We start from the raw sequence: 109,015 nt of genomic DNA on the forward strand, positions 1-109,015 counted from the left end.
GCCTTCGTTCCCGGAGTGACCCCCGACAAGTGGGCGCGGGCCTGGCGGGAGCGCAACCCGCGGATCCGGCTCCACCTCCTCCCCGTCGAGGAGGAGCAGCAGCGCGCCGTCCTCGACGCCGGTGAGGCCGACCTGGCGCTGGTCCGGCTGCCGGTCGACCTCGACCGGCCCGCGCCGCTGCACTGCGTGCGGCTGTACGACGAGGTGCCGGTCGTCGTGGCCGGACGCGAGCACTTCGTTGCGGCGTCGGACCCCGAGACGCCGATCCCGCTGGCCGATCTCGCCGAGGAGCAGCTCGTGCTGCCGCACCCGTCCGGCTGGACGCCGACGGTCGAGCAGCTGCCGTTCCCGGAGATGAGCGTCAAGGACGCGATCGAGGTCGCGGCCTCCGGCAGCGGGATCGTGATCGTCCCGATGTCCGTCGCCCGACTCCACCACCGCAAGGACGTCGTGCAGCGTCCGGTCGAGCTCGACCCGACGACCGTCGCACTCGTCTGGCTCCGTGACGCCGACAGCCCGGTCCACCAGGACTTCGTCGGGGTCGTCCGCGGCCGCCGGGCCAGCAGCAGCCGCTAGCCCGACCAGACCGCGGCGATCCGGTCGGCCAGCGCCCGCGCCTGCTCGCGTCCCGCGCGGGCCGCGACCGGCCGCAGGGACAGGTCCATCGCCCGGGCGCCGAGGAACCTCTCGTCCTCGGGGACGACGGTCTCGACCCGGCTGCCGCCCGCCCGCAGCCCGGCGACCTGGGACGCGAGGTCCAGCCCCCACGCCTCGGGTGCGCGCGACCTGCCGCCGAACGGCGACAGCACCAGGACGCGTTCGTGTCCCGCGGCCAGGTCCGCGTTGTCGGCGTTCGCTCGGTAGCCGCCGTCGATGTAGGAGCGCTCCCCGATCCGGTACGCCGGCCCGCTGGAGCAGCTCGCGGCCACGGCGTCGACCAGGTCGACCCCACTGTCCCGGTCGAAGGCGACCGGCTCGCCCGTGGCGGCATCGACGGCGGTGATCAGGAGCCGCTGCGTCGGCCAGGCCCGGCGCGGCAACCTGGTCGCGACGGTGCCACGCCACCGCTCCGCCCAGGACTCCCCCGACGCCTGCGCCTGCTCGAGGGCCGCAGCGCCCAGGCGGCGGCGCATGTCGGCCGGGTCGGCAGCGGCCGCGATGAGGCGTGCCGTCCGCTCCATCTGGTCGGAGACCGGCCGCGGCGCTCCCGCCTGTGCCGGCCGCTCGGGGACCGGGGTCTCCAGCACCGCGGTCAGCAGCTCCGCCGGGGATGCGCCGGTCACCTGGGCAGCGGCGGTCGAGCCGGCCGACGTACCGATGACGAGGTCGGCCGTCGTGACGTCGATGCCCGCCTCGAGCAGGCCGGCCACGACGCCGATCAGCCAGGCGTTGCCGGTGGCGCCACCACCGCCGAGGACGAGTGCTCGCGTGGTCATGACAGGTGCGTCGCCGCCCAGTCGCCGAGGATCCGGGCACTCCGATCCACCAGCGAGGCCCATTCCCGCGCGCCTTCGTCGGCGTTGTCGGAGACGTGCTTGACCAGCCGGACCGGCACACCCAGCTCCTGGGCGACGTACGCGACGGCGTAGCCCTCCATGTCGACCAGCTGCGCCCGCTCGGCCAGCCGGGCCCGGACCACCGGGTCGGTGACGAAGACGTCGCCGGTCGCGAGGACCGTCTCCCCCGGTCCGACGACCAGCCGCTCACGAGGGTCGTAGCCGAGCGCGCGGATCGCGTCGGCGTTGATGTCGTGGTTGAGGACGGTGCCGATCTCGTACAGCCCCGACTCCGCGAACAGGCCGTCGTGCAAGCCGCCGGCGGTCCCGAGGTTGACCACCTCGAGGTCCGCGAGATCGCTGCGGACGGCCAGGTGGCGGGCCAGGGCGGTGGCCGCGGCGGTCTTGCCGATTCCCGTGATCAGCACCTCGAGTCCGGCGGGGACGTGGGCGACCTCGGCACGGGTGGCGGCGACGATGAGCGGGCGGGGCACGGCGGTCACCCTAGTCCGGCGCCCTACCCGGCAGGATGACGCCGTGGTCACTGTCGTCGCGCGCGCCCCCGGCCGGGTCAACCTGATCGGTGAGCACACCGACTACAACGGCGGTCTGTGCCTGCCGTTCGCGATCCAGCTCGCGACCACGGCCATGGTCAGCGCCCGCGCCGACGACCGGCTCCGGGTGACCAGCGCCGAGGCCGACCCCGCCGACACCACCTGGCAGGAGTACGTCGTCGGCGTGGTCGCCGAGCTGCGCCGGCTCGGCTGGGACGTCCCCGGCCTCGACGTCGCGTTGACCTCGACCGTGCCGCTCGGCGGTGGCCTGTCCAGCTCGGCGGCGCTGGAGTGCGCGGTGGCCAGCGCGGTCGCCGGACTCCTGGCCGTCCCCCTCGACGACGGGACCCGGCGGCTGGTCGCCGATGCGTGCCGTCGTGCGGAGACCGACCACGTCGGCGCCCCGACCGGCGGGATGGACCAGCTCGCCAGCATGCTCGGCTCGACCGGCCATGCCCTCCTGGTCGACTTCGCCGACCCGACCGCGCCGGCCACCACCCCGGTCCCCCTCCCTGTCGCGGAGGACGGCCTGGCGCTTCTCGTCACCGACACCCGGGTCCGCCACGCTCTCGCCGACGGCGACGGCGGGTACGCCCAGCGCCGGCGCGAGTGCGCGGCGGGTGACCCGCGCCGGCTGCGCCACGTCGCGTCCGAGAACGACCGCGTCCGCGGCGCCGTCGAGGCGATCGGTGGACGCGACTGGAGCGGCCTCGGGGCGCTGATGACCGCCTCGCACGTCTCGCTGCGCGACGACTACGAGGTCTCCGTCCCGCAGCTCGACCTGGTCGTCGAGACCGCGCTGCGGGTCGGCGCGCTGGGGTCGCGGATGACCGGCGGCGGGTTCGGCGGCTGCACGATCACGCTCGTCGCGGGCGACCGGGCGGTCGTCGTACGGGAGGCGGTGGACGCCGCCTACGCCGACCGGGGCTGGGCCACCCCGGTCCACCACCTCGTCGAGCCCGGACCGGGCGCCGAGGTGCTCAGCCCTGCGGGATGAGGCAGAAGGCGCCGTCGGAGAAGCCGGCGGGCCGGATGCCGAGGGCCTGGTTGAGCCGGGCGCGCTGGTTCTCCCACGCGACCTCGGCGGCGAGCTCGGTGAGCTGGGCCCCGGTGAACCGGGCATCGAGCCGCGACCGCAGCTCGTCGGGCACCACGGCCGGCGACGCGCTGATCGCGGCCGCGAACGCCACGACCAGCTGCTCGTCGGGATCCAGCGCCGGGTTGTCGTCCGGCTCCAGCAGGGCGACCAGCTTCTCCTCCGGGACCCCCTCGGTCCGGGCGAGTGCGGCGCCGATGTCGAGGCAGAACTCGCAGTTGACGACCATCGCCGCCTTGGCGGTGGCGAGCGTCTTGAGGTGTGCGGGCATCCGGCCCATCAGCAGCAGCGACGTCTCGTAGGTGCCCTGCGCGACCAGGAGCTGCGGTCGACGTACCAGTCGGCCGGCGAGGTCGCCACGGTTGCGCCTGGCGGAGGCGAGGACGCGCAGGTGGATCCAGATCCGCTTCAGGATGCTCATACCCCTCCTTCGCGGGAGCGGCGCCGGGTGTCACGCCACTCCGACCACCAGACCGCGAGCAGGGCGAGGCCGAGCGCCCCCTCGACCGTGTGCAGCGCGGCGCCGGCAGCGAACTGACCGAGCTCCCCCACCCCGTGCAACCCCAGGCTGAGCGCCAGCGGGGTGCAGGTCAGCACGGACAAGCCACCCCACGCCCGGCGTACGGCGGCCGCGGCCGCGCACACGGCCGCGGCGACGAGTGCCAGCGACATCTCGAACATCGCGTGCGGGGCGTACGGCTCGCCGATCCCGTCGGAGATCCACTGACCGGCCACCAGGTTGCCGGTCGCCTGGAACAGGAACGCGCCGGCCAGCGCGAGCGCAACCGCGGTCATCCGCCGACCGGGACGGTCCGTACGGGCGGTCCGGCGCTGCACCGTGGCGTCGATCCGCGCGACCAGCCCGGCCGGCGGTGTCGAGCGGGCCGCCTCAGTCAGCCAGATCAGGGTGTCCACGTTCGGGTCGAGCCCGTCGGTCTCGTCAGGCACCGTCCATCACCTCCCGGAGCCGGCCGATCGCGCGGTGCACGAGCATCCGTGCAGCGCTGGGCGTGACGCCGAGCAGTGCGGCGATCTCGGTGGAGTTGAGCTCGCTGCCGAACCGGAGCGCAACGGCCTCGCGCTCGCGGGCGGTCAGGTGGCCGAGCCGCCGCCGGAGGTCGTCGGCGCCGATCCGGCGCAGCACCTCGCCCTCGGGGTCGTCCTCGGCCGTCCCGCCGGCGAAGGCCGGTGCCGCAGGATCGGTAGGCAGCTCCCTGCCGTGCCGGCGCCACCAGTCGGCGACGGTGTGGCGGGCGATGCCCATCAGCCACGCGCCGACGCTGCCACGGGCGCCGTCGTACCCGTCCCAGGAGCGCATCGCTCGTTCGAAGACCTGGCTCGTGACGTCCTCCGCATCGGCATCGGTGGGCAGGCGCAGGCGCACGTAGCGCCACACGGGCGTCACGTGCTCGGCGTACACCGCGGCGAACCCGCCGGCTCCTGGTTGCATCCCGACCTTCTTCGCACGTCCGGACCGGGGTGTCACGCCGCCACGCCAGGAAAACACGGGGCCCGCCCTCCGGGAGGAGGACGGGCCCCGTGGGGAGACCGGTCAGGTCACTTGAGCTCGGCGCTCGAGAGACCCAGCACACGCCGCGCGACGATGAGCTGTTGGATCTGCTGGGTGCCCTCGAAGATGTCGAGGATCTTGGAGTCGCGGGCCCACTTCTCGAGCAGCTCCTCCTCGCTGTAGCCGATCGAGGCGCACAGCTCGACGCAGGACAACGTCACGTCGGAGCCGACCCGGCCGGCCTTCGCCTTGGCCATGGAGGCCTCGAGCGAGTTCGGCTTGCGGTTGTCGGCCATCCACGCAGCCTGGAGGGTGAGCAGGCGGCCCGCCTCCCAGTCCGACTCCAGCTGCAGGAACTTCGCCGCGGCCGCGCTCTGCAGGATCGCCGGCCTGTCGTAGTCGACCTCGATCCCCGCCTCCTTGAGCAGGTCGCGGGTCAGGTCGAGCGAGGCGCGGGCGCAGCCCACGGCCATGGCGGCCACCAGCGGCCGGGTGTTGTCGAAGGTCGCCATCGCACCGGCGAAGCCCTGCTCGACGTTGATCTCCGGCGAGCCGAGGAGGTTCTCCTTGGAGACCCGCGCGTCGGTGAAGGTGATGACGGCGGTGTCGGAGGCCCGGATGCCGAGCTTCTCCTCCAGCCGCTCGACCTTCACGCCCGGCGTGCCCTTCTCGACCACGAACGACTTGATCGCCGCGCGGCCGAGGGACTTGTCGAGGGTCGCCCACACGACGATGCAGTCCGAGCGCTCGCCGGAGGTGACGAAGATCTTCTCGCCGTTGATGACGTACTCGTCGCCGTCGAGCACCGCGGTGGTCGAGATGGCGGCTGAGTCGGAACCGAACGACGGCTCGGTGATCGCCATCGAGGCCCAGCGGCCCTTGAAGCGCTCGAGCTGCTCGTCGTTGGCGACCGAGGCGATCGCGGAGTTGCCGAGGCCCTGGCGCGGCATCGACAGCAGCAGGCCGGTGTCGCCCCAGCACATCTCGGCGACCGAGGTCACCGAGGCGAGGTTGGCGCCGTTCTTGACGGTCTTCTTGTCCGAGTCGTCGCTGTCCCGACGTACGCCGGTCGCACCGGCTCCCTCGCTCGCGCCGGACTCGGAGAGCCCGTCGATCATCGCCGCGAGCATGTCGAGCTCCTTGGGGTACTCGTGCTCGGCGATGTCGTACTTGCGGGAGATCGGTCGCAGCATGTTCATCGCGACCTGGTGGGCCTGGTCGACCAGGGCCCGGTGCTTCTTCGGGACTTCCAGGTTGATCGCCATCAGACGAGCACCGTTCCTTCCATGATGCCGATGGCACGCAGGTCGCGGTACCACCGCTCGACGGGGTGCTCCTTGACGAAGCCGTGGCCGCCGAGCAGCTGGACGCCGTCGAGGCCGATCTGCATGCCCTTGTCGGTGCACGCCTTGCGGGCCAGTGCGACCTCGCGGGAGAAGTCCTTGCCGGCTGCGGCACGCGACGCGGCGCGGTAGGTCAGCAGCCGCATGCCCTGCAGCTCGATCGCGATGTTGGCGACCATGAACGCCACCGACTGGCGGTTGGCGATCGGCTCGCCGAAGGCCTCGCGGCCCTTCACGTACGGGGTCACGTAGTCGAGCACGGCCTGGCCGGTGCCGACGGCGAGTGCACACCAGGCGAGGCGCGAGAGGCGCACGCACTCGGTGTACGTCGACCCGTCGGTCTCGCCGAGCACGGCATCGGCGGGGACCTTGACGTCCTCGAGGACCAGCTTGGTCATCGACGCGGCGCGCACGCCCATGGCCGGATCGCCCTCGACGGCGAGGCCCTCGGTGGAGGACTCGACGAGGAACAGGACCGGCTTGCCGTCGAGGCTCGCGCCGACGACGAACAGCTCGGCGCTGTCACCGCGCGCGACCAGGCTCTTGGTGCCGTTGAGGACGTAGCCGTTGCCGGACTTCGTCGCGGTGGTCGACGGGCTGAGGACGTCGAAGAGCACGGTGGGCTCGTTGAGCGCCAGCGCGGCGGCGGGGACCGTGCCATCCTCGGCGCTGAACGCCGGGAGGTAGGTCTGCTGCTGGGCGTCGGTGCCCCACAGGCCGATCGCGGTGGCGACCGAGCCGGGAGCGAGGGTCGCGACGGCGAGGCCCATGTCCCCCTTGGCGAGGGCCTCGGCGACCAGGGTGCCGGCCATGGCCGAGCGCTCCTCGGAGACGCCGCCGAGCGCCTCGGGCAGGCCGAGGATCGGCAGACCGATCTCGAGGCTCGCCTTGAGCACGTCGTCGGGTGCGGCGCAGGCCTTGTCGGCCTCGAACGCCGCCGGGCGCACGACCTCGTCGGCGAACTCGGTGACGACGTCGACGAGCATCTGCTCGTCCTCGCCCGGGGTGAGGTCGAAGATGCCGCTCGCGGCGGCGTTGGTCGGCCGAGCGCCGGGCTGGCCGCCCTTGCCGGCCTTCGCGAACGTACGGCTCGCGTTGGTCATGGTCTTGAACCCGGTCCGGGTGACGGAGAAGACCGCCTGCTCGGCCGGCTTGCGGAGGCGGACCTTGTCGAGGAGGTCGGTCTGGGCGAGCCGGTTGAGTCCGGCGACGAGGTAGCCGATCGGGTCACGGCTCTCGCTGCTCGGGACCCCGTGCTTGCCGCCCGGCTTGAGGTTGCTGATCAGGGACATGGCACTAAATGTAACTGTGAGTTACACATTGCGCTACAGAAGGTCCGAAAACGTCCGGTGTGATCTGGGCGTCAGTCGATCCGGACCGCGATCGTGGTGCGCGGGAGGGTCAGCAGCACGCTGCCCGTGCCGCCGTCGCTGGTCCGCGTGGCGACCCGCCGGGTCCCCGCGATGACGAGGGTCCCGGACCTGAACGAGGCCGGTACGACGAACGCCGGGTCGGGCGTCGGGGTGTCCGGCGACAGGTCCCGCCGCGGGTACGCCGTCCCGTCGGCCGCCTCCAGGTGCAGGTCGGTGAGCTCGAAGCCGCGCGGGCTCGGGTCGTCCGGCGTGGTGTAGCTGAGACCGACGGCGAGGTACGCGCGTCGGGGGTTCCGCAGCCCCAGCGGGCCGTTGAAGAAGAACAGCCGGGCGTCGCCGACGTGGACCGACCGGACGGCGTCCGGGCCGAGCGGCGCGTCCGCGGTCGGGCGGAGCACGAGGTCGGTGTCGATCTCGACCTTCAGCTGCGGCCGGACCAGGACCGCGATGTTGCGCCCGGTCGCGGTGCCGTCGACCAGGGAGACCCGCTGGTCGTAGCCGTCGGCGTCCATCCGCAGCTCGGCCTCCGCGCCGTCCGGCACCGCGACGACGTACGTCGGCCCGCCGGCCGGCACCGGCACCGACGTACCGGCGACGACTACCTCCAGGCCGGCCGCGGACCACGGCACGCACGGCCGCTCCTGGCACGGACCGTCGGCGAGCGTGAACGTGCGCAGCCGGCTGCCCGGCGCGGGGAGCAGGATGCGCGCCCCGTCGTCGACCTGATCGGGCGCGCCCAGGCCGCCGACCTCGACGCCGGCGGTGCGTCCGGCCAGGGTCGCGGCGGTGACGCCGGCAGCGCCAGGTTCCCCGGTGCCGACGACCATGCCGGCGGGCACGAAGCGCACGTCCGCCGGTCCGGCCCGGCCGGCCGGGGCGGACCGGTCCGCACCGTCGCCACGGGACACGAGCACCGCCACCACGGTCAGGGCAGCGACGACCAGGATGGCCACGACCACGAAGATGGCCACCTTCAGCCCGGTCCGGGTTGCCTCCCGCTCTGCCTCGGGCGACGGGGGCGCGAGCGACAGCGGCAGCAAGGGGCCCGCCAGGACGGTGGTCTCGTCCGGGAGCACCGTCCGGGGCAGCGAGCCGACCACCTCGTCCTCGTCCACCTTGCCCAGCGCGAACAGCAGGGCGGCCAGCGCCCAGCGAGCGCTCATCACGTCGGCTCCCCCGCGCAGCCGGGCCAGCCGGAAGGCCTGGGCGTCGAGGGTGTGCCCGGACCGCGCGCCCTCGGCCAGCTGGGCGAGCACGCGGGCGAACGTGCCGAGGCGGATGGCGTCGGTGAGCAGGTTGACCTGGCCGTCGGTCGTCCGGCCGTCCGGCGCGTAGTCGTCGAAGGCGGCCCGGAAGTCCACCGGGTCGTCGAGCACCGCCGGCCCCAGCCGGGCCACCAGAGCGGCCAGCTCGTGGTGGGTCTCCACCTCAGCACCATGGCACTGGCGCCCGTCGTCCGGCCGGTCCCGACCGATCTATACCGAGTTCGGGGGACGGCACCGCTGCGGTGGCGACCGTACGTTCGGGGCACGGGACGATCACCGGGCGCGGACACGCTGGGGGCGACGATGCGAAGGATCCTCGTGACGGCAGCGGCCGCCCTGGCCGTGCTCGGCATCCTGCCGCCACCACCGGCGATGGCAGCGACCGGGACCGTCGTGGTCAACGGCTACGCCTTCCCGTCAGGGCTGCGATACGTCGCCGGGCCCTGCTCCGGCAACGGCAAAGCGACGCCGTACGCCGCCTACAGGCGGGACACCTTCCTCGGCGACCACGCCATCGGGCTCGCCTTCGGCGGCCAGACGGGAGGCATGGGCGGCGTTGCGGCGTGGGTGCCGGACCCGAGCAACCTGCAGGACGCCTCGCTCGCGACCTACCACCCGAGCCCGCTGCCCGGCAGCCCCGGCGTCGACGGGCACATCCTGATCCAGCTCGACGTGTTCGGCGACGGGTTCCAGTCGGCGTGGCTCGAGGGCCGCTACGACGTGTCGAACCTGACCGGCTGGCACCCCGGTGACGACGTCGCCGACATCCCGACGGACTGGTACTGGTCGGACGACGCCACCTTGTTCTCGACGGGCCAGACAGTGGCCGAGGTCGCCGGCGACGCGGGAGCCGGCTCCGGCGGTGCGTGGTTGAACTTCGAGTTCGGCTGCCGGGGCCGGGACTTCTACTTCGACGACCTCCGACTCCGTACGCCGGCCGGTACGACGACGTACGACTTCGAGGGCGTGCCGACCCAGGCGTTCATCTCCGCGGCGCCGAGCCACCACAGCACCGACCTCCAGCGCGGGATCACCCGTCTCGACCTCGTCGACGGCCAGGACCACTACCTGCTGGCCGACGCGAACACACCTGGCGACGGCGTCTGGTCCGCCGGTTACGTCCCCGGTACGGCGACCCTGTGGGCCCGTCCCTGGGGCGCGCCCGACTTCTCCCCCGTGGCCAGCGGTGGGTTCGGGAGCGACACCTACGCGCAGTTCCACGTCCAGCCGGACCGCCAGACCGAGTACCAGGTCCGCACGACGGGCGACGACACCTTCGAGGGCAGCACATCAGCGACCCTGTTGGTCACCGTGGCCCGGCAGGTCAACGCCCGAGCGCCCGCCACCCGGGTGCGGCAGGGCCAGCCGATCCGGGTCAACGGCCGGATCGCGCCCGGCGACGCCGGCGTCAAGGTGAGCCTCCAGCGCAAGGTCGGCAAGCACTGGCGCACCGTGGATCGCGCGAGGACGCGCGCTCACGGCAGGTTCGCGCTCCGGGTGACCGCGAGCAGCACGGGCCGGTGGACGGTCCGGGTAGCGGTGGCCGCGGCGAAGGGCAATGCCGCCAGCGTGACTCCGGGTACCCGGATCCGCGTGCTCCCTCGGCCCAAGCCACAGCCGCAGCCGGTCCCGGCACCGGTCTTCGTCCCCGTGCCCGTCACGCACGTCCCGACCGACGAGCCGAAGGGGACGGTGCCCCCGTCGGCCCACCACCGACTCACCCCGCCCTAGCGCTCTCCTAGCATGGGCCCATGCCTGAGGACCTCGACGACACCACTCCGGAGGCCGTGCTGGCGCCGTACGGACCGCTCCCCCGCAACGGCCGGGTCCGCCCGATGACCCGGTGGGGCACGCCGGTCATGCACCGCCCGCAGGCCCGGGTCGAGGTGTACGACGCCGCGCTGACCGCGTTGGCCGCCGACATGGTCGCGAGCATGTACGCCGCGGACGGCGTCGGTCTGGCCGCCTGCCAGATCGGCGAGGACGTCGCGATGTTCGTCTTCGACTGCCCCGACGCCGAGGGCCAGCGCGTGGTCGGTGTCGTCTGCAACCCGGTCCTGGTCGAGCCCGAGGGCGTCTCCCGGCGGCTCGACGACAGCCCCGAGGGCTGCCTGTCGTTCCCCGGCGCCTTCGTCGACTGCGCCAGGCCCGACCACGCCGCGGTCGAGGGCACCGGACTCGACGGGGCGCCGGTGCGCTTCGAGGGCGACGGGCTGCTGGCCAAGTGCCTGCAGCACGAGACGGACCACACCCTCGGCACCGTCTTCGGCGACCGGATCTCGGCGAAGGCCATGAAGAAGCTGCGCAAGCAGCACGACGCCGCAGCCGAGGACTACCCGCCGGAGTGGCCGACCTGATCGCGACCTTCGGCTAGCGTCTGGCCATGCCCGTCGACCCCTCGCTGGCCGGCCTCCTCGAGGCCATCGCTGCCGGCACGCCCCTGTCCGAGCTCTCCGCCGTTGACGCCCGCGCCGTGTTCCGCGCGATGACCGTGGACACCCGCCCACCCGAGAGCCTGGTCCGGGTCGCCTCGATCGAGGACGACAAGGTCGCCGGCGCTGCCGGTCCGCTCGCCGCCCGCGTCTACCGGCCCGAGGGTGACGGCCCGTTCCCGACCGTGGTCCTGCTGCACGGCGGCGGCTGGGTGCTCGGCGACCTCGACACCCACGAGCCGATGGCCCGCTCGATCTGCACCGGCACCGGTTCGGTCGTGGTCGCGGTCGACTACCGCCTCGCCCCGGAGGCCCGCTTCCCGGCGGCTGCCGAGGACGCCATCGCTGCGGTCCGCGACGTGCAGTCGCGGCTGGCGGAGTACGGCGGCGCCGACGTCCTCGCCGTCGCCGGCGACTCCGCGGGTGGCAACCTGTCCGCTGTCGTCACCCAGCACGTCCCGGGCCTGGCCGCGCAGCTGCTGGTCTACCCGGCCACCGATGTCCTCGGCGAGTTCGCCTCCCGCGTGGAGAACGCCCACGGGTACTTCCTCGACGAGCCGACCATGGCCTGGTTCATCGGCAGCTACGCCGACGCCGACACGGACTTCCTCGACCCGCGGATCTCGCCGCTGCGGGGCGACCTGGCCGGCCTGCCGCCCGCCGTGGTGGTCACTGCCGAGTTCGACCCGCTGCGCGACGAGGGCGTGGCCTACGCCGACGCGCTGGCCGCGACCGGCGTACCGGTCCGACAGACGACGTACCCCGGACTGATCCACGGCTTCTTCGACATGGGCCCGTGGTCGCCGGCCTGCCAGGACGCGGTCGACGACACCATCGCGCAGTTCGCGAAGCTGCTCCGCCGCTGACCTGGACCTCAGGTGGTCGGAGGGGTCAGCCCACCCGGCGCAACGGCACGGAGGTAGGGACGCGAGGTGCTGCGTCCGATGGTCGACTCCGATCCTGCGTTGCACCCGAAGAGTCCGTTCTGGAAGCCCTCGCACGTCGCCCACGGGCCGGGCTGCTCGCGCGTCGACCACCACTGCGTCAGGATGTCCACGGAGCTGCAGTCGAACCCGCTCGCGTAGACGTGCTGGGTGTGTGACCCGAAGATGTGGGCACCGCAGAAACGCTCACCGGCCTGGACACTGTCGGCGTTCCAGCTGATGACCGGCACCCCGCCGGGGAAGTAGTTCACGAGGTCGGTGTCGTTGGCGTAGCAGCTTTCCGCCCCCGTCATCCGGGGGATGCCGAAGCGGGCGAGCGTGCTGCAGGACGGGACGTCCTGCCCGCCGAGCGCCCGGGGCGTGCGCCACTGGCCCGAGCGCCGGACGAAGAACTGCCAATGACCGCCCGCCGCGCAGGCCTCGGGTCCGTAGACACCCTCGTCGACGAAGGCGAACCCGCTCGCGCGGTACTCGTGGACCGTCACGAGCGGGGCGCGGCGGCAGGCCTTCCGGTTGTCCGTCGACCTCCACAGGTCGAGCAGCTCACGACGCACGGCCTTGCGGAAGGACCTGGACGTCGAGCCCAGCCGTTTCATCCCGTGGTCGAGGTGGACCTTGGCACCGTGGTCGAACACGACCACCTCGGGGTGCGGGGCCGCTTGCGTCGCACCGGCGGGAGGCGCGGCCACGGAAGCGGCGAGCACCAGGCCCAGCAGGGCGACGAGGAACGCCTTCATGGACGGAACGTAGCAGCGACGAGCCCTCAGCGGGCGTGGCTCGGCAGCACGCAGGCCGCGTCGAGGCCGAGCACGCGGTTGAGCCGGCCGAACGCGAGCCATGAGCCCAGGCACATCGACAGCTCGACGATCTCGCGGTCGGTGTAGTGCGTGCGCATCCGTTGCCAGAACCCGTCGTCGATGCCGTGGTGGTCGAGGGCGTAGCGCTCGGCGTACTCCGCGGCGAGGCGGGTCCGGTCGTCGAAGTCGCGCGTCGTGCGCCACTCCTGGACCGCCTGGTCGAAGGTCTCCTCGACCTTCTGGCCGTCGCGCTCGGTGCGCCAGTCCTGGCAGAACAGGCAACCGTTGATCTGCGCGATCCTCAGCCGGGCGGCCTCGAACTCGCGCAGGCCCAGCGTGCTGTGCTCGTAGACGCTCATCGCGAGCGTCGATGCGGCGGGACCGATGCCGGGCACCAGCTCGCCCCAGACGTAGGTGATCGGGTCCTTGCCGTCGGGGATCTCGAGGAACATCAGGCCTCCTCGGCGATCGTGCGGAGGTACGTCGACGGCACCAGCGGGACGTCGAGGCCGTCGTACAGGCCCGGGTTCGCGGTGCGCAGCCACGGGATGGCGTTGACGAGCCGGTTGGCGGCGGTGGCGTTGCCGCCGGCAGCGCGGTTGCCGCCCTCGTCGGTGGCCTCGACGTTGATCTCGATGCGCGGTCGGCCCTCGATGATGACCCGGTGCGCGCCGTCGCCACCGTCGGGCGGCATCGGCCAGTCCGTCGCGCAGGTGGCACTGATCCGGGTGACGTGCTCGATCACGATCGTCGGCTCACCGCCGACGATGCCCTGCACCTCGAAGCGCAGGCCCCCCTGGGTGCCGGCCTCGAAGTCGCCGAGGGCGGTGGACACCGACGCGTCGAGGGCGCGGCGCTCGACGGTCTCGCGCAGCTCGTCGACCTCGACCCCGAGCGCCCGGGCGATCAGCCGGATCTGCCCGCCCCACACCATCGACGGGATGCCCTCGGCCACCATCGGCGGCTCGTAGTCCATCGGCTGGCCCATGCCGACGATGTAGCGGACGGAGTCCTCGGCGTCGTACGTCGAGTAGTCGAAGATCTCCTGGCAGCGGACCTGCTCGATCTCCGAGGCGAGTCCGCTCACCAGCGCGGGCAGCAGGTCGTTGCCCCAGCCGGGGTCGATGCCGCTGACGAACAGCGCGCTGCCGCCGTCGGCGCAGGCCTTGGCGAGCGGGTCGCGCATCTCGGCCGGCGCGCTGCGGTGGTCGTAGAGCGCGTAGACCGACGGCGTCACGACCACGGCTCCCCCGGCGAGCGCACGGGTGATGTCGACGACCGCGTCGTCGGGGCGCAGCTCGCCGCTGGCGGCGTACGCGACCGCTCCGGCACCGTCGAGCGTGGCGAGCGCCGCGTCCACGTCATCGGTCGCCGCGACGCCGAGGCTCCGCCCCAGATCGGCGATGTCGCCCGCGTCGCGCCCGACCTTCGCCGGGTCGTTGACGATGACCGCCGTCAGGCTGAGCCCGGGGTGGGCCGCGACCGCCCGGATCGACGCGCGGCCCATGTTGCCGGTGCCCCAGACGACGACCGGGACTGCTCGGTAGAACGTGTTCTCATCCGCCATGGACGGGACACTAGGGCGCCCGGCAGGCGATGGGTAGTGCGACAGCGTGTCTTTTTTGAGAAACCTCACCGACGAGCGGTGACGTAGCACGCGACGGCCGTCGCGGCCGCCACGTTGAGCGAGTCCACGCCGTGCTCGATGGTGCGGGCCATGGGGATGATCGCGCGCCGGTCCGCCGCCTGCTCCCAGCGTGCGGAGAGCCCATGGCCCTCCGAGCCGAGCACCAGCGCGACCTTCTCCTGGCCGGTCACCGCCTCCTCGATGGGGACGGCGTCCGGCGCGAGCGTCAGCGCGATGGTGGTGAAGCCGCGCTCCGAGAGGTCGGGGAGGGCGTCGTACCAGTCCGGGAGACGGGTCCAGGGCAGTGCGAAGACGGCGCCCATCGCGACCTTGATCGCACGGCGGTAGAGCGGGTCGGCGCATCGGGGTGCGAGCAGGACGGCGTCGAAGCCGAGCGCGGCACCGCTGCGCACGATCGCGCCGACGTTGGTGTGGTCGACGAGGTCCTCGAGGACCAGCAGCGTGCGCGCGCCGGCCAGCACCTCGTCGAGCGAGGGCAGCGGCCGCCGCTCGAGCGAGGCGAGCGCACCGCGGTGGACGTGGAAGCCGGTGACCCTCTCGGCCAGGTCCTCCGACAGGACGTAGCAGGGCACGTCCGTGCGGTCGAGGACGTCGGCAAGGCCGTCGAGCCAGCGCGGCGCCATGAGGAACGACCGGGGGTCGTAGCCGGCCTCGACCGCCCGGCGTACGACCTTCTCCCCCTCGGCGAGGAAGAGCCCGTGCTCGGCTTCGAGGTGCTTGCGGAGCTCGACGTCGCGCAGGTCGCGGTAGTCGCCCAGCCGCGGGTCCGCGGGGTCGGTGATCTCGACGAGCTCGGCCACGACAGCCCTCAGAAGGCGTCGGGGTGGGCCACCGCGACGACGTCGCCGATCACGATGATCGCGGGCGGCTTCACGTCCTCCTCGGCGAGGCGGGTGGCGAGGGTGCCGAGCGTGGCCAGGACGGTGCGCTGGGTGGGCATCGTGCCGTCGCAGATCACGGCCACCGGCGTCCCGTCGGGCCGCCCGCCGGCGACGAGCGCCTCGGCGATGTGCGGGGCGTTCTCGACGCCCATCATCACGACCACGGTGCCCTGCATCCGCGCGAGCGCCTCGTAGTTGACCAGCGACTCGGGGTGGCCGGGCGGCAGGTGCCCGGAGACGACGGTGAACTCGTGGGTGACTCCGCGGTGGGTGACCGGGATGCCGGCGATGCCGGGGACCGAGACCGGCGAGGTCAGGCCGGGGATCACGGTGACCGGTACGCCGGCCGCCCGGCAGGCGATGATCTCCTCGAAGCCGCGGCCGAAGACGAAGTTGTCGCCGCCCTTGAACCGGACGACCCGCTTCCCGTCGAGCGCCCGCTCGACGATGATCCGGTTGATCTCCTCCTGCTGCGCCGAGCGGCCGCGCGGCAGCTTGGCCACGTCGACGAGCTCGACGTCGCTGGGCAGGTCACCGAGCAGCTCGCGCGGGGCCAGCCGGTCCGCGACGACGACGTCGGCGGCCATCAGCGCCTTGCGCCCGGCGATCGAGATCAGCTCGGGGTCGCCGGGGCCGCCACCGACCAGGGTGACGCCGGGGGTGCGCTCGGGGGTGCTGTCGCGGTGGTGCGGCGCGGCGATGGTGCCGTCGCGCAGGCCCGCGACGATCTCGTCGCGCACCGACGCGGAGCGGCGCGGGTCGCGGTTGCCGACGACCGCGACGGTGATGCCGGCCTCGCGACCGACCGCCGGCGTCCACGCCGTACCGAGTGTCGCGTCGTCGGAGCGGACGCAGAACACCCGCTGGGTCTCGCACAGAGCCGAGACGTGGTCGTTGACGGCCCGGTCGTCGGTGACGGCGATGACGTACCAGGCGCCGTCCACGTCGGCGTCCGCGAAGGCGCGCTCGTGCCAGGCGATCTCGCCGGAGCCGACCAGACCCTCGATCGCCGGGGTCACGTGCGGCGACACGACGTGGACGTCGGCACCGACGGCGATCAGCTGCGGCACCCGGCGCTGGGCCACGTGCCCTCCCCCGACGACGAGCACACGGCGCCCGGCGAGGCGCAGACCGGAGGGGTACGGCGGGAAGTCGCTCACGGCACCCATTCTCCCGGCATGCACGGTGGCGTCACTGACACGGGACCAGTCCCCGGACTAACTTCGGTGACATGAGTCTCGATCGCCCGGTCACCCCGGACCCGTACCCCCTGCTCCCCGCCGCCCCGTCCTTCGCCGTGACGAGCGACGACGTCACCGACGGTCAGCCGCTCAAGGCCGACCAGGTCTACGACGGAGGGAACACCTCTCCGCAGCTCAGCTGGGAGCGCGGTCCCGAGGGCACCCAGAGCTACGTGGTGACCTGCTTCGACCCGGATGCGCCCATCCCGAGCGGGTTCTGGCACTGGGTCGCCGTCGACATCCCGGCCGACATCACCAGCCTCGACACCGGCGCGGGCACGTCCGACGCGACCCTGCCGGCCGGTGCCTTCCACGTCCGCAACGACTTCGGCACGCTCGACTTCGCCGGCGCCGCACCGCCCCAGGGCGACCAGGTCCACCGCTACTTCTTCGTCGTCCACGCCGTGTCGCAGGCGCAGCTCGGCATCGACGGCTCCGCCACGCCTGCGGTCGTCGGCTTCAACCTGGCGTTCAAGACGCTCGGCCGGGCGATCATCACCGGGACCTACCAGCACTGAGCGGCGGGGCGGTCGAGGACTTCCTGACCGAAACTTGCGCTTCCTGACCGTTGCAACGGTCAGGAAGCGCAGGAATCCCCGCCTCAGCGGGGATTCCTGCACCGCTCACAGCCCCATGCTCTTGGCGATGATCAGCTTCATCACCTCGGACGTGCCGCCGTAGATCCGGGTGACCCGGGTGTCGGCGTACAGGCGGGCGATGGGGTACTCGTTCATGTAGCCGTAGCCGCCGTGCAGCTGCAGGCAGCGGTCGATGACCCGGCCGGCGACCTCGGTGCAGAACAGTTTGGCGGAGGCGGCGTCGACGGCGGTGAGCTCACCGGCGTCGTGGGCCTCGAGGGCGCGGTCGCAGACGGCCTGGGCGGCATCGACCTCGCTCTGGCAGGCGGCCAGCTCGAACTTGGTGTTCTGGAAGGACGCGACGGACGCGCCGAAGACCTTGCGCTCCTCGACGTAGGCCTGGGTGAACCGGATCGCGGCGGCGGCCTGCGCGTAGGCGCCGTACGCGATGCCGAGGCGCTCCTGCGGGAGGTTCTGGCCGAGGTAGGAGAAGCCCTCGTTCTCCTCACCGAGCAGGTCGGTGGCCGGGACCATGACGTCGGTGAACGACAGCTCGGCGGTGTCGGAGGTGCGCAGCCCGAGCTTGTCCAGCTTGCGGCCGACCGCCCAGCCCTGCGACGTGGTGTCCACGCAGAACAGCGAGATGCCGAAGCGGCGGTTGCTCTCGAGCGGCGGCGAGGTGCGGGCGCACACGATGACGCGGTCGGCGAGCACGCCGCCGGTGATGAAGGTCTTCGCACCGTTCAGGACGTAGTGGTCGCCGTCGCGCTTGGCGGTGGTCTGCATGCCGGCGAGGTCCGAGCCGGTGCCGGGCTCGGTCATCGCGATCGCCCACATCTCGGTGCCGGCGACGAAGCCCGGCATCCAGCGCTTGAGCTGCTCGGGCGTGCCGAGCTTGAGGAGGTACGGCAGGCAGAGCTCCACGTGCACCCCGGACCCGCCGAGCTGCACGCCCGCGCGGGCGCACTCCTCGGTGAGGATCGCGGAGAACTTGAACGAGTGGATCCCTGCGCCGCCGTACTCCTCCGGCACCTCGATCCCGTAGACACCCAGGTCGCCGAGCTTGGTGTAGAGCTCGCGCGAGACCTGGCCCGCGTCGTACCACTCCTGGTAGCTCGGGACGACCTCCGACTCCAGGAAGGAGCGGATGGTGCGGCGGTAGTCCTCGTGGTCCTCGGTGAACACTGTGCGGCGCATGCGCTCATGCTGCCACCGGCGTCAACGGACCGAGTCGCCACCCGCCTCGCGGAGCAGCTGCTCGAACGGCGTCGGCGCCGCGAACTCGTCGGCGACGGTACGACGCTGCGGTGCAGCCGCCGGGGCCGAGGAGACGCCGAGCAGTGCGGCCAGCTCTCCGGCCGCCCGCTCGACCCGCTTGTCGAGGGAGCCGTCGTCGGTCGCACCGAAGTCCTCGCTCGCCGCGAACACCCCGGTCGGTACCACGACCGCCCGCAGGTAGGCGAACAGCGGACGCAGCGCGTGGTCGAGGACCAGGCTGTGCCGGGCGGTGCCTGCGGTGGCCGCGATGACGAGCGGCTTGCCGTCGAGCATGCCGTTCTCGAGGACGTCGAAGAACGTCTTGAACAGCCCCGAGTACGACGCCGAGAACACCGGCGTCACGACGACCAGCCCGTCGGCGTGGCGCACGGCCTCGATCGCCCGGGCCAGCTCGCCGGTGGCGAAGCCGGTCAGCAGGTGGTCGGCCAGCGCGTGGGCCAGCGGCCGGAGCTCGACGTGCTGGACGTCGACCTCCTGGCCGCGGGCGCCGACGGCGCGCTCGACCGCGTCGCCGAGCTTGTCGGCGAGCAGCTTCGTCGACGACGGGACGGAGAGCCCCGCGGAGACGACGACGATCCTGGTGGTCATGCCTCGACCTCCTCGGCTTCCTCGGCACGGTCGGTGGTGCCGGTCATGGTGTCCTCAGCGTGCACGGTGGTGTCCTTCGCGCCACCGGCCGCCGCGACGAGCGAGGCGTGGGTGGGCGCGTCCGGGATGTCGGCGGGTCGTCCCTCGGCGAAGCCCTTGCGCATCTCAGGGAGGATCTCGCCGAGCAGGTCGAGCTGCTCGAGGACCGTCTTCAGCGGGAGTCCCGCGTGGTCGACCAGGAACAGCTGGCGCTGGTAGTGGCCGGCGTACTCGCGGAACGACAGGGTCCGCTCCAGCACCTGCTGGGGCGAGCCGACGGTCAACGGGGTGTGCTCGGTGAACTCCTCCAGCGACGGGCCGTGGCCGTAGACCGGGGCGTTGTCGAAGTACGGTCGGAACTGGCGGACCGCCTCCTGGCTGGACTTGTTCATGAAGATCTGGCCGCCGAGGCCGACGATCGCCTGGTCCGCGCGACCGTGGCCGTAGTGCTCGAAGCGCTCGCGGTAGAGGCTGACCATCTGCGCGGCGTGCGAGGCCGGCCAGAAGATGTGGTTGTGGAAGTAGCCGTCGCCGTAGTACGCGGCCTGCTCGGCGATCTCGGGGCTGCGGATCGAGCCGTGCCACACGAATGGCGCAACGCCGTCGAGCGGGCGCGGGGTCGAGGTGTAGCCCTGGAGCGGGGTGCGGAAGCGGCCCTCCCAGTCGACGTTCGACTCGGTCCACAGCCGGCGCAGCAGCGCGTAGTTCTCGATCGCGAGGTTGATGCCCTGGCGGATGTCCTTGCCGAACCAGGGGTAGACCGGGCCGGTGTTGCCGCGGCCCATCATCAGGTCGACCCGGCCGTCGGTGAGGTGCTGGATCTTGGCGTAGTCCTCGGCGATGAGCACCGGGTCGGTCGTCGTGATCAGCGTCGTGGCGGTCGACAGGATGATGTTCTCGGTCTGCGCGCCGATGTAGGCGAGGGTCGCTGTCGGGTTGGAGGCGATGAACGGCGGGTTGTGGTGCTCGCCGGTCGCGAACACGTCGAGGCCGACCTCCTCGGCCTTCTTGGCGATCGCGACGGTGGCCTTGATCCGCTCGTGCTCCGACGGCGTCTGCCCGGTGGTCGGGTCCGTGGTGACGTCGCCGACGGTGAAGATGCCGATCTGCATACCCATGGTTTCGCGCTCCTGGTGGATGGTGGTCAGTCACCCCGCACAACGGGTGACATGTCAACTATATTCCATCGATGCCCGGACGTCAGCCCCGGGGACCAGCACGTCCCTAGACTTTCGCCGTGACCGACACGAGGGACGTCGACATCCTGGGTGAGCCGTGGACGGCGGAGACCATCCCGCTCGGTGACGACTTCGAGGGCGAGGTCGTCGCCACGCTGGTCAGCCGGCCCGCCGCGGAGCAGGGCGGTCCGGCCACCTTGCACGTGCACGGCTTCTCCGACTACTTCTTCCACACCGAGTACGGCGAGTGGTGGCTCGAGCGCGGACACGCGATGTACGCCCTCGACCTGCGCAAGTACGGGCGGTCCCTGCGACCGCACCAGTCGGCGACCTACGTCGCGGACCTGAGCGACTACTTCGCCGAGCTGGACGCCGCCTGGGAGCGGATCACGGTCCGCGACGGGCACCGGCAGGTCGTGCTGTCGGGACACTCCACCGGCGGGCTGGTCGTGGCGCTGTGGGCGGACGACCGACGTCCGCCCGAGCTGGCCGGGCTGCTGCTCAACTCACCGTGGCTCGACCTGCAGGGCAAGGCCTGGATGCGCTCCCCCGTCGCGAACCGGATGATCGATGAGGCCGGCCGTCGCCGCCCCATGCAGGAGCTGCCGCGCGACGTCAGCGGCTACTACGGCCGCAGCCTGCACCGCGACCACGAGGGCGAGTGGGACTTCGACCTCACCTGGAAGCCGGTCGATTCCTTCCCGGTGCGCTTCGGCTGGCTGCGTGCGGTGCGGCAGGGCCACGCGCGACTCCAGGCCGGGCTCGACGTCCCCGCGCCGGTGCTGGTGCTCTCCTCCGACCGCACCGGCCGGCCGTCCGCGATGGACGAGGACGTCTTCTCCACCGACATCGTGCTCGACGTCGAGCAGATCCGCCGCTGGTCGGTCGCTGTCGGCCGCCACGTCACGTACGCCGCCGTACCCGGCGCGGTGCACGACGTGGTGCTCTCGCGCAGCGAGGCGCGGGCGCGGGCGTACGACGAGATCGGGCGCTGGCTGGCGGCGTACGTCCGCCGGGGCTGAGACCGGCGGGGCCGTCAGTAGTAGCCGGGTGAGTCGAAGTCCTCGCCGTTCGCGATCAGCACGACGATGAGGGCGATCCCTGCGAGCACGATCGCGAACGAGATCCAGCCGACGATCACGCCGGCGAGCGCCATCCCGGCGCCGCTGTCGCCGCGCTCGCGGATCTGCTTGCGCGAGACGTGCCCGAGGATCGCGCCGACGATGCCGGCCAGGCCGGTGAAGCCGCACAGGCAGATGCTGGTGAGGCTGACGATGCTGACGACCATCGACGCGATCGCCATGCCGTTGGTCGGTCGCGGCGCCTGGTAGCCGTACGGCTGCACCGGCTGTCCGTACTGCCCGTACTGCCCCGGCTGCCCCGGCTGCCCCGGCTGCCCCGGCTGCCCGTAGGGCTGGCCGTACTGACCGGGCTGCTCCCCCGAGGGCTGGCCGTAGGGCTGGTACGGGTCGTTCCCGGGAGGCGGAGTCGTCATGGCCGAAGGATCCCACGCGGCCAGGCGGGCAAACACCACTAGGGTCTCCCCATGGCCGCTTCCATTCGCATCGATCCCGTCACCGGACTCTCGTTGGGCCGCATCGCCATCGGCGTCGGTGCTCTCGCCGCCCCCTCCACGACCGCCCGCGTCTTCGGCCTCGACCCCGCCGCGAACCCGCAGCTCGGCTACATGGGCCGGATGTTCGGCGCTCGCGAGATCGCCCTCGGCGCGGTCACGCTCGTGTCCCGCGGACCGCTGCGCCGCAACCTCACCGCGGTGGGCATCGCCGTCGACGGGGCCGACCTCGCCAACGGCGTGATCGAGCTCGGCCAGAAGAACGTCTCCAAGCTCGCCAGCGGGATGCTCATCGGTGCTGCCGCCGGCGCCGTCGGGTCGGGCATGCTCGCCCTGGTCCGTGGCCGCGGCCGGGCGAAGGCGGCCTGAGCGCGTTCAGCGGAGCAGGTTGACGACCGCCACGAGGCCGACGACCACGATCACCGCACGCAGCACGATCGGCGGCAGCTTGCGGCCGATCGCGGAGCCGAGCAGGCCACCGCAGACGGCGCCGGTGCCGACGAGCAGCACGATCAGCCAGTCGACCCTCGCCTCGCTGCCCAGCAGGCCGAGCTCGGCCACGCCCACGAAGACCAGGCCCGCGACGCCGTTGACGACGGCGACGAGCACGTTCTTCACGCCGTTGAGGCGCTGCAGCGACTCGGAGATGCCGATCCCCAGCACGCCCATGAGCAGCACGCCCTGGGCGGCACCGAAGTAGCCGCCGTACACACCGGTCCCGAACACCGCGAGCGGCACCCACCAGGACCTCTCGACGGCGCCCTCCTCGCGGTGCTCGGCGCGCGCCGCGACCGCTCTCGACAGTTGCGGCTGGACGATGACGAGGGTGATGCCGAGCAGGATCAGCACGGGTACGGCGGCCTTGAACGCCCCCGGTGGCAGCACCAGCAGCAGCACCGCGCCAAGCACACCGCCCGAGGTGGAGAACGCGAGCAGGCGCAGGATCCGGTCGCGCTGGCCGACCAGCTCACGGCGGTAGCCCACGGCGCCCGCGATCGATCCGGGCACCAGGCCCAGGCTGTTGGACATGTTGGCGGTGACCGGCGGCACGCCGAGGGCGAGCAGGGTCGGGAAGGTGATCAGGGTGCCGGAGCCGACCACCGCGTTGATCATGCCGGCGCCGACCCCGGCGAGCAGGACCGCCGCGATCTCGAGGAAGGTCACTCCGCGGCGGGATCCTTCTGGCCCGGGTGGGCCGCGCTCTCGGCCTCGGCGATCGCCTCCTGGACGGCGGCGCTGGTGCCGGTGTCGGTGTCGGGCAGCTCGAGCTCCGTCGGGCCCATGTCGACCCGCTTCGCCGGTCCCGGCGTGGACTTCGGGATGCCCGCGATCTCGTGGATCGAGGAGCCGAGCCCCTCGAGCGCCTTGGTGATCTCCGAGGGGATCACCCACACCTTGTTGGCGTCGCCCTCGGCGATCTTCGGCATCATCTGCAGGTACTGGTAGGCCAGCAGCGACTGGTCCGGGCGCCCGTCGTGGATCGCCTGGAAGACGGTCTGGATGGCCTGGCCCTCACCCTGCGCCCGCAGGATCTGTGCCTCGCGCTCGGCCTGGGCCCGCAGGATCTGCGACTCCCGCTCACCCTCGGCGTTGAGGATCGCGGACTGCTTGTTGCCCTCGGCCGTGAGGATCGCCGACTGGCGAGCACCCTCGGCGGTCAGGACGAGGGCGCGCTTGTCGCGCTCGGCGCGCATCTGCTTCTCCATCGCGTCCTTGATCGACGGCGGCGGCTCGATGCCCTTGATCTCCACCCGCTTGACCTTGATGCCCCACCGCCCGGTCGTCTCGTCGAGCACCGCGGACAGACCGCTGTTGATCGACTCGCGGCTGGTGAGGGTCTGCTCGAGGTCCATGCCGCCGACGACGTTGCGCAGCGTGGTCATGGTGAGCTGCTCGATGGCCTGGATGTAGTTGGAGATCTCGTACGTCGCCGCGATCGGGTCGGTCACCTGGAAGTAGATGACGGTGTCGATGTCGACGGTGAGGTTGTCCTCGGTGATCGCCGACTGCGGCGGGAAACTCACGACCTGCTCGCGCAGGTCGATGACGTAGTGCACCTTGTCGACGAACGGCAGCACGAAATTGAGGCCGGCCGGCAGGGTCTCCTTGTACTTGCCGAAGCGCTCCACGATGCCGGTGTAGGCCTGCGGGATCACCCGGATCGACTTCGCGACCACGGTGATCACCAGCAGGAGCAGCAGGGCGAGCAGGACCAGGACGATCATCGGGGCTCCTCGAGTCGGAGGTCGGACACGGGACGGACGTGGGCCGTGGCGCCGGCGATGGAGACGACCTCCACCGCCTGGCCGACGGCGATGCTGGCGTCAGGAGGCTCGGCGACCGCGAGCCAGGACTCGCCGCCGATCTTCACCCGGCCCGGGTGGTGCTCGGCGACCGGCTCGGTGACGATCCCCCGGCTTCCGACCAGGCTGGCGGGACCGAGCACGAGGTCGGGGCCACCGTGCAGGCGCCGCACCAGCTGTGGCCGGACCCCGCCGAGCAGGGCGACGGCGGCGGCGGAGGCCACCAGCACGGTGACCACGACGTTGTCGGTGACCAGCGCGGTCAGCGATCCGGCGACCGCGCCGCCGGCGAGCATGAGCAGGAACAGGTCGAGGCTGAGCAGCTCAGCCAGCGCCAGCACGATCCCGACGCCCAGCCAGGTCTCCCACAGGTGGTCCCGCAGCCAGTCCATGCCTCAACTCTAGTTGAGAGCCTTCTATCTCAGCCTCGGTGGTGCTGCTTGCGGCGCGCGGCGTACCGCCCGTCGTGGTGCTCGAGCACCAGCGGCATCCCGAAGGTGGCCGACAACGCCTCGGCGGTCATGGTCTCCGCGATCGGGCCCTCCGCGACCACCCGGCCGGCCCGCAGCATGAGCACGTGGGTGAACCCCGGCGGGATCTCCTCGACGTGGTGTGACACCAGCACGGTCGCGGGCGACAACGGGTCGTAGGCGAGGACCGAGAGAGTGGACACCAGGTCCTCGCGGCCGCCGAGGTCCAGGCCCGCGGCCGGCTCGTCGAGCAGCAGCAGCTCGGGGTCGGTCATCAGCGCCCGGGCGATCTGGACCCGCTTGCGCTCGCCCTCGCTCAGGGTGCCGTAGGTGCGGTCCGCGAGCGGAGCCACGCCGACCTCGCGCAGGAGCCCGTCGGCGCGGTCGTGGTCGACGGCGTCGTACGCCTCGTTCCAGCGGCCGAGCACGGCGTACGACGCGGTCAGGACCAGGTCGCGCACGGTCTCGTTGCGCGGGATCTGCTCGGCGACCGCGGCGCTGGAGACGCCGATGCGGGGACGGAGCTCGAAGATGTCGACGGTGCCGAGCAGCTCGCCCAGCAGACCGACGGCGCCCGACGTCGGGTGCAGCTGGGCCGCGGCGATCTGCATGAGGGTGGTCTTGCCGGCTCCGTTGGCGCCGAGCACGACCCAGCGCTCGCCCTCGCGAACCACCCAGCTGACCCGGTCGAGCAGGATGGACTGCCCTCGTCGCACGGACACCTCGGCGAGCTCGAGCACGGCGGACATGCGAGCCACCTTAACGAGTCGGCGGGCAGTAGGGTCGGCGGGTGAGCGCACTTCCCGTCTCGGCCCGGCTCGCGTGGTGGGGAACCGCCTGGCTGCGCGGACTGGTGGGCCCCGACGAGGTGCTGGACGCCGTCCACGGCGACGACGTGACCCATGTCGTGAGCGCCGCCGACGGGCCGTCGTCGCTGCTGCTCGAGCTGGCTGCCGCGCGCAACGCCGGCGCCGACGGGGTCGCCGCGGCGTTCCCCGCGCCGGGTGATCCGGCCGGACTGCGCGGGCCGCGGGAGCTGACGACAGCAGCCGTCGAGGCGGGCGAGGTGGTGCTGCTTCCCGGGGCGGGCCTGGTCCCCCGCCAGGTCGGACGCGCGGTCGAGTGGACCGTGCTGCCCGCCGAGCGCCGACCGCCGCCCGACCTCGGGGACGCCGACCGGCAGCTGCGCTCGGTCCTGCTCACGGCAGCCAACCTGCTCGCCGACCTCGACGTCGCCCGGTGGCAGCCGGTGGTCGCCGACGAGCTGCACGACCTGCGCACCGCCGTACCCCTGCCCGCTCCTGCGGGTACGCCGCCTCGCTGCGTCGACCTCGCCGGGCGGGCGCTGCACCTCGAGGCGGTCGTCGAGCTCGCGCTGCGCGACGACGGCGGGGCGCTGTCGGTGGGTGAGGCGGGCATCCGCCGGGCGGCGTTGGAGCCGCTGGAGCGGGCCGCTCGGCACGCGCTGACCGCGGCGTGCTCGCCCGACGGTTGGCCACCGGCGTGAGCTGGGGCCGCGCAGCGGTAGCCTGCACCCCGCGATGAGCCCTCACGATGCAGCGGACGACACCCTCCTGATCACCGTCACCGGCGCCGACCGGCCCGGCGTCACCTCCACGGTCCTGGAGAGCCTCGCCGGCTTCGGCGTGAGCGTCGTCGACCTCGAGCAGATCCTGATGCGCGGCCGGTTGGTCCTCGGCGTACTGGTCACCGCGCCGCGCGACCGCAAGAAGCTGCGCAGCCAGCTCGAGTCGACGGTCGAGGCGCTCGGCATGACCGTCGAGATCGAGAAGGGCTCGGGCGACAACCGCTCCCGCCACCAGGACCGCGCCCACGTCACCGTCATCGGCGCTCCGCTCAAGGCCTCCGCGATGGCCGCCATCGCCGGCCGGATCGCCGACTGCGGCGGCAACATCGACCGGATCGAGCGGATGGCGCGCTATCCCGTCACCGCCCTCGAGCTCGACGTCTCCGGCGCCCGGCCCGACCGGCTGCGCGAGCTGCTGGCCGTCGACGCCGCGGCCCACCGCATCGACGTGGCCGTCCAGCCCGCGAACCTGCTGCGCCACGGCGTACGGCTGATCGTGATGGACGTCGACTCGACCCTGATCCAGGGCGAGGTGATCGAGATGCTCGCCCAGCACGCCGGCTTCGGCGCCGAGGTGGCCGACGTGACCGAGCGCGCGATGCGCGGCGAGCTGGACTTCGAGCAGTCGCTGCGCGCCCGGGTGAAGCTGCTCGCCGGCCTCGACGCGTCGGTCCTCGACGAGGTGTACGACGCCATCGTCGTCAACCCCGGCGCCCGCACCATGGTCCGCACCCTGCGCCGCCTCGGCTACCGCTTCGCCATCGTCTCCGGGGGCTTCAGCCAGATCACCGACCGCCTGGCCGCGGACCTCGGCATCCACCGCGCCCGCGCCAACACCCTCGAGATCGTCGACGGCAAGCTCACCGGCGAGGTCGTGGGTGCCGTCGTCGACCGGGCCGGCAAGGCCACCGCGCTGCGGGAGTTCGCCGCCGACCTCGGCGTACCCGAGGACGCGACGATCGCCATCGGCGACGGTGCCAACGACCTCGACATGCTCGCCGCCGCCGGCCTCGGCATCGCCTACAACGCCCGCCCGGTCGTCCGGGAGGCCGCGGACACGGCGCTGAACGTGCCGTACCTCGACGCGATCATGTACCTGCTCGGCATCACCCGCGAGGAGGTCGAGGCCGCGGACGCGGCCGCCGGCATCGTCACGCCAGCGCCTCCGGTCTGAGCCCACACCAACCCGAGCGTGGTTCCGTCGCGCCGCCCGCCGTTTCTGCGCGGGGGAGGAAGAAACGGCGTCAAGAGGCGGCGCGACATGCCGGTGCGAAGCGACGGCCAGACAGACACCGTGAGTTCCTCACGAAGCGCACCAAGCCCGCGCCTAGCCCCGCCCGACGTGGAACGCCAGCAGCCGGCAGCCCACGGGGACGACGTCGTCCCAGGTCCCCTCGACCGAGAACACCGCCGCAGCGCTGGTCGGGAAGCTCCCGAGCTCGACCTCACCTGACGCCTTCCCCTCGCCGTCGTCGAGGAGCTGGACGAGCATCGCCATGGTCGGGTTGTGGCCGACCACGATGACGGTCGACGCGTCGTCGGGGGTGCTGTGCACCAGTTCGAGGACGCCGGCCTCGTCGGTGCCGTAGAGGTTGCCGTCGATCTGCGGGGCGAGGTCCCAGCCGGCGCCGCCGGCGACGACGTCCCAGGTCTCGCGGGTGCGGGCGGCGTAGGAGACGTAGGCGACGTCGGGGGTGATCCCCGCCCCGGCGAGCCACCCGCCGAGGGCGCGACCGTCGTCCCGGCCCCGGTCGCTCAGCACGCGTTCGACGTCGGAGGGGGCGAACTGCTCGGCCTTGGCGTGTCGGACGACGACGAGCAGCCGTTGCTTCTCCACCGGGGCATCGTATTACGCATGACGCAGTACGGAACCACCCATCTGGTGCCGCTGGCGGTGTTCGCCGTGGGGCTGGTGGTGGCCGTGCTGCTGGGGCGCCGGGATGCGGCGTACGACCACCCGAGCGGGTTCAGCCGCACCTGCGCACTGCTCGTCCCGGTCGCGACGGTGCCGCTCCAGGTGGTCGACCTGCTGGTCAACTTCGACCTCGACGTGACCCTGCCGCTGCACCTGTGCGACCTGGCGTGGATCGCAGCGACGTGGGCGCTGTGGACGCACCGGCCGCTGCCGGTGACGCTGACCTACTTCTGGGGACTCACGCTCACGATCCAGGGCGTCGTCACGCCCTCGCTGAACGAGGACTTCCCGCACCCGCGGTACTTCGCGTTCTGGGCGCTGCACCTGCTGATCGTGTGGTCAGCGGTCTACCTGGTGGTCGGGCTGCGCAAGGCTCCACGCTGGCGTGACTACCGCGCGGCCGTCGCCGTCACGCTGGGGTGGGCCGTGACGACGTACGCGTTCGACGTCGTCGCCGACACGAACTACGGCTATCTCATCAGGAAGCCGCGGACGTCGATCCTCGACCTCCTCGGGCCGTGGCCGTGGTACGTGCTCGAGGAGGTCGGGATCGTCGTCGTGGTGTGGGCCCTGCTCACGCTCGCGGCGCAGTGGTGGGCCCGTCGTACGGACGGAGCGAGGTGACTCAGGCGCCCATCGCGTGGAAGCCGCCGTCGACGTGGACGATCTCGCCGGTGGTGGCCGGGAACAGGTCCGACAGCAGGGCGCAGACGGCCTTGGCGGTCGGCTCCTGGTCGGTGTTGTCCCACCCGAGCGGCGACTTGGTCGACCACATCGACTCGAGGTCCTCGAAGCCGGGGATCGCCTTGGCCGCGAGCGTGCGCAGCGGGCCGGCGGAGACCAGGTTGACCCGGATGCCGTCGCCACCGAGGTCGCGGGCGAGGTAGCGGGCGCACGACTCGAGGCCCGCCTTGGCGACGCCCATCCAGTCGTAGACCGGCCACGCGACGCTGGCGTCGAAGGTCAGGCCCACGACGGAGCCGCCCTCGCTCATCAGCGGACGGCAGGCGACGGCGAGCGACTTGAGGGAGTACGCCGAGACCTGGACGGCCTGGGCGACGTCCTCCCACGGGCCGGTGAGGAACTTGCCACCGAGCAGGGTCTCGGGGTTGCCGTAGGCGATCGAGTGCACGACGCCGTCGAGCTTCGCGTCCGGGCCGAGGGCCTCGCGGACGGCGTCCGGCAGGGCGGCCAGGTGCTCGGCGTCCGTGACGTCGAGCTCGATGACGGCCGGCAGCTCGGGGAGCCGCTTGACGATGCGGCGGGTGATCCGCAGCGCCTGGCCGAAGTTGGAGACGAGGACGGTGGCGCCCTGCTCCTGCGCGAACTTCGCGACCGCGAAGCCGATCGAGGTGTCGAGGGTGACACCCGCGACGAGGATGTTCTTGCCTGCGAGGATTCCGGTCATTTCAGTGCCCCATTCCCAGTCCGCCGTCCACGGGGATCACCGCGCCGGTCACGTACGCCGCCTCGGGGCTGGCGAGCCACAGCACCGCCCCGGCGACCTCGGTCGGGTCGGCGTACCGACCCAGCGGGACCTGGTTGCGGATCCCTTCCTTCTGCTCGTCGGTCAGCACCGCGGTCATGTCGGTGTCGACGTACCCGGGCGCCACGACGTTCGCCGTGATCGAGCGCGGCCCGAGCTCGCGCGCCAGCGAGCGCGCCATGCCGACCAGGCCGGCCTTGGAGGCGGCGTAGTTGACCTGGCCGGGCGAGCCGAGCAGGCCCACCACGCTGGAGATGAAGATGATGCGGCCCTTCTTCTGGCGCAGCATGCCCTTGGCGGCACGCTTGGCCAGGCGGAAGGAGGCCGTCAGGTTGGTGTCGATGACCGAGGACCAGTCGTCCTCGGACATCCGCAGCACCAGGGTGTCCTTGGTGATGCCGGCGTTGGCGACGAGCACCTCGATCGGGCCGTGCGCCTCCTCGGCGGCCACGAACGCGGCCTCGACGGCAGCCGGGTCGGTGATGTCGGCCTTGAGCTCGAGCGCACCCTCCGGGGCGCCTCCGCTGCGGGTGGTGACGGCGACCTTGTCGCCAGCGGCGATGAAGGCCTCGGCGATCGCGCGGCCGATGCCGCGGTTGCCTCCGGTGACGAGGACGGAACGTGGTTGGCTCACGCTCTGTGACGCTAGTGCCGCGAGTGGCCCGACCTCTCCGGCGGCGGGCACCAAGATCCCGGCTGTGCGTTGTAGGACCCCGACAAACGGGGCCGGATCAGCTGGGTCGCACATGCTGCGGTTTGGTCCCAAACCGCAGCGATTCGGGTCCTGGCGTTGCGGTTTGGGACCAAACCGCAACGCCACGGCGCCGCACCCGAGGCAAGACCCGCCAAATCAGGCCGCCGGCGAATCGAGCCTGACCTACTCGTCGTCCTCGAGCCGGAAGCCGATCTTCATGGTCACCTGGAAGTGCTCGACGGCGCCGTCCTTGATCTGGCCGCGCACCTGGCTGACCTCGAACCAGTCGAGGTGGCGCAGGGTCTGGCCGGCGCGCTCGACGCCGTTGCGGACGGCCTGGTCGATCCCGTCGGGCGACGTGCCGACGATCTCGCTGACGCGGTAGGTGCGGTTCGACATGCCAGCAGCGTACTCACGCAGGCACCGGCGTAGGCTGAGGGCATGGACGCCATCCGGATCACCACGGCCGGCTCCAGCCCTCAGGACGACCTGGCCCGGCGGCAGAAGAAGTACGTCATCGCGATGACGATCCGGACCCTGTGCTTCATCGGCGCCGCGATCAGCGGCGCGGCCGGCATCCACTGGCTGTGGCCGATCCTGATCGCGGGCGCGATCGTGCTGCCGTACGTCGCCGTGGTGATGGCCAACGCCGGTGACAGCCGCAGCAGCGAGCTGCCCCTCACCGGTGGGGGCGACGCGCAGCGCCAGCTCGAGCAGGGTGGGCATGGAGCCTGACCTCTGCTCGGCCAGGGGCTGTCGTCAGCCGGCCGTGTGGCAGCTGCTCTGGAACAACCCCAAGCTGCACACGCCCGAACGCCGCAAGACCTGGCTCGCCTGCGCCGATCACCGGGAGTCGCTCGAGGCGTTCCTCGGCGCGCGGGGATTCCTGAAGGACACCGTCCCCCACGAGCAGGGCTGATCAGCCGCCGATCGCCGACATCGGCCGGTCGGGCTGCAGGAACGTCGGGTCGTCGATGCCGTGGCCGGGGAGCTTGCCCCACATGGCAGCGCGCCACCGCGACGCCAGCTCGTCGTCGGTGGCCCCGGCGCGCATCGCCAGGCGAAGGTCGGACTCGGAGCGGGCGAACAGGCAGTTGCGGACCTGGCCGTCGGCGGTGAGCCGGACCCGGTCGCAGTCGCCGCAGAAGGGGCGGGTGACCGAGGCGATGATGCCGACGGTGGCGGGGCCGTCGTCCACGCGGAAGAGCTCGGCGGGCGCACTCCCCCGCGGCTCGGAGGCCGGCGAGAGCCGGTAGACGGCGGACAGCGACGAGAGGATCTCGTCGGCGGTCACCATCGAGGCCCGGTCCCAGCCGTGCTGGGCGTCGAGGGGCATCTGCTCGATGAAGCGGAGCTGGTAGCCGCGCTCCAGGCACCAGGCGAGCAGCTCGGGAGCCTCGTCGTCGTTGACACCGCGCAGCAGCACCGCGTTGACCTTCACCGGGCCCAGACCCGCGGCCTCGGCGGCGGCGAGGCCCTCGACGACGTCGGTGAACCGGTCGCGGCGGGTGATCTCGTGGAAGGTGTCGCTGCGGATCGTGTCGAGGCTGACGTTGGCCCGGTTCAGGCCGGCGTCGGCCAGCGCCTGTGCGGTCTTCGCCAGGCCGAGGGCGTTGGTCGTGATCGACATCTCGACGTCGGCGTCGAGCGCACGCACCCGGCGCACGATGTCGACCAGCCCGCGGCGCACCAGCGGCTCACCGCCGGTGAAGCGGACCTCGTCGACCCCGAGCTGGGTCACCGCGATGCCGATCAGCCGGACGACCTCGTCGTCGGTGAGCTGCTCGTCGGTGGGCATCCAGTCGAGGCCCTCGGGGGGCATGCAATAGGTGCAGCGCAGGTTGCAGCGGTCGGTGAGCGAGACCCGGAGGTCCGTCGCGACTCGTCCGTGCTGGTCGATGAGAGGCTGCACGCCTCCAGTCTAGGTGGCAGGCTGGTTGGCTGCCGGCTGGTGCCCGGCGCCGAACGGACCGTGGCTACCGTTGTCCCGTGTTCTCCTGGTTCTCCTCGTGGCGATTCCTGGTCAGTCGCCGCTGGGTGCTGTTCTTCCTCGCCATCATCCTGGTCGGCTGGGCCACGTGGTGGCTCGGCGAGTGGCAGTTCGGCCGCCTCGACGACCGCAAGCAGGAGAACGCCATCATCCGCGCCAACGAGGTGCGCGACCCGGTCGACGTCACCGAGGTCCTCGCGCCCGGCCGGAAGGTCGCCGAGGACGACGAGTGGCGCCTGGTCAGCGCCACCGGGGAGTACGTCCGCGACGACACCGTGGTGGTTCGCTACCGCACCCGCAACGGCTACCCGGGCGTCGAGGTCGTCGTACCCCTCGTCACGGCCGACGGTACGACGCTCCTGGTCGACCGCGGCTGGTTCGGCACCGACAACCCTGTGATCAAGGGCGCCGAGCTGCCCGCACCCCCGGCCGGCGAGGTGACCGTGACCGGCTGGGTCCGCGCCGACGGCAGCGGCAGCAGCACCGGGGTCGACGACCACTCGACGCGCGCCATCGCCAGCGGTCCGATCGGCAAGGCCATCGACCGCAAGGTCTTCACCGGATTCGTCGCGCTGAAGTCGGAGGACCCGAAGCCGGCCAAGGAGCTCGCCGCCGTCGAGCTCCCCGACCTCGGTGAGGGGCCGCACTTCTTCTACGGCCTGCAGTGGTGGTTCTTCGGGGTGCTCGCCGTCGGCGGCTTCGGCTACCTCGCCTGGGACGAGCGCAAGCTCGGGCCGCGGGGCGAGCGGGTCGGCACCAAGCGCCGCTCCGGCGGACCGTTCTCACGCAAGCCGCAGACCCGGCCCCAGGTCCCGCCTCAGAGCGAGCGGAGCATCCCGCCGTCGACGGGCAGCATCACCCCGGACAGGTACGACGCCCCCGGCGACAGCACGAACGCGGCCACCCGCCCGAACTCCTCCGGCCGGCCGTAGCGCCGCAGCGGGATCTGCTGCGAGGCCCGCTCCCGGGCCGCGTCGGCGTCGCCGCTGCCGGCGTCCAGCTCGGCGACCCGCTCGGTCGCCAGGCGCCCCGGCAGCAGGCCGTTGACCCGGATGCCGCGCGGACCGAGCTCGTCGGCGAGGGTCTTCGCGGCCATCGCCAGCCCCGGGCGCAGACCGTTGGAGATGGCGAGGTCGAGGATCGGCTGGCGCACGCTGCTGGACAGCACGAACGCGATCGATCCGCCGTCGCCGAGCACGGCGCCGACCTCGCGGGCCAGCCGGACCGCGCCGAGGAACACCGACCCGAACGCAGCGGTCCACTGCTCGTCGGTCATCTGGGTGATCAGGCCGGCCGGCGGTCCGCCGACGCTGATCAGCACGCCGTCGACCCGGCCCCACGCGTCGTGCGCGGCCGCGATCAGCCGGGTCGGTGTCCCAGGGTCCGCGTTGTCGGCGACCACGCCAACCGCGCTGGAGGGCCCGCCCAGCGCCGCGACGGTCGCCTCCACGGAGTCGGTGTGCCGCCCCGACACCACCACGCGTGCGCCGTCGGCGACCAGCGCCTCGGCCGTCGCGCGGCCCAGGCCGCGGGTGCCGCCGGTGACCAGGTAGACGCGGTCCTTCAGCTGCAGGTCCATCAGGAGCTCTCCAGGGTCTCGATCGATTCGGCCACCCGCGACACCGGCACGACGTCCGGCGCGCCCTTGCGCGCCGCGTCGGCCGTGTGGTCGTCGGGCTGCCGCTGGCTCTCACGCTCCGCCTCCACCCGCTTGAGGTAGTGCTGCAGCTCGCGGGTGTGCTGGTCGGAGTCCCAGCGCAGGTGTCCACGCACCAGGTCGGCGACGTACGGCGCCGCCGCGGCTCCCCGGTCGAAGGTCTCGAACGACACCCGCAACCGCCGGGTCAGGATGTCGTCGAGGTGCCGGGCGCCCTCGTGGGTGACGGCGTACACCGCCTCGGCCATCAGGTAGTCCTCGGCCCCGGGCAGCGGCTCACCGAGGTCGGGCTCGGCGGCGATCAGGTCGAGCACCTCCAGCACCAGCGAGCCGTAGCGCCCCAGCAGGTGCTCGACCCGGTTGATCGCCAGCCCCGACTGGGTGGCGAGGGCGCGGCGCTGGTTCCACAGCGCCTGGTAGCCGTCGGCACCGACCAGTGGCACCGTCTCGGTCACGCACTCCCCCGCCTTCCGCCCGAGCACGGTCTCCAACCCGTGCACGGCCTCGTCGACCGCATCCGCGGCCATGACGCGGTACGTCGTGTACTTGCCACCCGCCACGACGACGAGTCCCGGGACGCTGTGGGCCACCGCGTGCTCGCGCGAGAGCTTCGACGTCGCCTCGGACTCGCCGGCGAGGAGCGGGCGCAGGCCGGCGTACACGCCCTCGACGTCGTCGCGGGTGAGCGGCACCTCCAAGACCTGGTTGACGTGCTCGAGCAGGTAGTCGATGTCGCTGCTGCTCGCCGCCGGGTGGTCCTTGGAGAGCTCCCAGTCGGTGTCGGTGGTGCCGATGATCCAGTGCCGCTTCCACGGGATCACGAAGAGCACCGACTTCTCGGTGCGCAGGATCAGGCCGGTCTCGCCGCGGATCCGGTCGCGCGGCACCACGAGGTGGATGCCCTTGCTGGCGCGGACCTTGAACTGCCCGCGCTCGCGCGCCATCGCCTGCGTCTCGTCGGTCCAGACGCCGGTGGCGTTGATGACCTGGGAGGCGCGGATGTCGAACCGGTGGCCGGTCTCGAGGTCGACCACCTCCGCCCCGACCACCCGCTCGCTCTCCTTGATCAGGCCGACGACACGGGTGCGGGAGGCGACCGCGGCGCCGTACGTCGCAGCGGTGCGGGCCAGGAACATGGTGTGCCGGGCGTCGTCGACCTGGGCGTCGTAGTAGCGGATCGCACCGACCAGGGCGTCCTTGCGCAGCGACGGGAACGCCTTGCGGGCGCCGCGCCGGGTGAGGTGCTTGTGGACCGGCATCCCGTCGCCGTATCCGCTGGCCTTGGACATGGCGTCGTACATCGCGACGCCGGCGCCGGCGTACCAGCGCTCCCAGCCCAGCCCGGTCAGCGGGTAGAGGAAGGGCACCGGGCGCACCAGGTGCGGGGCGAGCCGCTGCATCAGCAGACCCCGCTCCTTGAGCGCCTCGGCGACCAGGCGGAAGTCGAGCATCTCGAGGTAGCGCAGGCCGCCGTGGACGAGCTTGGAGCTGCGGCTCGACGTACCGGAGGCGAAGTCACGGGCCTCGACCAGGCCGACGGACAGGCCGCGGGTGGCGGCGTCGAGGGCCGCACCGCTGCCGACGACACCGCCGCCGATGACGAGGACGTCGAGCTGCTGGGTCGCCAGTCGCTTGAGGGCGGCGCTGCGGGCTCGTGGGGACAGGGCGGCGGGGCTCATCAGGGCACCTCCACCCAGTCGAGCGTGCGTTGCACTGCCTTCTGCCACTGGGCGTAGCCCGCGTCCCTGCGTTCGGCGTCCCACTGGGGTTCCCAACGGGTGTCCTCGCGCCAGTTCTGGCGCAGCTCGTCGGTGTCGTGCCAGTAGCCGACCGACAGCCCGGCGGCGTACGCCGCGCCCAGCGCGGTCGTCTCGGGCACCACCGGACGGGACACGGGTACGCCGAGCACGTCGGCCTGGATCTGCATGCACAGGCTGTTCGACGTCACGCCACCATCCACCTTGAGCACCTCCAGCTCCACCCCGGAATCGGCCGTCATCGCCTCGATCACGTCCCTCGACTGGTAGCAGATCGCCTCCAGCGTGGCCCTTGCCACGTGAGCGTTGGTGTTGAACCGCGAGAGCCCGACGATCGCGCCGCGCGCGTCGGAGCGCCAGTACGGCGCGAACAGGCCGGAGAACGCGGGCACGAAGTAGACGCCGCCGTTGTCATCGACCTGCCGCGCCAGGGACTCCGACTCCCCCGCGCCGCTGATGATGCCGAGCTGGTCGCGCAGCCACTGCACGGCCGACCCGGTCACCGCGATCGAGCCCTCCAGCGCGTAGACGCACGGCTCGTCACCCAGCTGGTAGGCCGGCGTGGTCAGCAGCCCGGACTTGGAGCGGACGATCTCGGTGCCGGTGTTGAGCAGCATGAAGTTGCCGGTGCCGTAGGTGTTCTTGGCCTCGCCGGGTTCGAAGCAGACCTGCCCGACCGTGGCCGCCTGCTGGTCGCCGAGGATGCCGGTGATCGGCACCTCGCCGCCGAAGGGGCCGTTGGCCCGCGTGACGCCGTACGGCGTGGTCGCCGACGACTCCCGGATCTCGGGCAGCATCGCGCGCGGCACCCCGAAGAAGCCGAGCAGCTCGTCGTCCCAGTCGAGGGTCTCGAGGTCCATCAGCATGGTGCGGCTGGCGTTGGTGACGTCGGTGACGTGCACGCCGCCGTCCGGGCCGCCGGTGAGGTTCCACAGGACCCAGGTGTCCGGCGTGCCGAACAGGGCGTCGCCACGCTCGGCCGCCTCACGGGCGCCGGGAACGTTCTCGAGGATCCACTGCAGCTTGCCGCCGGAGAAGTACGTCGCCGGGGGCAGCCCGGCGCGGTGCCGGATCACGTCGCCGCGACCGTCGCGGTCCAGGGCGGCCGCGATCGCGTCGGTGCGGGTGTCCTGCCAGACGATCGCACTGGACAGCGGGCGTCCGGTGCGGCGGTCCCACACGATCGTGGTCTCGCGCTGGTTGGTGATGCCGACGGCCGCGAGGTCCTCGGCGCCGAGTCGCGCCTTCGCGAGCGCTGTCTGCACCACTGCGGACGTCCGCTCCCAGATCTCGATCGGGTTGTGCTCGACCCAGCCCGCCCGCGGCAGGATCTGCGAGTGCTCGAGCTGGTGCCGGGCGACCTCGGTGCCGCTGTGGTCGAAGACCATGAACCGGGTGCTCGTCGTGCCCTGGTCGATCGCCCCCACAAAGCTCGCCATGGGGCAACTCTGGCACATCACCCTTGACCTCAAGCGCACTTCAGGTTCGACGATGGTGGCTCCACCTATCGAGCAAGGAGTTCCCATGACCCACGTCGCACTGGTGACCGGCGGAAGCCGGGGCCTCGGCCGGGCGCTGGCCGACGGACTCGTCGCGGCCGGCTGGCACGTCATCACCGACGGACGCGACGCCGACGCGCTCGCGGCGGCGGCCCGGCCGTGGGCCGACAGCGCCACGGCCATCCCCGGCGACCTCACCGACGCCGCACACCGCGACCAGCTGGTCGCGGCCGTCCGCGCCCGGGGACGCCTCGACCTGCTGGTCCACAACGCCGGGGTCCTCGGGCCGGCGTCCGGCACGACCCGTCGGCGCGAGCTCGCCGACGTCCAGCCGGACGACCTGCAGCACGTCTGGCGGCACAACGTCGGCGCGCCGATCGTCATCACGGGGCTCTTCGTCGGCGACCTCGCCGCCTCGGGCGGGACGCTGCTGTCGATCTCCTCGGACGCCGCGCTGGAGCACTACGAGGGATGGGGACTGTACGGCGCCTCGAAGGCGGCGCTGGACCACCTCACGATGACCTTCGCCGCCGAGCACCCCGGGATCCGTGCCTACGCCGTCGATCCCGGCGACATGCGCACGCGCATGCACCAGGAGTGGTTCCCCGGCGAGGACATCTCCGACCGGCCGTTGCCCGAGACGGTCGTCCCGCACCTCCTGGCGCTCCTCGACCAGCGGCCGCCGTCCGGCCGCTACCGGGCCGCCGACATCACGGTGCCGGTCCCGGCAGGGGGCTGAGCCGTGCGCCTGCTCGACGAGAGCCCTGCCGTCCGGTTCGAGGCGCCGCGCGCGACGTACGCCGGCGGCCCGGCCGAGCGTCGGGGGATCGCCCGCGACGGGGTGCGCCTGCTGGTCGCCGACGCGTCGGCGGGAGTCGTGGACACCCGCTTCGACAGGATCGGCGACCACCTGTCGGCGGGCGACCTGCTCGTGGTCAACGACTCCGCCACGGTCGCCGGCGCGCTCGACGGCGTCTCGGACCGGCACGGGGCGGTCGTGGTCCACGTCGCGACCCCGCTCGACGACGGCACCTGGGTGGTGGAGGTACGCCGGGCGCCCGACGCCGACCGGAGCGTCCTCGACGCGCAGGCGGGTGACCTGATCGACGTCGCGGCAGGGCGGACCGTGCTCCGGTTGCGGGCGCCGTACCCGACGGCCTCCTCGCCGACCGGTGTCGGCAACCGGCTCTGGCGCGCCACGTGGAGCGGTTCGCCGCTCGGACGGACGGCGGGCCGCTACGGCCGCCCGATCGCCTACGGCTACCTCGACGAGCGCTATCCGCTCTCGGACTACCAGACCGTGTTCGGAAGGGTCCCGGGCAGCGCCGAGATGGCGTCCGCGGCGCGACCGTTCACGGCCGAGCTGGTCACCCGGCTGGTCGCCCGGGGCGTGCTCGTCGCTCCCGTGACGCTGCACACCGGCGTGTCCTCGCAGGAGGCCGGCGAGGCGCCGCAGGCCGAGCGGTTCGTCGTACCCGCGGCCACGGCGGACCTGGTCAACCTGGTCCGCGCCCGGGGTCGCCGGGTCGTCGCCGTCGGCACGTCGGCGACGCGTGCACTGGAGTCGGCCGTGGTGGCCGGGTCACCGGGCGTCGTGGCCGCCGCCACCGGCTGGACGACCCGGGTCGTCACGCCCGGGGACCCTCCCCAGGTCGTCGAGGGCCTGGTCACCGGGTGGCACGACCCGGGCGCGTCCCACCTGTTGCTGGTCGAGGCGGTCGCAGGGGCAGCACTCGCCCAGCGTGCCTACGGTGCCGCGACCCGCGGCGGCTACCTGTGGCACGAGTTCGGCGACTCCAGCCTCCTGCTGCCGGCCCTGACCGGGGCGCCGGGCTCAGGGGTGCCTCGGGGCGTTTCCTGATGCCGCCGGGTGGCTCGATCGGGCAAGGTGGGGACCATGACGCCCGACACCCCGCTCGCCTCGCCGGCCCCCGTCGCGGCCCGGGCCATCGACCTCCACAAGCGCTACGGATCGGGCGACTCGGAGGTCCGTGCGCTCGACGGGGTCTCCCTCGACATCGGCGCCCGCGAGTTCACCGCGATCATGGGGCCGTCGGGCTCGGGCAAGTCGACGCTCATGCACTGCCTGGCTGCCCTCGACACCCCGACGTCCGGCGACGTGCAGATCGGCGAGGTCCTGCTCTCCAGGCTGCGCGACAAGGCGCTGACCGCGCTGCGCCGTGAGCAGGTCGGCTTCGTCTTCCAGGCCTTCAACCTGGTACCGACGCTCACCGCGCGCGAGAACATCCTGCTCCCCCTCAGCCTGGCCGGTCGCAAGCCGGACCAGGCCTGGTTCGACACGGTCGTCGACGCGGTCGGGCTGCGAGACCGGCTCGGTCACCGCCCCTCACAGATGTCCGGTGGCCAGCAGCAGCGGGTCGCCTGCGCGCGGGCGCTGGTCAGCAAGCCCTCGATCGTGTTCGCCGACGAGCCGACCGGCAACCTCGACAGCACCTCGGGCGCGGAGGTGCTCGGCTTCCTGCGCCGCAGCGTCGACGAGTTCGACCAGACGATCGTGATGGTCACCCACGACCCGGTCGCGGCGTCGTACTGCGACCGGGTCGTGTTCCTCGCCGACGGCCGGGTCGTCGACGAGCTGCGCGAGCCCAACCGCGAGGCGATCCTGGAGAAGATGACGTGCTTCGCCTGACCCTGCGCAACCTGTTCGCCCGCAAGGTGCGGCTCGTCATGAGCGGGCTGTCGATCATCCTCGGTGTGGCGTTCCTGTCCGGCGTCCTGGTGTTCAGCCACGGGCTCTCCACCACCTTCGACGGGATCATCCACGGCTCGACGCCCGACGGCGTCGTCCGGGCCACCGACACCGCGTCCTTCGACGGCGGCGTCTCCGGCCAGAGCAGCCGGGCGCTGACTCCTGACGACGTGGCCAGGCTCAAGGCCCTGCCGCAGGTAGCGCGCGCCGACGGCGACGTCGCCGGCTTCGGGATGAGCCTGCTCGCCAGCGACGGCACCCTGGTGGGCGGCACCGGCGCGCCGACGCTCGCGTTCAACCACACCGACGGCCCCAACATGGACGGCGAGCGCGCGCTGCTGCTGACCTCCGGTCGGTGGCCAGCGGGGCCCGGCGAGATCGTGCTCGACGAGGGCGCCGCGAAGGCGGGCGACTACCGGGTCGGCGACGAGGTGAAGCTGCTCGCGCCGTTCGGGACGCTCGAGCGCACCGCCGAGCTGGTCGGCACCGCGGAGTTCAACGGCGGCGGTACGGCGGGCGCGACCCTGCTGGTCTTCACGACCCAGGAGGCGCAGGCACTGTTCCTGGGCGGCAAGGACGCCTTCAACCAGATCAGCCTCACCGCGGCCGACGGGGTGACGCAGGAGCAGCTCGCCGCCGCCGCACGGAAGGTGCTGCCCGACGGGTTCGAAGCGGTCACCGGCGACAAGGTGGCCAAGGAGTCGCAGGACGCGGTCGGCACCTTCCTCGGGATCATCAGCACCTTCCTGCTGGTGTTCGCGATCATCGCCGTCATCGTCGGCGGCTTCATCATCGTCAACACCTTCTCGATCCTCGTCGCCCAGCGCACCCGCGAGCTCGCCCTGCTGCGCGCCCTCGGCGCCGGGCGCGGGCAGGTGACCCGCTCGGTGCTGCTCGAGGCGTTCGTCCTGGCGCTCGTCGCCACGACGGCCGGGATCGGACTCGGCCTGGTGCTGGCCCGGGGCCTCGCCGCGATGTTCCGCTCGATCGGGCTCGACATCGCCAGCAAGGCGCTCGACCTCACCCCGCGCGCGATCGTCACCAGCTACGTCGTCGGCGTCGGCGTCACGATGGCTGCCGCCTACCTGCCCGCCCGGCGGGGCGCGAAGGTGGCGCCAGTGGCGGCGATGCGTGCGGACGTCGTACCCGAGCGCGGGTCGCTGCGTCGTCGGACGCTCATCGGGGCGGTGCTGCTGGTCATCGGCGCCGGGTTCGCGGCCGTCGGCGTCGCCGGAGCCCCCGGCTCGGACGCCGCGTGGATCGGCGTGGGTGCGGTGATCTGGATCCTCACCGTCGCCGCGATCAGCCCGGTCGTCGGCAAGCCGGTGCTCGCGCTGTGCCGCTCGCTGTTCGGTCGCGTGTTCGGCACCACCGGGCGCCTGGCCGGGGAGAACGCACTGCGCGACCCCCGTCGTACCGGCGCCACGGCCTCCGCACTGATGATCGGCCTCGCCCTGGTCTCCACCATCGGCGTCCTCGCATCGTCGCTCAACGCCTCGGTCGACGACGTGGTCGACGAGCAGTTCACCGCCGACCTGCTGGTGCAGAACTCGAACTTCCTGCCGTTCTCGACCGAGATCGGAGACAAGGTCGCGAAGGTACCGGGCGTCGCCGTCGTCAGTCGCCAGCAGTGGACCGCGGCCCACCTGGCCTCGGGACCGCGCAAGGGCGACACCGTCACCGTGGCCGGCAACGACGCGGAGTACGCACAGATCTACCACCAGGACGTGGTCTCGGGCGTCGCCTCACCGACCGGCGGCGAAGCAGTCGTCTTCCGCACGCTGGCCACCTCGCTCGGCGTGAAGGTGGGCGACCCGCTCGACCTCGGCTTCCAGGGCGGTACGACGCTGCACCTGAAGATCGCGGGCATCGTCGAGTCCGCCGACACCACCTCCGAGATCAGCATCCCGCTCGACCAGCTGGTGGCGGCCGGCGTACTGCGCCAGGACTCGACGCTGAGCGTCCTGATCGACCCGGGTGCCGACAAGACGAAGGTGCGCGACGCCGTCGACGCCGCCGCGGCCTCCGCCCCGATCGTGGGCGTCTTCGACAAGCAGGGCTTCGCCGACCAGATCCGTGACCAGGTCAACCAGCTGCTCTACATCATCTACGGCCTGCTGACCCTGGCCATCGTGATCGCCGTCATCGGCATCATCAACACCCTCGGCCTCAGCGTCATCGAGCGCACCCGCGAGATCGGCCTGCTGCGGGCCGTCGGCATGAGCCGCGCCAAGGTACGCCGGATGATCACCCTGGAGTCGGTCGCCATCGCCGTCCTCGGCGCCGTGCTCGGCATGGTCCTCGGCCTGCTCATCGGCATCCTGCTCCAGCGCTCGCTCTCCGACGACCTGAGCAGCCTCGGCCTCCCCCTCGGCCAGCTGCTCGCGTTCCTCGTCGTGGCGATCGTGGTCGGCGTGCTGGCCGCCGTCATCCCCGCGGTCCGGGCGAGCCGGTTGGACGTGCTGGACGCGATCGCGAGCGAATGAGCGAGTGAGTGCGTGAGGGGTGCCTGTTGTGCGTCGTACCCGGCATTCGGGTCGTGATCTGGCTGAGCTGAGGACCCGAATGGCGGGTACGACGACGCTGGCTCACTCAGTCGTCCGAAGCGAGGAAGTGGCGAACGATCCGCACCACGCTGGTCGCCACGGCCTCGACCTCTGCAGCGAGATCCTCAGCACGGCGGATCCCGAGTGCCATCTCGAGCGTCTCTGCGTCGACGTACGCCGCGCGGAGCAGCTCGGCGAAGTCGCCCACCGCACCGTCCGCCAGGCCCAGCGCTGCGGCGAGCGCGGCGATGTCGGCGTAGTCGCGCTCCCGCATGGCGACCATCTTCATCGCCAGCAGGTGCTCGACCGGAGCGTACTCGACCAACAGTCCCGGCGCCGTCGGCAGCGACGTCGGCGGGCGGGGAGGGACCCACGGGGTGGCCCCCGGGTTGAGCCACCGTAGAGGCAGGCCGTGGCGCCGCGCGATGGCCGCCGCCTCCTCGTAGACGATGACGTCCGTGGCAATGGCGTCGACGTCGACCGTGACGCGACGCTCCGCGACGGTCAGCGCGATGGCCGCACCACCGACGATGTAGACACCTGCAGCGACCCCTCGGGCGGCCAGCTTGTGGTCGAGCTCGGCAAGCAGTCTCCGGAGGTGCTCACGGTCGAGCTCGACGACGGGGCTCACGCGGTCGCCAGGTCCCGTTCGGCGATGTATATCCCGCGCTCCGCGAGCCAGTGCGGAGTCGCGTCGCGGATCTCCGCGTCGTCGAGGAGGAGGTTCGACTTGACCCACTCCTCGCTCAGACCGACGTCGGTCCATGCAGGTGCCGGCCGGCCGGCCGCCTGGAACTCATGAGCGATGAACGCAGCAAGCAGCGCGCCCCACCGGTCGACCTGCTTCATACCGGGACTCGCATCCCACGCGTCGGCCGGGGCGCCTGGCGAGGCGAGCATCTCGCGCACCTGGTCTCGGGCCTGCGTGGCGAGCTTGAACGCCCACTGCTCGTCACCCGAGTCCGTCGCGCTCCTGAGCACCCGGTGGGCCGCGTCCGGGGTGAGCCAGCCCTGCTCCCTGGCCTCGCCCAGGGCGGCGCCGATCCGGCACGCACGAACGAACAGCGCCGCAGACGGGCTGGCAGTCCCCTTGAGGTAGGAGGACAGGCGCGAGTGGGAGGTACCGAGAGCGGCGGCGAAACCCCGCAGGCTCAGGCCGCTCCGTCGCAGGGCTTCCTGCATCTGCGCGGTGACCTCACGGGTGTCGACGTCCACGTCACACCTCCTTCACAGCAATGGTACCTGATGCGGTACCAGTGCGGTCAGGCCAGCGCGACCAGGTCGGCGTAGTCCGGGCTCCACAGGTCCTCGACGCCGTCGGGAAGGATGAGCACCCGGTCCGGCTCCAGCGCGTGGACGGCGCCCTCGTCGTGGGTGACCAGCACGATCGCGCCCTCGTAGCGGCGGATCGCGCTGAGCACCTCCTCGCGCGAGGCGGGGTCGAGGTTGTTGGTGGGCTCGTCGAGGAGCAGCACGTTGGCAGCCGACACCACGAGCGAGGCAAGGGCGAGGCGGGTCTTCTCGCCACCGGACAGGACGCCGGCCTGCTTGTGGACGTCGTCGCCGGAGAAGAGGAACGAGCCGAGGACCGAGCGGGCCTCGGTGTCGGTGAGGTCGGGTGCGGAGGACTGCATGTTCTCGAGCACCGTCCGGGTGACGTCGAGGGTCTCGTGCTCCTGGGCGTAGTAGCCGACCTTGAGGCCGTGGCCGGCGACGACCTCGCCGGTGTCGGGCTTGTCGACGCCGGCGAGGATGCGCAGCATCGTGGTCTTGCCGGCGCCGTTGAGGCCGAGGATGACCACGCGCGAGCCCTTGTCGATGGCCAGGTCGACGGCGGTGAAGATCTCCAGGGCGCCGTACGACTTGGACAGGTCGTGCGCCGACAGCGGGGTCTTGCCGCAGGCGGCCGGGGTCGGGAACTTGATCGCCGCGACCTTGTCGGACTGCCGCTCGCCCTCGACACCGTCGAGGAGCTTCTCGGCGCGCTTGAGCATCTGCTGCGCGGCGCTGGCCTTGGTGGCCTTGGCGCGCATCTTGTTGGCCTGGTCGGTGAGCGTCTTCGCCTTGTTCTGGGCGTTCATCAGCTCACGCTTGCGGCGGGCCTCGTCGGTCTCGCGCTGGGTGAGGTAGTTCTTCCAGCCCATGTTGTAGACGTCGATGACCGAGCGGTTGGCGTCGAGGTGGAAGACCTTGTTGACGGTCTCCTCGAGCAGGTCGTTGTCGTGGCTGATCACGATGAAGCCGCCCTTGTAGGACTTCATCCAGTCGCGCAGCCACGTGATCGAGTCGGCGTCGAGGTGGTTGGTCGGCTCGTCGAGCACGAGCACCTCGGCGCTGGAGAACAGGATCCGGGCCAGCTCCACGCGGCGTCGCTGACCACCGGACAGGGTGCCGAGCGGCTGGTCCATCAGCCGGTCCGGGATGCCGAGGCTCTGTGCGATCTGGAGCGCCTCGGTCTCGGCGGCGTACCCGCCGCCGGCGTCCAGCTCGTCCTGGGCGCGCTGGAACTTCCGGAACGCCTTGTCGCGCTCGTTGGGGTCCTCGGAGGCCATCGCGATCTCGGCGGCCCGCATCCGTCGTACGGCGTCGTCGAGGCCCCGCGCGGACAGGATCCGGTCGCGGACGATGACCTCGGGGTCACCCACGCGCGGGTCCTGGGGGAGGTAGCCGAGCTCGCCGCTGTTCGTGACCGAACCGCTCGCGGGCAGCGCGTCACCGGCGAGCACCTTCGTGAGGGTGGTCTTGCCGGCGCCGTTGCGGCCGACGAGGCCGACCTTGTCGCCGGGGCCGACGCGGAAGCTGACGTTCTCCATGAGGAGCCGCGCACCGACGCGTACCTCGAGCTGGTGCACCGTGATCATGAGGGGACCATTCTCCCACGCCCGTTCGACACCCCCTAAACGACGGTGGTGTGCCCTAGGGTGCTGCACGTGGTGCGATTCAATCCGAAGGCCCGCCTCGACCAGTCCCGGGTACGCGATGCCGGCTCCGGCGGTGGCGGTGGCATGGGCGGCGGTCTCGGTGGCGGCGGCATGCGCATCCCGATCCCGACCGGCAAGGGCGGCATCAGCGGCCTCATCGGCGTGATCCTCGTCGTGGTCGTGACCCTCCTGCTCGGCGGCAACCCGCTCAGCGGAGGCGGCGGCACCGGCGGGCTCGGCAACGTCTACTCGCCCTCGCGGCTCAGCGACCAGCAGCAGGGCACCGACCGCTACGCGGGCTGCAAGACCGGCGAGGACGCCAACAACAGCCAGGACTGTGCCCGGGTCGCGATCGAGAACTCGCTGACCGACTACTGGGGCACCGAGCTCGGCGGCAAGTCCCGCCCGGAGAAGGCCGTGGTCACCTTCACCGGCTCCGTGAACACCGGCTGTGGAGCCGCTTCGTCGGCTGTCGGCCCGTTCTACTGCCCGACCGACGAGACGATCTACCTCGACACCACCTTCTTCGACGACGTCCTGGAGGGCCAGCTCGGCGGCCCCGACGGCAGCTTCGTCGAGTTCTACGTGCTCGCCCACGAGTACGGCCACCACATCTCCAACCTGCTCGGCTACATGGGGCAGGTCCGCAGCCAGCAGACCGGGCCGCAGAGCGACGGCGTACGCCTCGAGCTGCAGGCCGACTGCTACGCCGGCATGTGGGCCAAGCACGCGACCACCACCGAGGACGCGTCGGGCGAGAAGCTGATCCTCGACCTCACCCAGGACGACATCAACCAGGCCATCGACGCCGCCAAGTCGGTCGGCGACGACTACATCCAGAAGCGCTCCGGCGGCCGGGTCAACGAGGAGGCCTGGACCCACGGCTCCTCGGCCCAGCGCCAGAAGTGGTTCATGACCGGCTTCCAGGAGGGCACCCTCGAGGCCTGCGACACGTTCGCGGCACCGAAGGTCTGAGCCCTACAGCGCCAGCAGGTTCTCCATGTGCCCGAACGTGCGCTGCAGCGCACGCAGGTGGGGCGCCACCGCCGGGTGGCGGTACTTGCCGGCGAGGGCGCCCTCGCCGCCCGCGACGCGGGCCAGCGCCCACTCGGCGCGGTTGAGCGCGGTGTAGACCGACACGACCTGGGCACCGAGCACCACGCTGTCACGGTCGGCGATCGCGTCGGGCAGGCCGAGCAGGTAGGCGTCGAGGAGCGGCTCGAACTCCTCGCGCGTCGACAGGGAGAGGTAGCCGAGGTCGCCGCCGACGGGGCCGTGGCCGAGCGTCCCCCAATCGATCGCGAGCGCGTCGTCACCGTCGCGGCCGGGCACGTTGAGCGCCGTCGGGTCACCGTGCTGCGGGACCCGCGGCAGGGTGTCGAGCAGCGCAAGCATCCGCTCGCGGTGGGTCCACAGGTGCTCGGCGACATCGGCGACCGTGGTCCGGGCCAGGGTGGTCCAGCCGCCGGCCCGCGCGACCCGGGCCAGACGATCACGCAGGAGGGACGTCGCCAGGAACGCCGACTCACCGAGGCCGGCGCCGGCGAACCGGCCCAGCGACAGCGCGAGGAACAGCCCGCTCGACGCGGCGTCCTCGACCCAGTCCCGGACGATCGTGACGCCCTCGTCGTCCTCCTCGACCGAGGCGCCGGCCGATCGCAGCCCGGGGGTCTCGGCGGTCAGGCCGGTCAGCAGCACGTCGGCCTCGCGCCGCCAGTAGCCGGCGTGGGTGCGTTCGGAGAGGACGACCGGGTCGCCCGGCGCCGGTGCGCCGAGCCGCTTCACCACCACGGGCCGCCCACCGAGCGCGGTCCGCCACACACCCACGGTGGACGTCCCCGTGCCTCCGGGGAGCGCCACCCAGTCGGGCTCGGGCTGCCACATGCGGCTGAAACTAGGTCATGTCTCGCCGCTCAACGGTGTAGCGAGCGGCGTGTCGCGCCGATCTGGCAAGGCGGCGGAGCGACGACGTGCTCGATCGCCCTTCGAGCGACGCCAACACAGCCAGATCGGATGCGACGCGCTGCGTAGCCGCCGGGGAGCGGCGAGACATGGCCTCAACCGATGTCGCGCTCGCGGAACCGCCACCACGCCACGACGAGGAGCGCGGCTGCCACCGCGCTCAGGCCACCGGCACTCCCCCAGCTCCACCCGTCGGCAGGCAGGGACGGCACGTGGGAGTACGGCGACAGGCCGGTCAACCAGCCCGGCAGGTCGAGCAGGTCGCCGAGCAGGCTGAGCGTCAGGAAGGCCGCCGGCCACGCCCAGACCAGCGCCGACCAGCGCAGCCCGGCGGCCAGCGAGAGGACCGCGAGCGCACCGACCACCCAGGCTGCAGGGACCCAGGCCAGGGCCGCGACGACCAGGTTGCCGATGCCGGGACCGTCCGCCGCGACGTACCCGATCCACAGGCCGACCCCGGTCACGACGAGCAGCCACGCCGTACCGGCGAGCGCGAGCACCGCCGATGCGACGAACCACCCGCTGCGGCTGGTCGCGGTCGCGAGCACCAGCTCGGCACGCCCGTCCTGCTCGTCGCGGCCCGCGTGGCTGACCACGGTGACGGCGAAGTAGGTGAGGACGACCGCGACGATCGACAGGATCGCCGCCACGAGTGCGCCGCCGAGCTCGTCGATGATCGACTGGGCGACCTCGGAGTCCAGCAGGTCGCCGATGCCGGGCGCGATCATGCCGAACACGACGCCCAGCACCCCGGCAGCCACCGACCACAGCGCGAGCGTCGTGGCGTGGACCTTGACCGCGAGGGCGAAGGCGTCGGCCAGCCGGGTCGAACCGGCCCGCGGACCCGGCCGGGTCGGCACCAGACCGCAGCCGAGGTCGCGGCGCGTGCGCAGCACGAAGGCAGTCGCGGCCAGCACTCCGGCGACGAGCAGGTAGCAGGGCAGCAGCCACCACCGGACCTCGCCGTACGCGCGGACCTGGGTGTTCCAGCCGAGCGGCGAGAGCCAGCTCAACCACCCGGGACCGGTGTCACCGGCGGCGCGCAGCACGAACAGGACGCCCACCGCCCCGGCCGCGTACGCCGCGCAGGTGCGAGCGCTGGCGGACAGCTGCGCGGTCACGGCGCCGATGCCGGCGGCCACCAACGCAGTGCCGGCCCAGAGCGCGCCGAAGGCCAGCGACCCGGCCGCGTCGAGCCCCGACACGGTGTTGCCGAGCGCGGTCAGCACACCGAGCGCGAGGGCGAGGAGCACCGCTTCGAGGAGCGTGGCGACCAGCGACGCGTGGCGGCCGACGGCGGTGCCACCGATCAGCTCGGTGCGGCCCGTCTCCTCCTCGACCCGCGTGTGGCGGCGCACGACCGCGATGAACAGGACGGCCACGAACACGGCGTACAGCACCGTCATCTTGGTCATCGCCAGCTCGCCCTCGCTGGTGACGTCGAGGATCGGGCCGTAGAGCGCGACGATCGCGGGGCTGGCGTTGATCGCCTCGGCGGCGCGGACCCGGTCGGCCTGGTCGGCGTACAGGCCCGGGGTGGCGGCGGCGGACGCGCCGCTCATCAGGACGAGTACGGCGACCGCCACCGGCGCGAGGACCCGGTCCTGGCGCAGGCCCAGGCGAAGCAGCAGTCGCCAACCGGTCGCGGTCATCGCCCGGCCCCGGCCCGGTCCCGGTAGGCGTCGAGGAAGAGCTCCTCGAGGCTGGGCGGGGTGCTGGTGAGGGCGGTGACGCCCGCAGCGGTCAGCGCAGCGAGGACGGTCGGGAGGCCGTCGGGGTCGACGGTGCAGCTGACCTGGCCGTCGGCGACCGCGAGGTCGTGGACGCCGGGCGTGCCGGAGAGGTCGGGCGCCGTACCGCTCAGCGTGGCGACGATCTTGCTCCGGCTGAGGTGGCGCAGGTCGCTGATCCGGCCGCTCTCGACGACCTTGCCCTCGCGGATGATGGTGACCCGGTCAGCGAGGCGGTCGACCTCGCTGAGGATGTGGCTGGACAGCAGCACCGTCGCGCCGCGACCCGTCTGCTCCGCGACGCACTCGTTGAAGACCTGCTCCATCAGCGGGTCGAGACCCGAGGTGGGCTCGTCGAGGATGAGCAGGTCCGGGTCGGTGGCGAACGCGGCGACGAGCGCGACCTTCTGCCGGTTGCCCTTCGAGTACGCGCGCCCGCGCTTGGTGGGGTCGAGCGAGAACCGCTCGATCAGCTCCTCGCGCCGCGAGGTCGCGGGGTCGGCCCCGCGCATCCGGATGAGCAGGTCGACGATCTCACCGCCACTCAGGTTGGGCCACAGGCTCACGTCGCCGGGCACGTACGCCAGCCGGCGGTGCAGCGCCGCGGCGTCGCGCCACGGGTCGCCGCCGAGGATCCGGACCTCGCCGGCGTCCTTGCGGAGCAGGCCGAGCAGCACCCGGATGGTGGTCGACTTGCCGGCGCCGTTCGGGCCGAGGAAGCCGTGGACCTCGCCGGCCTCGACGGTCAGGTCCAGCCCGTCGAGGGCGCGGAAGGAGCCGAACGTCTTCACGAGGTCGTGCACCTCGATGAGGGGACTCGTCATGTCTCCATCATGCACCTCTTTCAGCATTTTCTGAATCTTGTATAGACTCGGATGCATGGTCACGGATGCGTCGCGCGACTCCTTCGTGGAGCGGATGGGTGGCGCCCTGACCAGCACCGGCCTGGCCCGGCTCCCGTCGCGGGTGTTCGCCGCTCTCCTTGTCGACGCCGACGGCCGGATGACCGCCGCCGAGATCGCGACCGGGCTCGGCGTCAGCCCGGCCGGCGTCTCCGGCGCGGTGCGCTACCTCGACGGCATCGGCATGATCCGCCGCGAGCGCGAGCGTGGCTCCCGGCGCGACGTCTTCGTGGTCGACGACGACGCCTGGCACGGCATGATCGCGCGCCTCGACCAGTTCTACGCCCCGCTGATCGCCGCCCTCGACCGCGGTCTGGCCGACCTCGGCGAGGACGACCCAGCCCACCGCCGGCTCCGGCTGTCGCGGGAGTTCCTCGCGTTCGTGCTCGCCGAGATGTCGGACCTCGACCAGCGGTGGTCGGTACGACGTACCGAGCTCGGCCTCGACTGACGCCCGCCTCCCCAGGTGCGGGAGGATCGGCGCATGCAGATCGCGACCGACGACCCCCGCCGGCCCGACGTGCTCGGACTGCTCGAGGAGCACCTCGCGGACATGTACGCGACCTCGCCGGCCGAGAGCGTGCACGCCCTCGACCCGGACGCCCTGGCAGCGCCGACGATCACCTTCTGGACCGCCCGGGAGGACGACGTCCTGCTCGGCTGCGTCGCCCTCAAGCGACTCTCGGCCGAGCACGCCGAGCTCAAGTCGATGCGCACCGCGACGGCCGCCCGCCGCCGCGGAGTGGCGGGGCTGCTGCTCGACCACGTGCTGACCGAGGCCCGCGACCGCGGCCACGGGCGGATCAGCCTGGAGACCGGCACCGAGGACTACTTCGCACCGGCCCGCGCGCTCTACGTCACCCGCGGCTTCACCGAGTGCGGCCCGTTCGAGGGCTACGTCCTCGACCCGAACAGCGTCTTCCTCACCCTCACGCTCTGAGCTCCCCGCTCACTGCCAGGCACGCACCCAGTCCACGACCAACGTCGAGCTGTTCGGCATCGTGGCGACGGGCGAGTTCCATGCCGCGCCCCAGACTTGCGTGAGCACCAGGTAGAACGGCTGGTCGAAGGGCTTCGGGGGCGTCACGTTCGTCGGCGTCCAGCGATGGCTGAAGCAGAGGTTGTCGTCGTAGTAGAAGCGCATCACGGTGGGCGTCCACTCCACGGCGTACGTGTGGAACGCACTGCTGGACGTGGGCACCGGGCAGTTGGCGCCCGAGCTGGCGAGCGGCACCTCGCCGCCGTAGTGCACGGACGGGTAGACGTTGGCGGGCCGGGCGCTGAACCACTCGGCCACGTCGATCTCGCCGGAATCGGGCCACACGCCGTACGTGTGCTGGTCCGGGTACAGCCAGAAGGCGGCGTGCGAGCCCGGGATGGTCCGCTCCGCCGGCACCCGCATCCTGGCCTCGAAGCGCCCGTAGACCTGGGTGAACCGCGTCTTGCTCGCGACGGTGGCGACGGTCGCCCGGGACTGGAAGCTGCCGTAGGGGCTGACGCAGGTGAACTCCGGCAGGTTGCGGTGCGAGGTGAGGTGCAGCAAGCCGTCCCGGACGCTGATCGTCTTCGGCGTGTTGACGTAGCAGCCCATCTCGCCGCCGATCATGCCGCTGAGCCAGGTCGTCTGCGGCATCCACTTCGAGCCGTCCAGGCTGGTGCCGCCGAACTCGTCGACGAAGCTGCAGGACCACAAGCCACCCTCGGACTTCTGCGGCCGCACGCCGCAGTCGTCCGTCGGCGGCTCCTTCGGAGGCAGCCCCTCGTCGGGCTCCTCGACCGACGGCGGTTCCTTTCCCGGAGGATCCTCCGGGAAAGGTTGTCCGGTCGGAGGCGGCTCCTCCGACGGCTCCTGTGCCGGATCCTTGGGCCGGTCCTCTGCGGCCGGAGGATCGACCGGAGGGACAGGCTCCTGGATCTCGGGGTCGTGCGGCGCGCCGGGCTGCGGTACGACGGCCGGTGGCGCCACGTCGGCCAGGCCCTCGTCGGGCGCCAGCACGACGGGCGGCGGCGCGAAGGTGCGCACGACGCTCGCGCGCCGGTCCGCCACCACCCGGTACCTGCGGTCCGCGGTCGGCAGCACGGTCGAGACGACGTACTGCCCGCTCTTCGAGGCGCGCTGGCGGCCGGCGTTCGTCCAGCGCTTCCCGTTGCGCACCTGCAGCCGGGCGACAGCACGCGACCGAACCCGGCCCGTGAAGACGAGCCTGGCCCCCTCACGGATCGGGAGGCTGATCGTCGGCCGCGCCACCTTGCGCGCCGCGGCCGCGGGCCGGAGGTCGTTCGCGACCGCACCGATCCCGAGCGTGAGGGCGATGACGACGAGGATGACGGCCGGCGTCGAGCGCCAGCGTAAACGGGGTCCGGTCGACGAGCTCCCCACGGAAACACCTTCCTGCACGGCGGCCGCCGACGCTCGCCCGGAGGCGAGGCGTCGATCGAGTGCAGCAGGGAGCAGGCGACGGCAGGGTAGGGCGTCGACATGCCCGAGAGCGACGCACCATTCCTCACTGCGTATTCGTCTTTGGTGAGACGACCCTACATCTCCACGACCCGCCCGCAACGACGCCGATCCGGCTCAGCGCGGGCCTGCGTTCTCCACGCTCACCACCAGCGCCTGCGCGTCCCGCAACGCCTGATCGAGCACCGCCCGCCGTGGATCCGGTACGGCGAGCCACGGCCCCACCACGCCGACGGACCGCAGTCGCGGGTCGGCGAGCACCTCGTCCACCGCACCCCGGTCTCCCCCGGCGACCACCTCGCTCACGCCGCCCAGCACCGTGACGGCATGGTCGGCAGCCGCCTCGTAGGCGACCCGGGCCTGGTTGGCGCGTCGCCGGGCGAACCGCTGCTGGGACTGGCCGCCCGCCTTGGTCCGCCCCTGGACGTGCCGCTGCCCCACCTTGCTCGCGACGACCACGCCGGCCTCGACCCGCGCGACGGCGAAGCCGCCCTTGCGGACGAGGAGCACGCCCCAGGCAGGCGGTGCGACGGCGTGGTCGGCCAGGTGGTCGGGCTGGCCGTCGTACGGACGGGAGAAGGGCAGCCGGGCGGTGAAGGTGGACCCGTCCGGGGCCGAGCCGTGCAGTCCGCCGTCGACGACCGCGAGCACCGTGCCGCCGTGCGAGGACGCGAAGTTCTCCAGCCAGCGCGGCCAGCGGGCGGACGGGACGAGGACCTCGGGCACAGCGAGACACTAGTCGTCGCGAGCAATGAGAACGTGTTCTACTTCTCCCCATGTCGCAGCCGCCCACCATGCACCCCTGCGAGCGGGTCGGGATCGACTACGTCGACACCGCACCCCACCGCTACGCCAACAGCGTCGACCTCGCGATCACGCCGGACCAGCTCTTCGAGGTCTTCGCCGACGCCGACGCGTGGCCGCACTGGGCCAAGGTGATCCGGCACGTCGAGTGGACCTCGCCGCTGCCACCCGGCGTCGGCAGCACCCGCGTCGTGTCGATGCTCGGCGGCCTGAAGGGCGCCGAGGAGTTCCTGCTGTGGGAGCCCGGCCGGCGGATGGGCTTCCGGTTCAACGAGGCCTCGGAGAAGTCGATCCGTGCGTTCGCGGAGAGGTACGACGTCGAGCCGACCCCGCAGGGCTGTCGGCTCACCTGGACCCTGGCGCTCGACGTCACCGGCCCCGGCACGTACTTCATGCCGGTCAGCGGGCTGGTCTCGAACCTGTCCTTCCGCTGGTTCCTGAGGAATCTGCGCCGCTACACCGACCAGCGGTTCGGCGCCGTTTCGTAAATTCCTCGGCGATCGACCGCGCCGGACGACGGAGGAACCTAGCGTCGCAGCATGCTCCCGCTCCCCCGCGGCACGCTCGTGCTCGTGCTCGCCGTCCTGGCCGCCCTGGCGGGCGTCCCAGCGGCATCGGCAGGCGCGCCGGACGACGGACTCCCGAGCCTGACCGTCGGCACCACGGTCCGTACGGTCGATCCCGCGGTGCAGGAGTACTGCTGGACCTTCCCGGACGTGGTCACCGAGCAGGGCGACATCGGGTCGAGCACCTGCGGACGCCACCGCCGACCGACCCCGACGCTTCGGCACGACGGCACGCTCCGGCTGTCCTTCGCCGGGGCCGGCTGGCGCTGGCGGGCACACTACGAGAGCACCCGCTCTCCGAGCCGGGCGTGCCGGGGCAGTGAGCGGGTGCGTCGCGTCGACGAGCACGGCTACCGGGTACGCCGGCCGGCGTACCACGGCACGTACCGGGTGACGCTCACCGGACGCGGCCCCGAGGGGCGGATCGTCGCGGCGTTCGTCTGGCGCTACGGACGGGGCCGCTGCTCCTGACTCGGGTTCGGCTCAGGTCTCGAGACGACCGGTTCCGGCCTCGCAAGCTCGGCCGCACGGTCCCTCGACCTCTTCGGCCGACGCCGTGCGCTCGTTCCTCGCGCCCGGCTGGCCTCAGACGTTGAAGCCGAGGGCGCGCAGCTGCTCGCGGCCGTCGGGGGTGATCTTGTCGGGACCCCACGGCGGCATCCAGACCCAGTTGATGGCGACGTCGTTGACCAGACCCTCCAGCGCGGAGTTGGTCTGGTCGGTGATGACGTCGGTCAGCGGGCAGGCCGCGGACGTCAGCGTCATGTCGAGCACGACGTTGGTGCCCTCGTCGACGTGGATGCCGTAGACCAGGCCGAGGTCGACGACGTTGATGCCGAGCTCGGGGTCGACGACGTCCCGCATCGCCTCCTCGATGTCGGCGAGCGCGACGTTGGAGGACGCGTTCGTGCTCCCGCCGGCCTCGGGGACCTCGGGCAGGTCGCTGTTGTCGATCGACTGGGTCATCACTTGTCTCCGTCTGATTCGGCGACGACCTGGGCCGTCGCGTCCTTCCACGCCATCCACGACAGCAGCGCGCACTTCACCCGGGCCGGGAACTTCGCCACACCGGCGAACGCGATCCCGTCCTCGAGGACGTCCTCGTCGGGCTCCACCGTGCCCTTGCCCTGCATCAGGGTGAGGAACTCCTGGTGGATCGCCATCGCCTCGTCGACGCTCTTGCCGACCACGAGGTCGTAGAGCACGGACGCGGAGGCCTGCGAGATCGAACAGCCGAGCGCGTCGTACGACACGTCGTCGACGACTCCGCCGGCCACGTGGACCCGCAGGGTCACCTCGTCGCCACAGGTCGGGTTGACGTGGTGCACCTCGGCCGTGTGGTCGGCGTGCTCGCGCAGCCCCTTGCCGTGGGGCTTCTTGTAGTGGTCGAGGATGATCTCCTGGTAGAGAGCATCCAGATCCTGAGCGGTCATCCTCAGTCCAACTTGAAGTAGGAACGGGTGTATTCCAGCGCCTCGACGAGGGCGTCGATCTCCCGCGGCTCGGTGTAGAGGTACGACGACATCCGCGTCGAGGCCTGCACACCGAAGCGGGCGTGGGCCGGCTTCGCGCAGTGGTGCCCGGCGCGCACGGCGACGCCGCGGCTGTCGAGCACCTGCGCGATGTCGTGCGGGTGCACGCCGTCGAGCTCGAAGGAGATCGCGCCGCCGCGCAGAGCAGCGTCGAGCGGGCCGAGCACGGTCAGGCCCTTCACCGACTGCAGGCCCTCGAGGGCGTAGCCGGTGATCGCCTTCTCGTGGGCGTGGATCGCGTCGAGCCCGATGTGGCCGAGGTAGTCCACCGCCGCGCCGAGGCCGATCGCCTCGACGATCGGCGGGGTGCCGGCCTCGAACTTGTGCGGGATGCCGGCGTACGTCGAGCCCTCCATCCGCACGGTCTCGATCATCTCGCCGCCACCGAGGAACGGCGGCAGCGCGTCGAGCACCGCCCGCGAGCCCCAGAGCACGCCGATGCCGGTCGGACCGACGACCTTGTGGCCGGTGAAGGCGACCAGGTCGGGGCGCTCCTCGACCGGCATCGCTGCCAGGTCGATCCGCAGCTGCGGCGCGGCCTGCGACGCGTCGACGACGACGATCGCGCCCACGGCGTGCGCACGACGGGTGATCTCGGCGATCGGGTTGATCGTGCCGAGCATGTTGGACACCCAGGTCAGCGAGACGGCCTTGGTGCGCTCGTTGATCAGCTCGTCGACGTTCGACAGGTCGAGCTGCCCGTCGTCGGTGAGCCCGAACCAGCGCAGCGTCGCACCGGTGCGCTGGGTGAGCAGCTGCCACGGCACGATGTTGGAGTGGTGCTCCATCTCGGTGATGACCACCTCGTCGCCCGCACCGACCTGCCGCGGACCCGCCCAGACCAGGGTGTTGGCGACCAGGTTGAGCGCCTCGGAGGCGTTCTTGGTGAAGATCACCTCGTCGCGGTCGGGCGCGCCGATGAACGCCGCCACCTTGTCGCGCGCGGCCTCGAACGCCTCGGTCGACTCCGCACCGAGCTGGTGCATGGCGCGCGCGATGTTGGCGTTGTGGCGCTCCAGGTGGTCGACCATCGTGTCGATGACCACCTGCGGCTTCTGCGACGTGTTGGCGCTGTCGAGGTAGACCAGCGGCAGCCCGCCCGCGAGCGTGCGCTCGAGGATCGGGAAGTCCTTGCGGATGACCGCCAGCTCCGGGAGGAGCCCCTCCAGGGTCATGGTCAGACCCCGGCTGCCTGGGTACCGACGTACTTCTCGTAGCCGCTGGCCTCGAGCTCGTCGGCGAGCTCCGGGCCGCCCGACTCGGCGATCCGGCCGTCGACGAACACGTGGACGACGTCGGGCTTCACGTAGCGCAGGATCCGCGTGTAGTGCGTGATCAGCAGCAGGCCCTTGCCCTCGCGGGCGGCGTAGTCGTTGATGCCGTCGGAGACGACCTTGAGCGCGTCGATGTCGAGGCCGGAGTCGATCTCGTCGAGGATCGCGAACTTCGGGTCGAGCAGGTCGAGCTGGGCGATCTCGGCGCGCTTCTTCTCGCCGCCGGAGAAGCCCTCGTTGACCGAACGGCTGGAGAACGCGGTGTCGAGCTTCATCCGGTCGAGGGCGCCGTTGACGTCCTTGACCCAGGTGCGCAGCTTGGGAGCCTCGCCGTCGAGCGCGGTCTTGGCGGTGCGCAGGAAGTTCGACATCGAGACGCCGGGGACCTCGACGGGGTACTGCATCGCGAGGAACAGACCGGCGCGGGCGCGCTCGTCGACACTCATCTCGAGCACGTTCTCGCCGTCGAGGAGGACCTCGCCGCCGGTGATCGTGTACTTCGGGTGACCCGCGATGGAGTACGCCGTGGTCGACTTGCCCGAGCCGTTGGGGCCCATGATCGCGTGGGTCTCGCCGTCCTTGATGGTCAGCGTGACGCCCTTGAGGATCTCCTTGGCGCCGTCCTCGGTGTCGACCGACACCTGCAGGTTCTTGATCTCGAGGGTGCTCATGCGGGGGTGACTCCATTCAGGGTCGTGGTGACGTCGACGTAGATCTCGCCGTCACGCACTTCGACAGGGAAGGTGGCGACGGGCTCGGTCGCCGGGAAGGTGGTGGGCTTGCCGGTGCGCAGGTCGAAGGTCGACCCGTGCAGCCAGCACTCGACGGTGCAGTCGACGACCTCGCCCTCGCTCAGCTGCACGGCAGCGTGCGAGCACAGGTCCTGCAGCGCGAAGACCTCGTCGCCGTCGCGGGCGATCGCGACGTCGTACCGGTCGACGGTGACCGCGAGTGCCTCGTCGGTGGGGACGTCGCTCAGCGAGGCGACGCGTTCGAAGCTCACAGCACACCTGCGTGGACGTTCTTGGCGAGCTCCGCCTCCACCGTCGCGGCGAGGCTCTCCTCGAGCTCCGGGACGCCGATCTGACGGATCAGGTCGTTGAAGAAGCCGTGCACGACCAGGCGCTGCGCCTCCTTCTCGGAGATGCCGCGCGAGCGGAGGTAGAACAGCTGCTCGTCGTCGAACCGGGCGGTCGCGGACGCGTGGCCCGCGCCCTCGATCTCGCCGGTCTCGATCTCCAGGTTGGGGACCGAGTCGGCCTGGCAGCCGTCGGTGAGGACGAGGTTGCGGTTCTCCTCGTAGGTCTCGATGCCCTCGGCGACCTTGCGGATCAGCACGTTGCCGATCCACACGGTGTGCGCCTTCTCGCCCTGCAGCGCGCCCTTGTAGACCACGTGGGACTTGGTCTTCGGGGCGGTGTGGTCGACGAAGAGCCGGTGCTCGATGTGCTGGCCGGCGTCGGCGAAGTACAGGCCGAGCATCTCGACCGCGCCACCCGGGCCCGAGTAGTCGGCGGTGGTGTCGTGGCGGACCACGTCGCCGCCGAAGGTGATGTCGACGTGCTTGAACTGCGCGTCGCGACCCACCCGGATGTGACGGTGCCCGACGTGGACGGCGTCGTCGGCCCAGTCGTCGATCGACACGACGGCCAGCTGGGCGCCGTCCTCGACCACGATCTCGACGTTGTCGGCGAGGGTCATCGAGCCCTCGAAGCGCAGCACGACGGTCGCCTTGCTGAACCGCTCGGCCCGGATGACCAGGTGCGCAGCGGTCGCCTCGTCGGTGCCGGTGCCCTTGATGGTCACGAAGACCGGGCGCTCGAGCACGGCCTCGGCCGGGATCGTGACGGCGAGGCTCGACTTCGCCTCGGCCAGCGCGCGGGCCGAGATCCGGTCCCAGGGGACCAGGCCGGAGACGCCCTTGAGGGAGTCGTCCTCGTGCCGGTCTGCGCGGACGTTGTCGGGAGCGTCGAAGGACGCCTCGAACGACGTGCCGGCGAGCGGCGCGTCCGCGTGGATGCCACGCAGCCGCTTGAGGGGCGTGAACCGCCAGATCTCCTCGCGACCGGTCGGCACCTCGTGGGCGTCGACGTCGAAGGATCCTTCGGGGTGGAGGTGGCTCTCGATCTTCTCGAGAGCACCTTCAAGAACTTCGGCGGTCATCAGCCGACGGCACCTTCCATCTGCAGTTCGATCAGTCGGTTCAGCTCGAGGGCGTACTCCATCGGGAGCTCCTTGGCGATGGGCTCCACGAAGCCGCGCACGATCATCGCCATCGCCTCGTCCTGCTCCATGCCGCGTGACATGAGGTAGAACAGCTGGTCGTCGGAGACCTTCGAGACCGAGGCCTCGTGGCCCATCGACACGTCGTCCTCACGGATGTCGACGTAGGGGTAGGTGTCGGAGCGGCTGATCTGGTCGACCAGCAGCGCGTCGCACAGCACGTTGGACTTCGAGCCGTGGGCACCCTCGTTGATCTGGATCAGCCCGCGGTACGACGTACGCCCGCCACCGCGCGCGACCGACTTCGACAGGATCGAGGAGGACGTGTTCGGCGCGGCGTGGACCATCTTGGCGCCGGCGTCCTGGTGCTGCCCCTCGCCCGCGAAGGCGATCGACAGGGTCTCGCCCTTGGCGTGCTCGCCCATCAGGTAGACGGCCGGGTACTTCATGGTGACCTTGGAGCCGATGTTGCCGTCGACCCACTCCATCGTCGCGCCGGCCTCGCAGACCGCGCGCTTGGTGACGAGGTTGTAGACGTTGTTCGACCAGTTCTGGATGGTCGTGTAGCGGCAGCGGCCGCCCTTCTTGACGATGATCTCGACGACCGCGGAGTGCAGCGAGTCGGAGGAGTAGATCGGCGCGGTGCAGCCCTCGACGTAGTGCACGTAGGCGTCCTCGTCGACGATGATCAGCGTCCGCTCGAACTGGCCCATGTTCTCGGTGTTGATCCGGAAGTAGGCCTGCAGCGGGATGTCGACGTGGACACCCTTGGGGACGTAGATGAACGAGCCACCCGACCACACCGCGGTGTTGAGCGCCGCGAACTTGTTGTCGCCGACCGGGATGACCGTGCCGAAGTACTCCTTGAAGAGCTCCGGCTGCTCGCGCAGGGCCGTGTCGGTGTCGAGGAAGAGCACGCCCTGGGCCTCGAGGTCCTCGCGGATCGAGTGGTAGACGACCTCGGACTCGTACTGCGCGGCGACACCGGAGACGAGGCGCTGCTTCTCCGCCTCCGGGATGCCGAGCTTGTCGTAGGTGTTCTTGATGTCCTCGGGAAGGTCGTCCCAGGTCGCGGCCTGCTTCTCGCTGGACCGCACGAAGTACTTGATGTTGTCGAAGTCGATCGCCGAGAGGTCCGAGCCCCACGTCGGCATCGGCTTGCGGCCGAAGAGCTTCAGGCCCTTGAGGCGCAGGTCGAGCATCCACGCCGGCTCGCTCTTCTTCGAGGAGATGTCGCGGACGACGTCCTCGTTGAGGCCGCGCTTGGCGTTGGCGCCGACGTCGTTCTTGTCGGACCAGCCGAAGTCGTAGCGTCCGATCCCCTTGAGCTCGGGGTTCAGCTCTTCGATCGACGTCATGAGACCTGCTCCTTCTTGTTGATGCCTGCATCGGGGATGCACGTCGTGCACACCCCGTCGCCGTGGGCGATGGTGGCCAGGCGCTGGACGTGGGTGCCGAGGACGCGGCCGATGGCCTCGGTCTCGGCCTCGCACAGCTGGGGGAACTCGTGGGCGACGTGGGAGACCGGGCAGTGCTGCTGGCACAGCTGCTCCCCCACGACCGGCAGCTGACGTACGGCGGCGGCGTACCCCTCGTCGGAGAACACCAGCGCCAGGACCTGCGCGGGCGAGGCGCCCGGGTTGGCGGCGGCGACCACCGGGAACTTCTTCTCGATGAACGACGCCCGCCGGTCGGCGAATGCCCGGACGGCGTCGTCGCCGCCCGTCTCGGCCAGGAAGCGCATGGCCTCGGTCGCCAGGTCGTCGTACTGCTGGTCGAAGGCGTCGCGGCCGTGCTCGGTCAGCGCGAACACCTTGGCCGGGCGACCTCGGCCGCGCGAGCCCACCGGACGCGGGTCGCGCGCGTCGACGGCGCCCTCGGCGAGCAGCTGGTCGAGGTGGCGACGCACCGCTGCGGGGGTCAGCTCCAGGCGCTCGGCGAGCGCCGCTGCGGTGGACGGACCGTTGACCAGGATCGACCGCGCGACGCGCTGACGCGTCGGCTGGTCAGTCTCGGTCACGAATTCCACAACGCCAGTGTGCCGTTAATGCTTCCGGCGGTTCAAGCAAGGGTCGCCTTACCCGGTCGTCAGGCGGCTGGCTGCTCCGCCCGGGGGCTGGTGTGCCGCAGCCACGCGAGGCCCGCGAACGGGAGGACGAGCGGCAGGAAGCCGTAGCCCTGGCCGAAGTGCGACCACACGGTCTTGTCCGGGAACAGGTCGGTGGCGAGGTAACTGAGCGTGCCGACCGAGAGCACCCCGAGCAGCTCGATGGTCACCGCGATGCCGGCCACCCGCCAGCCGGTGCTGCCACCGAGGAGCAGGCAGGTCGTCGCGACCAGGTAGAGCACGGCAGCGACGAGCGAGAGGGAGTACGCCAGGGGTGCCTTGTCGGGCTCCAGGCCGAGCTGGACCGCGGAGCGGCCGGTGGCAGCGACGGCGAACAGGCCGTAGACGAACACCAGGGCGCGGCCCCAGCCCTGGGCGAGCGGGTGGCTCGGCTGCGCGGACCGGTCAGGCACCCGGACCACCCCACACGTCCCACAGCCGGACCTCGAGGCCGGCGACGGTCGCGACGCCGAGCAGCAGGATCGTCGTACCGACCCGGGAGCGCTCGGCGAGCGCGAAGAAGGCGGCGACGACGGGCACCAGGAGGTTGGTGACCAGGTAGCTGACGAAGACCGCGCCCTCGATGTCGCGGTCGGTGCGGGCCAGCGCCACGACTCCCCCGACCAGCTGGACGAGCATCACGACCTCGATGACGGCCAGCCCGATGAAGTGGGAGTCCTGCGCGGCCCGGTCGCGGACCAGGTCGACCACGAGGAGGACGGCGAGGGCGCCGGCGAGGACCAGCGCGACGCCGTACAGCCAGGGATTCACGGCGGTCAGCGTAGACGGCACGGCTTCGGCCACAATGACCCGCATGCAGCTCGACCAGCTCGACCGCCTGATCGTCGGCGCCCTCCTCGAGGACGGCCGCGCCACGTTCGCGCAGATCGGGCACCGGGTCGGGCTGTCGGCGCCCGCGGTCAAGCGGCGGGTGGACCGGCTGGTCGCGTCGGGCGCGATCACCGGGTTCACGGTGCGGGTCGACCCGGCGGTGGTCGGCTGGTCGACCGAGGGCTACGTGTCGATCTACTGCCAGGGCTCGACGACGCCGGGCGAGATCCTCGCGGCCGTCGACCGGCTGCCGGAAGTGGTCTCCGCCTCGACGGTGACCGGCGAGGCGGACGCGATCCTGCACATCCACGCCTCCGACATCCGGCACTTCGAGCAGGTCGTCGAGCGGATCGCCGGCGAGCCGTTCGTCGCCCGGACGAGGAGCGAGCTGGTGCTCTCGCCGCTGGTCCGGCGCGAGCAGGGCAGCCTTCCCGACTGATTCTCCGGTCGATGGCGCAACACATCGCCACACATTTCCAGATCGACGCAACGGATCACCGCCAACGAGCAACGCGCACCCCTCGATCTTGTGCCGCTGCGTTCCTAGTCTTGTCCGCGTGACCGACACCTCCCGTGCCGACGCCCTGGTCGTCGCCGCCTGGCAGCCCGACGGGCCGCTGCTCGACGTACCGGCCGCCCTCGCCGCGCTCGACACCGCTGCCGCCGATGCGGCCGGCCGGGGAGCACGGCTGCTCGTGTGCCCCGAGCTGACCCTGACCGGCTACGACATCGCGCCGCAGGCCGCTGACCTGGCCGAGCCCGCGGGCGGCCCGATGGCTCGGGCCGTCGCCCGGATCGCCGCGACGCACGGGCTGGCGATCGCGTGGAGCTGGCCCGAGAGGGACGGCGAGCAGGTCCACATCGCCGCCGAGCTGGTCGACCGCGACGGCGCCGTGCTCGCCCGGCACCGCAAGGCACACCTCTACGGACCCGACGAGGCCGGTGCCTACGTGCCCGGCGACGGGACGCCCGCCGTCGGCGAGGTCGACGGGTACCGGGTCGGCCTGCTGGTCTGCTACGACGTCGAGTTCCCCGAGCAGGTGCGGATGGTCGCCCTCGCCGGTGCCGACCTGCTGGCCTGCCCGACCGCCCTGATGGCGCCGTACGACGCCGTGAGCACGCTGATCGTCCCGGCCCGCGCGTTCGAGAACCAGATGGCCGTCGCCTACGCGAACCGCGCCGGCTCCGAGCACGACCTGACCTACACCGGCCTGAGCTGCGTGGTCGGCCCCGACGGCGTCGACCTGGCCCGCGCCGACGACCGGCCCGGCCTCGTGGTCGGCACCCTCACCTCTGCCGCGCTCGACGACGCGCGCCGCGCCAACACCCACCTGGCCGACCGCCGGCCCGAGGTCTACGGAGGCCTGATCCGATGACGACCGGACAGACCACGCCCGATCCGGCCCACACCGTCCCCGCGCCGGTGACGATGCTCGGCCCCGACTTCCCGTTCGGGTACGACGAGCACCTGGCCCACCCCGACGGCCTCGGCTCGGTGCCGACCGAGCAGCACGGCCGCGAGGTGGCGATCATCGGCGGCGGCCTCTCCGGCATGGTCACCGCCTACGAGCTGATGCGCCTGGGCCTGAAGCCGGTCGTCTACGAGGCCGAGCAGATCGGCGGGCGCCTGCGCTCCCAGCCGTTCGGCGGCGCGCACGGCCCGATCGCCGAGCTCGGCGGGATGCGCTTCCCGCTCTCCTCGCGGGCGCTGTTCCACTACATCGACCACCTGGGGCTGCGCACCTCGCCGTTCCCGAACCCGCTGTCCGAGGCGACCCCGAGCACCGTGGTCGAGCTGGGCGGCGAGTCCTTCTACGCCCGCGGGTACGACGACCTGCCGGCCTTCCTCAAGGACGTCGCCGACGCCTGGCACGAGGCGCTCGGCGAGGTCGGCTTCGCCGACATGCAGCGGGCGGTCGCCGAGCGCGACGTGCCCCGGCTCAAGGAGCTGTGGAACCAGCTGGTCCTGGCCCTCGACGAGGAGACCTTCTCCGGCTTCCTGGCCAACAGCAAGGCGTTCGGCTCACGCAGCTTCCGGCACCGTGAGGTGTTCGGGCAGGTCGGCTTCGGCACCGGCGGCTGGGACACCGACTTCCCGAACTCGATGCTCGAGATCCTCCGGGTGATCTTCACCAACGCCGACGAGGACCACCAGATGATCCACGGCGGCGCGCAGCAGTTGCCCGTCGGCCTGTGGCACGACGCCCCGGAGTGCGCGCACTGGCCGGTGGGCACCTCGCTGGAGAGCCTGCACGGCGGCTCTCCGCTGCCCGGCGTGGCCCGGATCGCGCGCGGGGAGGGCGACCGGTTCGAGATCACCGACCGCTGGGGCAGCACCCGCTCGTACGACGCCGTCGTGGTCACCTGCCAGGTCTGGCTGCTGTCCGCACGGATCGACGTCGACGAGTCGCTCTTCTCCCCCGACCTGTGGATGGCGATGGAGCGCACCCACTACATGCAGTCGTCGAAGACCTTCGTACGCGTCGACCGGCCGTTCTGGAAGGACGTCGACCCGCAGACCGGCCGCGACGTGATGAGCATGACGCTCACCGACCGGCTGAACCGGGCGACGTACCTCCTCGAGGACGACGGCGCCGCCTCGATCTGCCTGTCCTACACGTGGAACGACGACGCGCTGAAGTGGCTGGCGCTGCCGGTCGAGGAGCGGGTCCGGCTGCAGCTGCACTCGCTGCGCAAGATCTACCCGGGCGTCGACATCGCCTCGCACATCGTGGGCGACCCGATCACCGTGTCGTGGGAGTCCGACCCCAACTTCATGGGTGCGTTCAAGGCCAACCTGCCCGGCCACTACCGCTATCAGCGGCGGCTGTTCTCCCACTTCGTGCAGGACGACCTGCCCGCTCACCGGCGCGGGATCTTCCTCGCCGGCGACGACATCTCGTGGACCGCCGGCTGGGCCGAGGGCGCGGTCACGACGGCGCTGAACGCGGTCTGGGGTGTCGTGCGTCACTTCGGTGGTGCGAGCGCTGCGGGCAACCCCGGTCCGGGTGACGTGTTCGCCGATCTCGCCCCGCTGGCCCTGCCCGACGGGCTCTGAACGGTCGTTCCTAGACTGTCGCCGTGCCTCACGCTGCTGACCTTGCTGTCGAGGTCGACGGACTGGTGATGAGGTACGGCGACACGGTCGCCGTCGACGGCCTGTCGCTCACCGTCGAGCGCGGCACCATCACCGCTGTCCTCGGTCCCAACGGGGCCGGGAAGACCACCACCCTCGAGACCTGCGAGGGCTACCGTCGCGCCCAGGGCGGCACCGTGCGGGTGCTCGGCCTGGACCCCGTGCGCCAGCGGTCCGAGCTGCTGCCGCGGATCGGCGTCATGCTGCAGTCCGGCGGCGCCTGGAGCGGCGCCCGGGCCGAGGAGATGCTGCGGCACTTCGCCCGGCTGCACGCCCAGCCGCAGGACGTCGGGCTGCTGATGGAGCGGCTCGCGCTGCACGAGTGCGGGCGCACGCCGTACCGGCGGCTCTCGGGTGGCCAGCAGCAGCGTCTCGGCCTGGCCCTGGCGCTGATCGGGCGCCCGGAGCTGGTGTTCGTCGACGAGCCGACCGCCGGCATGGACCCCCAGATCCGGCGGGCGGTGTGGGAGCTGCTCGAGGACCTGCGCGCCGACGGCGTGACCGTCGTGCTGACCACGCACTACCTCGAGGAGGCCGAGCGGCTGGCCGACCGGGTGCACATCCTGGACCGCGGTCGCCTGGTCGCCAGCGGCACGCCGCTCGAGCTGACCCGTGGCGGCACCGTTGCCACGATCCGGATCGTCGTCACCCAGCCGTTCCCCCCCGGGGCACCCGAGGAGCTGGTCCGCGCGCTGGGCGACGGGACCGAGCTGACTGTCCTCGACCCGCTCAGCCTGCAGCTGTCGGGACCCGCCGACAGCAGCACCCTCGCCACCGTGGCCGCGTGGTGCGCGGCCCACGACGTGCTGCCCGAGTCGCTGTCGCTGGGGCAGCGCAACCTCGAGGACGTCTTCCTCGAGCTGACCGGCCGGGAGTCGCTGTGAACACGCCTGGGAACACGTTCGCGCCCGCGCCCGGCGCCGCTCCCGTCGTACGCCAGCTCGTGACGCAGGCCGGCATGGAGGCGCGGCTGATGCTGCGCAACGGCGAGCAGCTGCTGCTGGCCGTCGTGATCCCGGTGATCGTGCTGATCGGCTCGGTCCGCGGCGTCGAGCGGGTCGGCTTCGACCTCGACGGCCGCCCGATCGACGTGCTGACGCCCGGCGTGCTGGCGCTCGCGGTGATGTCGACCGCGTTCACCTCGCTCGCGATCGCCACCGGGTTCGAGCGGCGCTACGGCGTCCTCAAGCGCCTCGGCACCGCTCCCCTGTCCCGCGCCACGCTGCTCGGCGGCAAGGTGCTCGCGCTGCTGCTCGTCGAGGTCTTCCAGTTCGTCGTCATCGGCGGCGTGGGGCTCGCCCTGGGCTGGTCCGGTCCGTCGGGCGTCGGCGGCGTGCTGCTGCTCGTGGTCGCGGCGCTCCTCGGGACCGCCGCCTTCGCCTCGCTCGGGATGCTCCTCGCCGGATCGCTGCGCGCCGAGGCCACCCTCGCCGCCGCGAACCTCGTCTACCTGCTGCTGCTCGCCGGCGGCGCCGTGATCCTGCCCGCGTCGCTGTACGGCGGCCTCGGCGACGTCGTGCGCTGGCTGCCCTCGGGGGCGCTCGGCGAGGCGGTCCGGTCCGCGTGCGACGGTGCGGTCGCCGTACGCGACCTCGTGGTGCTGGCCGCCTGGACCGTCCTCGGCTCCGCCCTGACCGCCCGAACCTTCAAGTGGGAGTGACTCTGTGATCCGCCGCTGGCTCGTTCCCCTGACCTGGGCGAACCTGGTCGCCAACATCGGCATCGTCGTCACGGGCGGCGCGGTGCGCCTCACCGGCTCCGGACTCGGGTGCCCGACGTGGCCGCAGTGCACCGAGTCGTCGTACGTGCCGCACAGTGCGCTCGGGATCCACGGCGCCATCGAGTTCGGCAACCGGATGCTGACCTTCGTGCTCGGCATCCTGGCCGCGGCACTCTTGATCGCTGCGATCGTCGTCGCCGTACGCGAGCGCTACCTCACCCCGCTGTGGTGGTCGCTCGCGATCTTCCTCGGCATCCCGGCGCAGGCAGTGGTCGGCGGCATCACCGTGCGCACCGACCTCAACCCGTGGATCGTCTCGTTCCACCTCCTGGTGTCGATGGTGATCGTCGGCGCCTGCGTGTGGTTCCTCGACGTCCTCAGCGGCCCGACCCGCACCGCCGCCTCACCGCCGGCCACACGGCTCGCCTGGCTCACGCTCGCCTCCGGTGCACTCGCCCTCTGGCTCGGCACCGTCGTGACAGGCTCGGGTCCGCACTCGGGCGACCTCAAGTCGCGGCGTACCGGACTCGACCCCGAGATCCTCTCCCACATCCACGGCTTCTCGGTCTGGCTCCTCGTCGCCCTGACCGTTGCACTCCTGGTTGCTGCTCGCCGGCACGCTGACACCCGGCTGGCCACCTTCGCCGGGGTGCTCCTCGGCGTCGAGCTCGCCCAGGGCCTGCTCGGGTACGTCCAGTTCTTCACCGACCTGCCCGAGGTCCTCGTCGGGCTGCACATGCTCGGCGCCGCGGTCGTCGCCGCCGGCCTCGCCCGCGTGGTCGTCACCACCCACCCGCGCGGCTGATCCCGGGACTCGGGCACGGCTGGGTCGTTCCGGTCAGCGGGCCCCCGGCGTTGCGGTTTGGTCCCAAACCGCAACAAATCGCCCCGCCCACGTGCAGTCTCTGCCCAATCGCAACACGTTCCACCCGCGGGCGGCCCTCGGCCGACAGCGCGACGCAGCTCATGCGCTTGTCGGGCGTTGCAACCACTGACCAGCGCGTGGATCCCCGGACATCCGGGGATCCATGCAGGCGCCGAGCTCAGTGGAGCAGCGGATCGATCGCGACAGCGACGAACAGCAGCGAGAGGTACAGGTTCGACGAGTGGAACAGCCGCATCGGCTGGAGCACGCTCAGCTCGTCGGAGGTCTTCGCCCGGCGGAGCAGGCCGTGCGCCTGGACCAGGAAGACACCGCCGAGCAGACCCGCCGCGATCGGGTAGACCGGTCCGGTCGAGGCCACCGGCCACAGCGCCAGCGAGGTCGCGACCATCACCCACGAGTAGACGACGATCTGGAAGGCGACGACGCGCGCCGACTTCACGACCGGCAGCATCGGGACGTCGACCTGGGCGTAGTCCTCGCGGTAGCGCAGCGCGAGCGCCCACGTGTGCGGGGGCGTCCAGAAGAACACCACGAGGAAGAGCACGACGGGCACCCAGGACAGCTCGCCGGTGACCGCGGTCCAGCCGATGAGGGCCGGGAAGCAGCCGGCGATGCCGCCCCAGACGATGTTCTGGGTCGTACGACGCTTCAGCAGCATCGTGTAGACGAACACGTAGAACGCGTTGGCGCTGACCGACAGGATCGCCGAGAGCGGGTTGACCCACGCCCACAGGACCACCGTCGAGAGCACGCCGAGGACCACGCCGAAGACCAGCGCGGCGCCCGGCGAGACGATGTGGCGCGGCAGCGCCCGGCGACGCGTACGACGCATCTGCTCGTCGATGTCGCGGTCGTAGACGCAGTTGAAGACCGAGGCGGACCCGGCCGAGAGCGTCCCGCCGATGACGGTCGCCACGACGAGCCCCAGCGCGGGCACGCCGCGCGCGGCGAAGAACATGACCGGCACGGTCGTCAGGAGCAGCAGCTCGATGACGCGCGGCTTGGTCAGGCCGACGTACGCCATCACGACGTCGCGGAAGGTCGCCTTCTGCGGTCCCTCGTCACCGGACAGCAGCTCGGGGCTGGTCGGGTCGACGTAGGTCACGGCAATGTTCCTCGGGGGCCTTGCAAGCAGAGACGGAAAGCGGTCCGAGTGTAGCCCGACCGGGTCCCGGGTCGGGCACCGAGCCGGTGTCGTGCTCGCCACGCCGCTCGGTAGGCTCGGAGCCATGATCCCGGAGCTCGAGTGGACCGACCTCGACCGCAAGGCTGTTGACACCGCCCGCGTCCTCGCGATGGACGCCGTGCAGAAGGTCGGCAACGGCCACCCGGGGACGGCGATGAGCCTGGCGCCCGCCGCCTACCTGCTGTTCCAGAAGGTCATGCGGCACGACCCGGCCGACCCGGCCTGGATCGCCCGCGACCGGTTCGTCCTGTCCTGCGGCCACTCCTCGATCACGCTCTACACCCAGCTGTTCCTCGGCGGCTTCGGCCTCGAGCTCGGCGACCTCGAGGCGCTGCGCACCTGGGGCAGCAAGACCCCCGGTCACCCGGAGTACGGCCACACCGCCGGTGTCGAGGTCACCACCGGCCCGCTCGGCCAGGGCGTCGCCAACGCGGTCGGCATGGCGATGGCGGCCCGCCGCGAGAAGGGCCTGCTCGACCCGAACGCCGGCGACGGTCCGTCGCTCTTCGACCACCACGTCTACGTGCTCGCCTCCGACGGCGACCTGGAGGAGGGCGTGAGCAGCGAGGCGTCCTCGATCGCCGGCACCCAGGAGCTCGGCAACCTCACGGTCATCTACGACGCCAACCGGATCTCCATCGAGGGCGACACCCACATCGCGTTCAACGAGGACGTCGCCAAGCGCTACGAGGCCTACGGCTGGCACGTCCAGACCGTCGACTGGACCGGCAACGACCACTCCGACGTCGCCCACTACGAGGAGGACGTGCCGGCGCTGCACGCCGCGCTCAAGGTCGCCGACGAGGTCACCGACAAGCCGTCGCTGATCGTCCTCAAGACGGTCATCGCCTGGCCCGCCCCCAACGCGCAGAACACCGAGGCCGCCCACGGCTCCGCGCTGGGCGCCGACGAGGTGGCCGCGACCAAGAAGGTGCTGGGCTTCGACCCGGACCGGACCTTCGAGGTGCCCGCCGACGTGCTGGCCCACACCCGCGGCCTGGTCGAGCGCGGCAAGTCGTGGCAGACCAAGTGGTCGACCGAGCGCGACGCCTGGGCCGAGGCGAACCCGGAGCAGGCGGCGCTGCTGCACCGGATGAAGGACCGCCGCCTGCCCGACGGCATCGAGGGGACCCTTCCGGTCTTCGAGGCCGACGCCAAGGGCGTCGCCACCCGCGCCGCGTCCGGCAAGGTCATCAACGCCATCGCTGGCGCCATGCCCGAGCTGTGGGGCGGCTCCGCCGACCTCGCCGGCTCCAACAACACGACCATCAAGGACGCGAAGTCGTTCCTGCCGCCCGACCGCGGCGTCGAGGAGTGGCCGGCTGACCCCTACCAGGGCCGCGTGCTCCACTTCGGCATCCGCGAGCACGCCATGGGCTCGATCATGAACGGCATCGCCGTCCACGGCGGCACCCGCGTCTTCGGCGGCACCTTCCTCACGTTCTCCGACTACATGCGCGGCGCGGTCCGCGTCGGTGCCCTCATGGGCGCGCCGGTCGTCCACGTCTGGACGCACGACTCGATCGGCCTCGGCGAGGACGGCCCGACCCACCAGCCGATCGAGCACCTCGCCGCCCTGCGCGCGATCCCCGGCCTCGACGTCGTCCGCCCGGCCGACGCCAACGAGACCGCCGCCGCCTGGCTGCAGGTTCTGCGCAACAACGACCGCCCGGCCGGCCTGATCCTCAGCCGTCAGAACGTCCCGACGTTCCCGCGCGGCACCGAGGGCTACGCGACCACCGACGACGTGGCCAAGGGCGGCTACGTCCTGCTCGAGGCCGAGGGTGGCCAGCCCGACGTCGTCCTGCTGGCGACCGGCTCCGAGGTGCAGTACGCCGTCGCCGCCCGCGCCAACCTCGCCGCCGAGGGCATCAACGCCCGCGTGGTCTCGATGCCCTGCCTCGAGTGGTTCGAGGCGCAGACCCAGGCCTACCGCGACAGTGTCATCCCGCCGACCGTCAAGGCGCGGGTCTCGGTCGAGGCCGGCATCAAGCAGGGCTGGCGCGAGTACGTCGGCGACAAGGGCCGGATCGTCAGCATCGACCACTACGGTGCGAGTGCGGACGCCGGAACCCTGTTCCGCGAGTTCGGGTTCACGCCCGAAGCAGTCGTCCAGGCAGCGCACGAGAGCATCGCCGCGGCTGCCCGCGACTGAGCACCAGCACCCACCGCAGAAGGAGGAACTCATGACTGATCGACTGAAGGCCCTCGCTGACGCGGGGGTGTCCATCTGGCTCGACGACCTGTCGCGCGAGCGGATCGAGACCGGCAACCTCGCCGACCTCGTCCGCGAGCGCTCGGTCGTCGGCGTCACGACCAACCCGACCATCTTCGCCGGCGCGATCGCCAACGGTGAGCGGTACGACGCCCAGGTGCGTCAGCTCGTCGCGGGCGGCCTCGGCGTCGACCAGGTGATCTTCGCGCTCACCACCGACGACGTCCGCAACGCCTGCGACGTGCTCGCCCCCGTGGCGGCCGGCCACCCGGCCGACGGTCGGGTCTCCATCGAGGTGGAGCCGACCCTCGCCAACGACACCGACGCCACCATCGCGTCGGCGCGGAGGCTGTGGGCGTCGGTCGACCGCCCGAACGCGTTGATCAAGATCCCCGCCACCGTCGAGGGCCTGCCGGCGATCACGGCGACCATCGCGGCCGGAATCAGCGTCAACGTGACCCTGATCTTCTCCGTGGACCGCTACCGCGCCGTCATGGACGCCTACCTCGCCGGCCTCGAGCAGGCGCGGGCCGCGGGCATCGACCTCGGCACGATCCAGTCGGTCGCCTCCTTCTTCGTGTCGCGGGTCGACACCGAGATCGATGCACGCCTCGACAAGATCGGCACCGACGAGGCGCTCGCGCTCCGTGGCCAGGCCGCCGTGGCCAACGCGCGGCTCGCCTACGCCGCCTTCGAGGAGGTCATCGCCTCCCCGCGCTGGCAGGCACTCGCCACGGCCGGCGCCCACCCGCAGCGGCCGCTGTGGGCCTCGACCGGTGTGAAGAACCCGGCGTACCCCGACACCCTCTACGTCACCGACCTCGTCGTGGCCGACACGGTCAACACGATGCCGGAGAAGACGCTGCAGGCGTTCGCCGACCACGGCGACGTCACCGGCGACCAGGTCACCGGCAGGGGCGCCGACGCCCAGGCGGTCTTCGACAACCTGGCCGCCGCCGGCGTCGACCTCGACGACGTGTTCCAGGTGCTCGAGACCGAGGGCGTCGACAAGTTCAAGGTCTCCTGGACCGAGCTGGTGGCCACCGTCGAGGCGCAGATGGCGGCGACGTCGGGCGAGGCCGGAGCCTGACCTCCGTGGCCGCGGCTCCCGTCGACCCGACCGCGACCGAGGCCTGGCGGCGGCTCGCCGACCTGGCCTCGGGCTTCCAGCCCGACCTGCGCCGGATGCTCGCCGACCCCGAGTGGGTCGCGCGATCCACCGTGCAGGCCGGCGACCTGCGCGTCGACCTGTCCAAGAACCTGGTCACCCCGGAGATCTGGACGGCGCTGCAGGCGCTGGCCGCCGAGGTCGAGCTCCCTGCCCAGCGCGACGCGATGTTCCGCGGCGAGCACATCAACGTCACCGAGGACCGCGCCGTGCTCCACACCGCGCTGCGGCGTGCGGCCGGCTCCGACCTCGAGGTCGGCGGCGCCGACGTCGTGGAGCAGGTGCAGGCGGTGCTGCGTCGGGTCTACGCCTTCGCGGACGACGTCCGCTCCGGCACCTGGCGCGGCTTCACCGGCGAGCCGATCCGCACGGTGGTGAACATCGGCATCGGCGGCTCCGACCTCGGTCCGGTGATGGCCTACGAGGCGCTCAAGCCGTACGTGCAGGCGGGTCTCGAGTGCCGGTTCATCAGCAACATCGACCCCACCGATGCCGCACAGGAGCTGGCGGGTCTGGACCCGGCCACGACCCTGTTCATCGTGTCCAGCAAGACCTTCGGGACCCTCGAGACACTCACGAACGCCCGCCTGTGCCGGGCCTGGCTGCTCGACGGCCTGGGCGCCGGCGACGAGGCGGTGTCCCGCCACTTCGTCGCGGTCTCCACGGCACTCGACAAGGTCGCGGCCTTCGGCATCGACCCGGCCAACGCGTTCGGGTTCTGGGACTGGGTCGGCGGCCGCTACTCCGTCGACTCCGCGATCGGCACGTCGCTCGCCGTCGCGATCGGGCCCGAGCGGTTCGAGGAGTTCCTCGGCGGCTTCCGTGCCATCGACAACCACTTCCTGTCCGCGCCGGTCGAGCAGAACGTGCCGGTCCTGATGGGCCTGCTGAACATCTGGTACACCAACTTCCTCGGCGCCCAGTCCCATGCGGTGCTGCCGTACTCGCAGCTGCTGCACCGGTTCCCGGCGTACCTCCAGCAGCTCACCATGGAGTCCAACGGCAAGAGCGTGCGCTGGGACGGCTCCCCCGTCACCACCGACACCGGCGAGGTGTTCTGGGGCGAGCCCGGCACCAACGGGCAGCACGCGTTCTACCAGCTCATCCACCAGGGCACGCGGCTGATCCCTGCCGACTTCATCGGGTTCGCCTCGCCGGCGTACCCGCTGAGCGACGGCGACACCGACGTGCACGAGCTGCTGCTCGCCAACTTCCTCGCGCAGACGAAGGCGCTGGCGTTCGGCAAGACCGCCGACGAGGTTCGCGCAGAGGGTACGCCTGAGGGGATCGTGCCGGCCCGTGTCTTCTCCGGCAACCGGCCCACCACCGCGATCATGGCGCCCACGCTGACCCCGTCGGTGCTCGGCCAGCTGATCGCGCTCTACGAGCACATCACCTTCACCCAGGGCGCCGTGTGGGGCATCGACAGCTTCGACCAGTGGGGCGTCGAGCTCGGCAAGCAGCTCGCGCTTCAGATCGCGCCGGGCCTTGCGGGCGATGCCGCCGTGCTGGCCGAGCAGGACGCATCCACCCGGGCGATGATCGACTACTACCGGGAGCACCGCGCACGATGACCGAGACCCCGCCGCCCCTCGTCGAGGTCCACCACGACGCCGAGACCCTCGCGACCGCCGTGGCGGGCGAGCTGCTGAACCGGGTCGCCGACGCCCAGGCAGCCGGCCACGTCCCGAACGTCGGGCTCACCGGCGGCACCATCGCCGACGCCGTGCACCGCGAGATCGCCCGCCTGGCGCCGGCCTCCGGGGTCGACTGGGGGGCCGTCGTGCTCTGGTTCGGCGACGAGCGCTTCGTGCCCGCCGACTCTCCCGACCGCAACGTCAACCAGGCCCGGACCGCGTTCCTCGACGAGGTCGGCGCCCACCGGGTGCACACCGCGCCGGCGTCCTCGGAGGTCGGCTCGGTCGAGGAGTCCGCGACGGCGTACGCCGACGCCTTCCGCACGCGGGGCAGCGGCGACTTCGACGTCCTGATGCTCGGCGTCGGCCCCGACGGCCACGTGGCCTCGCTGTTCCCGGGCCATGCCGGCCTCGAGGCCACCGCCGCGATCACCGTCGCCGTGCACGACTCCCCCAAGCCGCCGCCCGAGCGGGTCAGCCTCACCTTCGAGGCCCTCAACCGGTCGCAGTCGGTGTGGTTCCTGGTGAGCGGCGAGGCCAAGGCCGACGCCGTACGCCGGGCGCTCGCCGACGAGGGCTCCGTCGCCGAGACACCGGCCCGGGGCGTCACCGGCACGGCCGAGACGATCTGGTTCCTCGACCGCGACGCCGCGAGCCAGCTGTAGGAGCACCCCACGACGCCAGCGGCCCCGGTGCCCGGCTCTCCCGCAGGAGGCCGGGCACCGGGGCCGCTGTCGTGAAGCGTCAGAAGATGATCTCGCCGGACTTGCGGCGCGACCGGAGCAGCTGGATGGCCTCGTCGAGGATGACTTCGGCCTCCTTGTCGGAGCGACGCTCCTTCACGTACGCCAGGTGCGTCTTGTACGGCTCGATCTTTGGCGCCGGCGGGGCGTTCTCCGAGTCGAGACCAGCAGGAAGGCCGCACTTCGGGCAGTCCCAGGAGTCCGGGACGGACGCCTCGACGGAGAAGGTGATCACCGAACGGTGGTCGTTCGCACAGAAGTACGTGACCGCCTGACGAGGCGCGGCCTCGCCGCGCTCGGCCTCGCCCATCGGACCCGCACCGACGCGACTACCGCGGATCGCGTTCCCACCACCAGCCAACGGATTCTCTCCTCAAGCCCTCGGACGACCCGGAGTTGCCCGGGTCGGTTGCACGACGTGTCTGTGAAGTCAGTTCTGATAGGCGAGCAGGAGGCCCAGCGCGATGACGCAGGCGAACCAGATCACGCCGATCCCGACCGTGAACCGGTCGAGATTGCGCTCGGCGACCGAGGATCCGCCGAGCGAGCTCGACACACCTCCACCGAACATGTCCGAGAGACCGCCGCCCCGACCCTTGTGCAGGAGCACGAGCAGGATCATGATCAGGCTCGTCACGATGAGCAGCACAGTCAGAAGCGTCGACACGCGAGGAATCCTACGTCAGGCCTGGTGCTAGGACAGCACCGGCATGTCGTAGAACCGGCAGATTCCCCCGAACTCGTCGGCCTCCAGGCTCGCACCGCCCACGAGAGCGCCGTCGACGTCTGCCTTGGCCATGATCCCCGCCACGTTCGCGGCCTTCACCGAGCCGCCGTACAGGATGCGGACCGCGTCCGCGGCCTCGTCGCCGTGGCTCTTGCGGACCTGCTCGCGGATGGCGGCGCAGACCTCCTGCGCGTCGTCGGGGGTGGCGACCTCGCCGGTGCCGATCGCCCAGACCGGCTCGTAGGCGATGACCAGCCCGGCGACCTGCTTCTTGGTCAGGCCGTCGAGCGAGCCCTCGACCTGGGCATTGGTGTACTCGACCTGCTCGCCGGCCTGGCGGACCTCGAGGCCCTCGCCGACGCACACGATGGGCGTGATCTTCGCGGCCAGCGCGGCCTTGGCCTTGGCGTTGACGATCGCGTCCGTCTCAGCGTGGTACTGGCGCCGCTCGGAGTGGCCGACCACGACGTACGAGCAGCCCAGCTTGGCGAGCATCGCTGCCGAGATCTCGCCGGTGTAGGCGCCTCCGGCGTGCTGGGAGACGTCCTGCGCGCCGTACCGGATCGAGAGGCGGTCGCCGTCGATGAGCGTCTGCACCGAGCGGATGTCGGTGAACGGCGGGAACACCGCGACCTCGACCTTGCCGTAGTCGTGCCGCTTGTCGGACAGCGTCCAGGCGAGCTTCTGCACGAGCACGACGGCCTCGGCGTGGTTGAGGTTCATCTTCCAGTTGCCCGCCATCAGCGGGGTCCGTGCAGCAGCCATGTCAGGCGCCTTCCTCTTCCAGGACCGGGCCTTCGAGAACGGTCAGGCCGGGCAGCTCCTTGCCCTCGAGGTACTCGAGGCTCGCGCCGCCGCCGGTCGAGATGTGGCCGAACGCGGCCTCGTCGAACCCGAGGGTGCGTACGGCGGCCGCGGAGTCGCCGCCGCCGACGACCGAGAGGCCGTCGATCTTCGTCAGCGCCTCGGCGACGGCACGGGTGCCCTCGGCGAAGGCGGGCTGCTCGAAGACGCCCATCGGGCCGTTCCAGAAGACCGTCCTCGCGTCCGCGAGTGCAGCCGCGAACGCGGCGCCGGACTCCGGACCGATGTCGAGGCCGAGGCTGTCGGCCGGGATGGCGTCGGCAGCGACGACGCGGGCGGAGGCCTCGTCGCCGAAGCTGTCGGCCACGACGATGTCGGTGGGCAGCACGATCTCGACGCCGAGCTCCTTCGCACGGGCCTGGTAGGCGCGCACGGTGTCGAGCTGGTCCTCCTCGAGCAGGCTGTTGCCCACCTCGAGGCCGTCGGCGTGCAAGAAGGTGAAGACCATGCCGCCGCCGATGAGCAGCTTGTCGGCCTTGCCGAGCAGGTTGTCGATCACGCCGAGCTTGTCGGAGACCTTCGAGCCGCCGAGCACGACGACGTACGGCCGCTCCGGGGCGACGGTGAGGCGACGCAGCACCTCGACCTCGGCGGCGACCAGGCCACCCATGGCGTGCGGGAGGCGCTGCGCCACGTCGTACACGCTGGCCTGCTTGCGGTGCACGACACCGAAGCCGTCGGAGACGAACGCGTCGGCGAGGCCGGCGAGCTGGTCGGCGAAGGCGCCGCGCTCGGTGTCGTCCTTGCTGGTCTCGCCGGCGTTGAACCGGACGTTCTCGAGCAGCGCGACCTGGCCGTCGGCGAGGCCGGCGACGATCTCCTGGGCGGAGGCGCCGACCGTGTCGGTGGCGAAGGCGACGGGTGCGCCGAGCAGGTCGCCGAGGCGGGCGGCGACCGGCGCCAGCGAGTACGCCGGGTCGGGCTCGCCCTTGGGACGGCCGAGGTGGGCGGTGACGACCACCCGGGCGCCCGCGTCGGCCAGCGCCTTGATGGTCGGGACGCTCGCGCGGATCCGGCCGTCGTCGGTGATCCGGGTGCCGTCGAGCGGCACGTTCAGGTCGGAGCGGACGAGGACGCGCTTGCCGCGGACGTCTCCGAGGCCGTTGAAGTCAGTCACAAGCGTCAGAGCGTAGCGCCGACGTGGACGATGAGGTCCGCCAGGCGGTTGGAGTAGCCCCACTCGTTGTCGTACCAGCCCGCGACCTTGACCTGGTTGCCGATCACCTTGGTCAGCGGCGCGTCGAAGATGCACGAGGCCGGGTTCGTGACGATGTCGGAGGACACGATCGGGTCGGTCGAGTACACGAGGTACCGGCCGTCGGCAGCCGCCTTCACGATCGCGTTGACCTCCTCCACACTGGTCTCCCGCGTGGCCTCGAACGACAGGTCGGTCAACGAGCCGGTCGGGGTCGGGACCCGCAGCGCGTACCCGTCGAGCCGACCCTTGAGCTCGGGCAGCACCAGCCCGATCGCCTTCGCCGCACCGGTCGAGGTCGGCACGATGTTGATCGCCGCCGCCCGCGCACGGCGCAGGTCCTTGTGGATGTTGTCCTGCAGGTTCTGGTCCGCGGTGTAGGCGTGCACCGTGGTCATCAGCCCGCTGACGATCCCGAGCCCGTCGTGCAGGGCCTTCGCCATCGGCGCCAGGCAGTTGGTCGTGCACGACGCGTTGGAGATGACGGTGTGTGCGGCCGGGTCGTAGACGTGGTCGTTGACGCCCATCACGATCGTCACGTCCTCGTTCGAGGCCGGCGCGGAGATGATCACCTTCTTCGCTCCCCCACCGTCCACGTGAGCACGCGCCTTGGTGGCATCGGTGAAGAAGCCGGTCGACTCCACCACGACGTCGACGCCGAGGTCGCCCCAGCGCAGGGCGGCCGGATCGCGCTCGGCGGAGACCTTGATGTCCGCACCACCGACGTGGATCGCACCCTCGCTCGCCCCGACCTCGGCATCGAGGGGACCGAGGATCGAGTCGTACTTCAACAGGTGGGCCAGGGTCGCGGTGTCCGTCAGGTCGTTGACACCGACGATCTCGATGTCCGCACCGCTCGCGCGCACCGCGCGGAAGAAGTTGCGGCCGATCCGACCGAATCCGTTGATGCCTACGCGAACAGTCACTGCGAACCTCCAGGGAGAGCGAGACCTTGCCGGTCCTCCGACCCTATCCCGGAGGTTCCAACTCCGTCAGGCGTCGCCGGCCAACATCTCGGGCGTCAGCGACGCCTCGGTGTCGGGGATGCCGAGCTCCTCGGCGCGCTTGTCGGCCATGGCGAGCAGCCGGCGGATCCGGCCGGCGATGGCGTCCTTCGTGAGGACCGGGTCGTGCAGCTGGCCGAGCTCCTCGAGCGAGGCCTGCTTGTGCTCGAGTCGCAGCTCGCCGGCCATCTTCAGGTGGTCGGGGACCTCGTCGCCGAGGATCTCCATGGCGCGGTCCACCCGGGCGCCCGCAGTCACCGCGGCGCGGGCGGAGCGGCGCAGGTTGGCGTCGTCGAAGTTGGCGAGCCGGTTGGCGGTGGCCCGGACCTCGCGCCGCATCCGGCGCTCCTCCCACGCCATCAGCGTCTCGTGCGCGCCGAGCCGGGCGAGCAGCTGACCGATGGCGTCACCGTCGCGGATGACCACGCGGTCGACGCCGCGGACCTCACGGGCCTTGGCCTGGATGCCGAGCCGGCGGGCGACACCCACGAGGGCGAGCGCGGCCTCGGAGCCGGGGCAGGTCACCTCGAGGGACGACGAGCGACCGGGCTCGGTGAGCGAGCCGTGGGCCAGGAAGGCGCCGCGCCACGCGGCCACGGCGTCGCAGGCCCCGCCGGACACGACGGCCGGCGGGAGGCCGCGGACGGGACGACCGCGCTGGTCGAGCAGTCCGGTCTGGCGGGCCAGCGCCTCGCCGTCCTTGACCACCCGGACGATGTAGCGGCTGCCCTTGCGCAGGCCGTTGCCCTGCACCATGACGACCTCGGAGCCCTGGCCGTAGATCTCCGAGATGTCCTTGCGGAGGCGCCGGGCGGCGGCACCGGTGTCGAGCTCGGCCTCGACGACGATCCGGCCGCCGACGATGTGCAGTCCCCCGGCGAAGCGCAGCATCGAGGCGACCTCGGCCTTGCGGCAGCAGACCTTCGTCACCGGGATGTTGGCGAGCTCCGCCTTGACCTGTGCCGTCATCGCCATAGGGGCGATCCTCCCACGTGGGTCAACAACCTCAACCGGCGATGCCGAAGACCTGGGCGTACGCCGTGGCGAGCCTCACGGGATCGTGTCGCGGTGTGCCGTCGCCGACGGCGAGGTCGTCGACGACCAGCCGGGCACCGAGCGCCGCCACGGTCTCCTCGAGCTCTCCCAGGTCCTCGGCGACCGAGTCACGGTCGGCGAGCACGACGTCGATGCCGAGGTCGGGGGCGTGCTCGGCCAGCACGGCCAGGTGGTCGGCCGGGCCGAAGCCGCCGGTCTCGCCGGCCTGCTCCTCGAGGTTGAGCACGACGACCACCCGGGCGTCCGTGGCGACCAGCGCCTGCCGCAGCCGCGGGACGAGCAGGTGCGGGAGCACGCTGCTGAACCACGAACCCGGTCCGAGGACCACCCAGTCGGCCGCGGTGATCGCCTCGACGACGGCCGGGCTCACCTCCGGGTCGGCGGGCTCGAGCGCGATCTCGGTGATCACGCCGCCGGTGGTGGCGACCTCGACCTGTCCGCGCACCGAGGTCAGTGCGTCCGGGTCCGCGGCGACCAGGCCGCGCACCTCGGCGGTGATGTCCATCGGCGTCATCGCCATCGGCAGCACGCGCCCCTTGGCGCCCAGCAGGCGGCCGACCCAGTCGAGGGCGTCGACGTGGTCACCGAGCAGCTCCCACAGGCCCACGATCAGCAGGTTGCCGACCACGTGGCCACGCATCTCGCCGTCGCCCTCGAAGCGGTGCTGCAGCACCTTCGCCCAGGTGTCGCCCCACTCGTCGTCGCCGCACAGCGCAGCCAGCGCCATGCGCAGGTCGCCCGGCGGCAGCACGCCGAACTCGCCGCGCAGCCGTCCGGACGAGCCGCCGTTGTCGGCGACCGTGACGACAGCGGTCAGCTCGTCGACGGTGAGGTCGTCGACGAGGTGGCGCAGCGCGCTGAGCGAGGCATGCAGGCCGTGCCCGCCACCGAGCGCGACGACCGCCTGTGCCCGCTGGTCCGCCCCGAGGAAGTCCGAGCTCACTCGCGCCCCAGGTCGCGGTGGATGGCGCGGGCGACGTACCCCTGCTCCCCCAGCCGACGGGCGATCTCCTCGGTCATCGCCACGCTCCGATGCTTGCCGCCCGTGCAGCCGATCGCGATCCGCATGAACCGCTTGCCCTCACGCAGGTAGCCCTCGGCGACCCCGGACAGCAGCGGCACGTAGGCGTCGACGAACTCCGCTGCGCCCGGCCGGCCGAGGACGTACGCCGACACCTCGGCGTCCTGGCCGGTGCGGGGCCGCAGCTCGGGGACCCAGTGCGGGTTGGGCAGGAAACGCATGTCGGCCATGTGGTCGGCGTCGACGGGGATGCCGTACTTGAAGCCGAAGCTGATCACCGAGACCCGCAGCCGCGTGGTCTCGGGGGTGCCGAAGGACTCGGCGATCCGGTCGGTGAGCTGGTGCACGTTGAGGCTGCTGGTGTCGATGACCAGGTCGGCCTCCGAGCGCAGGTCGGCGAGCACGACGCGCTCGCGGTGCAGCCCGTCGAGCAGCCGGCCGCCCTCCTGCAGCGGGTGCGGGCGGCGGGCCGCCTCCTGACGGCGGACCAGCACCTCGTCGGTGGCGTCGAGGAAGACCAGCGTGGTCACCCGACCCGCGACGCCGTGGGCGATCGCGCTGCGCAGGCCCTGGAAGAAGGAGCCGGACCGGACGTCGACCACGACGGCGACCGGCTGGGCCGGGCCGTGGCTCTCGTCGACGAGGCGCACCACCTCCGGCAGCAGGCTGGGCGGGAGGTTGTCGACGACGAAGAAGCCGAGGTCCTCGAGCTCCTTGGCCGCGGTGCTGCGGCCGGCACCGGTCATGCCGGTGACGACCACGAGCTGCCCGTGCGTCTCATCCATGGGCGTCATTGTGCCCACTGTCGCCGCCCAGGGCCTCCTTGATGGCGGTGGCCGTGCGCGGCCCCACCCCGGGAACGGCGGCGATCTCCTCCACGGTGGCAGCGCGCAGCTTGCGCAGGGAGCCGAAGTGGCGCAGCAGGGTCTTGCGGCGTACCTCTCCGAGGCCGGGTACGTCGTCGAGCAGGCTCTCGACCATCGACTTCGAGCGCCGGTTGCGGTGGTGCGTGATCGCGAACCGGTGTGCTTCGTCGCGGACCCGCTGCAGCAGGTAGAGGCCCTCGGAGGTGCGCGGCAGGATGACTGGATCCTCCTCGCCCGGGACCCAGACCTCCTCGAGGCGCTTGGCCAGGCCGCAGACCGGGATGTCGTCGATGCCGAGCTCGTCGAGCGCGCGCTGGGCGGCGGCGACCTGGGGCGCACCGCCGTCGACGACGACGAGGCCCGGGGCGTAGGCGAACTTCCGCGGCCGGCCGGTGTCGGGGTCGACCAGCATCGGGCCGGTGCCTGCATCGGGGTCGCCGGGTCGCAGTTCCGAGCGCGCCTGCTCGTCGAGCAGCCGGCGGAACCGGCGGGTGATCACCTCGTGCATGGCCTTGACGTCGTCGGAGCCGTCCTGGTCCTTGATCACGAACCGGCGGTACTCCCCCTTGCGGGCCAGCCCGTCCTCGAACACCACCATCGACGCGACGATCTCGGTGCCCTGGATGTGGGAGACGTCGTAGCACTCGATCCGGAGCGGCGCCTCGTCGAGCTCGAGGGCCTCCGCGATCTCGGCGAGCGCGATGTTGCGGGTGGTCAGGTCGCTGGCGCGCTTGGTCTTGTGCAGCGCGAGCGACTCGGTGGCGTTGCGGGCCACGGTCTCCTGCAGGGTCTTCTTGTCGCCGCGCTGCGGGACCCGGATCTCCACCTTCGAGCCACGCAGGTCCGAGAGCAGCTGCTCGAAGGTGGCATGCTCGGCCGGCAGGGCGGGGACCAGGATCTCGCGGGGTACGGCGTCGCGGACGTCCTCGGGCGCGACGCCGGCGTACAGCTGGAGCAGGAAGTCCTCGACCAGGGCGGCGGTGTCGCCGTCGTCGGTGCGGTCGGCGACCCAGCCGCGTTGGCCGCGGATCCGGCCGCCACGCACGTAGAAGACCTGCACCGCGACCTCGAGCGGGTCCTCGGCCAGCGCGATCACGTCGGCGTCCGAGCCGTCGCCGAGCACCACGGCCTGCTTCTCGAGCGCCTTGTTCATCGCGCCGAGGTCGTCGCGCAGCCGGGCGGCCTTCTCGAAGTCGAGGGCGTCGGAGGCGGCGTACATCTCCTGCTCGATCCGCTTCATGAACGGACGCGTGCGCCCGGCCATGAACTCGCAGAAGTCGTCGACGATCGCGCGGTGGTCCTCGGGCGAGATGTTGCCGACGCAGGGCGCCGAGCACTTGTCGATGTAGCCGAGCAGGCAGGGGCGCCCGATCTGGCTGGACCGCTTGAACACGCCGTTGCTGCACGAGCGCATCGGGAAGACCCGCAGCAGGATGTCCACCGTCTCGCGGATCGCCCACGCGTGGCCGTAGGGTCCGAAGTAACGGGTCCCCTTGCGCTTCGCACCGCGCCCGACCATCACCCGCGGGAAGTCCTCGGAGACGGTGACGGCCAGCCACGGGTAGGACTTGTCGTCGCGGTACTTCACGTTGAACCGCGGGTCGTACTCCTTGATCCAGGAGTACTCCAGCTGCAGCGCCTCGACCTCGGTCCCCACGACCGTCCACTCCACCGAGGTCGCGGTCGTGACCATGGTCGCGGTGCGCGGGTGCAGGTTGGCGATGTCCTGGAAGTACGACGACAGCCGGGCGCGCAGGTTCTTCGCCTTGCCGACGTAGATCACCCGCTGGGTCCGGTCGCGGAACCGGTAGACGCCCGGCTGGGTGGGGATCGAACCGGGTTTCGGCCGGTAGCTCAGCGCGGGTGCCACGACACCAACCCTACGGAGCGGTGCCGACATCGCTTTATTCTCGTTAGTCACGTGCTTTACTACAGTTATGCGATGTCGGGATGCCTACGGCTACGAGCTCACCACTGGACCCCTGGCCGCCGACGCCTACGTCGGCGGGATCCGTGACCTTCTGCGACTGCGCACCGGCGCAGCCGACCGGATCGCCACCTCCCTGGCCCTCGACCCGACCTTCGCGCTCGGGCACGCGGCGCTCGCGCTGCTCGGTCACGAGATGTGCGTCCAGGTCGACATCGCGGCCCGGCTCGCCGACGCCCGGCTGCACGCCGCCCGGGCGACGGAGCGGGAGCGCAGCCACGTGCACGCGATCGAGCAGCACCTGCTCGGCGATCCGGCACCGCTGGTGGCCCACCTGGCGTCGTACCCGAGGGATGCGCTGCTGCTCTCGGTGGCCATGCCGACCATCGCGTTCGCAGGCGTCACCGATGTCCCGCAGCAGGCCTGGCGGATCGTCGAGGACGCGGCGCCGGCGTACGGCGACGACCCGTGGATCACCGGCCTGATGGCGTTCGTGCGCCAGGAGCAGCGCCGCTTCGACGAGGCGATGGACCTCTCCTGCCAGTCGCTGGCGGCGGAGCCGTCCGGCGGGCACGCGGCCCACGCCCGCGCGCACGCCCACTACGAGACCGGCGACCACGCCGCCGGCCTGTCCTGGATGGACCGTTGGATCGCCGGTGACGGCGCCGCCACCGACAGCCTCACGCACTTCTCCTGGCACGCCGCGCTGCACGAGCTCTCGATCGGCGACCTGGCGGCGGTCCGGGCCCGCTACGAGAGCCAGCTCCAGCCGCGGCAGGCCGTCGGGTGCCGCGCACTCGTGGACAGCGGGTCGCTGCTGTTCCGCTGGGCGATCACGCCGGACGCGACCGACGTACCAGCCATCGAGGAGGTCGTCGCCGTCACCGGCCGCGACGTGCTGGAGCGCCCCGGGACGGCGTTCCTCGGCCTGCACGCCGCTGTCGCGCTGCTGGCGACCGGCGACCGGGTCGGCCTGCGCAACCTGGCCGCCTGGTGCGCCCAGCACCCCGGGGCGACCCACCGCGAGGTGGTCGCGCCCCTCGCCACCGCGCTCGGCCTGCTCGCCGCGGGTCGCTGCTCGGCCGCCGCCGACCGGCTGGCCGCCCTGGCGTCGTCGACCTGGCGGCTCGGCGGATCCGACGCCCAGCGCGAGATCGTCGAGGAGGCCCGGATCGCGGCACTGCTCCGGGCCGGCCGGTACGACGAGGCGCGGCAGGTGCTCGACGCGCGACTGGACCGGCGGGCGTCTCCGCGTGACCGGAACTGGCGCGCGACGGCCGCTGCTCGTGGGATCGTGCTGCCACCCCGCAGCCGTACCGAGGAGCAGCACCCGTGGCCCACCTTCGCCTCCTCCGGCTCGTCACCCTCGCGCTGAGCGCTGCCGTCGCGGCCGGATGCGGCCCCGTCGCGACCACGTCGCTCGACTCGGCGCCCACCCCGACCCCTCCAACCAGGCCGGCGGAGGCCCCGACGAGCTCTGCCCAGCCGACGGTTGTGCCGAGCGTTGCACCCGCGGCGCAGCGGATCGCGGACGGCTTCGTCCGGTTCGCGAGCGGCAGCGCAGACGTGGGCGAGGCGCCGCTGGCGGACCGGGTCGGTCTCGGTCTCGGCCCGCGCGTGCTCGAGACCGTCCCCCGCTCCCGCCTCGGCGACCGCGCAGCGTGGGATGTCGAGCTCGACGGCTACGCCGCCGCCACGGGCACGGCCAACGCGCTCGCCATGGTCCGGGATGCCCAACGGTCCGGGCGGTCGTTGGCCGTGACGACAAGACCCCACGCCCACTGCGCATCGCCCCCGATGCCCGTGCCGTCCGGGCACGAGGCGGACACCCTGGTCGCGATCCAGCCGGCCGAGGAGGACATCGACTCGTGCCTCGACTGGTTCAGCGTGGACCTGTTCGTCCGCGACGACCGGATCGCGGCCGTGACGCTCTCGCTCTGGGAGCCCTAGACTGCGAGGATCTTGTCGCCGTCGACCCTGATCTCGACCTTCGCCAGCGCCGACGGCGCCGGACCGCCCTCGACCGCACCCGTGGTGGCGGAGTACGACGAGCCGTGGTTGGCGCAGTGGATGGTGCCGTTGTCGACCGAGGTCACGAGCAGGCCCTGGTGGGTGCACACGGCGCTGAAGGCGTCGTACGTCCCCGCGGTGGGCTGGGTGATCACGACTTTCTGGTCGGCCAGGATGATGCCGCCGCCGACTGGGATCTCCGACGTCGTCGCGAGCTCGGTGCCGGCGGTGACCTTCGTCTTCGTCGAGCCGCCGTCGCTGCCGGCACACCCGGCCAGGGCTGCGGCGACGCCGAGCGCGCCGAGGCCGGAGAACACGATGCGCCGGCTGGCGCGGACCTCACCGAGCGTCATGCGCGCTGCACCTGCCCGTCGACGACGGTCACCGCGACCGCGGCCAGTGGTGCGCTCGCCGGGCCGCTCTCCACGGACCCGTCGGCCGCGGAGAACAGGCTGTTGTGGCACGGGCAGTGGATCGAGCCGTCGGCCACCGACCCGACCAGGCAGCCCTGGTGGGTGCACAGCGCGGCGAACGCCTTGAACTCCCCCGCGGCGGGCTGGGTCACCACCAGCTCGTCGGCCTTGAGCACCACGCCCCCGCCGACCGGTACGTCGGCCGCGGCGACCAGACCCGTCGCGGATCCGGAGCCGGCGCTCGGCGTACCGGTGGCCGCGGTGGGCTCCGGCGCCGGTGCCGACGAGGTCGGGTCGGCGGGCACCGGGTCGGTGGCGGCGGTCGAGTCGTCACTGCAGGCCGCCAGCAGGGGTACGCCGACACCGAGCGTGGCGGCGCCCGTGAGAGCCCGCCTCCTGCTCACCGAGGAAGTCATGGACGTCAGGCTACGGTCCGCTCCTGAGAGCGACCTATGAGCTCGCGCGGGCTGTGGTCTTCTTCGCGGCCGCCTTCTTGGCGGGCGCCTTCTTCACCGCCGTCTTCTTGGCAGCCGTCTTCTTGGCAGCGGCCTTCTTGGCCGGCGCCTTCGTGGCCGGGGCGGGAGCCCGCTTGAGACCCGTGGGCTGGCGCGCGGAGCGGCCCTCGAGCAGCGGCCGCAGGAAGGTTCCGGTGTGGCTGGCGGGCGTGGCGGCGATGTCCTCGGGCGTGCCCTCGGCGACGACGGTGCCGCCGCGCGAGCCGCCCTCGGGACCCATGTCGATCAGCCAGTCGGCGGTCTTGATGACATCGAGGTTGTGCTCGATGACCAGGACCGTGTTGCCCTTGTCGACCAGGCCGGACAGCACGCCGAGCAGCTTGCGGATGTCCTCGAAGTGCAGACCCGTGGTCGGCTCGTCGAGGACGTAGACCGTGCGGCCGGTCGACCTCTTCTGCAGCTCGGCGGCGAGCTTGACCCGCTGCGCCTCACCGCCCGACAGCGTGGTGGCCGGCTGCCCGAGGCGGACGTATCCCAGGCCGACCTCGGTCAGCGTCGTCATGTGCCGCGCGATCGCGGGCACGGCCGCGAAGAACTCCTGGGCCTCCTCGATCGGCATGTCGAGGACCTCGGCGATGGTCTTGCCCTTGTAGTGGACCTCGAGCGTCTCGCGGTTGTAGCGGGCGCCGTGGCAGACCTCGCACGGGACGTAGACGTCCGGGAGGAAGTTCATCTCGATCTTGATCGTGCCGTCGCCGGCGCACGCCTCGCAGCGACCGCCCTTGACGTTGAACGAGAACCGGCCCTGCTGGTAGCCGCGCATCTTCGCCTCCGGCGTCTGCGCGAACAGCTTGCGGACGTGGTCGAAGACGCCGGTGTACGTCGCCGGGTTGGACCGCGGGGTGCGGCCGATCGGCGACTGGTCGACGTGGATCACCTTGTCGACGTGCTCGAGGCCGGTGATCTTCTGGTGGCGCCCCGGGATGGCGCGGGCGTTGTAGATCTGCTTGGCCAGCGAGGTGTAGAGGATGTCGTTGACCAGCGTGGACTTGCCGGAGCCGGAGACGCCGGTGACGGCGGTGAACACACCGAGCGGGAAGGCGACGTCGACGTTCTGGAGGTTGTGCTCGCGGGCACCGATCACCTTGAGCTCACGGCCCTTGGTACGCGGACGGCGGACGACGGGCACGGGGATCTCGCGGCGACCGGAGAGGTACTGCCCGGTCATCGAGTCGGGGTGCTCGAGCAGGTCCTTGACCGTGCCGGAGTGGACCACCTGGCCGCCGTGCTCGCCGGCGCCGGGGCCGATGTCGACGATCCAGTCGGCCACCCGGATGGTGTCCTCGTCGTGCTCGACGACGATCAGCGTGTTGCCGAGGTCCTTGAGCCGGACGAGGGTCTCGATCAGCTTCTGGTTGTCGCGCTGGTGGAGGCCGATGGACGGCTCGTCGAGCACGTAGAGGACGCCGACCAGGCCGGCGCCGATCTGGGTCGCGAGCCGGATCCGCTGGGCCTCGCCGCCCGACAGCGAGCCCGAGGGCCGGTCGAGGGAGAGGTAGTCGAGGCCGACGTCGAGCAGGAAGTTGAGCCGCTCCTGGATCTCCTTGAGCACCCGTTCGCCGATCTGGCGCTCGCGGGTCGACAGGTCGAGGTCGGCGAGGTAGGCGGCGGCCTCGTTGATCGGCAGCGCACAGACCTCGGCGATGTTCTTGCCCCCGGTGCCGTTGACGCTGTCGCGGGCACCGAGGGTCACCGACATCGACACCGGCTTGAGCCGGCTGCCGGCGCACACGGGGCACGGGACCTCACGCATGAAGCCCTCGAACCGCTCGCGGCTGGTGTCGCTCTCGGCCTCGCGGTGCCGGCGCTCGACGTACGTGCGCACGCCCTCGAAGTCGGCGTAGTAGGACCGCTCGCGGCCGTAGCGGTTGCGGGTGACCACGTGCACCTTGGTCGAGTGGCCCTCGAGGATCGACTTGCGGGCCTTCGGCGGGAGCTGCTCCCACGGGGTGTCGACGTCGAACCCGAGCTCCTCGCCGAGCGCGATGAGCAGCCGGCCGAAGTAGTCGGCGACATGGGCGTGGCTCCACGGCTGCAGCGCGCCCTCGGCCAGGGTGGCGGTCGGGTCGGGGACGACCAGCTCGGGGTCGACCTCCATCCGGGTGCCCAGGCCGGTGCAGGCCGGGCACGCGCCGAACGGCGAGTTGAAGGAGAAGGAGCGCGGCTCGAGGTCGTCGGTCTCGATGGGGTGCTCGTTGGGGCACGCCATCTTCTCGGAGAACTTGAGCTCCTGGCCCCCGGGCTCGGTGCTGTCGACGAGGTCGAACACGACGAGGCCGCCGGCCAGGCCGAGCGCGGTCTCGACCGAGTCGGTGAGCCGACGTTTCGCGGACTCCTTGACCGCGAGCCGGTCGACGACGACCTCGATCGTGTGCTTGTACTTCTTGTCGAGCGTGGGCGGGGTGTCGAGGTTGTGGGTCTCGCCGTCGACCCGCGCCCGGGAGAAGCCCTGGGCCTGCAGCTGCCGGAACAGCTCGACGAACTCGCCCTTGCGGCCGCGGACGACCGGCGCCAGCACCTGGAACCGGGTGCCCTCCTCGAGGGCCATCATCCGGTCGACGATCTGCTGCGGGGTCTGCCGCTCGATCGGGGCGCCGCAGGTCGGGCAGTGCGCGCGGCCGGCGCGGGCGTAGAGCAGGCGGAGGTAGTCGTAGACCTCGGTGATGGTGCCGACGGTCGAGCGCGGGTTCTTGCTGGTCGACTTCTGGTCGATCGAGACCGCGGGCGAGAGGCCCTCGATGAAGTCGACGTCGGGCTTGTCCATCTGGCCCAGGAACTGGCGGGCGTACGCCGACAGCGACTCGACGTAGCGCCGCTGGCCCTCGGCGAAGATCGTGTCGAACGCGAGGCTGGACTTGCCCGAGCCGGACAGGCCCGTGAACACGATGAGGGAGTCGCGGGGAAGGTCGATCGAGACGTCCTTGAGGTTGTGCTCGCGTGCCCCACGGATGATCAGCTGATCGGTCACTACCGTTCCCTCTTGAGAGTCTCGACGTCTTCGAACAAGTGTTCGTCATCGTACGCCGGCAGGCAAGCCGCCGCGCACAGGGAACAGCCTCTCACCCGCCACCGACACCGGCCCTGTCCAGGCTGGCCGAGGTGTGGATGATGGGGTCGTGACCTCCCCCACCGCCGCCCTCGCCGCGGCCACCGACCGGCTGCTCACCACCGCCCGCGCGCTGCCCACCGCCGACTGGGCCGCCCCGTCGCTGTGCGCCGGCTGGACCCGCGGCCACGTACTCGCCCACCTCGCCCTCAACGCCGAGGGCCTCGCCAGCGTGCTCCGCGGGATCCGCGACGGCGCACCCGCGACCATGTACCCCTCCGACGACGCCCGCGACGGCGACATCGACGCACTGGCCGAGGCCGCTCCGGACGAGGTGCTCGAGCGCCTGGTCGCCGGCTGCGCCTCGCTTGCCGCGGTGCTGGACGTCGCCGCCGGACTGACCGCGGGCACCACCTTCGAGCGGACGCCGGGTGGGCGGCTGATGCCGGCGGACGGCGTACCGCACCTGCGCCTGCGCGAGGTCGAGATCCACCACGCCGACCTCGGCGCCGGCTACTCCGCGTCCGACTGGCCGCCCACGACCGCGATGGCGTTCCTGCACGACGACGCCCAGCGGTACGACGGCCCCGGCTTCCACGTCGTCGCGACCGACGAGCCCGCCCGCTGGGCCTTCGGCTCCCCCGCCGCCGGCGCCCTCACCGTCAGCGGCCCGCTCGGCGCCCTCGCCTGGTGGGCGACCGGCCGGGACGCGGCGCCAGTAGTCTCGAGCACGACCGGAACGCTGCCGAGCCTGGAGGGACGATGAGCTACACCGGAGAGGTCACCGCCGGCGGCGCCGCCGACGTACGCGAGCTGGCCGGGCTGACCATCACGAAGGTCGCCGTCGACGAGAAGATGTCGAACAACTGCTACCTGCTGCGGTGCACCGACACCGGCGACCAGGTGCTCATCGACGCCGCCGCAGCGCCCGAGACGTTGCTGCCGCTCATCGGAGCCGGTGGGTTGTCGGCCGTCGTCACCACGCACCAGCACTGGGACCACCACCGGGCCCTGGCGGACGTCGTACGGGAGACGGGGGCTGTCGTGGTCGCCGGCGATCCCGACGCCGACGCCATCACCGAGCAGACCGGCGTCCCGGTCGACCGCCGCGTCACCGACGGCGACACCGTGGCCGTCGGCTCCTGCGAGCTCGAGGTCATCCGGATCACCGGCCACACCCCCGGCTCGATCTGCCTGCTCTACCGCGACCCCGCCGGCCACCCGCACCTGTTCACCGGCGACTCGCTCTTCCCCGGGGGCGTCGGCGGGACGTTCGGCGACGCCGACGCGTTCGTGTCGCTGATCGGCGACGTCGAGACCAAGCTGTTCGGCACGCTCCCCGACGACACCTGGTTCTACCCGGGTCACGGCAACGACTCGCAGCTCGGCGTCGAGCGGCCGCACGTCGCGGAGTGGCGCGAGCGGGGCTGGTGACCCGTACGGGCGTCGAACACGTCGTTCAGACGAGCTGAACCAGCAACGTCCCGACGACGAACCCCGCACACAGCGCCCGCTGCGCCCACCGCAACCGCACCAGCCGCGCGTCGTCGACCTTCGCGCCACCGATCAGCAGTCGACGTCGGCGCAGAAGGATCAGCGCCATCAGGAGCGGGAACCCGACCATCGCCACGGCCTGGCCGTACCCGGTGCCGCCGAGCGCGATGATGACCGCCGAGACGACGGCGACCGGCCACAGCGCGGTCCAGGCGAGCTCCTTCGCCTCGGGTGGCCGCTCAGTGCGGGCGCGCCAGTCCTGGAAGGACTCCGTCGCTGTCACGCCGATTTCGGCGCGGGCTTCGCAGAGTCCTTCGGCCGCATGCCGGGCGCAGCCCCGCGTGGCGGAGGCGGAAAGTCCGTGACCAATCGCGACGACGACGGGTAGCCACCGCGTGTCTCAGTTGCCCGCGGGCTGCGGGCAACCGACACCGACTGATTCCGTGCCATGCCAGTTCTCCTAGAAGTCGATGAACTCAAGATACTCGACCTCCTCCCACCGGACGAGGATGCCGCCGTCGACCAGCACGGGCTTTCCCTCAGCGCCGAACAGGAACTCGCCGCTGTCAGGGTCGGTGGCGACGATCGTCGACAGGAAGAGGTCCTGGTCCTCGGGACAACCGGCTGAGTACGAGCGAAGACCACCGGTTGACCTTCCGAACCCTCCGCCCAGCCACGCTCCGGACTTCAGCCGGATCCTGACCCAACCTTCGCGATTGCCCTGAAAGAGGTAATCCCAGGCGCGCGGCGCCGGATTCGGACCGGTGAACCAATGCGCCCACGACCGTTCGGCACTGCTCGCCCTTCCGATCACCGAGACTGCGCCGAGAGGCACCAGCACGTAGCCGGAGGCCGCCGCCCACAGCCACCACGGTGCTCGTCCGGCCAGCACATCGGGCCAGGCCGAGGTCCAGACCGAGTAGGTCGCCGGAGCGCACAGGACGCGGAAGATCGCCGACACGCCGACGAAGCGCAGGAGCCGATCGCTCAGGCCGACGCCCCATCGCCCGACGACGCGCTCGAAGGCCCAGATGTAGAGCGCACCCGGGACCAGAGCGATCACCACGACCGCGACGGCCTGAAAGGATGTCGGCATGCCTGGACCGTCGCACGAAGGCTCGACACACTCCGCCGAGGAGCAGGTCGCCCTGTACGGCGACGACGGCCGCCCGACGGGAGAGGCGGTGCCGCGCTCGGAGATGCGCGCCCGCAACCTCCACCACGCGGCGACCCTGGTCGTCGTGCGCAACAGCGCGGGCGAGGTCTACGTCCACCGGCGCACCGACACCAAGGACGTGTTCCCCGGCCGCTACGACTTCGCGGCCGGCGGGGTGCTCCAGGCCGGCGAGGACCCGTACGACGCCGCGGTGCGCGAGGCGGCCGAGGAGCTCGGGGTGACCGAGGTCGAGCTGGAGGCGATCGGCGAGGACGACTACGCCGACGCGCACACGTCGTACCACGCGTTCGCCTACACGTGCGTCTACGACGGGCCGATCACCTGGCAGGCCGAGGAGGTCGCCTGGGGCGAGTGGGTGAGCATCGAGCGGCTCCGGGAGATGCTGGCGACGCTGGAGTTCGTGCCGGACACGGTGGCGGTGCTGGGCGACCGGCTGGGTCACTGACCGTAGGTGTAGCGCAGCTCCGCGAAGAACAGCTCACTCAACCGGCGCCGACGCGCACTCAGCAGCGACTCGTCGGCCGGCTCGGGCGAGAGCCAGACGTACTCCAGTCTCGAGTCGTCGCAGTCGGCCCCGACCTCCAGGACGATCCGGTCGCCCGGGCGGTCCGGCCACAGCGACGACCAGACGACTCGCTCGTTCTCGACCGCCTCGAGCACCGTCGGCCACTGCTCGTCGCGCCGCAGGTCGAGCCACACCCGGAAGCCCTCCCGGCGGGGCGCCACAAGGTCGGCGTACAGGAAGCGGACCGGCGGCGGGAGTCGCTTGCGTCGGCGGGCCAGTTCCTCCATGCGGCGAGCCTACTCAGCGCCCCGCCGCTGTGGCAGGCTCGAACCGTGACCTCCGTGACCTCGCTCGCCACCGCCATGTTCACCGTCGCCGACCAGGACGCGGCCGTCGCGTTCTACACCGGCACCCTCGGCTGGGACCTGCGCTCCGACGTCGCGTTCGGCGAGGGGGACACCGCGGGGCGCTGGGTCGAGGTCGCACCTCCCGGCTCGGTCGCGGTGCTGGCGCTGAACGTGGCCTGGGACGGCTCGGCGACCGGCGGCGGCGCCGTCGGCGTGGAGGCCACCGACGTCCTCGGCGAGCGTGCTCGCCTCGAGCAGGCGGGCGTCGCGGTCGGCGAGCTCATGGGCGGGGAGGGCGCCGTGCCGATGATGTTCTCCGTCGCCGATGCCGACGGCAACACGATCTGGGTGGTCCAGGCGGAGCCCGTCACGCCGGAGGCGTGAACCCGGCCCGCGCCTGAGCGACCTCCTCCCGGGTGACGCACCCGGCGACGTGGTCGTTGACCAGTCCCATCGCCTGCATGAACGCGAACGCGGTGGTCGGCCCGACGAACCTCCAGCCCCGCTTCTTCAGGTCCTTCGACATGGCGACGGCGGCCGGAGATGTCGTCAGCGTCTGCGGCTCCCCGAGCTCGGACAGTGGAGGCTCGAACCCCCAGAAGTACGCCGCCAGCGAGCCCCGCTCCTCGATCAGCTCGAGCGCGCGCCCGGCGTTGTTGATCACCGCCTCGATCTTGCCGCGGTGCCGGACGATCCCGGCGTCGGCGAGCAGCCGGGCGACGTCACGCTCGTCGTACCCGGCCACCGTCTCAAGGGAGAAGCCGGAGAAGGCCGCACGGAACGCCGGGCGCTTCACCAGGATCGTGCGCCAGCTCAGCCCGGACTGGAAGCCCTCGAGACTGACCTTCTCGAACAGCCGCCGGTCGTCGACGACGGGGAAGCCCCACTCGGTGTCGTGGTAGGCCGGGAACTCCGGGGCGCTGACCGCCCAGGGGCAGCGGGGCAGGCCGTCGGGACCGGGCACGGCAGCACTCGGGGCAGTCATGCCGAGACCCTCCCACGGGCCACCGACACGCCCTAAAGTCCCGTCATGGCGTTCGCTGCGCGGCAGGTCAGGGCCATGGGCCTCATCGCTGACACCTTTGCCCCCGGTGGCGACGGTGTCCCGACCCCGACCGAGGTCGGCGCCCACGAGCTGGCCCTGCGGATCGCGGAGGCCAACCCGCGCACCGGAGAGGTCCGGCAGCTGCGGGCGCTCCTCGACGCGTGGGACAGCCGAGCCCTCGGCATGGCCCTCACGGGACGCCCGCGCCGCTTCTCCGAGCTCGACCGGGCAGCGCGTGAGCAGCTGCTGCTGTCACTCTCCGACAGCCGGATCGGCGCCAAGCGGGTGCTCTTCCAGGGTCTCAAGACCGCGAGCCTCCTCCCCTACTACATGACCGGCGGCCAGGCGCTGTGGGACGAGATGGGCTTCCCGGGCCCGCTCGGCGTCCGCGCCGACCCGCCGACGCCCGTGGTGCGGCCGATGCCGCTCACCCACGACACCACGATGAGCTGCGACGTGGTCGTCGTGGGGTCGGGAGCGGGTGGCGGTACGGCGGCCGGGGTCCTGGCCGCGGCCGGGCTCGACGTCGTGGTGCTCGAGGCCGGCGGGATGCACGACGAGCGGCACTTCGACGGCAGCGAACAGACCGGCTTCCTGGAGCTCTACGCACTCAGTCCCCAGTCCACGGCCGAGGGCCAGGTGGCTCTGCTGGCCGGGCGCGGGCTCGGCGGCGGCACCGTCGTCAACTACTCGACGTCGTTCCGCACACCCGACCGCGTGCGCGAGGAGTGGGCCGGGCACGGCGTACCCCAGTTCGCGACGGCGGAGTACGCCGCCTCGATGGACGCCGTCTGCACCCGGCTCGGCGTCAACACCGACCACGACAAGGCAGCCCCGCGCGACGCGATCCTCGAGCGGGGTGCGCAGGCACTGGGGTGGGACGTGGCGGCCATGCCGCGCAACGTGATCGGCTGCGACCAGGACGTCGAGTGCGGGCGGTGCGGGATGGGCTGCCGGCTCGGGGCGAAGCAGTCGACGGCGAAGACCTGGCTCGAGGACGCCGCCCACGCCGGGGCCCGGATCTGCACCGGCGTCACGGTCCGCACCGTCACCACCAGCTTCGGCCGCGCGACCGGCGTCGAGGGAGTCACCGCTGACGGGCACCGGGTCCAGGTGCGCGCTCGCGCGGTCGTGGTCGCCGCGGGCGCGATCCAGACCCCCGCGCTGCTCCAGCGCAGCGGGCTCACCAACCCCAACATCGGTCGCCACCTGCGTCTCCACCCCGCCACCGCCGTCTGGGGACGGATGGAGGAGCCGGTCGACGGGTGGATCGGCGCCATGCAGAGCCGGTACGTCGACGCGCTCACCGACCTCGACGGCGACGGCTACGGCGTGCTGTTCGAGACCGCTCCCCTCACGCCGGCGTTCGGCACCGGCTTCGTCAACTGGCGCGGTGCCGACGACTTCCGACGCCGCATGAACGAGCTGCGGCACACCCTCGGCGTCGCGGTGATCGTCCGGGACCGTGACCCCGGCGGCACGGTGCAGGTGGACCGGCGCGGGGAGCCGGTGGTCCGCTACCAGCTGTCCCCGCGCGACACCGACCACCTGGTCCAGGGCCTGGTCGGCGGCGCCCGGATCGCCGAGGCGGCCGGCGCCCGCTGGATCGCGTCGACCCACCACCGCACCGTCAGCTACGAGCCCGGAGTCCGCGGCTCGGTCGCCTCGTTCGAGCAGGACCTGCGCACCGCCGGCGCCGCGCCGGCCACCCTCGCCCTGGCAGCGCTCCACATCATGGGCTCCGCGCGGATGGGTGGCTCCCGGGACACGTCCGCGGTCGACCCGGACGGGCGGACCTGGGACGTCGAGGGCCTGTACGTCGCCGACGGCTCGTGCTTCCCGACCGCCTCCGGCGTCAACCCGATGATCTCGATCGAGTCGATCGCCCACATGACGGCGACCCGGCTGGCGTCGCGAATGTCCTGAGGTCCGATGTAACGCTCCGACGCGATGGCGACATGTACCGGGTGAAGAACGATTCGACCAACGAAGGAGCGTCTCCCATGACTCTCGCCCGTACCGCCGCTGCCGCGGCCGTGCTCGCACTCGGCTTCACCGTCGCGCCGCTCACCAGCGCCGTTGCCGCGCCGCCCACCGACGCACCGTGCGCGAAGGAGCAGGCGCAGCTCGACAAGGCGCAGGCCAAGCTCGAGTCGCTGACCGCGAAGCTCGCCGCCAAGAAGGAGGCGATCGCCGAGGCGAAGGCCGAGGTCAAGGCGTCCGACACGGCCAAGGAGAAGCGCAACGCCCAGGCCGCGCTCGCCACGGCCAAGGAGAAGAAGCAGCACGTCCAGAAGGCCAAGAAGTTCCAGGTGCAGCGCGTCGAGCACGCCCAGAAGCGCCTCGACAAGTGCACGGCCGCCCACCCGGCGCCCGCGCCGGCTCCGACCGCCTGAGGCCGGTAGCCACACAGACCGACGGCCGCCGGCTGCATCCTAGGGGGGTGCAGCCGGTGGCCGTCGTCGTTTCTCCCGGCATGGTGGCGCGACCAGGACGCGACGCGCTCGCGCCGATCTACGAGTAGCTGACCTTGACCGTGTCGGTCAGCGGGACGGACTGGCAGCCCAGCCGGATGCCGTCCTCGAGGTCGTCGCTGTCGAGCACGTCGTTGTAGATCATCTTGACGTCACCCTCGATCAGCCGGATCGCGCAGGCCGAGCACTCGCCCTCACGGCAGGAGTACGGCGCCTTGACGCCCTTCGCCTCCAGGAAGTCGAGCATCTTGGTGCGCGGGTCCCAGTCGTCGAAGGTGTACTCCTCGCCGTCCAGCTCGACCTCGAGCTTGACCGGGCCGGCCGGGGCGTCGGCGAAGACGTCGGCAGCGGGGCCGTCGTCGTCGGACTCGGCGAGGGCGATCTCGGCCTCGACGGCCTGGAGCTCCTCGAGGTCACCGAACGGGTTGCCGCCCAGCGAGACGAACTTCTCCTGGTGGCGCAGGCTGCGGGGCACCTCGAGGTCCTTGAGGACCGTGGTGACCATCTTCATGAACGGCGCCGGGCCGCACACGAACGAGTCGAAGCCGCCGTACTGGGACGCGAAGGCCTTCATCTGGGCCTCGGTCGGCAGGCCCTGGACGGACTCGAGCCAGTGGATGACCTGCAGCCGGTCGGGGTTCTCGGCGGCCAGGCGGGTGAGCTCGTCGGCGAAGATGACCGACTTCTCGTCGCGGTTGGCGTAGAACACCACGATCTGGCCCTTGCCGTGGGCGAGGGCGGTGCGGGTGATCGACATGATCGGCGTCACACCGGAGCCGCCCGCGAACAGCAGCAGGTCGGCGTCGATCGACGCCGGTGTGAAGATGCCGGACGGCGGCAGCACGCGCAGCGTGTCGCCGACCTTCAGGTTGTCGCAGATCCAGTTCGACGCGTAGCCCTCGGCCGTGCGCTTCACGGTGACCGTGAGCGGTCCACCGTCGTGGGGGCTGCTGGACAGCGAGTAGCACCGGGCCGCGATGCCGGTCTGGTCACTCGGCACCGCCACGGTCAGGAACTGGCCGGGCTTGTAGTCGAACCTCTCCTCGGCGCCCGCGGGCGCGGCGAAGCTGATCGACTTCGCGTCGGCGGTCTCCTCGACCACACCGACGACGTCCAGCACGAAGGACTCGATGTCCACGGAACTCCCCTAGTTCAAAGATGGCTCAGTAGCCGTCGTACGCGCCGACCGGGACATCTCCGGCCCGGACGGCGTCGTCGATGCTAGCCATCAGCCGCGCGCACGGCTTGTGCACGTCCCGTCCGCCGGGACGCTGATCTCGTCGCACGAACTCTTGACAGGCGGACCTGGCCTCTGCGCTCCATTGCACGGAGGTCTGGTGGTCGCTGTTCTTCTTGACCCGTACCTTCGCCAGGCAGTCCAGGCAGGCCACGTCGACCAGCCGGTCCTCCGTGTAGTGCCGGAGGTCCTCGAGGGTCTCCTCGCTGGTCGGGACGAACGACGCCATCGCGGGTCTCCGGGCCTCAGGCGTCCGCGGGCGCGGCGGCCTCGGCGGCCGCCCGCTTGGCGAGGTTCTCGGCGACCTCGGCGTGCCAGTACTCGTTGGCCTTCGTGGTGTCGACCTCGAACTCGAAGCGGTCGGTCATCTCGGGCGCGATGTCGGCGACGTCGACGTAGAACTGCTCGTACCAGCGGCGCAGCTGGTAGACCGGGCCGTCCTCCTCGCACAGCAGCGGGTTCTGGACGGCGACCTTGTTCTCCCAGATCGCGACGTCCTGCAGGAAGCCGTCACCGAAGGACTCGGTGTAGCGCTCGGCGATGTAGGCGCAGGTCTTCTCGTCGAGCCCCTCGGGCTTCTTGACCGTGATGCCGTACTGCAGCAGGAACGACTCGGGGCCGGTCGGGATGTGGCAGTTGATGAGGATGACCTCGGTGATGAAGCCCTTGTAGTCGACCTCGAGCCAGTTGATCATGTACGACGGCCCGTAGTAGGTCGCGACCGACTTGAGGGTCGAGTTCTCGTCGCCGTACCCGCCGCCCATCGTGTCCGGGCGGCCCTTCGACTCCATGAACTGGGTCGCGGTGTGCCCGTCGAAGATGTTGCGGAAGCTGGTCGGGAACGCGAAGTGCACGTAGTAGAAGTGCGCCATGTCGGCGACGTTGTCGATCAGCTCACGGCAGTGCGAGCCGTTGATCTCCCGGGTGTTCCACGACCACGGCGTGTACTTGTCCGACATCACCTCGGGCAGCTCGGGCGGCAGGATGTCGTGGTCGGCCGCGGAGCCCTCCGGGTCGTGCCAGATCAGCAGCTGCCCGTTGCGCACGACGGTCTCGTAGCGCTGGGTGCGAGCCCGCAGCGGGACGCGCCGCGCGTACGGGATCTCCTTGCACTTGCCGTCGCCACCCCAGCGCCAGTCGTGGAACGGGCAGGCGATGTTGTCGCCCTTGACCTCGCCCTGGGTCAGGTCGCCGCCCATGTGGCGGCAGTAGCCGTCGAGCACGTTGAGCTCACCGTTGGCGCCCTGCCACACGACCAGCTTGGTCCCGAACCCGTGGATGGCGTGCGGCTTGCCGTCGGCGAAGTCCGAGGCCAGCCCGAGGCAGTGCCAGCCGCGAGCGAAGCGGATCGGCGTCGTTCCCTGGTCGAGACTCCGCGCAACGGTCGGGAGGGTGTCGGTCATGTAGAACACGTTACAGTTTTGCCGTTAAGGTGACAACAACCGGCCCGCCGAAGGGCCGACCGAGGACCCGCACAGGAGACCCGATGCACATCGACCTGGAGCCGCAGCAGGTAGCCCTGCGCGAGGAGCTCCGCGAGTACTTCGCCCAGCTCGTCACCCCCGAGATCCGCGCCGGACTGGCCTCCGCCACCGGCGAGTTCGGCGAGGCGAGCGTCTACAAGGACGTGATCCGCCAGATCGGCAGCGACGGCTGGCTCGGCATCGGCTGGCCCAAGGAGTACGGCGGCCAGGCCCGCTCCATGGTCGAGCAGCTGATCTTCACCGACGTCGCCGCGATCGCGGGCGTCCCGATCCCGTACCTGACGCTCAACACCGTCGGGCCGACGATCATGCGCTACGGCAGCGAGGAGCAGAAGGAGTACTTCCTCCCCAAGATCCTCGCCGGCGAGCTGCACTTCTCGATCGGCTACTCCGAGCCCGGCTCGGGCACCGACCTCGCCTCGCTCAAGACCAAGGCGACGCTCGAGGGCGACGAGTGGGTCATCAACGGGCAGAAGATGTGGACCTCGCTCATCCAGTACGCCGACTGGCTCTGGATGGCCTGCCGTACCGAGCCCGACGCACCCCGCCACAAGGGCCTGTCGATGATCCTCGTCCCGGCCGACGCGCCGGGCGTGTCGTACACCCCCGTGCACACCGTCGCCGGGGTCGGTACGTCGGCGACGTACTACTCCGACGTCCGCGTCCCCGCGTCCAACCTGGTCAGCGAGCGCGGTGGCGGCTGGGCGCTGATGACCAACCAGCTCAACCACGAGCGGGTGGCCCTGACCTCGGCCGCTCCCCTGCAGCACTCGCTGACCCTGGTCAAGGACTGGGCCCGCGAGACCCACAACCCCGACGGCACGCGCGTCATCGACACCGAGTGGGTGCAGATCGCGCTCGGCCGGGCGCACGCCCGGATCGAGGCGCTCACGCTGATCAACTGGAAGCTGGCCGCGGACGCCGACCACGGCGTACCGCTCTCGCCGGCCGAGGCGTCGGCCACCAAGATCTACGGCTCCGAGCTCGCGACCGAGGTCTACCGCTCGTTGATGGAGGTCGTCGGGCCGCACGCCGGGATCACCGGCGACTCCCCCGGTGCCGTGCTCGCCGGCCGCCTCGAGCGGTTCCACCGCTCGTCGCTGGTCATGACCTTCGGCGGCGGTACCAACGAGATCCAGCGCGACATCATCGGGTACGTCGGCCTCGGCCTGCCCGCCGCGAAGCGAGCCTGAGGAGCTGACATGGACTTTCTCTTCACCCCCGAGCAGGACGAGGCCGCCGAGTTGGCGGCCCAGATCCTCGCCGACAAGACCACCAACGACCGCCTCAAGGAGGTCGAGGCCGGCGGTGACCGCTTCGACCGCGAGCTGTGGGCGACCCTGGGCGACGCCTTCGACTGGACCGAGCTGGACCTGGTCATGGTCGCGCGCGTGCTCGTCGAGGTCGGCAAGCGCGTCGCGCCCGTGCCGCTGGCCGTGCACGCCGCCTGCATCACCGTGCTCGGCGACGCCGCGGACACCACGAAGCTCTACGCCGCCGCCGTCGCCGAGGAGCGCGCGCACCTGCCCGCCGCCCCGACCGTCACGGCGGACGCGTCCGGCGCCCTGACCGGCACCAAGACCCTGGTCCGGGCGGGCATGGCCGCTGACGCACTGCTCGTCACCGCGACCGGTCCGTCCGGCGTGGGCGTGTACCTCCTCGACGCTGCGGCCCCGGGCGTCAAGCGGGTCGCGCAGAAGACCAGCGACGGCGACGTCGCGGCCCTGGTGACCTTCTCCGGCGCCGCCGCCACCCAGGTCGGCGGCGCGGAGGCGCCCGAGCGTCTCGGCCAGCTCCTCGTCGCGCTCGCCGCGGCCGAGCAGCTCGGCGTGACCGAGGGTGCGCTGCGCCTGACCTCGGAGTACGCCAAGACCCGCGAGCAGTTCGGTCGCCCGATCGGCACCTTCCAGGCCGTCTCGCAGCGCCTGGCCGACGGGTTCATCGACGTGCTCGGCCAGCGGCTCACCCTGTGGCAGGCGATCTGGCGCCTCGAGGAAGGCCTGCCGGCCGCGACCGAGGTCGCGACCGCGAAGCTCTGGGCCGCCGACGCGGGCCACCGGATCGCGCACACCACCGTCCACGTGCACGGCGGTGTCGGCATCGACCTCGACGGCGAGGCGCACCGGTACTTCACCAGCGGCAAGCGGTTCGAGTTCCTCTTCGGCGGCGCCACCGAGCAGGCGCTGGCGATCGGCCGCAGCTTCGCATGACGGTCCGGGACCTGCTTCTCGCCCGCTCGGACGACGACCGACCGGCGCTGCGCTGGCGGGAAGCAGGTTCCGTCCGTGAGCTGTCGTGGCGACAGTACGTCGCCGCGGCGGCTCGCCTGGCCGCTTCGCTCGAGGCCCGGCTCGCCACAGGACGACCGGCTCACGTCGGCGTCCTGCTGCCCAACGGGCCCGCCTTCGCCCTGCACCTCGCGGCCGCGGGGCTCGGCGGCCACGTGCTGGTCGGCCTCAACGCGACCCGCCGCGGCGCGGCGCTCGACGCGGATGTCGCGAAGGCCGACTGCCAGCTCGTCGTGGACTCCCCCGACCTGGCGCTCGCGGCGCTCGCCGCCACCGACGACGGGATCGAGAGCTTGTCGAGCCTGTCGAGACCCCCCACGCCGGACTCGCTGTTCATGCTGATCTTCACCAGCGGCACCAGCGGCTCCCCCAAGGCCGTGCGGGTCACCCACTCCAAGATCACCGGCCCCGGCACCCACCTCGTCGGGCGGCTCGGGCTGACGAGCGACGACGTGCACTACGTCTCGATGCCGATGTTCCACTCCAACGCCGTGATGGCGGGCTGGGCACCTGCCCTGACCACCGGCGCCACGTTCGCAGTGGCGGGGTTCTCGGCACGCGGGTTCCTGCCCGACGTACGCGACTTCGGGGCGACCTACGCCAACTACGTCGGCAAGCCACTCACCTACGTCCTCGCGACCGAGGAGCAGCCGGACGACGCGGACAACCCACTGCGGCTGGTGTTCGGCAACGAGGCCAACGAGGCCGACATCGCGGCCTTCGCCGAGCGCTTCGGCTGCGAGGTCGTCGACTCCTACTCCTCGACCGAGAACGCCGTCATCGTGCAGCGCCGTGCCGACATGCCCGCCGGCAGCCTCGGCATGCCCCTGCCCGGGGTGGAGGTGCGCTCGCCCGAGACCGGCGAGCCCACGCCCGACGCCGTGTTCGACGCCACCGGCCGGCTCAGCAACGCCGACGAGGCGATCGGCGAGCTCGTGAACACCACCGGCGCCGGCGCGTTCGCCGGCTACTACAAGGACGAGGCCGCTGAGGCCGAGCGGATGCGCGGCGGGATGTACTGGTCCGGCGACCTCGCCTACCGCGACTCCGACGGCTGGGTCTACTTCGCCGGCCGGTCCGGCGACTGGCTGCGTGTCGACGGCGAGAACCTCGCCACCGCGCCGATCGAGCGGATCCTGCTGCGGCACCCGTCGATCGGCGAAGCGGCCGTGTACGCCGTCCCCGACCCCCGCGTCGGCGACCAGGTCGCCTGCGCGCTGCTGCTGCGCGGCCCTCTCACGCCCGAGGGCCTCGAGGACTTCCTGGCCGCCCAGGACGACCTGTCGGCCAAGGCGTGGCCGCGGTTCGTGCGGGTCGTCGACGAGCTGCCGCGCACCGCCACCAACAAGGTGGTCAAGCGCGACCTCGCCGCTGCCGGGATCGCCCCCGAGGACGCAGCCGTGTGGGTGCGAGCGGAGCGCGGGACGTCGTACGCCTGATCAGGGCAGCAGCGCCGCGGCCGGGCCCTTCAGCCCGACGGCGAAGAAGCCCTCGTCCAGGTCGGTGTACCAGACCTGCTGGTGCTCGACGTCCCATGCGGGCTGCGACAGTGCGGCACCGCCGTTGGGGCCGGGCTCGTTGAAGTAGCCGACCTCGCGCGGGTGCGCGAGATCGGAGATGTCGAAGAGCCGCAGCCCGGACCCGATCATCGAGCAGCCCGCGATCCGCGGCTCGTCGCGCGTCGGCAGCGAGCAGTAGTGCCCGGTGTAGCTGCGCACGATCACCCGGGCGCCCGGGTCGTCCATCACGTCGGCGCGCAGCAGCGGGTCGTGGACCTCGAGGCGGACGTTCGAGACGACGTACGGCGCCCGCGGGTCGGTCACGTCGATGATCCGCGCCGCACCGACCGGGCTCCTCGGCGAGTTGATCCGCGCGAAGTCGCCGAACAGGTCGCTGAACTCGTCGACCTCGAGGACGTACTGCCGCCCGTCACGGGTGAACGGCTCGGCGACCTGCGGGATCGACGACTCGTCCCAGGTCAGCCGCGAGAGCGTGCGGATGCCCGGGTTCGGGCGCCGGTCCTGCACGTCGGAGACGTCGAGGACGTCGAGGCCGGCGCCCTCGAGCAGGCCCCCGGTGAGGATGCTGGGGCTGCCGATGTTCGCGACGTACATGGTGCGGCCGTCGTCGGAGAGCCGCAGCCCGTGGTAGACGACGCCGGTCTTCGTCTTCAGCACCCGCGGGCGCCGCGGGTCGGCGAGATCGACGGCGGTGAGGGTGAAGCCCGCGGCGCCGGCGGTCCAGAAGGTCCGGCCGTCGGGCGCGAAGCCGCTCTCGTGACCCATCACTCCGGACAGGGTCGTCGACATCAGCCGCGGGTGGCGGCAGTCCTGGCTGGCGTCGTACACGTCGAGCACGCCCGGCGCCGTCGCAAGGGTGCCCATGACGGCCGCGACCAGACCGCGCTCCTGGTTGACCAGCAGGGACTCGTGCGGCTGCAGCATCGCCGGCGTGATCAGGTTGGCCGTCCTGACCGGGTGCGCCGGGTCGGTCATGTCGAGCACGACGACGCCCAGGCCCGCGCCGCCGGTCAGCAGGCCCGGCAGGTTGAGGCCGACCATCATCGCCGAGTCGTAGTAGGCGCAGGTGCGGCCGGTGACGTCGATGTAGCGCTGCACCTTGTAGCCGCCCGAGCCGAGCTGGGAGCGCTTGCCGTGGTGTCCGACCTCGACCGTGTTGCAGCGGTAGCCCTGGGCCGCGCGGCCCGAGGCGTAGTCCGCCGCAGGGACCCGACCCTGCTGCGCGGTCTCCGGCAGGTCGCCGTCTGCGCAGGTCGCCCGCGGTACGCCGCTCAGCGACAGGTCGGCCTGCGAGGATCCCGCCGTCGCCACCGCGCCGGCCAGCACCAGCGCGGCCGCCACCGCGGCGAGCCCCAGCCGGCGTACGGCCTGCGGCCGGCGTGGGTGCGTGCGCTCCGCGCGGTCGGTCGTGTCCTCGTGCACCATGGCGACCCCCATGTCGTCGTCGGTACGACGACCCCCGGCCGCCGAGTGCGCCCACCCTCGCACGGCGCAGCGGCTCCGTCGAGCACCTCCTCATCTAGCCTGCGGGTATGGACCACGCCTCCTTCGTCGATGCCGCCCGGATCGCCCTCGACCTCGCCGCCAGCACCGAGGTGAAGGCCGGCTGGCACGACGAGAGCTCGTGCGCGGGGATGACGGTGGGCGGCCTGGCGCACCACCTCCTGCAGCAGGCCGGCAACACGGTGCGCCTGCTCGAGCTGGAGCCGGTCGCCGAGCCGGCGATCCCGCTGCTGGAGCACTACGCCCGCGCGGCCTGGGTCGAGGCGGGCCCCGACGACGAGGTGAACGTGTCCGTCCGCGAGGGTGCCGATGCTGCAGCGGCGGGCGGGCCCGACGACGTCATCGCGCACGGCACGGCAGCTCTCGAGCGCCTGCCTGCCCTGCTGCTCGAGCACCACCACCGCGTCCCGGACCAGGTCCGGATCCCCTGGCAGGGCTGGTCGCTGAGCACCGGCGACTTCCTCGTCACCCGGGCCATGGAGATCGTCGTGCACGCGGACGACCTCGCGAGCAGCGTCGGCCTCGACACGCCGGAGTTCCCGGACGACGTCCTCGCCGACGTCCTCGCCCTGCTCAGCGCGGTCGCCGTGCGCCGCCACGGCCAGGCCGCCGTCGTCCGGGCGCTCAGCCGACCGCAGCGGGCGCCGGAGAGTGTCTCGGCCTTCTGAGGCCCGACCTCTCCTCAGCCTCGGTCTCAGCCGGTGTAGGGGATCTCCGCGCGCCAGTCCGCCTCGTCCTGGTCGATCGCGGCCCGCAGCGCCCGCGCGACGTTGTCGGGGGCGAACGGGCCGTCCTTCTTGAGCAGGCCGCGGACGGTCACGGAGACCGCGCGGATCCCGTCGCCCTTGAGGGTGGCGTCGATGCTGCGCACGAGGTTCTGCACCCCGGCCTTCTGCACGCCCAGCGACGCGGCCCCGAACCACGGCGAGTCGGCGGCCATGCTGCCGGTCACGGTCACCCGGCCGCCCGGACCCATGAACGGGCGGGCCGCCTGGACGAGCGAGAGCAGCGCGCCGACACCGAGCCGGACGTCCGCGAGCAGCTCGTCGGGGGTCAGGCTCAGCGGGTCCTTCTCGCGGTACGCCGACGGGTTGAAGTGCACGACGTCGAGGTGCCCGACGTGCTCCCCCATCCGGGTCACGGCGGCGCGGGTGGCCGCGTCGTCGGTGAGGTCGACGACCGCCGAGCCGGCGACGGCGCCGGCCGCCTCGACCTCGCTGCGCAGCTGCGCCAGCACGTCCTCCTCGGCGCCGAGCAGGCAGACCGAGCCGCCCTCCGCGGCGTACAGGCGGGCGAGCGAGCCGCTCACCCCGGGTCCGGCTCCAGCGATCAGCACGTTGCGGGTCATCCCGGCAGCCTAGTGAACCTCGGCCGGCGCGCTACCCCGCGCAGTCGTCGAGCTCGGTACGCGGCACGACCTCGCCGTCGCGGACGAGGACCTGGTCGGGAGCAAGCGAGGCGAGCTGGGCCGGGGTGAAGGAGACCTGCGTGGCCTCGGCGTCCTCACCGGCGTCGGCGGCGGTCAGCACGTACGTGCGGTCGTCGTCGAGTGTCAGCTCCTCCGGGCCGTTCCAGCCGTCGTTCGCGCCACCGAGGACGAGCTCGACCGTTCCGTCGCGCCCGCTCGTGGCCTGCCAGGTCGCAATCACCGGGTTCGGCTCGTCGTCGGCCAGGCCGGTGCGGTCGCCGGACAGCTGGACCGTGTCGACCTCGCCGTGGCACACCCCGACGACCACGACCGGGCGGCCGTCGGCGCCCGCAGTGATGGCTGCCGTGCCGAGCACGTCGGCATCGACGGCGTTGCCGCAGGCACCGAGGGCCGCGATGGTGGGCATGAGAGCGAGCACGAACAGGCTGGAGGGGCGCAGGAGCGAGGTCATGCTCCGATCCTGCGCACCCGTGCTCGGATCCGGTTGAGTACCCGACCTCAGATCCCGGCGATCCCGTCCAGCTTCTTGACCGTCGCCTCGAACTCGGCGACCAGGTCCGCGACGACCTCGGCGACCGGGCGGACCTCGTTCATCCGCCCGACGATCTGCCCGATGGGCATGGAGATCACGTCCGGGTCGCCGGAGGCGTTGATCCGGTTGTGGGCGTCGGCGACGAGGAGGTTCTGCAGCGGCATCGGCAGCGGCGCCGGAGCACCCTCCTCCGACCAGGCCTCGGTCCACCGCGTCTTGAGCAGGCGGGCCGGCTTCCCGGTGTAGATCCGGGTCCGCACGGTGTCGGACGAGGTGGCCCGCAGGAACGCGGTCTCCCAGCCCTTGTTGCCGGCGAGGTTGCGGTACTCCTCGGTGCCGAGCCAGATCGAGCCGGTCCACACGCCCTGCGCGCCGAGCGCGAGCGAGGCCGCGATCTGGCGGCCCGAGCCGATGCCACCGGCGCCGAGGACGGGCACGTCCGGGCCGACCGCATCGACGATGTCGGGGGTGAGGACCATGCTGGCGATCTCGCCGGTGTGGCCGCCTGCCTCGTAGCCCTGGGCGATGATGATGTCGACGCCGTTGGCGACGTGGCTCAGCGCGTGCTTCGGCGCACCGGCCAGCGCGGCGACCTTGAGCCCGGCCTCGTGGCACTGCTCGATCACGTCGACCGGCGGCGAGCCGAGCGCGTTGGCGATGAGCACCGGGCGGTGCTGCAGCGCGACGTCCACGTGGGAGCGCGCGACCGAGTGCAGCCAGCCGAGCACGCCCTCGCGGCCCTCGCCCTCCGGCAGCGGCGGGACGCCGAGCTTGAGCAGCGTCTCGTCGACGAACTTCTTGTGGTCCTCGGGGATGTACGTCGACAGGTCGGCCGAGGTGCCCTCGGTGGGGATCTTCATCGGCATGACCACGTCGACGCCGTACGGCTTGCCGTCGGTGTTCTCGTCCATCCAGGTCAGGACCCGGTCGAGCTCGTCGGTGTCGTTGAACCGGACGCAGCCCAGCACGCCCAGGCCGCCGGCGCGCGACACGGCGGCCGCGACGTGCTCGGACGGGGTGAAGGCGAAGATCGGGTACTCGATGCCGAAGGCATCGCACAGGGCGGTGTGCATCAGGCGTTCGCTCCTTCGTTCTCGTCACGGGAGGCAAGTGCGAGCTCCTTGGCCCGCGGGTATTGCGCCTTGCCCGTCGCGTTGCGGGGGATCTCCGGCACGATCGTCAGCGCGCGGGGCAGCTTGTAGCCGGACAGGTGGGCGCGCAGGAAGGTGCGCAGCTCCTCGAGCTCGACCTCGTGCCCGGGGCGGGGCTCGACCACGGCGGCGACCGTCTGGCCGTACTTCTCGTCGGGCAGCCCGACCACCAGGACGTCGTACACACCGGGGTGTGCCTTGATCGCCTGCTCGACCTCCTCCGGGTAGACCTTCTCCCCGCCGGTGTTGATGCAGTTGGAGCCGCGACCGAGCAGGGTGATCCGGTTGCCCTCCTCGATCCGCGCGTTGTCGCCGGGGATCGAGTAGCGGACCCCGTCGATCTCGATGAAGGTCTTCGCCGACTTCTCGGGGTCCTTGTAGTAGCCGACCGGCACGTTGCCCGAGCGGGCGGTGCGACCGATCTTGCCGACGTCCTTGACCGGATCGAGGAGCTGGTTGTCGTCGCCGAGGATCACGGTGGTCGGCGGGATCGAGACGACCGGACCGTCGGTGGACAGGGCGCTGGCGTCCTGCAGGCCGGTGCCCTGGAAGCCGGTCTCCGAGGAGCCGACCGAGTCGGTGAAGACGGCGTTGGGGAAGTGCTTCATCCAGCGCTCCTTCACCGACTTGGAGAAGATCGCGGCGCTGGAGGCGATGGCGAACAGGGTCTGGCCGTCGTAGCCGCCGGCCTCGTAGGCGTCGATGAGCGGGATCGCCATGGCGTCACCGGTCATGAACAGCATCTGCACGCCGTGCTTGTCGACGAGGTCCCAGGTGCGGACCGGGTCGAACTTCGGCTCGAGGATGGTGACCTGGCCGGCGAACAGGTGCATGAGCAGGGACGCCTGCGCGCCGCCGTGCATGAGCGGGCTGAGCGGCAGCGTCACGAGGCTGTCCTGCAGCGCCTTCTTCGACTGGTCGTACTCCTCGAGCGGCTCGGCCGTCATGAAGTCGATGCCGCCGCCGAGCACCCGCCAGAAGTCCTCGTGGCGCCACATGACGCCCTTGGGGAAGCCGGTGGTGCCGCCGGTGTAGATGACGTGGATGTCGTCGGCGCTGCGGGCACCGAAGTCGCGGGCGTCGGACTGGCCGGCGATCGCGTCCTCGAGAGTGACGCCTCCGAACGACGACAGGTCGCTCGCGTCGCCGGGCTCGAGCGGGTTGGGCACCGCGATGATGGTCTTCAGGTCGGGGAACTTCGGCGCGACCTCGGCGACCAGCGGGGCGTACACGCGGTCGTGCACCAGGCCGACGAGGTCGGCGTTGTCGAAGAGGTACTCCAGCTCGCCGGTGACGTAGCGGTAGTTGACGTTGATCGCGACCGCCCGGACCTTGAGGATCCCGATCAGGGCGACGACGTGCTCGATGCTGTTCTTCGCGTAGAGGCCGACGTGGTCGCCCGTCCCGATGCCCTGCGCCTGCAGGTAGTGCGCGAGCTTGTTGGACTCGGACTCCAGCTCGGCGAAGGAGATGACGTCGTCTCCCACCTGGACGGCGGGCTTGTCGGGAACGGCGTCGACGGCGTGTTCGAAGAGATCGGCGATGTTCAGGGCCACGAGGCCGACACTAGAACACGTTTCACTTTTTCGCTAGCGTTGTTCACATGAGCGATTGCCTCGTCGAGCAGGACGGCCACAAGCTGGTCGTCACGATGAACCGACCGGAGCGCCGCAACGCGCTCTCGAGCGAGATGCTGCGGATCATGGAGTCCGCCTGGGACCGGGTGAACGAGGACCCGGAGATCCGGGTCTGCAT

At 71.6% G+C, this 109,015-nt stretch carries 118 protein-coding genes (2 of these 118 only partly in view); 46 read left to right on the forward strand and 72 right to left on the reverse strand.

Annotated features, from left to right (window positions below):
* Positions 1-576, forward strand: the 3' portion of a protein-coding gene (locus ACZYRU_RS15155; RefSeq protein WP_488957921.1) for a LysR family transcriptional regulator substrate-binding protein. 18 nt of this gene lie to the left of the window's left edge; the window shows 576 of its 594 coding nt (coding positions 19-594); the start codon falls outside the window, past its left edge; its stop codon occupies positions 574-576.
* Here ACZYRU_RS15155 and ACZYRU_RS15160 read toward each other — a convergent pair.
* Together ACZYRU_RS15160 and ACZYRU_RS15165 are read right to left on the reverse strand one after the other, a co-directional pair.
* The gene (locus tag ACZYRU_RS15160) at positions 573-1,436 is read right to left on the reverse strand and encodes a patatin-like phospholipase family protein (protein WP_488957922.1); all 864 of its coding nucleotides are present in this window, start codon (positions 1,434-1,436) and stop codon (positions 573-575) included. The genes ACZYRU_RS15155 and ACZYRU_RS15160 overlap by 4 nt on opposite strands.
* Positions 1,433-1,990 carry a nucleosidase gene (locus ACZYRU_RS15165; RefSeq protein ID WP_488957923.1) on the reverse strand — a complete coding sequence of 186 codons (558 nt, stop codon included), beginning with the start codon at positions 1,988-1,990 and terminating at the stop codon, positions 1,433-1,435. The genes ACZYRU_RS15160 and ACZYRU_RS15165 overlap by 4 nt, the downstream gene beginning before the upstream one ends.
* Positions 1,991-2,033: 43 nt before the next feature.
* Here ACZYRU_RS15165 and ACZYRU_RS15170 point away from each other — a divergent pair, with 43 nt between their 5' ends.
* Complete coding sequence (locus ACZYRU_RS15170; protein ID WP_488957924.1) at positions 2,034-3,047, forward strand: galactokinase; 1,014 nt, start codon at positions 2,034-2,036, stop codon at positions 3,045-3,047.
* Here the strand turns inward: ACZYRU_RS15170 and ACZYRU_RS15175 are convergent.
* The 6 genes from ACZYRU_RS15175 to ACZYRU_RS15200 all read right to left on the reverse strand — a co-directional run bounded on the left by ACZYRU_RS15175 (position 3,031) and on the right by ACZYRU_RS15200 (position 8,799).
* Entirely contained in the window at positions 3,031-3,567 is a 537-nt protein-coding gene (locus ACZYRU_RS15175) for a carboxymuconolactone decarboxylase family protein (protein ID WP_488957925.1), read from the reverse strand. The two genes, ACZYRU_RS15170 and ACZYRU_RS15175, sit on opposite strands and share 17 nt — an antisense overlap.
* Positions 3,564-4,094 carry a hypothetical protein gene (locus ACZYRU_RS15180; protein WP_488957926.1) on the reverse strand — a complete coding sequence of 177 codons (531 nt, stop codon included), beginning with the start codon at positions 4,092-4,094 and terminating at the stop codon, positions 3,564-3,566. The genes ACZYRU_RS15175 and ACZYRU_RS15180 overlap by 4 nt, the downstream gene beginning before the upstream one ends.
* Positions 4,087-4,596, reverse strand: coding sequence for an RNA polymerase sigma factor (locus ACZYRU_RS15185; RefSeq protein ID WP_488957927.1), 510 nt, complete (start codon positions 4,594-4,596; stop codon positions 4,087-4,089). The genes ACZYRU_RS15180 and ACZYRU_RS15185 overlap by 8 nt, the downstream gene beginning before the upstream one ends.
* Before the next feature lie 107 nt (positions 4,597-4,703).
* Positions 4,704-5,921, reverse strand: coding sequence for an acyl-CoA dehydrogenase family protein (locus tag ACZYRU_RS15190; RefSeq protein ID WP_488957928.1), 1,218 nt, complete (start codon positions 5,919-5,921; stop codon positions 4,704-4,706).
* Complete coding sequence (locus ACZYRU_RS15195; RefSeq protein ID WP_488957929.1) at positions 5,921-7,291, reverse strand: acyl-CoA dehydrogenase family protein; 1,371 nt, start codon at positions 7,289-7,291, stop codon at positions 5,921-5,923. Before ACZYRU_RS15195 ends, ACZYRU_RS15190 begins: the two co-directional genes overlap by 1 nt.
* A 71-nt stretch (positions 7,292-7,362) precedes the next feature.
* Positions 7,363-8,799 (reverse strand): hypothetical protein, encoded by a 1,437-nt coding sequence (locus tag ACZYRU_RS15200; RefSeq protein ID WP_488957930.1) that lies wholly within the window; start codon positions 8,797-8,799, stop codon positions 7,363-7,365.
* Positions 8,800-8,955: 156 nt separating this feature from the next.
* Here ACZYRU_RS15200 and ACZYRU_RS15205 point away from each other — a divergent pair, with 156 nt between their 5' ends.
* From ACZYRU_RS15205 to ACZYRU_RS15215, 3 genes are read left to right on the forward strand one after another with little or no spacing between them, the layout of a single operon-like run.
* On the forward strand, positions 8,956-10,368 hold the full coding sequence (locus tag ACZYRU_RS15205; protein WP_488957931.1) for a hypothetical protein: 1,413 nt from the start codon (positions 8,956-8,958) through the stop codon (positions 10,366-10,368).
* Positions 10,369-10,388: 20 nt separating this feature from the next.
* A complete protein-coding gene (gene def, locus ACZYRU_RS15210) occupies positions 10,389-10,994 on the forward strand; it encodes a peptide deformylase (RefSeq protein ID WP_488957932.1) in 606 nt (201 codons plus the stop codon).
* Between the two features lie 26 nt (positions 10,995-11,020).
* Complete coding sequence (locus ACZYRU_RS15215) at positions 11,021-11,935, forward strand: alpha/beta hydrolase (protein ID WP_488957933.1); 915 nt, start codon at positions 11,021-11,023, stop codon at positions 11,933-11,935.
* A gap of 8 nt (positions 11,936-11,943) precedes the next feature.
* On the opposite strand, the gene ACZYRU_RS15220 is transcribed toward ACZYRU_RS15215, so the two are convergent.
* The 5 genes from ACZYRU_RS15220 to cobA all read right to left on the reverse strand — a co-directional run bounded on the left by ACZYRU_RS15220 (position 11,944) and on the right by cobA (position 16,499).
* Positions 11,944-12,750, reverse strand: a complete 807-nt coding sequence (locus tag ACZYRU_RS15220) for a hypothetical protein (protein ID WP_488957934.1) — start codon at positions 12,748-12,750, stop codon at positions 11,944-11,946.
* 26 nt (positions 12,751-12,776) lie between these two features.
* Positions 12,777-13,262 (reverse strand): carboxymuconolactone decarboxylase family protein, encoded by a 486-nt coding sequence (locus ACZYRU_RS15225; RefSeq protein ID WP_488957935.1) that lies wholly within the window; start codon positions 13,260-13,262, stop codon positions 12,777-12,779.
* Positions 13,262-14,377, reverse strand: coding sequence for an NAD(P)H-dependent amine dehydrogenase family protein (locus ACZYRU_RS15230; RefSeq protein ID WP_488957936.1), 1,116 nt, complete (start codon positions 14,375-14,377; stop codon positions 13,262-13,264). The genes ACZYRU_RS15225 and ACZYRU_RS15230 overlap by 1 nt, the downstream gene beginning before the upstream one ends.
* Before the next feature lie 65 nt (positions 14,378-14,442).
* Positions 14,443-15,258, reverse strand: coding sequence for a TrmH family RNA methyltransferase (locus tag ACZYRU_RS15235; RefSeq protein WP_488957937.1), 816 nt, complete (start codon positions 15,256-15,258; stop codon positions 14,443-14,445).
* 8 nt (positions 15,259-15,266) lie between these two features.
* Positions 15,267-16,499 (reverse strand): uroporphyrinogen-III C-methyltransferase, encoded by a 1,233-nt coding sequence (gene cobA, locus ACZYRU_RS15240; protein ID WP_488957938.1) that lies wholly within the window; start codon positions 16,497-16,499, stop codon positions 15,267-15,269.
* A 71-nt stretch (positions 16,500-16,570) separates the two neighbouring features.
* Here cobA and ACZYRU_RS15245 point away from each other — a divergent pair, with 71 nt between their 5' ends.
* Positions 16,571-17,098 (forward strand): YbhB/YbcL family Raf kinase inhibitor-like protein, encoded by a 528-nt coding sequence (locus ACZYRU_RS15245; protein WP_488957939.1) that lies wholly within the window; start codon positions 16,571-16,573, stop codon positions 17,096-17,098.
* Positions 17,099-17,203: 105 nt separating this feature from the next.
* Here ACZYRU_RS15245 and ACZYRU_RS15250 read toward each other — a convergent pair whose 3' ends face one another.
* The 3 genes from ACZYRU_RS15250 to ACZYRU_RS15260 are packed head-to-tail and all read right to left on the reverse strand — an operon-like array spanning position 17,204 to position 20,175.
* Positions 17,204-18,355 (reverse strand): acyl-CoA dehydrogenase family protein, encoded by a 1,152-nt coding sequence (locus tag ACZYRU_RS15250; protein ID WP_488957940.1) that lies wholly within the window; start codon positions 18,353-18,355, stop codon positions 17,204-17,206.
* Between the two features lie 21 nt (positions 18,356-18,376).
* On the reverse strand, positions 18,377-19,024 hold the full coding sequence (locus tag ACZYRU_RS15255; protein WP_488957941.1) for an FMN reductase: 648 nt from the start codon (positions 19,022-19,024) through the stop codon (positions 18,377-18,379).
* Positions 19,021-20,175: an LLM class flavin-dependent oxidoreductase gene (locus tag ACZYRU_RS15260; RefSeq protein ID WP_488958084.1), complete on the reverse strand. Its 1,155-nt coding sequence runs from the start codon at positions 20,173-20,175 to the stop codon at positions 19,021-19,023. The genes ACZYRU_RS15255 and ACZYRU_RS15260 overlap by 4 nt, the downstream gene beginning before the upstream one ends.
* 125 nt (positions 20,176-20,300) lie before the next feature.
* Between ACZYRU_RS15260 and ACZYRU_RS15265 the strand changes: the two genes are divergently transcribed.
* Positions 20,301-21,263 (forward strand): alpha/beta hydrolase, encoded by a 963-nt coding sequence (locus tag ACZYRU_RS15265; RefSeq protein WP_488957942.1) that lies wholly within the window; start codon positions 20,301-20,303, stop codon positions 21,261-21,263.
* Positions 21,264-21,277: 14 nt separating this feature from the next.
* On the opposite strand, the gene ACZYRU_RS15270 is transcribed toward ACZYRU_RS15265, so the two are convergent.
* Positions 21,278-21,736 (reverse strand): DUF4190 domain-containing protein, encoded by a 459-nt coding sequence (locus ACZYRU_RS15270; protein ID WP_488957943.1) that lies wholly within the window; start codon positions 21,734-21,736, stop codon positions 21,278-21,280.
* A gap of 51 nt (positions 21,737-21,787) precedes the next feature.
* On the opposite strand from ACZYRU_RS15270, the gene ACZYRU_RS15275 reads away from it, so the two are divergent.
* A complete protein-coding gene (locus tag ACZYRU_RS15275) occupies positions 21,788-22,183 on the forward strand; it encodes a DUF4267 domain-containing protein (RefSeq protein WP_488957944.1) in 396 nt (131 codons plus the stop codon).
* 6 nt (positions 22,184-22,189) lie between these two features.
* Here ACZYRU_RS15275 and ACZYRU_RS15280 read toward each other — a convergent pair whose 3' ends face one another.
* Genes ACZYRU_RS15280 through ACZYRU_RS15295 form a run of 4 tightly spaced genes read right to left on the reverse strand, consistent with a single transcriptional unit; the run spans position 22,190 to position 25,336 of the window.
* Entirely contained in the window at positions 22,190-22,978 is a 789-nt protein-coding gene (locus tag ACZYRU_RS15280; protein WP_488957945.1) for a sulfite exporter TauE/SafE family protein, read from the reverse strand.
* Positions 22,975-24,039: an SPFH domain-containing protein gene (locus ACZYRU_RS15285; RefSeq protein ID WP_488957946.1), complete on the reverse strand. Its 1,065-nt coding sequence runs from the start codon at positions 24,037-24,039 to the stop codon at positions 22,975-22,977. The genes ACZYRU_RS15280 and ACZYRU_RS15285 overlap by 4 nt, the downstream gene beginning before the upstream one ends.
* Positions 24,036-24,509 (reverse strand): NfeD family protein, encoded by a 474-nt coding sequence (locus ACZYRU_RS15290; protein WP_488957947.1) that lies wholly within the window; start codon positions 24,507-24,509, stop codon positions 24,036-24,038. Before ACZYRU_RS15290 ends, ACZYRU_RS15285 begins: the two co-directional genes overlap by 4 nt.
* A 29-nt stretch (positions 24,510-24,538) precedes the next feature.
* Positions 24,539-25,336 carry an ABC transporter ATP-binding protein gene (locus tag ACZYRU_RS15295; RefSeq protein WP_488957948.1) on the reverse strand — a complete coding sequence of 266 codons (798 nt, stop codon included), beginning with the start codon at positions 25,334-25,336 and terminating at the stop codon, positions 24,539-24,541.
* A 41-nt stretch (positions 25,337-25,377) separates the two neighbouring features.
* Here ACZYRU_RS15295 and ACZYRU_RS15300 point away from each other — a divergent pair, with 41 nt between their 5' ends.
* Together ACZYRU_RS15300 and serB are read left to right on the forward strand one after the other, a co-directional pair.
* Positions 25,378-26,094: a hypothetical protein gene (locus tag ACZYRU_RS15300; RefSeq protein ID WP_488957949.1), complete on the forward strand. Its 717-nt coding sequence runs from the start codon at positions 25,378-25,380 to the stop codon at positions 26,092-26,094.
* Positions 26,095-26,128: 34 nt separating this feature from the next.
* Entirely contained in the window at positions 26,129-27,349 is a 1,221-nt protein-coding gene (gene serB, locus ACZYRU_RS15305; RefSeq protein WP_488957950.1) for a phosphoserine phosphatase SerB, read from the forward strand.
* A gap of 153 nt (positions 27,350-27,502) precedes the next feature.
* Here serB and ACZYRU_RS15310 read toward each other — a convergent pair whose 3' ends face one another.
* Entirely contained in the window at positions 27,503-28,012 is a 510-nt protein-coding gene (locus ACZYRU_RS15310; RefSeq protein WP_488957951.1) for a SixA phosphatase family protein, read from the reverse strand.
* An 18-nt stretch (positions 28,013-28,030) separates the two neighbouring features.
* On the opposite strand from ACZYRU_RS15310, the gene ACZYRU_RS15315 reads away from it, so the two are divergent.
* Positions 28,031-28,714, forward strand: coding sequence for a YwaF family protein (locus ACZYRU_RS15315; protein WP_488957952.1), 684 nt, complete (start codon positions 28,031-28,033; stop codon positions 28,712-28,714).
* A 1-nt stretch (position 28,715) separates the two neighbouring features.
* Here the strand turns inward: ACZYRU_RS15315 and fabI are convergent, their stop codons facing one another.
* From fabI to ACZYRU_RS15330, 3 genes are all read right to left on the reverse strand, one after another.
* Positions 28,716-29,498 (reverse strand): enoyl-ACP reductase FabI, encoded by a 783-nt coding sequence (gene fabI, locus ACZYRU_RS15320; protein WP_488957953.1) that lies wholly within the window; start codon positions 29,496-29,498, stop codon positions 28,716-28,718.
* A gap of 1 nt (position 29,499) precedes the next feature.
* A complete protein-coding gene (fabG, locus tag ACZYRU_RS15325; protein WP_488957954.1) occupies positions 29,500-30,210 on the reverse strand; it encodes a 3-oxoacyl-ACP reductase FabG in 711 nt (236 codons plus the stop codon).
* Between the two features lie 243 nt (positions 30,211-30,453).
* Positions 30,454-30,669, reverse strand: a complete 216-nt coding sequence (locus tag ACZYRU_RS15330) for a dodecin (RefSeq protein WP_488957955.1) — start codon at positions 30,667-30,669, stop codon at positions 30,454-30,456.
* A gap of 42 nt (positions 30,670-30,711) precedes the next feature.
* Here ACZYRU_RS15330 and ACZYRU_RS15335 point away from each other — a divergent pair, with 42 nt between their 5' ends.
* Positions 30,712-31,005, forward strand: a complete 294-nt coding sequence (locus tag ACZYRU_RS15335) for a DUF3099 domain-containing protein (protein WP_488957956.1) — start codon at positions 30,712-30,714, stop codon at positions 31,003-31,005.
* A complete protein-coding gene (locus ACZYRU_RS15340) occupies positions 30,995-31,189 on the forward strand; it encodes an acetone carboxylase (RefSeq protein WP_488957957.1) in 195 nt (64 codons plus the stop codon). Before ACZYRU_RS15335 ends, ACZYRU_RS15340 begins: the two co-directional genes overlap by 11 nt.
* On the opposite strand, the gene moaA is transcribed toward ACZYRU_RS15340, so the two are convergent.
* The gene (gene moaA, locus ACZYRU_RS15345; RefSeq protein ID WP_488957958.1) at positions 31,190-32,182 is read right to left on the reverse strand and encodes a GTP 3',8-cyclase MoaA; all 993 of its coding nucleotides are present in this window, start codon (positions 32,180-32,182) and stop codon (positions 31,190-31,192) included.
* Positions 32,183-32,259: 77 nt separating this feature from the next.
* Here moaA and ACZYRU_RS15350 point away from each other — a divergent pair, with 77 nt between their 5' ends.
* Positions 32,260-33,192, forward strand: coding sequence for an SURF1 family cytochrome oxidase biogenesis protein (locus ACZYRU_RS15350; protein ID WP_488957959.1), 933 nt, complete (start codon positions 32,260-32,262; stop codon positions 33,190-33,192).
* Here ACZYRU_RS15350 and ACZYRU_RS15355 read toward each other — a convergent pair.
* Genes ACZYRU_RS15355 through glpK form a run of 3 tightly spaced genes read right to left on the reverse strand, consistent with a single transcriptional unit; the run spans position 33,078 to position 37,113 of the window.
* Positions 33,078-33,839, reverse strand: coding sequence for an SDR family oxidoreductase (locus ACZYRU_RS15355; protein ID WP_488957960.1), 762 nt, complete (start codon positions 33,837-33,839; stop codon positions 33,078-33,080). The two genes, ACZYRU_RS15350 and ACZYRU_RS15355, sit on opposite strands and share 115 nt — an antisense overlap.
* Positions 33,839-35,596, reverse strand: coding sequence for a glycerol-3-phosphate dehydrogenase/oxidase (locus tag ACZYRU_RS15360; protein ID WP_488957961.1), 1,758 nt, complete (start codon positions 35,594-35,596; stop codon positions 33,839-33,841). Before ACZYRU_RS15360 ends, ACZYRU_RS15355 begins: the two co-directional genes overlap by 1 nt.
* Positions 35,596-37,113 (reverse strand): glycerol kinase GlpK, encoded by a 1,518-nt coding sequence (gene glpK, locus ACZYRU_RS15365; RefSeq protein WP_488957962.1) that lies wholly within the window; start codon positions 37,111-37,113, stop codon positions 35,596-35,598. The genes ACZYRU_RS15360 and glpK overlap by 1 nt, the downstream gene beginning before the upstream one ends.
* A gap of 85 nt (positions 37,114-37,198) precedes the next feature.
* Here glpK and ACZYRU_RS15370 point away from each other — a divergent pair, with 85 nt between their 5' ends.
* Genes ACZYRU_RS15370 through ACZYRU_RS15385 form a run of 4 tightly spaced genes read left to right on the forward strand, consistent with a single transcriptional unit; the run spans position 37,199 to position 42,369 of the window.
* A complete protein-coding gene (locus ACZYRU_RS15370) occupies positions 37,199-37,912 on the forward strand; it encodes an SDR family NAD(P)-dependent oxidoreductase (RefSeq protein WP_488957963.1) in 714 nt (237 codons plus the stop codon).
* A gap of 3 nt (positions 37,913-37,915) precedes the next feature.
* Entirely contained in the window at positions 37,916-39,034 is a 1,119-nt protein-coding gene (locus ACZYRU_RS15375) for an S-adenosylmethionine:tRNA ribosyltransferase-isomerase (protein WP_488957964.1), read from the forward strand.
* A gap of 36 nt (positions 39,035-39,070) precedes the next feature.
* Positions 39,071-39,823 carry an ABC transporter ATP-binding protein gene (locus ACZYRU_RS15380; RefSeq protein WP_488957965.1) on the forward strand — a complete coding sequence of 251 codons (753 nt, stop codon included), beginning with the start codon at positions 39,071-39,073 and terminating at the stop codon, positions 39,821-39,823.
* Entirely contained in the window at positions 39,811-42,369 is a 2,559-nt protein-coding gene (locus ACZYRU_RS15385) for an ABC transporter permease (RefSeq protein ID WP_488957966.1), read from the forward strand. Before ACZYRU_RS15380 ends, ACZYRU_RS15385 begins: the two co-directional genes overlap by 13 nt.
* Positions 42,370-42,475: 106 nt before the next feature.
* Here the strand turns inward: ACZYRU_RS15385 and ACZYRU_RS15390 are convergent, their stop codons facing one another.
* From ACZYRU_RS15390 to ACZYRU_RS15400, 3 genes are read right to left on the reverse strand one after another with little or no spacing between them, the layout of a single operon-like run.
* Positions 42,476-43,060, reverse strand: coding sequence for a hypothetical protein (locus ACZYRU_RS15390; RefSeq protein WP_488957967.1), 585 nt, complete (start codon positions 43,058-43,060; stop codon positions 42,476-42,478).
* On the reverse strand, positions 43,057-43,644 hold the full coding sequence (locus ACZYRU_RS15395) for a helix-turn-helix domain-containing protein (protein ID WP_488957968.1): 588 nt from the start codon (positions 43,642-43,644) through the stop codon (positions 43,057-43,059). The genes ACZYRU_RS15390 and ACZYRU_RS15395 overlap by 4 nt, the downstream gene beginning before the upstream one ends.
* A 47-nt stretch (positions 43,645-43,691) precedes the next feature.
* Positions 43,692-45,290, reverse strand: a complete 1,599-nt coding sequence (locus ACZYRU_RS15400) for an ABC-F family ATP-binding cassette domain-containing protein (protein ID WP_488957969.1) — start codon at positions 45,288-45,290, stop codon at positions 43,692-43,694.
* Positions 45,291-45,362: 72 nt separating this feature from the next.
* On the opposite strand from ACZYRU_RS15400, the gene ypfJ reads away from it, so the two are divergent.
* On the forward strand, positions 45,363-46,325 hold the full coding sequence (gene ypfJ / locus ACZYRU_RS15405) for a KPN_02809 family neutral zinc metallopeptidase (RefSeq protein WP_488958085.1): 963 nt from the start codon (positions 45,363-45,365) through the stop codon (positions 46,323-46,325).
* A 3-nt stretch (positions 46,326-46,328) separates the two neighbouring features.
* Here the strand turns inward: ypfJ and ACZYRU_RS15410 are convergent, their stop codons facing one another.
* From ACZYRU_RS15410 to ACZYRU_RS15420, 3 genes are all read right to left on the reverse strand, one after another.
* The gene (locus ACZYRU_RS15410; protein WP_488957970.1) at positions 46,329-47,234 is read right to left on the reverse strand and encodes a phosphotransferase; all 906 of its coding nucleotides are present in this window, start codon (positions 47,232-47,234) and stop codon (positions 46,329-46,331) included.
* 173 nt (positions 47,235-47,407) lie between these two features.
* Positions 47,408-48,964, reverse strand: coding sequence for an ABC transporter permease (locus ACZYRU_RS15415; RefSeq protein WP_488957971.1), 1,557 nt, complete (start codon positions 48,962-48,964; stop codon positions 47,408-47,410).
* Positions 48,961-49,866: an ABC transporter ATP-binding protein gene (locus ACZYRU_RS15420; protein ID WP_488957972.1), complete on the reverse strand. Its 906-nt coding sequence runs from the start codon at positions 49,864-49,866 to the stop codon at positions 48,961-48,963. Before ACZYRU_RS15420 ends, ACZYRU_RS15415 begins: the two co-directional genes overlap by 4 nt.
* 55 nt (positions 49,867-49,921) lie before the next feature.
* Between ACZYRU_RS15420 and ACZYRU_RS15425 the strand changes: the two genes are divergently transcribed.
* Together ACZYRU_RS15425 and ACZYRU_RS15430 are read left to right on the forward strand one after the other, a co-directional pair.
* A complete protein-coding gene (locus tag ACZYRU_RS15425) occupies positions 49,922-50,395 on the forward strand; it encodes a GbsR/MarR family transcriptional regulator (RefSeq protein ID WP_488957973.1) in 474 nt (157 codons plus the stop codon).
* A gap of 33 nt (positions 50,396-50,428) precedes the next feature.
* Positions 50,429-50,884 carry a GNAT family N-acetyltransferase gene (locus tag ACZYRU_RS15430; RefSeq protein ID WP_488957974.1) on the forward strand — a complete coding sequence of 152 codons (456 nt, stop codon included), beginning with the start codon at positions 50,429-50,431 and terminating at the stop codon, positions 50,882-50,884.
* 9 nt (positions 50,885-50,893) lie between these two features.
* Here the strand turns inward: ACZYRU_RS15430 and ACZYRU_RS15435 are convergent, their stop codons facing one another.
* On the reverse strand, positions 50,894-52,324 hold the full coding sequence (locus tag ACZYRU_RS15435) for a glycoside hydrolase family 16 protein (protein WP_488957975.1): 1,431 nt from the start codon (positions 52,322-52,324) through the stop codon (positions 50,894-50,896).
* 195 nt (positions 52,325-52,519) lie between these two features.
* Positions 52,520-53,128 (reverse strand): acVLRF1 family peptidyl-tRNA hydrolase, encoded by a 609-nt coding sequence (locus ACZYRU_RS15440; RefSeq protein WP_488957976.1) that lies wholly within the window; start codon positions 53,126-53,128, stop codon positions 52,520-52,522.
* Positions 53,129-53,178: 50 nt separating this feature from the next.
* Here ACZYRU_RS15440 and ACZYRU_RS15445 point away from each other — a divergent pair, with 50 nt between their 5' ends.
* Positions 53,179-53,694 carry an SRPBCC family protein gene (locus ACZYRU_RS15445; protein ID WP_488957977.1) on the forward strand — a complete coding sequence of 172 codons (516 nt, stop codon included), beginning with the start codon at positions 53,179-53,181 and terminating at the stop codon, positions 53,692-53,694.
* A gap of 51 nt (positions 53,695-53,745) precedes the next feature.
* On the forward strand, positions 53,746-54,243 hold the full coding sequence (locus ACZYRU_RS15450; protein ID WP_488957978.1) for a hypothetical protein: 498 nt from the start codon (positions 53,746-53,748) through the stop codon (positions 54,241-54,243).
* Between the two features lie 114 nt (positions 54,244-54,357).
* Here ACZYRU_RS15450 and ACZYRU_RS15455 read toward each other — a convergent pair whose 3' ends face one another.
* From ACZYRU_RS15455 to ACZYRU_RS15500, 10 genes are all read right to left on the reverse strand, one after another.
* Entirely contained in the window at positions 54,358-54,738 is a 381-nt protein-coding gene (locus tag ACZYRU_RS15455; protein ID WP_488957979.1) for a metal-sulfur cluster assembly factor, read from the reverse strand.
* The gene (gene sufU / locus ACZYRU_RS15460) at positions 54,738-55,205 is read right to left on the reverse strand and encodes a Fe-S cluster assembly sulfur transfer protein SufU (RefSeq protein WP_488957980.1); all 468 of its coding nucleotides are present in this window, start codon (positions 55,203-55,205) and stop codon (positions 54,738-54,740) included. The genes ACZYRU_RS15455 and sufU overlap by 1 nt, the downstream gene beginning before the upstream one ends.
* A 2-nt stretch (positions 55,206-55,207) precedes the next feature.
* Positions 55,208-56,479: a cysteine desulfurase gene (locus ACZYRU_RS15465; protein ID WP_488957981.1), complete on the reverse strand. Its 1,272-nt coding sequence runs from the start codon at positions 56,477-56,479 to the stop codon at positions 55,208-55,210.
* A 2-nt stretch (positions 56,480-56,481) separates the two neighbouring features.
* Positions 56,482-57,249, reverse strand: a complete 768-nt coding sequence (gene sufC / locus ACZYRU_RS15470) for a Fe-S cluster assembly ATPase SufC (RefSeq protein WP_179726233.1) — start codon at positions 57,247-57,249, stop codon at positions 56,482-56,484.
* On the reverse strand, positions 57,246-57,581 hold the full coding sequence (locus tag ACZYRU_RS15475; RefSeq protein ID WP_488957982.1) for a non-heme iron oxygenase ferredoxin subunit: 336 nt from the start codon (positions 57,579-57,581) through the stop codon (positions 57,246-57,248). The genes sufC and ACZYRU_RS15475 overlap by 4 nt, the downstream gene beginning before the upstream one ends.
* On the reverse strand, positions 57,578-58,741 hold the full coding sequence (sufD, locus tag ACZYRU_RS15480; protein ID WP_488957983.1) for a Fe-S cluster assembly protein SufD: 1,164 nt from the start codon (positions 58,739-58,741) through the stop codon (positions 57,578-57,580). The genes ACZYRU_RS15475 and sufD overlap by 4 nt, the downstream gene beginning before the upstream one ends.
* Positions 58,741-60,159, reverse strand: coding sequence for a Fe-S cluster assembly protein SufB (gene sufB, locus ACZYRU_RS15485; protein WP_488957984.1), 1,419 nt, complete (start codon positions 60,157-60,159; stop codon positions 58,741-58,743). Before sufB ends, sufD begins: the two co-directional genes overlap by 1 nt.
* The gene (locus tag ACZYRU_RS15490) at positions 60,156-60,821 is read right to left on the reverse strand and encodes a helix-turn-helix transcriptional regulator (RefSeq protein WP_488957985.1); all 666 of its coding nucleotides are present in this window, start codon (positions 60,819-60,821) and stop codon (positions 60,156-60,158) included. Before ACZYRU_RS15490 ends, sufB begins: the two co-directional genes overlap by 4 nt.
* Positions 60,822-60,889: 68 nt before the next feature.
* Positions 60,890-61,321, reverse strand: a complete 432-nt coding sequence (locus ACZYRU_RS15495) for a hypothetical protein (RefSeq protein ID WP_488957986.1) — start codon at positions 61,319-61,321, stop codon at positions 60,890-60,892.
* Entirely contained in the window at positions 61,314-61,679 is a 366-nt protein-coding gene (locus ACZYRU_RS15500) for a hypothetical protein (protein WP_488957987.1), read from the reverse strand. The genes ACZYRU_RS15495 and ACZYRU_RS15500 overlap by 8 nt, the downstream gene beginning before the upstream one ends.
* A 43-nt stretch (positions 61,680-61,722) precedes the next feature.
* Between ACZYRU_RS15500 and ACZYRU_RS15505 the strand changes: the two genes are divergently transcribed.
* The 6 genes from ACZYRU_RS15505 (at position 61,723) to ACZYRU_RS15530 (ending at position 67,400) form a co-directional block, all read left to right on the forward strand.
* Positions 61,723-62,178, forward strand: coding sequence for an Lrp/AsnC family transcriptional regulator (locus ACZYRU_RS15505; protein WP_488957988.1), 456 nt, complete (start codon positions 61,723-61,725; stop codon positions 62,176-62,178).
* A gap of 118 nt (positions 62,179-62,296) precedes the next feature.
* Positions 62,297-63,115: a carbon-nitrogen hydrolase family protein gene (locus ACZYRU_RS15510; RefSeq protein WP_488957989.1), complete on the forward strand. Its 819-nt coding sequence runs from the start codon at positions 62,297-62,299 to the stop codon at positions 63,113-63,115.
* Complete coding sequence (locus ACZYRU_RS15515; RefSeq protein ID WP_488957990.1) at positions 63,112-64,797, forward strand: flavin monoamine oxidase family protein; 1,686 nt, start codon at positions 63,112-63,114, stop codon at positions 64,795-64,797. The genes ACZYRU_RS15510 and ACZYRU_RS15515 overlap by 4 nt, the downstream gene beginning before the upstream one ends.
* A 23-nt stretch (positions 64,798-64,820) precedes the next feature.
* Positions 64,821-65,759, forward strand: coding sequence for an ABC transporter ATP-binding protein (locus tag ACZYRU_RS15520; protein ID WP_488957991.1), 939 nt, complete (start codon positions 64,821-64,823; stop codon positions 65,757-65,759).
* Positions 65,756-66,535 carry an ABC transporter permease gene (locus tag ACZYRU_RS15525; protein ID WP_488957992.1) on the forward strand — a complete coding sequence of 260 codons (780 nt, stop codon included), beginning with the start codon at positions 65,756-65,758 and terminating at the stop codon, positions 66,533-66,535. Before ACZYRU_RS15520 ends, ACZYRU_RS15525 begins: the two co-directional genes overlap by 4 nt.
* Positions 66,536-66,539: 4 nt before the next feature.
* Positions 66,540-67,400: a COX15/CtaA family protein gene (locus ACZYRU_RS15530; protein ID WP_488957993.1), complete on the forward strand. Its 861-nt coding sequence runs from the start codon at positions 66,540-66,542 to the stop codon at positions 67,398-67,400.
* A 238-nt stretch (positions 67,401-67,638) separates the two neighbouring features.
* Here ACZYRU_RS15530 and ACZYRU_RS15535 read toward each other — a convergent pair whose 3' ends face one another.
* Complete coding sequence (locus ACZYRU_RS15535; RefSeq protein WP_488958086.1) at positions 67,639-68,592, reverse strand: heme o synthase; 954 nt, start codon at positions 68,590-68,592, stop codon at positions 67,639-67,641.
* Positions 68,593-68,710: 118 nt separating this feature from the next.
* Here ACZYRU_RS15535 and tkt point away from each other — a divergent pair, with 118 nt between their 5' ends.
* From tkt to pgl, 4 genes are read left to right on the forward strand one after another with little or no spacing between them, the layout of a single operon-like run.
* On the forward strand, positions 68,711-70,822 hold the full coding sequence (gene tkt, locus ACZYRU_RS15540) for a transketolase (RefSeq protein WP_488957994.1): 2,112 nt from the start codon (positions 68,711-68,713) through the stop codon (positions 70,820-70,822).
* A gap of 31 nt (positions 70,823-70,853) precedes the next feature.
* Complete coding sequence (gene tal, locus ACZYRU_RS15545) at positions 70,854-71,972, forward strand: transaldolase (protein ID WP_488957995.1); 1,119 nt, start codon at positions 70,854-70,856, stop codon at positions 71,970-71,972.
* Positions 71,973-71,977: 5 nt separating this feature from the next.
* Positions 71,978-73,624, forward strand: coding sequence for a glucose-6-phosphate isomerase (pgi, locus tag ACZYRU_RS15550; protein WP_488957996.1), 1,647 nt, complete (start codon positions 71,978-71,980; stop codon positions 73,622-73,624).
* Positions 73,621-74,352, forward strand: a complete 732-nt coding sequence (pgl, locus tag ACZYRU_RS15555) for a 6-phosphogluconolactonase (protein ID WP_488957997.1) — start codon at positions 73,621-73,623, stop codon at positions 74,350-74,352. Before pgi ends, pgl begins: the two co-directional genes overlap by 4 nt.
* A 79-nt stretch (positions 74,353-74,431) precedes the next feature.
* On the opposite strand, the gene ACZYRU_RS15560 is transcribed toward pgl, so the two are convergent.
* The 9 genes from ACZYRU_RS15560 to uvrC all read right to left on the reverse strand — a co-directional run bounded on the left by ACZYRU_RS15560 (position 74,432) and on the right by uvrC (position 83,033).
* Entirely contained in the window at positions 74,432-74,791 is a 360-nt protein-coding gene (locus ACZYRU_RS15560) for an RNA polymerase-binding protein RbpA (protein WP_141007576.1), read from the reverse strand.
* A 69-nt stretch (positions 74,792-74,860) separates the two neighbouring features.
* Positions 74,861-75,097, reverse strand: a complete 237-nt coding sequence (secG, locus tag ACZYRU_RS15565) for a preprotein translocase subunit SecG (protein ID WP_141798638.1) — start codon at positions 75,095-75,097, stop codon at positions 74,861-74,863.
* A gap of 27 nt (positions 75,098-75,124) precedes the next feature.
* The gene (tpiA, locus tag ACZYRU_RS15570; protein ID WP_488957998.1) at positions 75,125-75,922 is read right to left on the reverse strand and encodes a triose-phosphate isomerase; all 798 of its coding nucleotides are present in this window, start codon (positions 75,920-75,922) and stop codon (positions 75,125-75,127) included.
* 1 nt (position 75,923) lies between these two features.
* On the reverse strand, positions 75,924-77,138 hold the full coding sequence (locus ACZYRU_RS15575; protein WP_488957999.1) for a phosphoglycerate kinase: 1,215 nt from the start codon (positions 77,136-77,138) through the stop codon (positions 75,924-75,926).
* Between the two features lie 5 nt (positions 77,139-77,143).
* Positions 77,144-78,142, reverse strand: a complete 999-nt coding sequence (gene gap, locus ACZYRU_RS15580; protein WP_488958000.1) for a type I glyceraldehyde-3-phosphate dehydrogenase — start codon at positions 78,140-78,142, stop codon at positions 77,144-77,146.
* Between the two features lie 66 nt (positions 78,143-78,208).
* Complete coding sequence (gene whiA / locus ACZYRU_RS15585; protein ID WP_179726255.1) at positions 78,209-79,195, reverse strand: DNA-binding protein WhiA; 987 nt, start codon at positions 79,193-79,195, stop codon at positions 78,209-78,211.
* 31 nt (positions 79,196-79,226) lie between these two features.
* Positions 79,227-80,219 (reverse strand): gluconeogenesis factor YvcK family protein, encoded by a 993-nt coding sequence (locus ACZYRU_RS15590; RefSeq protein WP_488958001.1) that lies wholly within the window; start codon positions 80,217-80,219, stop codon positions 79,227-79,229.
* Positions 80,216-81,082: an RNase adapter RapZ gene (gene rapZ / locus ACZYRU_RS15595; protein ID WP_488958002.1), complete on the reverse strand. Its 867-nt coding sequence runs from the start codon at positions 81,080-81,082 to the stop codon at positions 80,216-80,218. The genes ACZYRU_RS15590 and rapZ overlap by 4 nt, the downstream gene beginning before the upstream one ends.
* Positions 81,075-83,033 (reverse strand): excinuclease ABC subunit UvrC, encoded by a 1,959-nt coding sequence (gene uvrC, locus ACZYRU_RS15600; protein ID WP_488958003.1) that lies wholly within the window; start codon positions 83,031-83,033, stop codon positions 81,075-81,077. The genes rapZ and uvrC overlap by 8 nt, the downstream gene beginning before the upstream one ends.
* Before the next feature lie 67 nt (positions 83,034-83,100).
* Between uvrC and ACZYRU_RS15605 the strand changes: the two genes are divergently transcribed.
* Positions 83,101-84,465: a tetratricopeptide repeat protein gene (locus tag ACZYRU_RS15605; protein WP_488958004.1), complete on the forward strand. Its 1,365-nt coding sequence runs from the start codon at positions 83,101-83,103 to the stop codon at positions 84,463-84,465.
* On the forward strand, positions 84,423-85,040 hold the full coding sequence (locus ACZYRU_RS15610) for a hypothetical protein (RefSeq protein WP_488958005.1): 618 nt from the start codon (positions 84,423-84,425) through the stop codon (positions 85,038-85,040). Before ACZYRU_RS15605 ends, ACZYRU_RS15610 begins: the two co-directional genes overlap by 43 nt.
* On the opposite strand, the gene ACZYRU_RS15615 is transcribed toward ACZYRU_RS15610, so the two are convergent.
* The 3 genes from ACZYRU_RS15615 to uvrA are packed head-to-tail and all read right to left on the reverse strand — an operon-like array spanning position 85,037 to position 88,996.
* On the reverse strand, positions 85,037-85,453 hold the full coding sequence (locus ACZYRU_RS15615) for a Rieske (2Fe-2S) protein (RefSeq protein WP_488958006.1): 417 nt from the start codon (positions 85,451-85,453) through the stop codon (positions 85,037-85,039). The two genes, ACZYRU_RS15610 and ACZYRU_RS15615, sit on opposite strands and share 4 nt — an antisense overlap.
* A complete protein-coding gene (locus ACZYRU_RS15620; protein WP_488958007.1) occupies positions 85,450-85,929 on the reverse strand; it encodes a Rieske (2Fe-2S) protein in 480 nt (159 codons plus the stop codon). Before ACZYRU_RS15620 ends, ACZYRU_RS15615 begins: the two co-directional genes overlap by 4 nt.
* Positions 85,930-85,963: 34 nt before the next feature.
* On the reverse strand, positions 85,964-88,996 hold the full coding sequence (gene uvrA, locus ACZYRU_RS15625) for an excinuclease ABC subunit UvrA (RefSeq protein ID WP_488958008.1): 3,033 nt from the start codon (positions 88,994-88,996) through the stop codon (positions 85,964-85,966).
* 148 nt (positions 88,997-89,144) lie between these two features.
* Here uvrA and ACZYRU_RS15630 point away from each other — a divergent pair, with 148 nt between their 5' ends.
* Together ACZYRU_RS15630 and ACZYRU_RS15635 are read left to right on the forward strand one after the other, a co-directional pair.
* Positions 89,145-89,840, forward strand: coding sequence for a maleylpyruvate isomerase family mycothiol-dependent enzyme (locus tag ACZYRU_RS15630; RefSeq protein ID WP_488958009.1), 696 nt, complete (start codon positions 89,145-89,147; stop codon positions 89,838-89,840).
* Entirely contained in the window at positions 89,837-90,508 is a 672-nt protein-coding gene (locus ACZYRU_RS15635) for an MBL fold metallo-hydrolase (protein WP_488958010.1), read from the forward strand. The genes ACZYRU_RS15630 and ACZYRU_RS15635 overlap by 4 nt, the downstream gene beginning before the upstream one ends.
* A 25-nt stretch (positions 90,509-90,533) precedes the next feature.
* Here the strand turns inward: ACZYRU_RS15635 and ACZYRU_RS15640 are convergent, their stop codons facing one another.
* Positions 90,534-90,851: a hypothetical protein gene (locus tag ACZYRU_RS15640; protein WP_488958011.1), complete on the reverse strand. Its 318-nt coding sequence runs from the start codon at positions 90,849-90,851 to the stop codon at positions 90,534-90,536.
* A 177-nt stretch (positions 90,852-91,028) separates the two neighbouring features.
* The gene (locus ACZYRU_RS15645; protein ID WP_488958012.1) at positions 91,029-91,664 is read right to left on the reverse strand and encodes a DUF6338 family protein; all 636 of its coding nucleotides are present in this window, start codon (positions 91,662-91,664) and stop codon (positions 91,029-91,031) included.
* On the opposite strand from ACZYRU_RS15645, the gene ACZYRU_RS15650 reads away from it, so the two are divergent.
* Positions 91,663-92,190, forward strand: coding sequence for an NUDIX hydrolase (locus ACZYRU_RS15650; protein ID WP_488958013.1), 528 nt, complete (start codon positions 91,663-91,665; stop codon positions 92,188-92,190). The two genes, ACZYRU_RS15645 and ACZYRU_RS15650, sit on opposite strands and share 2 nt — an antisense overlap.
* Here the strand turns inward: ACZYRU_RS15650 and ACZYRU_RS15655 are convergent.
* Positions 92,184-92,537: a hypothetical protein gene (locus ACZYRU_RS15655; RefSeq protein WP_488958014.1), complete on the reverse strand. Its 354-nt coding sequence runs from the start codon at positions 92,535-92,537 to the stop codon at positions 92,184-92,186. The genes ACZYRU_RS15650 and ACZYRU_RS15655 overlap by 7 nt on opposite strands.
* A 45-nt stretch (positions 92,538-92,582) precedes the next feature.
* Between ACZYRU_RS15655 and ACZYRU_RS15660 the strand changes: the two genes are divergently transcribed.
* On the forward strand, positions 92,583-92,981 hold the full coding sequence (locus ACZYRU_RS15660; protein WP_488958015.1) for a VOC family protein: 399 nt from the start codon (positions 92,583-92,585) through the stop codon (positions 92,979-92,981).
* Here the strand turns inward: ACZYRU_RS15660 and ACZYRU_RS15665 are convergent.
* Positions 92,965-93,582 (reverse strand): DNA-3-methyladenine glycosylase I, encoded by a 618-nt coding sequence (locus tag ACZYRU_RS15665; RefSeq protein WP_488958016.1) that lies wholly within the window; start codon positions 93,580-93,582, stop codon positions 92,965-92,967. The genes ACZYRU_RS15660 and ACZYRU_RS15665 overlap by 17 nt on opposite strands.
* Before the next feature lie 45 nt (positions 93,583-93,627).
* Between ACZYRU_RS15665 and ACZYRU_RS15670 the strand changes: the two genes are divergently transcribed.
* Positions 93,628-95,568 carry a GMC family oxidoreductase N-terminal domain-containing protein gene (locus ACZYRU_RS15670; protein ID WP_488958017.1) on the forward strand — a complete coding sequence of 647 codons (1,941 nt, stop codon included), beginning with the start codon at positions 93,628-93,630 and terminating at the stop codon, positions 95,566-95,568.
* Positions 95,569-95,645: 77 nt separating this feature from the next.
* Positions 95,646-96,038 carry a hypothetical protein gene (locus ACZYRU_RS15675; RefSeq protein ID WP_488958018.1) on the forward strand — a complete coding sequence of 131 codons (393 nt, stop codon included), beginning with the start codon at positions 95,646-95,648 and terminating at the stop codon, positions 96,036-96,038.
* Positions 96,039-96,156: 118 nt separating this feature from the next.
* Here ACZYRU_RS15675 and ACZYRU_RS15680 read toward each other — a convergent pair whose 3' ends face one another.
* Genes ACZYRU_RS15680 through ACZYRU_RS15690 form a run of 3 tightly spaced genes read right to left on the reverse strand, consistent with a single transcriptional unit; the run spans position 96,157 to position 98,756 of the window.
* Positions 96,157-97,254: a 2Fe-2S iron-sulfur cluster-binding protein gene (locus ACZYRU_RS15680; protein ID WP_488958019.1), complete on the reverse strand. Its 1,098-nt coding sequence runs from the start codon at positions 97,252-97,254 to the stop codon at positions 96,157-96,159.
* 25 nt (positions 97,255-97,279) lie between these two features.
* Positions 97,280-97,582 (reverse strand): hypothetical protein, encoded by a 303-nt coding sequence (locus ACZYRU_RS15685; RefSeq protein ID WP_488958020.1) that lies wholly within the window; start codon positions 97,580-97,582, stop codon positions 97,280-97,282.
* A 16-nt stretch (positions 97,583-97,598) separates the two neighbouring features.
* Positions 97,599-98,756: a 3-ketosteroid-9-alpha-monooxygenase, oxygenase component gene (locus ACZYRU_RS15690; protein WP_488958021.1), complete on the reverse strand. Its 1,158-nt coding sequence runs from the start codon at positions 98,754-98,756 to the stop codon at positions 97,599-97,601.
* A gap of 83 nt (positions 98,757-98,839) precedes the next feature.
* Here ACZYRU_RS15690 and ACZYRU_RS15695 point away from each other — a divergent pair, with 83 nt between their 5' ends.
* The 3 genes from ACZYRU_RS15695 to ACZYRU_RS15705 are packed head-to-tail and all read left to right on the forward strand — an operon-like array spanning position 98,840 to position 102,564.
* Entirely contained in the window at positions 98,840-100,030 is a 1,191-nt protein-coding gene (locus ACZYRU_RS15695; protein WP_488958022.1) for an acyl-CoA dehydrogenase family protein, read from the forward strand.
* A 9-nt stretch (positions 100,031-100,039) separates the two neighbouring features.
* Complete coding sequence (locus ACZYRU_RS15700) at positions 100,040-101,047, forward strand: acyl-CoA dehydrogenase family protein (protein ID WP_488958023.1); 1,008 nt, start codon at positions 100,040-100,042, stop codon at positions 101,045-101,047.
* Positions 101,044-102,564: an AMP-binding protein gene (locus tag ACZYRU_RS15705; RefSeq protein ID WP_488958024.1), complete on the forward strand. Its 1,521-nt coding sequence runs from the start codon at positions 101,044-101,046 to the stop codon at positions 102,562-102,564. Before ACZYRU_RS15700 ends, ACZYRU_RS15705 begins: the two co-directional genes overlap by 4 nt.
* Here the strand turns inward: ACZYRU_RS15705 and ACZYRU_RS15710 are convergent, their stop codons facing one another.
* Positions 102,565-104,082, reverse strand: coding sequence for an LVIVD repeat-containing protein (locus ACZYRU_RS15710; RefSeq protein ID WP_488958025.1), 1,518 nt, complete (start codon positions 104,080-104,082; stop codon positions 102,565-102,567). It abuts the gene before it with no gap.
* 95 nt (positions 104,083-104,177) lie between these two features.
* Between ACZYRU_RS15710 and ACZYRU_RS15715 the strand changes: the two genes are divergently transcribed.
* Entirely contained in the window at positions 104,178-104,816 is a 639-nt protein-coding gene (locus ACZYRU_RS15715) for a maleylpyruvate isomerase N-terminal domain-containing protein (protein WP_488958026.1), read from the forward strand.
* 26 nt (positions 104,817-104,842) lie between these two features.
* Here ACZYRU_RS15715 and ACZYRU_RS15720 read toward each other — a convergent pair whose 3' ends face one another.
* Genes ACZYRU_RS15720 through ACZYRU_RS15735 form a run of 4 tightly spaced genes read right to left on the reverse strand, consistent with a single transcriptional unit; the run spans position 104,843 to position 108,816 of the window.
* Positions 104,843-105,496, reverse strand: a complete 654-nt coding sequence (locus ACZYRU_RS15720; protein WP_488958027.1) for an SDR family oxidoreductase — start codon at positions 105,494-105,496, stop codon at positions 104,843-104,845.
* Positions 105,497-105,527: 31 nt separating this feature from the next.
* On the reverse strand, positions 105,528-106,028 hold the full coding sequence (locus tag ACZYRU_RS15725; RefSeq protein ID WP_488958028.1) for a hypothetical protein: 501 nt from the start codon (positions 106,026-106,028) through the stop codon (positions 105,528-105,530).
* Between the two features lie 47 nt (positions 106,029-106,075).
* On the reverse strand, positions 106,076-107,182 hold the full coding sequence (locus ACZYRU_RS15730; RefSeq protein WP_488958029.1) for an NAD(P)H-dependent flavin oxidoreductase: 1,107 nt from the start codon (positions 107,180-107,182) through the stop codon (positions 106,076-106,078).
* Entirely contained in the window at positions 107,182-108,816 is a 1,635-nt protein-coding gene (locus tag ACZYRU_RS15735; protein ID WP_488958030.1) for an acyl-CoA synthetase, read from the reverse strand. Before ACZYRU_RS15735 ends, ACZYRU_RS15730 begins: the two co-directional genes overlap by 1 nt.
* A gap of 47 nt (positions 108,817-108,863) precedes the next feature.
* Between ACZYRU_RS15735 and ACZYRU_RS15740 the strand changes: the two genes are divergently transcribed.
* Positions 108,864-109,015 carry the beginning of a crotonase/enoyl-CoA hydratase family protein gene (locus tag ACZYRU_RS15740; RefSeq protein ID WP_488958031.1) on the forward strand. It continues 631 nt past the right edge of the window, so only the first 152 of its 783 coding nucleotides appear in the window; it begins with the start codon at positions 108,864-108,866; the stop codon falls past the right edge of the window.

Source organism: Nocardioides sp. F233, from assembly GCF_057813895.1.

Excerpts from the sequence above, each read along its gene's own strand:
- ACZYRU_RS15160 (WP_488957922.1), bottom strand. The coding sequence starts at position 1,436 with ATGACCACGCGAGCACTCGTCCTCGGCGGTGGTGGCGCCACCGGCAAC.
- ACZYRU_RS15175 (WP_488957925.1), bottom strand. The coding sequence starts at position 3,567 with ATGAGCATCCTGAAGCGGATCTGGATCCACCTGCGCGTCCTCGCCTCC.
- ACZYRU_RS15185 (WP_488957927.1), bottom strand. The coding sequence starts at position 4,596 with ATGCAACCAGGAGCCGGCGGGTTCGCCGCGGTGTACGCCGAGCACGTG.
- ACZYRU_RS15190 (WP_488957928.1), bottom strand. The coding sequence starts at position 5,921 with ATGGCGATCAACCTGGAAGTCCCGAAGAAGCACCGGGCCCTGGTCGAC.
- ACZYRU_RS15195 (WP_488957929.1), bottom strand. The coding sequence starts at position 7,291 with ATGTCCCTGATCAGCAACCTCAAGCCGGGCGGCAAGCACGGGGTCCCG.
- def (WP_488957932.1), top strand. The coding sequence starts at position 10,389 with ATGCCTGAGGACCTCGACGACACCACTCCGGAGGCCGTGCTGGCGCCG.
- ACZYRU_RS15215 (WP_488957933.1), top strand. The coding sequence starts at position 11,021 with ATGCCCGTCGACCCCTCGCTGGCCGGCCTCCTCGAGGCCATCGCTGCC.
- ACZYRU_RS15220 (WP_488957934.1), bottom strand. The coding sequence starts at position 12,750 with ATGAAGGCGTTCCTCGTCGCCCTGCTGGGCCTGGTGCTCGCCGCTTCC.
- ACZYRU_RS15225 (WP_488957935.1), bottom strand. The coding sequence starts at position 13,262 with ATGTTCCTCGAGATCCCCGACGGCAAGGACCCGATCACCTACGTCTGG.
- ACZYRU_RS15230 (WP_488957936.1), bottom strand. The coding sequence starts at position 14,377 with ATGGCGGATGAGAACACGTTCTACCGAGCAGTCCCGGTCGTCGTCTGG.
- ACZYRU_RS15245 (WP_488957939.1), top strand. The coding sequence starts at position 16,571 with ATGAGTCTCGATCGCCCGGTCACCCCGGACCCGTACCCCCTGCTCCCC.
- ACZYRU_RS15250 (WP_488957940.1), bottom strand. The coding sequence starts at position 18,355 with ATGCGCCGCACAGTGTTCACCGAGGACCACGAGGACTACCGCCGCACC.
- ACZYRU_RS15255 (WP_488957941.1), bottom strand. The coding sequence starts at position 19,024 with ATGACCACCAGGATCGTCGTCGTCTCCGCGGGGCTCTCCGTCCCGTCG.
- ACZYRU_RS15260 (WP_488958084.1), bottom strand. The coding sequence starts at position 20,175 with ATGCAGATCGGCATCTTCACCGTCGGCGACGTCACCACGGACCCGACC.
- ACZYRU_RS15270 (WP_488957943.1), bottom strand. The coding sequence starts at position 21,736 with ATGACGACTCCGCCTCCCGGGAACGACCCGTACCAGCCCTACGGCCAG.
- ACZYRU_RS15275 (WP_488957944.1), top strand. The coding sequence starts at position 21,788 with ATGGCCGCTTCCATTCGCATCGATCCCGTCACCGGACTCTCGTTGGGC.
- ACZYRU_RS15285 (WP_488957946.1), bottom strand. The coding sequence starts at position 24,039 with ATGATCGTCCTGGTCCTGCTCGCCCTGCTGCTCCTGCTGGTGATCACC.
- ACZYRU_RS15290 (WP_488957947.1), bottom strand. The coding sequence starts at position 24,509 with ATGGACTGGCTGCGGGACCACCTGTGGGAGACCTGGCTGGGCGTCGGG.
- ACZYRU_RS15295 (WP_488957948.1), bottom strand. The coding sequence starts at position 25,336 with ATGTCCGCCGTGCTCGAGCTCGCCGAGGTGTCCGTGCGACGAGGGCAG.
- serB (WP_488957950.1), top strand. The coding sequence starts at position 26,129 with ATGAGCCCTCACGATGCAGCGGACGACACCCTCCTGATCACCGTCACC.
- ACZYRU_RS15315 (WP_488957952.1), top strand. The coding sequence starts at position 28,031 with ATGACGCAGTACGGAACCACCCATCTGGTGCCGCTGGCGGTGTTCGCC.
- fabI (WP_488957953.1), bottom strand. The coding sequence starts at position 29,498 with ATGACCGGAATCCTCGCAGGCAAGAACATCCTCGTCGCGGGTGTCACC.
- ACZYRU_RS15330 (WP_488957955.1), bottom strand. The coding sequence starts at position 30,669 with ATGTCGAACCGCACCTACCGCGTCAGCGAGATCGTCGGCACGTCGCCC.
- ACZYRU_RS15335 (WP_488957956.1), top strand. The coding sequence starts at position 30,712 with ATGGACGCCATCCGGATCACCACGGCCGGCTCCAGCCCTCAGGACGAC.
- ACZYRU_RS15340 (WP_488957957.1), top strand. The coding sequence starts at position 30,995 with ATGGAGCCTGACCTCTGCTCGGCCAGGGGCTGTCGTCAGCCGGCCGTG.
- ACZYRU_RS15355 (WP_488957960.1), bottom strand. The coding sequence starts at position 33,839 with ATGGACCTGCAGCTGAAGGACCGCGTCTACCTGGTCACCGGCGGCACC.
- ACZYRU_RS15360 (WP_488957961.1), bottom strand. The coding sequence starts at position 35,596 with ATGAGCCCCGCCGCCCTGTCCCCACGAGCCCGCAGCGCCGCCCTCAAG.
- glpK (WP_488957962.1), bottom strand. The coding sequence starts at position 37,113 with ATGGCGAGCTTTGTGGGGGCGATCGACCAGGGCACGACGAGCACCCGG.
- ACZYRU_RS15370 (WP_488957963.1), top strand. The coding sequence starts at position 37,199 with ATGACCCACGTCGCACTGGTGACCGGCGGAAGCCGGGGCCTCGGCCGG.
- ACZYRU_RS15380 (WP_488957965.1), top strand. The coding sequence starts at position 39,071 with ATGACGCCCGACACCCCGCTCGCCTCGCCGGCCCCCGTCGCGGCCCGG.
- ACZYRU_RS15400 (WP_488957969.1), bottom strand. The coding sequence starts at position 45,290 with ATGATCACGGTGCACCAGCTCGAGGTACGCGTCGGTGCGCGGCTCCTC.
- ACZYRU_RS15410 (WP_488957970.1), bottom strand. The coding sequence starts at position 47,234 with ATGTGGCAGCCCGAGCCCGACTGGGTGGCGCTCCCCGGAGGCACGGGG.
- ACZYRU_RS15415 (WP_488957971.1), bottom strand. The coding sequence starts at position 48,964 with ATGACCGCGACCGGTTGGCGACTGCTGCTTCGCCTGGGCCTGCGCCAG.
- ACZYRU_RS15420 (WP_488957972.1), bottom strand. The coding sequence starts at position 49,866 with ATGACGAGTCCCCTCATCGAGGTGCACGACCTCGTGAAGACGTTCGGC.
- ACZYRU_RS15425 (WP_488957973.1), top strand. The coding sequence starts at position 49,922 with ATGGTCACGGATGCGTCGCGCGACTCCTTCGTGGAGCGGATGGGTGGC.
- ACZYRU_RS15430 (WP_488957974.1), top strand. The coding sequence starts at position 50,429 with ATGCAGATCGCGACCGACGACCCCCGCCGGCCCGACGTGCTCGGACTG.
- ACZYRU_RS15445 (WP_488957977.1), top strand. The coding sequence starts at position 53,179 with ATGTCGCAGCCGCCCACCATGCACCCCTGCGAGCGGGTCGGGATCGAC.
- ACZYRU_RS15450 (WP_488957978.1), top strand. The coding sequence starts at position 53,746 with ATGCTCCCGCTCCCCCGCGGCACGCTCGTGCTCGTGCTCGCCGTCCTG.
- ACZYRU_RS15455 (WP_488957979.1), bottom strand. The coding sequence starts at position 54,738 with ATGACCCAGTCGATCGACAACAGCGACCTGCCCGAGGTCCCCGAGGCC.
- sufU (WP_488957980.1), bottom strand. The coding sequence starts at position 55,205 with ATGACCGCTCAGGATCTGGATGCTCTCTACCAGGAGATCATCCTCGAC.
- ACZYRU_RS15465 (WP_488957981.1), bottom strand. The coding sequence starts at position 56,479 with ATGACCCTGGAGGGGCTCCTCCCGGAGCTGGCGGTCATCCGCAAGGAC.
- sufC (WP_179726233.1), bottom strand. The coding sequence starts at position 57,249 with ATGAGCACCCTCGAGATCAAGAACCTGCAGGTGTCGGTCGACACCGAG.
- sufD (WP_488957983.1), bottom strand. The coding sequence starts at position 58,741 with ATGACCGCCGAAGTTCTTGAAGGTGCTCTCGAGAAGATCGAGAGCCAC.
- sufB (WP_488957984.1), bottom strand. The coding sequence starts at position 60,159 with ATGACGTCGATCGAAGAGCTGAACCCCGAGCTCAAGGGGATCGGACGC.
- ACZYRU_RS15505 (WP_488957988.1), top strand. The coding sequence starts at position 61,723 with ATGCAGCTCGACCAGCTCGACCGCCTGATCGTCGGCGCCCTCCTCGAG.
- ACZYRU_RS15515 (WP_488957990.1), top strand. The coding sequence starts at position 63,112 with ATGACGACCGGACAGACCACGCCCGATCCGGCCCACACCGTCCCCGCG.
- tkt (WP_488957994.1), top strand. The coding sequence starts at position 68,711 with ATGATCCCGGAGCTCGAGTGGACCGACCTCGACCGCAAGGCTGTTGAC.
- tal (WP_488957995.1), top strand. The coding sequence starts at position 70,854 with ATGACTGATCGACTGAAGGCCCTCGCTGACGCGGGGGTGTCCATCTGG.
- pgl (WP_488957997.1), top strand. The coding sequence starts at position 73,621 with ATGACCGAGACCCCGCCGCCCCTCGTCGAGGTCCACCACGACGCCGAG.
- tpiA (WP_488957998.1), bottom strand. The coding sequence starts at position 75,922 with ATGGCTGCTGCACGGACCCCGCTGATGGCGGGCAACTGGAAGATGAAC.
- whiA (WP_179726255.1), bottom strand. The coding sequence starts at position 79,195 with ATGGCGATGACGGCACAGGTCAAGGCGGAGCTCGCCAACATCCCGGTG.
- rapZ (WP_488958002.1), bottom strand. The coding sequence starts at position 81,082 with ATGGATGAGACGCACGGGCAGCTCGTGGTCGTCACCGGCATGACCGGT.
- ACZYRU_RS15605 (WP_488958004.1), top strand. The coding sequence starts at position 83,101 with ATGCGATGTCGGGATGCCTACGGCTACGAGCTCACCACTGGACCCCTG.
- ACZYRU_RS15615 (WP_488958006.1), bottom strand. The coding sequence starts at position 85,453 with ATGACGCTCGGTGAGGTCCGCGCCAGCCGGCGCATCGTGTTCTCCGGC.
- ACZYRU_RS15620 (WP_488958007.1), bottom strand. The coding sequence starts at position 85,929 with ATGACTTCCTCGGTGAGCAGGAGGCGGGCTCTCACGGGCGCCGCCACG.
- ACZYRU_RS15635 (WP_488958010.1), top strand. The coding sequence starts at position 89,837 with ATGAGCTACACCGGAGAGGTCACCGCCGGCGGCGCCGCCGACGTACGC.
- ACZYRU_RS15650 (WP_488958013.1), top strand. The coding sequence starts at position 91,663 with ATGCCTGGACCGTCGCACGAAGGCTCGACACACTCCGCCGAGGAGCAG.
- ACZYRU_RS15645 (WP_488958012.1), bottom strand. The coding sequence starts at position 91,664 with ATGCCGACATCCTTTCAGGCCGTCGCGGTCGTGGTGATCGCTCTGGTC.
- ACZYRU_RS15655 (WP_488958014.1), bottom strand. The coding sequence starts at position 92,537 with ATGGAGGAACTGGCCCGCCGACGCAAGCGACTCCCGCCGCCGGTCCGC.
- ACZYRU_RS15665 (WP_488958016.1), bottom strand. The coding sequence starts at position 93,582 with ATGACTGCCCCGAGTGCTGCCGTGCCCGGTCCCGACGGCCTGCCCCGC.
- ACZYRU_RS15670 (WP_488958017.1), top strand. The coding sequence starts at position 93,628 with ATGGCGTTCGCTGCGCGGCAGGTCAGGGCCATGGGCCTCATCGCTGAC.
- ACZYRU_RS15675 (WP_488958018.1), top strand. The coding sequence starts at position 95,646 with ATGACTCTCGCCCGTACCGCCGCTGCCGCGGCCGTGCTCGCACTCGGC.
- ACZYRU_RS15685 (WP_488958020.1), bottom strand. The coding sequence starts at position 97,582 with ATGGCGTCGTTCGTCCCGACCAGCGAGGAGACCCTCGAGGACCTCCGG.
- ACZYRU_RS15690 (WP_488958021.1), bottom strand. The coding sequence starts at position 98,756 with ATGACCGACACCCTCCCGACCGTTGCGCGGAGTCTCGACCAGGGAACG.
- ACZYRU_RS15695 (WP_488958022.1), top strand. The coding sequence starts at position 98,840 with ATGCACATCGACCTGGAGCCGCAGCAGGTAGCCCTGCGCGAGGAGCTC.
- ACZYRU_RS15700 (WP_488958023.1), top strand. The coding sequence starts at position 100,040 with ATGGACTTTCTCTTCACCCCCGAGCAGGACGAGGCCGCCGAGTTGGCG.
- ACZYRU_RS15705 (WP_488958024.1), top strand. The coding sequence starts at position 101,044 with ATGACGGTCCGGGACCTGCTTCTCGCCCGCTCGGACGACGACCGACCG.
- ACZYRU_RS15710 (WP_488958025.1), bottom strand. The coding sequence starts at position 104,082 with ATGGGGGTCGCCATGGTGCACGAGGACACGACCGACCGCGCGGAGCGC.
- ACZYRU_RS15715 (WP_488958026.1), top strand. The coding sequence starts at position 104,178 with ATGGACCACGCCTCCTTCGTCGATGCCGCCCGGATCGCCCTCGACCTC.
- ACZYRU_RS15720 (WP_488958027.1), bottom strand. The coding sequence starts at position 105,496 with ATGACCCGCAACGTGCTGATCGCTGGAGCCGGACCCGGGGTGAGCGGC.
- ACZYRU_RS15725 (WP_488958028.1), bottom strand. The coding sequence starts at position 106,028 with ATGACCTCGCTCCTGCGCCCCTCCAGCCTGTTCGTGCTCGCTCTCATG.
- ACZYRU_RS15730 (WP_488958029.1), bottom strand. The coding sequence starts at position 107,182 with ATGCACACCGCCCTGTGCGATGCCTTCGGCATCGAGTACCCGATCTTC.